Below are 101,917 nucleotides of genomic sequence, written 5' to 3'. Positions count from 1 at the left end.
CCATCGGGATAATAGCCTGCGGCGCGCGCCATTACGCGATAACCATGGCGTTCGTAAAGACGCTTTGCGCGGCTATTTGTTTCGCGCACTTCGAGCCGGAGTGTATCGCAGCTTCGCTGCTTTGAAATGTTTTCGCATTTTTCAAGGAAAAGGTCGGAAAGCCCGGTGCCGCGCGCAGCTTCTGCGACGGACAGGGAATAGAGTCGCGCGGCTTTGCTGTTGCGGCGGAACAGGAGGACAGCTGCACCGGTCAGGCCATCCTTTCCGTCGGATACGAGGATTGCCGAATTCCCGCTCAGCAAGCGCCGCCACGTGCGTCGCGAAAACCGGTCTTCCTCCGGAAAGGCAAGCTCCAGGTCTGTCAGCGCTGCGATGTCGTCCAGGGTGGCGGCGCGAATGTCGTGCATCGAGGCGGGGCTAGCGGAGCAGAACCATGTCGTCACGATGGACGATGGCCGGGCGGCCGCGATAGCCGAGGATCGCCTCGACCTCTTCGCTATGGCGGCCGATGACGCGGGCGATCTCGCCCGAACTGTAGGCGGTGACGCCCTTGCCGACCATCTGGCCGGAGGGCGCGTTCAAGGCGACGGCGGCCCCGCGCTCGAAAGTGCCCGTGACGGCGGTGATCCCCACGGCCAGCAGGCTCGCCCCACCGCGCAGGGCCTTGGCCGCGCCTTCGTCCAGTTCGATTGAGCCTTCGGGTGTCAGGTGTCCTGCCAGCCACGCTGCGCGGGCATTGGCGGGCGTGGTGGCGGCGGAAATCAGAGTCGCCCGCGCGTCGTCTTCGATGGCAAGCAACGGATGGTCCCGATTGCCAAGCGTGATCAGCGTGGAGCAGCCGGCAGCATGCGCAATTCGCGCGGCGGCGAGCTTGGTTGCCATGCCGCCAGAGCCGACACCGGCATCAGCGTTCGCGCCGGTCGCCATCGCGTCATGTTCGGCGGTCAGCTGGTCGAGGCGGGGAATATGCGTTGCCTCCGGGTGGGTGCGCGGATCCGCCGTGTAGAGGCCGTCGATATCCGACAGGAGCACCAGCACATCCGCGCCCATCATCTGGGCGACGCGCGCGGCCAGCCGGTCATTGTCGCCATAGCGAATCTCGTCAGTCGCCACCGTGTCATTCTCATTGATGACCGGCACCACGCCTGATTCCAGCAAGGTCTCGAGGGTTGCGCGCGCGTTCAGCCAGCGCCGGCGATTTTCGGTGTCGCCAAGCGTCAGCAGTGCCTGGCCGATGGTGACATCATGCGGCTCGAAGGCTTGGCCGATGGCAGACATTAAGCGCAGCTGGCCGATCGCGGCGGCGGCCTGTTTCTGGTCGAGACGGTTTGAAACAGAATTGCCAACACTTTTGCGACCCAATGCAACCGCGCCGGACGAAACGAGAATGATTTGAAACCCTCTGGAACGCAGTGAAACAATATCGAATGCCAGTTTCTCCAGCCAGGCATGGCGCGGTTGGCCGTGCTCTGCGACAAGGGCAGAGCCGGTCTTCACCACGATACGCTTGGCAGAAGCAAAAGGCGTTTCAGTCATCTGGCGGAGCGATACACTGCTGCGGCAAATGCCGGAAGCGAAAATGAAGCCGTTGACAAGCCGGGCGATTGACCGTCACGACAGTTGAAAAGACGAGGTTTTCTGCAATGCCCCAATTCGACATGATCCTGCTGACCCCTGCCCAGGCCGAAGGCGCCGATGTGGTGGAACACACTGCTGGCTCGCCCGCCCGCGAAGGTGGCGGCGATGAGACTTATCGCTGCGGATCGTGCAAGACCAAGCTGCTGGTCAACGTGGCGCACCACGATGCGCACGGCGTGATCGTGAAGTGCGGCAAGTGCGGACGATTCAATACCGAGCCGCATCACCACCACTAAAGCGGCGTCCAGTCGGCGTCTTCGCCGGCATTCTCTTCCTCAGCTATGAGTCCGAGGTGGCGAGAGATCTCCGAAAGGGCTTTTTTCACGCCCACACGGGTCACCCCTGAGATCAGCAGCGGTTCGCCATCATAGACGGCCTTCAGTTTTGCGAGTTGCTCCTCGACCTGTTCAGGTGGCAGCGCGTCGATCTTGTTCAATGCGACCACTTCCGGCCTCTGGGCCAGCTCAGGGCTGTAGGCTTCCAACTCGTGGCGAATGGTCGTGTAGGCGCCCGCCACATCATCCTGGGTGCAATCGATCAGGTGCAGCAGCACTTTGCAGCGCTCGACATGGCCAAGGAAGCGATGGCCGAGGCCAGCCCCGTCTGCGGCACCTTCGATCAAGCCGGGAATGTCCGCCAGCACGAACCGGCTGCCAGGCCCCAGATCGACCACGCCAAGTCCGGGGTTCAGCGTCGTGAAGGGATAGTCGGCAATTTTGGGCGTCGCGGCGGTTACAACGCTCAGGAAGGTAGATTTGCCGGCATTCGGCAGACCCAGCAGGCCTGCATCCGCGATCAGTTTCAGGCGTAGCCAGATCCAGCGTTCCTCGCCGTCCTCGCCGGGATTGGCGCGGCGTGGTGCCTGATTGGTTGAAGACTTGAACCGTGTATTGCCCCAGCCGCCATTGCCGCCAACGGCGAGCAGGACGCGCTGGCCGACCTCTGTGAGGTCCGCAATCAGGGTTTCCTGATCATCTTCGAATATCTGGGTACCCACAGGCAGTTTCAGCACGACGTCATCGCCGCCCGCGCCGGTGCGCTCCTTGCCCATGCCGTGGCCGCCACGCTTGGCCTTGTAATGTTGCTGGTAGCGGTAATCGATCAGCGTATTCAGCCCCTCAACAGCTTCCGCCCAGACATCGCCGCCGCGTCCGCCATCGCCGCCGTTCGGACCGCCATACTCGACGTATTTCTCACGGCGAAATGAGACGCAGCCCGCGCCGCCACCGCCGGACTTGATGAACACTTTGGCCTGATCGAGAAATTTCATGTCTGTACTCTTACGTGTTTCAGTCGATCCGCGCCATATTGACGTGGCCTACCATCTCTCCGCGACCAAGGCAGAAGACCTTGATCCGATCTGCCTTCATGAAGGCCAGTTTTTCCAGAACGCGGCCCGAGGCCGGATTATCATCCAGGTAGCCTGACACAAAGCCGCGTTCGCCGCGCTGCTTCAGCCAGCCCACAAGCGCCTCGGTGGCCTCTGTCATGAGACCATTGCCCCAGCGGTCCGGCGAGAGCCAATATCCGATCTCGAAGGGCAACCAGGTGCTGTCGCGATGCGCGCTGGTCACGCCTACCAATTCCCCGTTCTCGACAATCGCATAGGGGTGCTTGGTATTCTCTTCACGCCCTGCAGTGTGACCGGCAATCCAGGCAAGCGTCTGAGCCACCGTCTGGTTCGCGGGAATGCGCGCCACCATGCGGTAAACTCTCGGATCATTGACCAGATCGGCGATCCGTGCCGCGTCGCTGGCCTCCACCGGGCGCAGGACCAGCCGGTCGGTCGTGATTTGCGTACTCATGCCGTAACTCCCTCCATGAGGACCAAGCGGGCAGGGGAGGACATAATAAAGGGGAGGCAGTGGCCTGCCTCCCCTTGGAAACTGATCGTCTGAAGCGATCCGGCCACGTATCCCGCGGCCGCGCTGTCAGCCGCTTATTCTGCTGCTTCCGCGACCGGTACAATATTCACGTAGAGACGGCCGCCCGTCTTGCGCGTGAACTCAACCTTGCCTTCGGAAAGCGCAAACAGGGTGTGGTCGCGGCCAATGCCGACGCCCTTGCCTGGGTATTTCTGCGTACCGCGCTGGCGCACGATGATATTGCCCGGAATGACGTGCTCGCCGCCAAATTTCTTGACGCCAAGATATTTCGGGTTTGAGTCGCGGCCGTTACGGGACGAACCACCTGATTTCTTATGAGCCATGCTTTGCTCCGATCCTCTATAAAGGGCTTATAGCGCCCTTATGCGTCCTTGGCGAATTCTTCGGCCTGCTTGATCCACTCATCGCGAGTGATGCGGCCTGGGAAGCTCATTTCTTCTTCCAGCTCAGTGATCTGCTCTTCTTTCAAGGCAGCGACCTGCCAGAAGAAGTAGATGCCAGCTTCGTGGAGCTTTTTCTCGAGAACCGGGCCGACGCCTGAAATCTTTTTCAGATTGTCCGGCTTGCCTTCGAGATTGGCGATACGACCGCGGGAATCGACTTCCGGCTTGGCTGCGGGTGCAGCAGCTTCTGCGGCAGGCGTCTCGGCCTTTGGAGCGGCGGCCTTCTTTGGCGCGGCTTTCTTGGCTGGCTTCTTGCCGTCGGTGCTGATGCCAGTGATCTTGACGACCGTCAGGTGCTGGCGGTGGCCTTGCGTACGGCGATAGGTCTGGCGCTGGCGCTTCTTGCGAATGATGACTTTGTCACCGCGCGTTTGCTCCTCGACTTCACCGAACACGCTTGCACCGTCAACCAGGGGAGCGCCAACAGTTACGTCGTCGCCATTGCCCAGCATGAGCACGGTTTCAAAGGTTACGTCCTTACCGGCTTCAGTATCCAGCTTTTCGACGGTGATCGTATCACCTTCCGCGACTTTATACTGCTTGCCGCCTGTTTTGATGACCGCGAACATGGGTCTCGTCCTTCCGGAATGGTAAGCGAAATGAATTGCGCGCGAAGCCGTTGCCGGTTCCGCGCTCGAAGCGGCGGGTAAACACCAATCGGGGCGCGCTGTCAAATGTCATCTTCAGGCGATTTCAGGTGCTTGCATGTGGCGCGCATATTATATAGTGCAGGCAGCCGTCCACAGGCTCCGCGGAGAGGTGCTAGAGTGGTTGAATAGGCTAGTCTCGAAAACTAGTGAACTCGCAAGGGTTCCGAGGGTTCGAATCCCTCTCTCTCCGCCAGCCAGTCTTCAGAGATTGGCTGAATTCGTGCAGCAACGAAATAGTGGCCGGTTCTCCGGGACTTGCGCCCGACTTGGCGACACGAACGAGCATATATCCATACATTGTAGTCTCCGATCGGCCGAATCCAGGCACCCGTCTCCATTCGCCTATTCGGGGGTTACGTTCAGGTCGATTTTGTCCGAATAACAGGGAATTTACAGGGAATTTCTCCAATGAGCCTGGCTCCCGCAATCGCGATATCTGCCATGCCTCAACCTGACCGAATAGCCGTCATGTGAGCGTGCGGACACTCCCGGCCAGAGCGCAGACATCAAGGGTCGATTTGCAGCGAAGCCGACTGATCCTGCCAGGGGCATTGTCAGGGGAAACGGCCTTGAGGCGTATGGCAGGGGCGTCTAGCCTTGGAAAATGACCAAGAACCCGTTCCGCTACTTCAAGACGTCGCCCGAGATTATCCAGCTTGCGGTCATGATGTATGTCCGATTTCCGCTGTCATTGAGGAATGTCGAAGACCTACTCCACGAGCGCGGGATCGACATCTGCCACGAAACGGTCCGACACTGGGTGGACCGTTTCGGCACTTACTTCGCGCACAAGATCCGCAGACGTCGTTCGGAAAGATTGAGACAATCGCCGCAATGGCAGTGGCACCTGGACGAAGTCTTTGTGAAGATCCGTGGAAAGACCCGCTATCTTTGGCGCGCAGTCGACCATGAGGGCGAAGTTCTGGAGTCCTTCGTAACGAAGACGCGCGATAAGGTTTCAGCGTTGAAATTCATGAGAAAAGCCATGAAGCGGTACGGCAATCCACATGTCGTGGTGACTGACAAGTGCCCATCGTATCGAGCCGCTATGAAATTGATTGGGAACGCCGGCCGCCAGGAAACAGGGCGTCATCTCAATAATAGGGCCGAGAACTCTCATTTGCCATTCCGAAGGCGAGAGCGGGCGATGTCTCGCTTCCGGCGCATGCGAAGTCCTCAGAAGTTCGCTTCAATTCACTCCTCAGTGTACAATCACTTCAATCATCAAAAGAATATCGAGAGCAGGGCCAGGTTTAAATTGCTACGTGACGCCGCTCTTCTCGAATGGCGCGCGCTGATCGTTGCCTGAGACCTGTTGGTCCGCGAATAAAGGAGACTGGTTCGAGTTAGTCTGACAGCACCCTTTAACAATTGTTGAATACGGAGTGGTCATTTCAACGGCTGCGCTTTCACAGATCTAAACTACGCGCTGATAACTGTAGATTCCACTACAGGTGTCAGACATGCAAGACTATGGACCACCAGCTGCCCCACGACGTGCACGCACGTTTGTGATTGCCGCGTTGTTTTTCGGCTTCGCGGGCCTGGTGAATCTGTTCTCCCCATTGGATCTGGTGTTCAACGGAATATCCAACGGGCTCAGGTCTCCGGCGGTCGACGACCGGTTTATCATCCTCGAAGTGAATGATGGATTCGAACACGTCGCGGCAGGCGATACCTGGTCGGATATGTTCACTAGCGAGCTTGTGTCATTTTTGAATACGCTCGATGTGGAGTCGGCAGTTATTGTCGAGCCCGTTTTCACGTCGACATCTCAATTTCCCTTGCTGACAAGGGCGCTGGAACAGCCCACGAATACCGTGTCGGTGTCCGCCGCTCCAAATCTCAAACTGGAGTCTCCATCAGAGGGATTACGAGACCACCTGACGTCCTCAAACTATTTCAAACGATACTGGGGCGGCGTCGAATTTGGGTCTTTTGGTGCCGAGTACGGCGATGTTTTCCTGCAGTCTCCGGAGAGTAAGCTCTCTGACAAAACCGACAATATCGGCCCTTCATTCGAAATTGACTATGCTTTTGACGTTGAGGCGTTTCAGCGGCTTGATTTGAGCACTGTGCTGGCGCCAGATTTCGACGCGGCGCTTGTCCGCGGAAAACGGCTTGTCGTGGCGCAAGCCAGTCAAGGCGACAACCATCCCTATTTGATGCCCTCGCAGGGAAACGGCTCTCTGGCAGAAGTCATCCTGATGGCGGCGATGACTCTGGGCGAAGAACGTCCCCTTAACGCTGGATTTCTTCCTGCCTGGCTGTTTTCTGTAGGCGTAGTGGGCTTGATGCTCAGTCGACGTTTTGGCTCCATGGCGCTGCGTTGGGCACCAGTCGCGCTGGCATGCATGATCGTGTTCCCCATTGTCATGGACATGTTTTCCATTCGCACGAGTAGCGGCCATGCGATCGGAATGATTTCGTTCGGGACATTGATCGCGTGGATGCGTTTGAAAAAACGGGAAACTGCGAACAAGGCGTTCACGCACAATCTTTCCCATCTTCCCAGTGCGCAATGCTTGAGCGCTCATGTCGGCCAAGACCAGCGTGTCATGGTGGCAGCTGTGGTGACAAACTATGCGGCTATTTCGACTGGCCTCACTCCCGAACAAGAAGGGATCACCGCGAATACGATAGCGAATGCTTTACCGAGTTCTGGAGCCGTATATCAAGGCGACCTCGGTCAATTCTATTGGCTGCAAACCGATTTTGACGAAGCAGCAATGGAAGACCTGTTCGAAGCCACGGCGAACCAACTCAACAAGGGGGTCATTGTTGGCGAGAGAACTCTGATAGTTCAGGTTGCCTTTGGTGTTGAACGCATCGCCTCTGCCTCTTTGGCGTCGCGGCTGAAAACGGCGGAATCCGCTGCCCAGGCTGCCGCGCGACAGAGAAAAACGTACAAGCTGCATGATCAGGATGCGCAAGACGCGCTGCTGTGGCAGAGCCGGGTCCTTTTTGAAATGGATGAGGCGCTTCGTAACCGCGAGATCTATATAGCGCTTCAACCCCAGTTGAATATCCGTTCCGGAAGGATTTCAAGCGCCGAGGTATTGGTACGCTGGATACACCCGGAAATGGGCGTCATCTCGCCGGCCGAATTCGTCCAGATGGCTGAACGGGGAAAGCGCATCGACCAACTTACACAATATGTCATTCAGTCATCATTTCAGTTTCTGCGTGACGCTCAGAAAATTGATCCCGGATTCAACATCGCAGTGAATATCTCGCCCAGCCTGATCGGTAGCGCGGAATTTGAGTTCATGCTGCACGCTGCCTTACGTGTGTATGGGGTCAAGGCTAGCAGCATCATGCTTGAGATCACTGAAAACGAGCAGCTACTGAACAATTCCGGAGCCCAGGATGCTATGGGGCGGCTCAGGGACGCCGGTTTCGGGATATCCATTGATGATTACGGAGCTGGCCTGTCCACGCTGACCTATCTGTTGAAGGTGCCCGCCAACGAGGTCAAACTTGATCGAACGCTTATTAGCACGCTTCGGTACAATGAGCGTAGCCAACTCTTGATCCAGTCTACCATCAGCGTTGCCCAATCACTGGGAATGCATGTTGTGGCCGAGGGTGTGGAAGACCCGGATACGTTGGCAATTCTTCGCACATTGGAATGCAATCTGGCGCAAGGATACTTTATCGGACAGCCCGTCGGTGCGGAAGAAATCCTGTCTATTCTAGAAAGCTCAAGTAGTGTGCAAGCTGTAGCGCAAGCTTAACATTTCCATAAAATTACTTTGAAATTTGCAAAATTCAGTTAACCTTTGATGTCTGGGGCAGATGGACTGCTCCTTAACATGTCAAAGGTTACATCATGCAGAAGCAAACAAAACCAACACAGCGCGACATCTGGGACTGGATTTTCGGAAAGCGCCCATAGGGGCAGAAGTGCTTTTAAGATAAGCACTTACCAGCGCAGCTGGTGCAAACATCGCCACCAAACGGCAGCCCTGTGTAAGGTCAGTCGTTCGGTGGTTTTTTTATGTTCGGACTCTGCGCGAGCGTCATGGCAAATAACCACCAGCGAGTGGATGAGAGATTCGATGCTGGAAACCATGGTTCGACAGCTGGGCGAGCAAATGGTCGAACATTCGAAGGAGCCTTCAGCGCTAATCGAGGCAGGCGCTGACTTGCCTGAGCATACGTGACGAATACTGCCCGGTATTCGGAGCTAACGAAGATGTGAGGACTTTGGCGCCCGAATGTAACTGGATACTAAGGTCAGTTAGGGTACATGAGCGCTATGAGATACGTCTCCTGCCACGCGTCCATAGGTGCCACTGCCATAATGCTGGCGGGGTGTGTCGGTGCGCCCGCTGGTCCGACAATGCCGGATGTGCCGGTTCAAGGAACATATCTGTCAGAAGCTGCTGATTTGAGCCTTGAGTTGGAGTGGTGGAAACAGTTTGGAGATCCGGTTCTCGATAGCCTCATCGCCCAGTCCTTATCCGCAAACAAGTCTCTCGACCAAGCTGCTGCAAATGTAAGAGTTGCTGAAGCGATTGCATCTGGAGCTCGGCTTGATCGCAGCTACTCCGCTTCTACGTCATTTGATGGAGATGTTGGGCGGTCCGCTCAGCCAGGCCAAGACGTGAGGGCCTCGATTCAAGGGGCGCTTGGAGCGAGTTGGGAGTACGATGCATTCGGTCGCATTGAAGCCCAAATCGCCGCCGCAGAATTTGATGTCGAAGCGGCTCGGCAGGCTCGCCGAGATGTTGCGGTGATCGTCGCCAGTGAGACGGCTCTGAATTATGTGCAATTGCGCGGTGCGCAAAGACGACTTGCGGTTGCGCGCAAGAATGCCGACACCCAGTCTGAAGGATTGGACCTGTTACAGACACTTTTAGACAATGGCCGGGCAGCCCGACTGGATATGGAGCGAGCAGAGGCTCAGTATCGTACGACGCTCGCGTCGCTTCCTCGCTACGAGGCGGCCATAGAATCAGCCAAGAGCGCGCTCGCCGCGTTGACTGGACAGCCGGCAAATTCTCGATCGAGTCTGGTGATGGAATTGGTGACCAGCGCGGATGATATTCCAGAGCACCGCGGCGCGATCATGGCAGGGTCGGTTGAAGATCTGGTCCGCCGACGTCCGGATATTCGCAGCGCAGAAGTGGTGATCGCGCGCCAACTGGCATTGGGCGACGCTGCACGTGCGGACTTGTTTCCGACGATAACCGTCAATGCGAACGTTCTGGCTTTGTTTGATGATGCCAATGATATCGGCGATTTGACGAGCTTCGGATTTGGCGTTGGCCCTTCGATAAGTTGGGCGTGGCCTGATCTCAGGCGGGTGCGGGCAAACATAGATGCGACCGACGCACGAACAGACGCGGCGATTGCGCAATATGAACAGACCGTATTGAATGCTTTGAGCGAAGTCGAATCCGCTCTCTCGGAATACACGAATGAGTTGAAGCGCCGCGACGATCTAAAGAGAGCGGCGGCATCAGCGCAGCGGGCGATAGAACTTGCGCGTCTACGGTTCGAAGAAGGTCTCGACGATTATCTGGATGTGCTGGAAGCGCAGCGAACATTGTTGACGGCGGAAGATCAGTTGGCTGAAAGCCGACTTCAGTCATCTAGCCGGGCGATTGCCGCGTATCGAGCATTGGGAGGTATAGAAATGCCGAATCAATATGGGACAGAACCCGCAATCGCGTTGGAATAGATATGTTTACCAGAAACCTGCTTTTCATTTTAGCTGCCGTGTTTGTATCGTCGCTATCAGCTCAGGCGCAGCGGGGTGGTCCCGCGAGTGTTTTCGTTGAGCCGGTACAGGAACGCAGTTTTGCGATGAGGATTGAGGCGTTGGGCACGCTAGAACCCAACGAGCAAGTCGATCTGACCCTGAATGCGGCTGACCGAGTGCGGGCGATTTATTTTGACGATGGTGATCGCGTGAAGCAGGGCAAGACCTTGCTCTCGCTTGCGCAGCGCGAACAGGCAGCACTTGTAGAAGCTGCTGAAGCAACGCTCGATGAAGCGCGGCGCCAGCAGGAACGGCTCGCGCGCCTGGCAGATCAGCAGGCTGTATCCCAGTCAGAACTCGATCAGGCAAATCGTAATCTTGATAGCGCTGCGGCACAGTTGCGTGCGGTGCAATCTCGCCAACAGGATCGCGTTCTCGTTGCTCCATTTGATGGCGTGCTAGGCTTCCGGATGGTCAGTGTTGGATCATATGTTCAGCCAGGGGATATCGTTGCGCGGCTGATAGATGACAGCGAAATGAATCTGGACTTTTCCGTGCCGTCGACATTCTTGAGAACCTTGGCCAAAGGTACGGAAATTGAAGCAAGAACAGCGGATCTTCCCGGGGAAACTTTCAATGGAGTGATTGCGTCAATTGACAACGCAATTGATCCTGTGACGCGTTCCGTTCGTGTGCGTGCCACTTTGCCCAACCCGGAGCGTCTGCTGATCTCTGGCATGTTTGTGCAGGTAACCTTGGTGGCGGATCCACGACAAGCTCTGGCTGTACCTGAAGAAGCAATACAGCCGGTAGGGCCGCGCACATTTGTATTCGTCGTTGAAAACGAAGGTGGACAACTCATCGCGCGGCGTAAGGAAGTCGAACTCGGGCTACGCCAGGCGGGGTATGTGGAAGTGATGTCAGGTCTAACGGCTGGCGAAGACGTGATTACCGAAGGTATCATCCGTGTTCGCGAGGGTGCCGCCGTGGAAATTCAGGACCAGTCAATGCTCCTTCCCAAGGCCATCAGCGGCAAGAATCGTAGCGGGGGTGCAGCCGGGTCTCCTGCTTCTACAGGTCGCTGACGATGTTGCTGTCGGATACCTCGATCAAGCGGCCCGTATTCGCGTCGGTGCTTGCGCTTATACTCGTGATTTTTGGCATGGTAGCGTTCGATCGGTTGCCCCTGAGAGAATACCCTGACATCGATGCGCCAATCGTCTCCATCGATACGAACTATCCAGGGGCGTCTGCCAGTGTTGTAGAAACACGGATCACCCAAATTATCGAAGACCGCATCGCTGGTGTTGAGGGCATTCGCTACATCGATTCCAATTCGAGCGATGGCCGCTCGCGTATAAGCGTGGAGTTTGGCATAGACCAGGACATTGATGTGGCCGCGAACGATATCCGCGACCGGATTTCTGGTGTGCTGGACAATCTTCCTGAGGATACCGACCCGCCAGAGGTCGAAAAAGCCGACTCCAATGATGATGTCATTATCTGGCTGAACCTTGCCAGCGAGGCAATGACTACGCCGGAATTGTCAGATTATGCTCAGCGCTATCTTGTCGACCGGTTCTCCGCCCTGGATGGGGTGGCACGCGTACGAGTTGGTGGCTCCAGAGACTATGCCCTTCGCGTCTGGATAGATCGTAGAGCCTTGGCGGCACGCAATCTGACCGTGGCCGAGATTGAGCAAGCATTGCGCAGTGAGAATATCGAAGCACCAGCCGGCAGTCTGGAATCGGAAAAGCGAACTTTCACGGTCCGAATTGATCGCACTTTCAAGACGCCGGAAGAGTTCTCCGCGCTCGTGATCGCCGAAGGCGAGGACGGATATCTGGTGCGACTGGGAGACGTGGCGCGGGTTGAGCGTGGGACGGTCGAGGACCGCAACATGTTCAGAGGCAACGGCGTTCCGATGGTGGGGCTGGGCATCATCAAGCAGTCGACTGCGAATACAGTCGAGGTTGCGGCTGGAGCGCGGGAACTTGCTGACCGACTGAACGAGACGCTTCCAGAAGGCATGGTGATCGCGCGTAGTTTCGACAGTTCAGTCTTCATCGACGCCTCGATTCGAGAAGTTTACACCACGCTTGCCATCGCAGTGGCGCTGGTGACACTGGTGATATTCATGTTTCTCGGCAGCGTCCGGGCAACCATTATCCCGGCAATCACTGTTCCGGTCTCGATCATCGCCACTTTCATTGTGCTCTACGCACTGGGCCTGTCAGTCAACTTGCTGACACTGCTGGCGCTTGTTCTTGCAATCGGACTGGTCGTGGATGACGCCATTGTTGTGTTGGAGAACATCGTTCGCCGCATGGAAGAAGAAGGCGAGACGCCGCTGGTTGCCGCGTTCCGCGGTACCCGGCAGGTTGGTTTTGCGGTGGTGGCCACTACGCTTGTCCTGATCGCGGTCTTCGTGCCTATCACCTTTATGCAGGGTGATGTTGGGCGACTATTCACCGAGTTCGCCCTGACGATGGCTGCGGCCGTCGCATTCTCCAGCATCCTGGCCATGACACTAGCGCCCATGCTGGCCTCAAAACTCCTGAAACGTGAAAAGAGTGCGGGATGGCTTGCGGTTATCCCGAACGCGATAGACGGCGCATTCGGCCGCCTTCGAACAGGATATGGCTGGGTATTGGACCGACTGATCATGAGGCCGATAGCAGTTGGTGTCGTTCTGGTCGGCTTGTTTGCGGGCGCATACAGCCTGTCGCAAACGATTGAGCAGGAATATGTTCCCGTTGAAGATCGCGGGGCATTTTTCGTCAGTATACGGGGTCCTGAAGGCGCGTCCTTTGAGTATATGGAACGCTATATGGACGAAATTGAACGGCGATTGATCCCTTATGCAGAGAGCGGCGAGGTGAGCCGCCTGTTGCTGCGGGCGCCCGGATTTGGCAGTTCGTCATTCAATCAGGGTTTTGTGGTTGTGGTGTTGGATGACTGGTCCAGGCGGCGTCCGGCGGACGAAATCATAGCGGAAGTTAACGGCAAGTTATCCAACCTGCCGGGCATTAGAGCTTTCGCAATCATGCGGCAGGGACTTGGTGGTGGCACTGGCAAGCCTGTCCAATTCGTGTTGGGTGGACCATCCTACGAAGTGCTGACGGAGTGGCGAGACTTGTTGGTCACCGCGTTAGAAGATGACAATCCAGGACTGGTCGATATTGACTGGGATTACAAGGAAACCCAACCGCAATACAGGGTTCAGGTCGACTATGATCGCGCGGCTGATCTTGGTGTGACGGTGACCGATATTGGCGTCACGCTTCAAACCATGCTGGGCTCGCGACGCGTTACGACCTATATCGATGATGGCGAAGAATATGATGTCATCCTGGAAGGCCTGAGGTCTGAGCAAAATACGCCCAACGATGTTCAGAATATCTATGTGCGATCCACACGGTCAGGTGAATTGATCCCCCTCTCCAATCTGGTCACAATTCGTCCGATTGCGGATAGCCCGACTTTGAACCGGTATAATCGCGTGCGCGCAATCACGATCGAAGCGGGGTTGGCGGAGGGTGCGTCGCTGGGCACTGTGCTCGACGCCATGCAGGCCAAGGCTCGTGAAGTGTTGCCGCAAGAGGCCACATTGGACTTCAAAGGGCAGTCGCTCGACTTCAAGACGTCTGGCCAGTCCCTCATATTCGTATTCATCACGGGTCTGGTGATCGTGTTCCTTGTGCTTGCAGCGCAATTTGAGAGCTACCGCCACCCGGTCATCATCATGCTGTGCGTGCCTGCGACATTGGCTGGAGGGATGCTTGGTATCTGGCTGACCGGAAATTCGCTGAACATCTACACGCAGATTGGCTTGATTATGTTGATTGGCCTTGCAGCGAAGAACGGCATTCTGATCGTGGAGTTCGCGAACCAGTTGCGCGACGAAGGCCGCCCCTTTTACGAAGCCATCAAGGAAGCATCGCTCGCGCGCTTCAGGCCAATCGTGATGACGAGTTTGACCACAGCTGCCGGTGCTCTCCCACTTATCCTGTCCAGCGGTGCAGGCGCCGAAACCCGATCGGCGATTGGTATCCTGATCCTGTTTGGAGTGATCGCCGCTGCGCTGGTGACCGTGTTGTTCGTGCCGACAGCCTATGCTCTGATCGCTCGAGGGTCCGGGTCTCCAGGCGATGTTGCGCGCAAGTTGGAGTCGGAGAGCCAGGGGACGGACAAGGCCGTCATTCCCGCAGAATAGCTTTTGCTCGTTGTTACTCTGAGTTCAAGCGTAATAGCCAGTGCTCGCTTTTCTTGCGTGTCTGCTGCAACAATCCGTGCGGCGGTAATCAAGACTTGTGAGGCGCAAGAATGCTCCCTTGAATGCTCAGCTAGTGACAATTCGAAAGCAGATCATGAACAGTTGGGCCGGCCTTGAGTGAAACATTCGACAATCTTCCGCCCGTAAACTACGTGGTCAGCGAAGAAGAGTGCGCCGCACTATCCGCAGCTATTGATATCGAAGAGCTAACCCAGACCGCACTTGCCCTTGGGAACATTAATAGCCCATCCATGAGCGAGGCATCAGCTGCAGAGTTTGTGTTCAATTGGTTGCAAACAGAAGGTTTTGCACCGCGAAAAGTTGGCGCAACGCCTGAACGGCCGAATGTTATCGCGACTTATGGCGGCAAGGGTGACGGAAAGAGCCTCCTCTACACAGCCCACCTTGATACTGAAAGTCCGACCTGGAATGCGGATCTGGACGCCCACAAGTTCCGTCCTGAAACGCTGGCGAACCCGGAATGGAACCAGTGCTGGCTACAGGATGGGGCATTCCACGGCTACCCAATCTCGAATGATCGCGGGCCGATGGTGTGCTTCCTTATGGCCGCCAAGGCGCTGAAATCCTGCGGTATTGATCTGTCGGGACGGCTGTACCTTACCGCATCTCCCGGCGAGATCGGTCCTGAGCCGATCGAGGAGGCTCGCGGCGTACAGTATATGGGCAAGGAAATCGGCACGCACTACGCATTCTATCATGGCGGTGTGTCACCCGATTATGCGATCGCGGCCGAGGGGTGTGACTTCGGGTTGACGTGGGTTGCATGCGGTTATGCCGTATTCCGCATCCAGCTATTTGGCGAAGGCGTGTTCACACCACTTCTCGAAAGCCCAGAAAAGGCCGCTGATCACCCCAACCCGATCTATCGTCTCGGTGACACCATCCAGTCGATTTTGGACTGGGGGCGCACTTATGAGCAGGAGAACATCTACACGTCGTCTGGCGGTTTGGCCAAACCCAAGACGCAAATCTCCTCTGTCCGTGGTGGCGTTCCATATGCGTTCGGGGCCGGAACGGAAATTTGCTCACTCTATCTTGAAGTCGGTTTGCCGCCGCATGTAGAAATCGGGCAGGTCCATAGAAGCCTTGAGAGTCATTTGAGACGCCAAGGCATAGGTGAGTTCGGTCTGGAGCCAGTCGTGGTCCGGCACGGATTTGCTGCCGATGAAGAACGCGTGTCCCCGCTCGTTTCGGCTGTTGATGCCGCGACCCGGCATACACTGGGCGAGCCTCTGAAGCTCGCGCATCCTGTTTATTCGAGCATGTGGCGCGACCACAACGTCTTCAACATGAACCGCATTCCTGCCGTCACAACCGGCTTTCCACGCTGGCGTCCGACGCCAGAAGACATGGTCAAAAGCACTTTGATCTATGCGCTGACCGCGCTGTCGATTTGTGGGCGTGCGCCCACATCCGAAAATAAAAAGCCGCTGAGCGGTTCCGATGTCTATGGCGACAACCCATTTTCGTCCGCTGGAGTATCCTGACCCATGAATGCAAGAATTCCTTTCAAGGCAGGCAGCCAATTGCTGGCAATGAGTTCGCTTGAGCTTTTGCTGGCCGCGGCGACATATTCTTCACTCGGCGTGGTCCTCCCATTTATGGTGATGGATCTGGAATGGAACTGGGCGCAGGCTGGGTTTGGATTTACGGTGCTCGGTGCAGTTACCGGCGTCGCGTCATCTGTGCCGCCATTTCTCATCCGCCGGGTGGGGGTGCGGAACACAATCCTGATTGGTGGTGTTCTGGCCTGCATCGGTTTGTACCTTCTGCATGGAGTGGAGAGCCTACCTCAGTACTATATTGCGGCAGCAATCTGCGGTTTGGCCTACCCCATGATGGCGTCCATCCCGACAACCTTCCTTGTGAGCCGACTGTTCCAGCGGCAATCGACCGCGCTCGGCGTGGCGGCGACGATCAGCGGAATAGGGACGGTGGTCGGGCCATTGATGGTACTTGGCGTATTGGCTCTTGAAGGTCAGACGTGGCGGAATTATTGGGAATATCAGGCAATCGCACTACTGGCTGCGGCTGTTTTGTGCGCGATCATCGTTGGTTTGGAGCGCAGATTCACTCGGCCCGCACGTGAGGAACTCGTCGCAGCAGAGGCTGAAGCGGCGGCACCGACCGTCATGCCTGACCAAGTCGAACTGCCTCCGACACGGAGCAGTCGCCATATTTACCGGACGACTGTGGACTGGACGACCAAGGCTGCGATGCGGACGACGCAGTTCAAGATTCTTGCCGCCGCATATTGCCTGAACATGATGTGCCTGGTGACGGTAACCAGCCTCTCGGTGGGCCATTTGATTGAGCGCGGTGTTTCCGAGACGGTTGCCGGAGGCATGTTGAGCATCGAGGCGTTGATCGCGGTTTTGATCCGGGCATTTTCCGGTGTTCTGGGGGATATCTTCGATCCCAAGCATCTTGTGAGCTTTGCGCTATTTGCGACGATGATTGGTTGCTCTGTGCTCGCGCTCACAACAGATCATGTCATGCTGCTGTTTTACGCGGTGGGCACGGGTATTGGTTTCGGTACGACGCAGCTCGCGTGCACGGTGCTGCTGCTCAACTATTTTGGTCGCAAGTACAATCTCGAACTGTTCTCCGCCATGTGTGTCACCGGTGCGATCTCGGCGCTCGGACCTCTGATCGGAGGCGTAATCCGCGACGTTTCGGGAAGCTTCTCCCTCATCTTCATATTGCTGTCAGTCCTGTCAGCCGGCGTCTTCATGGTCGTGCTTTTCATGAAGCCGCCTTATCTTGAGGATCTGTCCTCTACTGAAGGCGACCCAGTTGGCGACGCTGACATCAAGTACGGGCAGATGGCTGAGTAATCTCAATAAGCTGACCAGCTTCGATCAAGCCTCGATTTCAATTTCCTCCGATGGAGTCTGCCATGCCGTCAGATCGCGTACCCAATTTGGCCAGTCAAAAGTCAGCTTCGCCGAAACCATCCTGGACTAAGTGGCTGAGGCCAGATCCGTACGCACTTGTGCTGCTGTCCGTGGTAGTTACGGCGAGCATTTTGCCATGTCGTGGAGATGCAGCGGTCGGCTTCGAGTGGTTGACCAAAGTTGCCATATTCCTGTTGTTCTTCATGCACGGTGCAAAGCTGTCTCGCGCAGCCATCCTCGGGGGTATTGGTGCCTGGAGACTCCACACGCTCGTTCTGATGAGCACCTTTCTTCTGTTTCCGGCGCTCGGTCTGCTAGTGAGCACACTGCCTAATTCTTTGGTGAGCCCTACAGTCAAGATGGGTTTCCTGTTCCTCACCATATTGCCCTCCACGGTCCAGTCCTCGATCGCATTCACCTCCATGGCCAGAGGAAATGTAGCAGCAGCAGTTTGCACGGCATCACTGTCGAACATGCTTGGCGTGTTCATCACGCCGCTTCTGGCGGGCCTCCTGATGCGGTCTGAGCTTCAGTCGGGTGGGGGAGATCTGTTGGGGGTGATGCAGTCCATCATATTGACCCTGCTGGCCCCCTTCCTTGTCGGCCATCTCAGCAGGCCCCTCATCGGCGCATGGATTGACCGGAACAAGGGCGTTCTTTCAAAGCTCGATCGTGGCGCGATCCTGCTTGTTGTCTACACTGCATTCAGCGCGGCCGTCGTAGATGGAATTTGGTTGCGCGTATCGGGATTTGATATTGTTACGATCCTCTTCCTGAGCGCACTGGTGCTCTCAGTGGTATTGTTCCTGACGCGCAAGGCGGCGCAAGTGGCCAGGCTGAACAAGTCGGACGAGATCACCTTGGTCATGTGCGGATCGAAGAAGAGTCTCGCAAGCGGTGTGCCGATGGCTGCGGCATTGTTTGCCCCAGCCCAAGTTGGCGTCATCATACTGCCCTTGATGATATTCCATCAGATGCAGTTGATCGTATGCGCCATGATCGCGCGGAGCTATGGCGAGCGGACTGAAATACCCGATGAGACAGAGGTGCTCGGCGAGGCGAGCGCCTAGCCGAACTGAAAAGCCGATACGGTCGAGTTCATGACATTGTCTGAAAAGACTTTCCGGCCCGTCTCGTCATGGCCCGCGCCAGCTGCGACCATGAGTGGAAGCAAGTGCTCTTCCCGAGGATGCGAGTTCCGGCCCTGAGGTGCGTCCAGCCATCGGCTGAGCTTGACCCAGCGTTCTTCAAGATCACCTGTTTCGAGTACATCTGTCAGCCATGCGTCGAATTCAGCAGACGGTGCGGTGGCCATGGGTGTCCGGAAGGCGCGCATATTATGATAGCTCATGCCGCTGCCGATGATGAGGACGCCTTCTTCTCTCAATTGGCTGATTGCCTTGCCGACCTTCAGATGTTTTTCCGGAGAGAGGTCGCGGGTGAGTGACAGGGTCAATATCGGAATGTCGGCATCAGGGAATGCAACCAATAGCGGCACGAACACGCCATGATCATAGCCCCGGGAACTTTTCAAGGGCGCATCAAGGCCTTGCTCCACCATCAATTCCTGAACGCGATTTGCGAGATCCGGTGCGCCCGGAGCAGGATAGTTGAGCTCATAAGTGTGAGCCGGAAACCCGGAATAGTCGTAAATCATGTCTGGCGAGGCGGCCGTGGAGACGGTGAACTCCTGTTCCTCCCAATGGGCTGATACAACCAAAAGGGCTTTTGGTTTCTCGGGCAGGCTGGATGGTATGCTTTTCAGCCATTCGGCTGTCTTGTCCCACGTATCGACCGGTCCGCCCATCAGCGTCCAGTCCATGAAAAAGCATGGGCCACCTCCATGTGGAATGAACAGGGTGGGCATTTTCGTGGAGGAAGCAGTCATTTTCTATTCCCGATGCTGATCGATACATGGTGTCTTTAGTGCATGTGGCTGCCGGGTGTCTTGCTTTCTCGCGTCCGCAAACTTGTCCGCGCCGGGGCCAATCATGTGTGAACCCGAAACCAGTGCCGCAACTAGTTGGGCGCATATGAACAAGACCAAATAGCGGGCTTGAACTCTGATCCAACCGGTAGGCGATTTGGTTCAAGGAGTAAGTTATGGCGTTGGTGGAAGAGACACGAACAAGCAAGATCAAGGTTCAGCCGGAAAATCTGCACCATTTGAAAGCGACACCGGAAACCGTGCACTGGGGATACTTCCACCCCAACATCAAGCCAGCGCTCCGCGTTAAAAGTGGCGATCTCATTCAGGCTGAAGCGATCACGCACCATGCCGGGGATGCTCCGGAACTGATGATGGATGAAACTGTCAAGGCAATCTGGGAGGGTGTTCAACCCGAAGATCGTGCGCCGGGTGTCCATATCATGACCGGTCCGATCTATGTAGAAGGTGCCGAACCAGGTGACATGCTGGAAGTGCGCTACTTCCGTATGGTTCCCCGCTGCAATTACGGATCCAACCTCGCTGCGAACTGGGGCCACCTCTATCAGGAGTTCGATGAGAAGGAGCGCGTGACGATCTATGAGCTTGATCCGAATGCGAACACGGCTCACGCGCTCTATGCCTATGATTTCGAAGGAAAATATCTGATCCCCGGGACCATTACGCATTGTCCTGAGTGCGACCGCGAACCTGCTTTGGTTGGCGTCCGCGTGCCGGCAAGGCCGCATTTGGGAACTGCGGGAGTCGCGCCCGCCATTGACGAGCGTATCAGCACAATTCCACCGGGCCTGCATGGGGGAAACATCGACAACTGGCGCATCGGAGCCGGCGCCACGATGTATTATCCTGTGCAGGTGAAGGGCGGGCTGTTTTCGATCGGTGACCCCCATGTCAGCCAGGGTGATGGTGAGATCAGCGGCACGGCAATTGAAGCTTCCCTCGACGTGCTGTTCCAGATCGTACTCCGAAAGGACTTCAAGTTTCCTTCGCCGCTTCTTGAAACCCCGGATCACTGGATTGTTCATGGGTTTGACGAAGACCTGAACCAGGCAATGAAGAATGCCTCATTGGACATGCTTCATCTGCTCACTGAGCATCAGGAGCTTAGTCGAAATGATGCCTATTCTCTGATGAGTGTCGCGACCGATTTTGGGGTGACCCAAGTCGTGGACGGCACGCAAGGAATTCACGTCAAGATTGACCGTGGCATCTTCCCTGAAAAAGGTGTTGTCAAAGATATCGACTAGATTGGACGTCATTGATTTATGACGATTTTATCCAGTTGAACGCAGTATTCAGGCGAGGCTTGATCAGGACTGCTCGACTTTTAGGCAGTCGCAGTCGTCAACCGGATCGGCATGGGCGGGATGCGTTGACCGACGGTACGGCAAACTGAGGATCAAAGATGTTGATGGCTGGGTGCCATAATCCGATCGGAGCCAATCTGTGCAGTTTACAACCAACGCATATCCAAAAGAGCAGAGAAAGGATGCCTGGCACTTCGCGCTACAGCGATTTTCGATGGAGTTGCTTGCGCATGAGGGTGAGCTCTACGGTGAACTGGTAAGCTTTCGTAGTGCCCAGGATTTTACATTTGTCAGGATCACCTCCACCCAGCACCGGATAAGGCTCGATCTATCGCAAGGCCCATCCCAGTTCTGGCTCATAATGCTGCTGGAGGGCGATCTCGTCGCCAAGACTGACACCACAACGATTGAAGTCTCCGAGGGCGATGTTGTGTATGGGGTCGGTGATTTGGACGTGTCGCTCGATTTCAAGCGTGACAACCGGTTTTTGATGGTACAGATCCCGGTCTCTCATCCGGCGCTGAGGATAAGGTCCAAGCCTCAAGCAGATATTTCGAATTTGGTATCCGAAGCTGGAGTTGGCCGCATGCTGTCAGGCCTGTTGCGCTCTGTTGCGGATACGATCACGGATGTTGATGACGACCAGATGCGTCCGACTGAGGTTGCGCTGCCAGAGTTCATTTCTACGGCCTTGATGAGCGAGGCCTCGACCAAGGAACTTGGCGGGGCTGCTGGTGTTCGGGCAGCTTTGCTGGAGCGTATATTCCAAACCATCGAGATGAGATTGAGCGATCCTGAGTTGAACCTTCATCAGATTGCCAAAGAGCACAATATCTCCCCACGTTATCTACAAAAGCTGTTTGAATCCGTTGGAGACAGTTTCGGGCATTTCGTAAAATTGCGGCGATTGGAGAGATGCCGACTCGACCTCAGAAGCCCTTTGCACGCGCAGAGATCGATTTCGGATATCCTGTTCCAATGGGGCTTCAATGACAGTGCCTCATTCAGTCGGGCATTCCGCGAACAGTACGGTATGAGTCCGCGGGAGTATCGCCGGATGCCGCCGGGCGACGAATCAGAATCCGAAGTGCTGCAGCGCGGGCGGCCCCCTACGGCGAAGGATCAGGTGATTGAGCCCGAAGAGCCGGAACAAACAGATGACTTTCGCGATGCCGATGATGCTGGTGAGATAGGGACTGTTGCGCCTGTGCCCGTAAAGCGCGGCGCGCGACACCATTATCTGCCCGTTACACCGGATACGATCCATTGGGGCCATTTCAGCAGCTCGCTCAAGCCGGTCCTCACGGTGGAATCCGGTGACTATGTGACGGTCGAGACACTCACGCATCACGCCAATGATGATCATGATCGCATGGTGAAGGGTGATCAGGCGGTTGAGGACATCTATCGCTGGACTGAGGAGGGCAAAACCGTCAATCGTCGGGGCGCTGGCGCACTCGACTCCTCTTCGTCGACAGGCCGCGGTGCTGGTGAGGGGTTTGGCGTCCATATCTGTACCGGTCCAATCGAGATTGCCGGCGCAGAACCCAACGACATTGTTGAAATCCGTATCCTGGAGCTGAAGCCGAGAACGAGTGCCAATCCGAAATATTCCGGGCAGTCTTTCGGGAGCAACGCGGCGGCGTATTGGGGATTTCAGTACAATGACCTGCTGACCGAGCCAAAACAGCGAGAAGTGATCACAATTTATGAAGTCGAAAGTGAGATGGGCCGTTCGTGCGCTCGCGCGGTCTATAATTATCGCTGGACCCCTCAGACTGATCCCTTCGGGGTAGTGCACGAATTGTATGACTACCCAGGCCTGCCGGTGGACACCAGCACGATCGAAAAGAACTATGATGTATTACGGAACATCGAAATACCGGTACGTCCTCATTTCGGGGTAATCGGGTTGGCACCGCCGCAGACGAAGCTCGTGGATTCGATCCCGCCAGGAAATTTTGGCGGAAATCTCGACAATTGGCGAATTGCTCCGGGATCCAGCCTGTTCCTGCCCGTTGGAGTGCCTGGTGCGCTTCTTTCGCTTGGCGACCCGCATGCATCGCAAGGTGACTCAGAACTTTGCGGTACGGCAATTGAGTGTTCGATGACTGCCTTGATACAGCCGATCCTGCATCGCGCGAGCGAGAAGATGGGGCATATCCGCGATCTTGATTATCCGCTGTTGGAAACTTCCGATGCATGGGTGATCTTCGGGTTCAGCCATCCGAATTATCTGAAGGAACTCGGTTCTTCGGCGCAGAGCGATATCTATAAAAAGTCCTCGATCGACCTCGCGATGAGGGACGCCTTCCGCAAGGCGCGGCGGTTTCTGATGACGGCTCGCGACCTCGACGAGGACGAAGCGATCTCGCTGCTCTCTGTTGGTGTCGATTTCGGTATCACACAAGTCGTCAACGGAAACTGGGGCGTTCACGCGATCATCCGGAAAGAGTTGTTCACTGCGTGATTTGAGCGCGATGTTCTCCCGATGTTTCCCTTAAAATGGCTGCCGGGAAACATGTTGTGCGCGCAGAGACAAGAATGTGCACGCTGTGAATGACAGATTGAAGCTGACAGAAGCAGGAAGGACCGGACAATGCCGATCACCATCACCGAGCAATTCATCCAGTCCCTGGCGACATCCAAACAGGACGTGCTGGAAGCCGAAACATTGCCACCTGAATGCTACACCGACGCCAATTTCTACGAATTCGAGAAGGAGGCGCTCTTCACGCACGATTGGCTGTGTGTTGGTCGGGAAGAGTGGGTTTCGGAGCCCGGTGACTATTTCACGACTTCGACCGTGAATGAGCCGATCGTTGTTGCGCGGAATCGCAAGGGTGAGTTGAAGGCCATGTCATCGGTATGCCAGCACCGCGCCATGCTCGTGGCCGAGGGGAGCGGGAATGCGCGCGGGTTCGTGTGTCCTTATCACCATTGGAGCTATTCGCTTGACGGTGACCTTGTGGGCGCCCCTGCAATGAACAAGACGTGCGAGTTTGATCGCAAGGCGAATGGGCTCCCGAACTTCAAAGTTGAGGTCTGGGAAGGTTTCATCTTTATCAATTTTGATCAGGATGCAGCGCCGTTGGCCCCTCGATTGGTCCACGTGCAGGAGGCAATCAAGGGATATGACCTTGCCAGTGCTGAAGGTCCGCGCCCGGATCCGGCACCACGCCTGATGTGGAATTGGAAAGTCATGTTCGAGAATAACAATGACGGTTACCACGCCAGCCGGTTGCATCATGGACCCCTGCATGACTTTGTACCTTCCGAGCGTGCAAGCTTTCCGGACGCACCGGAGGGAGCGGCAGGTTATCTGAGGTTCAATGGTACGCTCCATCCGGATGCGAGCTTCAATCCGACTCAGAAGGCTGTCTTGCCCGTATTCCCTGGCCTCTCTGACGAGGCGCGCCAGCGGATGACGTTTGCGAACATCCCACCGAGCCTGTCGCTCGTGATGACAAGCGACATGGTGATCTATCTGATCATTCGTCCTGACAGCCCGGAAACGCATTACATGGACACGGGCGTGCTTGTTGCGCCTGGGGCCATGGAAGACGAAGCCTATGAGCACAAGATGGAGATGATCATGAATTCGACATCCCATATTATTGCTCAGGATTGGCATGTTGACGAAATGGTCCAGCTCGGACTGCGGTCGCGCTTTGCCAAACGGGGGCGCTACTCCTGGCAGGAAGGAGCGCAAGCGCAATTCAATGAATGGCTCGTTGACCGGTATGTTTCGGAATGGAACCGCCGCGCTGAGCCGACGGATGATGCCAGCATTGCGGCAGAGTAGAGTAGGCCGATCACGTGAGGCCGCCCGAGCATCCAACCACCTGGAGATTTAATACGCGGTCGGTTCCGCCAGCTGACAGAAATGCAGCTTGGGCGAATGCAATGCGTAGATTGCGGTTGCCATTTGTGTCTGATCCGGGTGGCCAGCCTGTTGATGGACAGATGATTATTCAGACGTCCACCATGGGTCTGCAGTTCGCCTGGATTGAGTCTGGTCGTCAGGTGATTGATGGTCGGGAACTTGAGCAGGGCGAGGGCCTCTGGCTACTCGTCCTTTTGAAGGGGGATGCAAGGTTCAGCGCAGACAAGTTCTCGGTGAATGTTGACAACAAGATGATCGTCTTTGGCGCGACACGTCATGATTCCCGCCTGGAAGTGAGTGAAAACAACGCGATACTATTCGTCCGAATTCCAGCCGTGGCGCTGGGCGGACGATTGATTGCACCGACCCATTATCAAGCTGGTACGCTCGACGGCAACTTCGGAGTTGGACGTATGCTGATCAGCATGCTTCACATACTGGCCGATGAGATTGGAGATATCTCCACGCAAGATCTTCGACCAGTCGAGCTTTCCCTGATCGAGATGTTGTCCAGCAAACTACTCGGTGTTGCCGGAAAACGTTCCTTGGGTGGTGCGGAAGGTGCACGCGCTGCCCATTTGCACAGAATCCAACAGACGCTGGAAACGTTAATATGGGACCCCGATCTGACAATCGCAAAGGCGGCAGACGAAGTCGGCGTTTCACCACGGTATCTGCAGCGTCTGTTTGCCGCTGATAATCGGAGTTTTAGCGGCTACCTCAAGAAGAGGCGACTGGAGCGCTGTCATGCCGACCTGATCAGCCCGCTGCATGCGCAGGAATCCATTTCGGAAGTTGCATACCGCTGGGGGTTCAGCAGTTCGGCACATTTCAGCCGGAGCTTCCGCGACCATTTCGGGCTGTCGCCACGAGAACATCGCCGTTCCGGTCTGGCGAACCAGATCGAGGATGAAATGAAGGTCAACAAATTGTGGGGGCAGTATCAAGAGCTGTCGAAAGACCGCCTTTAAGTTTGGCTTCAGCAGATGGCGTCCCGAAAGGGCGCGTGAAAGTAAGTATAGGGATTATATATGACTTATCCGAACACTCTGATTTTCGTCGACCTCATGTCTGACGATCCGGTCAAGGCCGGAAAATTCTATGCAGCTGTCATGGGCTGGGAAGACGATGTTCGAATGGATGGCCAGTTCTGCCGCATGGTGCCAGGCGGGAACTTCAAAAACCCCGACGGATCTGACAGTGAGATCGGGAACCTGCATATCGGAATTGGGGATGTCGCAAACTTGCGCCCGAATCCTGACCCCGCTGGCGTGGATTCGCGCACCTTGTCTCCGTTTGCGAGGTCATCCCGCCTGTGGGTGTTAGTGAGCGAAGACGACTCTGTCGACAGGATCATGACCGCCGCAGTTGAGCATGGAGCGGAAGTTCTGTGGCGGAACCATTACTGGAAAGAGTTTAATGGTTTCAATGACGCATTCCGTGATCCTTGGGGGAACGAAATCATCCTGTGGAGGAAAGGTGGCGTCGATCCCGTTATTCCGGAAGGCTATACGAGCGAGTGACCGAAGTGATGGGAGCGGATGTGGCCGGGAAACCGGAAGGTGCTAGCCGGGCAGGAGTGGTTGTAGCTGCAACTGTCGGCAACATTGTCAGCACCACTCCCGCCATCAGTGCCGTCTTCAGCCTGTTCCTGATCCCTATTTCAACAGAATTCGGATGGCCACGGGCAGTGGTGTCGGGCGTGCTGCTTCTAACTGCGGTGATGTCCGCTATCATCTACCCCTTGGCTGGTCGGCTGTCGGATCGTTGGGGATCTCGCCGAGTTATTCTTGTTGGAAACGCGCTTTTCGCTCCGGCGATTGCGGGTTTGGCTCTGGCCGATGGTTCAGTGGTCCAATTCTACTTGTTGTTCGCCATCGTAGGAGCGGCTGGAGCAATCCCATCCACACCAGCCTATTCCAAAGTCATATCCGAATGGTTCGATGAGAAGCGGGGGCTGATGCTCGGCGTAGCCGCGGGATTCGGCAACGGCATCGGATCAACTTTCATGCCCATCGCGGCTGGTCTGATGCTGGTCCAGTTCGGGTGGCGCGGCGCATACATTGGCATCGGTTTGATCGTATTCTGCCTGGGCTTTCCAACGCTTCTCGCCTTGCTGAGGGATGCGCCTGGGAGGGTCGAGGAAATCAAGCTCCGCGAGCGACAGCTTGATGTGCCGGACATCCCTGCGGCTCCTCTGCCCGGCGTCAATCTCGCAGAGGCAACTTCAACTCGGACATTCTGGATTTTGATGGCGGCAGTCGCGCTCGGAGCGGGCTGTATGACTGCCATCTTCACCCATGTGGTTCCGATGCTCATGGATCGAGGTATCGTTATCCAGCAGGCGACACTTGCAATCAGCATCTTCGCGCTGGTCACAGCGGGATGGCAGGTGGTGACGGGGTATTTGCTCGATAAATTTTACACGCCGATTGTCGCGGTACCTATGTTCGCGGCTGCGATATTGGGCCTTTTATGCTTTCAGTATAGCCAGTCCATGGTTGTGATATATTTCGGCGCGGCCTTGATGGGAGTTGGGCTTGGCGCAGAGTTCGGATGTCTGTCCTATTTTGTGTCTCGATACTTTGGTCTCAAAGCCTTCGGTATGATCATCGGCGTGTACTACTCCGTGGTCATTATATTTCAGGGTGGTGCACCAGTCCTTATGGATGTGGGATTCGACGTGACGGGCAGTTACGAGGCGTCGGTGTGGGTGCTGTCTGTTCTGTTGGCCATCGGGGCCGCGCTTATCCTTTTACTGCCTGCGTTTGAGATACAGCGACCCTCCGCATCACTGGAGGCATCTGCGTCATGAGCAAACTCGACATTCTTGGAAGCGTGAATTTGGACATAGTTTTGCGAGTGCATGACCTTCCGCGACCAGGTGAAACTGTGCACGCGACACAATCTGAGCGGTATCTTGGCGGCAAGGGCGCCAACCAAGCGGTGAGCGCCGCCCGAACGGGCGCCGATTTGAGGTTTCGCGCCTGTGTGGGCAACGACGAGGATGGCGAATGGCTTACTGCGCAATTGGCCGCACACGCGGTGACGCCTGCAGACGTAGAAGTCATTGCCGGTGAAGCGAGTGGACGCGCCTATGTATGCGTTGATCAGGCCGGCGAAAATCTCATCATCGTACATGCTGGCGCAAATGATCGTTTAAGCCTAATGGCTGAGCCAGTTGAGCCAAGCCGAGTTGCGCTTGCCCAACTGGAAACGCCTATCGCTTCGACCGTAGACTTTTTCCGGACACACCGGGACCGGGGAACAATTACAGTACTAAACGCCGCCCCAGCCGTGGCTGAAGCCCGGGATTCCCTTTTCCCGCTAACAGACATCCTTATCCTGAATGAATCCGAGTTGGCCTTCTACGCCGGAAGAGAGGTCCTGCCAGAAGATGTCGAGGATATTACAATGCTTGCGAGAGAGCTTATTGCTCACGAAAACCAGGTCATTGTTCTCACCTGTGGTGCTGCCGGTGCTTTGGCTATCACCCAGGATGGGCTCGACTTCACACCGGCTCGCCTCACGAAGGTTCGCGACACAACGGGGTCGGGCGATTGCTTTTGTGGCGCGCTCTGTGCGCGATTGGCAACGGGAGCTGAACTTGACCAAGCGATCTACTTCGCCTCGGTTGCAGCGTCCTTGTCTGTGGAAAAGAACGGCGCAGCTGCATCAATGCCAAGTCTGGAAGACGTTGAGCTTGCGATTTTTGAAATGACCGCAGCGGAGGTATCATGATGAAAACCTGGCTAATAACAGGCGTGGGAAAAGGTTTGGGAAAAGACCTGGCTGAGACAGTCCTGCAACGCGGAGATCGGGTTGTCGGCACAGTGCGGTCCGAACGCGATGCGCAAACCTTCGCGGAGACTGATCCGCAACTTGCCGTGCCGATTTTTCTGGACGTCACACACTTTGACGACATCCATGAAACGATCAACGAGGTCGAGAAGCGTTTTGGCCAAATCGACGTGCTCGTGAACAATGCGGGCTATGGGCTCACCGGTGCGATCGAGGAGACGCCACTGGACAAGATCAAGGCCCTGTTCGAGGTCAACGTGCTCGGCGCGGTTGCCATGATCCAGGCGGTGCTGCCGGGCATGCGCCAACATCGAAGCGGCCATATCATTAACATCACGTCGGTGAGTGGTCTGGCACCCTGGGCGGGCACTGGAATATATGGAGCCAGCAAATATGCGATGGAGTGTATTGGGCAGACACTCGCTGATGAGGTCCAGCCCTTGGGTATCCATGTGACCAATGTGGCGCCGGGTGGCATGCGCACCGATTTTTCAGGTGGATCGCTGGATTCGGCCCCGCCGAGTATATCGGACTATGATGGCACGGCGCATTTGGCTCATGAAGTTCTGACGGAAGGCAAAGGAAAGGAACCGAGTTCCCCCACGAAGATTGCGCACGCCATATGCGAGATGACAGAAATGGATGTTCCACCCACGCTGCTCGTCTTGGGGAGTGATGCCTATAAGTACGCTATAGGTCACTTGGCGAATTTGAGTGACGGCATCGAAGCGTTCAAAAATGTCAGCTTGGCCGTCTCTGCAGACGGCATGTGAGAATTCCGATGCCTTCACTACTGTCGGAAAGAATTTGTGTGACATCGGGCAAGACCGCTTCACTCTTTCATTCTAGCATCTCCAGGATGCAAAACCCCGTAAACCGAATTTGGAGATCATCATGAGCACGATGGAAACATGTGAGCCTGTCACCAGCGCCGCTGCGTGGAGGGGTGACCAGATCAAGGCGGGCGAAGATTGGATCTACCATTTGTCTCCGGTTCAGATCGCAGAGCTTGAGGATCTGGGTGCAAAGTTCGTCGAAGACGACCCAGACTTGCGGTTCGTTCAAGCCTCCGAATATCCGCTGAAAGCATGTGCCGACGCGATCGCGGAATGGGGAAGTGATGTAGATACAGGTCGCGGGTTTGTGCTCGTTCGTGGATTGAGAACATATCTCTACTCGGACGCACTTTCATCTGCGATCTATTACATTCTCGGCCTGCATATGGGTGATCCGATCCGACAGAACGAGATGGGCGACCTGCTGGATCACATTTATGCAACCTCCGACAAGACGATGGATGACCCAACCGCGCTGTCGTCCAAGGTTCGTGACAAGCTGGTCTTCCACTCCGACAGCTCGGATGTCGTGGCCCTGATGTGCTTGAGGCCTGCAAAAGCCGGGGGGGCATCCTGCCTCGTTTCGGGCGCCGAAATTTATAATGAGATCTTGCGACGCCGGCCGGACCTGGCGCCGCTTCTGCTTGAGCCATTCCACTGGGACTGGCGCCGGCAAGACCACAATGCGCCAGCGAACACTTATACCTCGCCGATCATCAGCATCGAAGAAGGCGTGTTCAGCATGTATGCGGGCTCGTTGTACATTCTGACGGCTCAGGATTATCCCGGCGTCCCACAGTTGAGCGACGCGCAGAAAGAGGTGCTGGAGCTGTTTGACGAGATCACATATGAACCTGGCATGGCCATCGAGATGGATTTCCGCCCCGGTGATATTCAGTGGCTCTCCAACTATGGCGCTTTGCATTCTCGAACCGAATTTTTCGATTTCCCGGAACCACAACGCAAGCGTCACCTTTTGCGGCTCTGGCTGAGCCGGGATGCAGGACGACCTGTCGTCGAAGGATTTGGAAAGAATGGAGTTGTCCAGGTTCGCGAAAAGCCGCGCGAGGGTGCAGACGATGACAATGCGGGGAAATTCAAGATTGCGGACGCCGCTGTTCCACGAATGATATCCTGAGGTATCCGAGCAATCGGAACGCCGCGCGTAGCCGTTAAAAACAGAGGATGACCTGAATGCCGCAACTACGCATCGTCAAAAGATCCGGAGAAGAAGCGATCATCGACGCAACCGCTGGACATAGTGTGATGGAAGCCATCACCAATTCGGGCGTAGAGGACATTGCTGCGATTTGCGGAGGAGCATGCGCGTGCGCGACCTGTCACGTGTATGTGGCGGAAGAATTTAGCGAGCTTGCCGGAGCCGCCTCGGAATCCGAGCGCGAATTGCTGGACTTTTCAGATAATGCACGCCCGCAATCGCGGCTATCTTGCCAGATCATCATCACCGAGGCCTTGGCAGGTTTGCGAGTGGAAGTGGCGCCGGAAGAAGATTGAGCAAATGCGCTCTGAAGCGAGCCGATCAATAGTTGAGGCGCGAATAGTCAAGAATGCTGGGTAAATGTCGGGTGATATTCCAGTCAGGAAATGAGGGAAGTGAAGCATGTCTCAGCAACTGGTGCCAACAAAATTCGATCTGCCGTCCGACGTTGGAGGCAAGGATCTTGGCATCTTTATGCCAATTGCGAATGGCGGATGGATTTTGTCGAAGAACAAGCCAGAGCTTGATGGGTCGTATGCCTACAATCGTCAGGTGGCGGTTCTTGCCGAGAAGCATGGATATGATTTCATCATGTCTATGGCAAAGTATCGCGGCTATGGCGGTGAAACCGAGCACTGGAATTCGACGCTTGATGCGACCGTGACAATGGCTGCACTCGCGGAGGTGACTGAGCGGGTAAAGGTCTGGACGACGGTTCATACCATTCTTCAGAATCCGGGCACCGTGGCCAAGATGATTGCAACGTTGGACCAGGTCACCAAAGGCCGAGCCGGCCTGAATGTTGTGACCGGTGCCTACAAGGGCGAGTTCTCGCAGATGGGTATGTGGCCGGAAGGTGTCGATCACGACGCCCGGTACGATCTCGCCAAGGAATGGATTCAGGCGATCAAGGCCCTTTGGACCCAGCCATCGGTGACGATGCAGGGGGATTATTTTCAATTGGAGGACTGTGTGTCCAACCCCAAACCATCGACCAAGCCTTTCTTGGTTTGTGCCGGTTCGTCGGAAGTGGGCATGCGCTTCAGCGCCAATGAAATGGACGCCATTTTTCTCTCCGGCGATGTACCTGAAAAGCTGGCGCAGTCGAGTAACAAGGTAAAGGGCATAGCGGCTGATATGGGGCGTTACATCCGCACATATGCCATGCAGACTATCGTGCTGTGCGAGACCGACGCGGAAGCCGAGGCGACCGCCCTGCATTACCGGGAAGGCTTGGATGAAGAAGCCTTACGCGGAATGATGCGTGCTTACGGCTTTCTCGACGCAGAGATTGGCGAGGAGAATGCTTTCGTGAAAAAGGCACGCTCATCCTTTATGGCACCTCATGTGGCTGGCTCACCAGACACTGTTATCCAGAAAATCGGTGAGTTGCTGGAAGTTTCGGGAATTGATGGGCTCATGCTGATCTTCCCGGACTATGTTTCTGCCATGCCTCTGTTTGCTGAACACGTTATGCCGAAATTGCGGGCGAAGTTTCCTGCGCTTGCCGGGGCCGCGTAGATGACGTCGTCGCTTTCTGTTGATGCGCTTCCGCATGTCGATCCATCCCTCTTGAAGGGGATCATTGCGCCAGCGCGAACAGCTCTTTTGCTGATTGATGTGCAGGTTGACTTCGTATCGCCGGATGGCGTGATCGGAATGGCGGGCGTTGATATGTCCGGTATCAACTCTGCCATCGACAAGATGGAAACATTGCGTGCTGTAGCCAAGGTGCAAGGAGCAGCTGTAGCTTTCGTCCGAGTGGTTACGCGGGAGGAAACAGATTCCTCCGCCCTTAAGAATCTATATGCCCGGCGCGGACGTCCTGGCCAGCATGCTATCTGCCGTGCAGACGAGCCAGGTTCCGACTATTATCGACTGTTCCCGGAGGACGGAGACATCGAGATTGAGAAAGTCTTGTTTGATGGCTTCCATGGAACGGATCTGGAGGAGCAATTGCGCGCACGTGAAATCGACACAGTATTGGTCGCGGGCGTGACGACTGATTGCTGCGTAGACCAGACCGCGCGATCGGCGTTCCATCGAAATTTCAACGTGATAGTGGTGTCTGATGCATGCGCGGCTTATGAAGATGCGCTGCACGCCGGGGGGTTGTTGGCGCTCGAAAAGAACTGCGCTTTGCTGGCAGATACTAAGTCGGTTCTTTCTGCTTGGAGCGGTATTTCGGACGAGGCCTGACAAAGCAGCTGCTGAGACAACTTTGCATTCTGCTCGAAGATTAAAAAATCAGTTCGCATGCCGTCAATAATGCGCCGCCAACATGTGCGATTGTATGGTCGTGGTGGACGTCCGGCATCAGGCCGTATCTGATCGACGTCTCGCACCTTTTTGAAGGGAAGCGGGCATGTATCGAAAATGGATAATTTTTGCGGTTGTCGTTGCCGGTTTTTTTGTCTTGAATGCGAGTACATTTGCTTCTCTTGGGGTCGTTTTGTTCGTCATGGCGGATGACCTCGGTTGGTCTTACACGTCCGCTGGTTTGAGTTTCACGATTCTGGGGTTGGCCGTGGGTTTGACCAGCTTCCTGCCAGCCATCCTGTTGCAGCGGATCGGCGCGCGCCTGACTTTCTGTTTCGGTTTTTTCTGCGTCGCCTTGGGTTTTGGGCTGGCCAGCGCCAGCCAGGGGCTTGGCATGTTCTTCGCGGCAATGTGCCTTGCGGGTGCCGGATTTTCTCTGGCCGGGAACGTCACGGCCGTCTGGCTGATCGGTGAATGGTTTCCGGAGCATACTGGCCGCATGATTGGTCTCTATCTCATGCTGGGAGGAATTGGAGACATTATGGGTCCCAGCCTCAGCCACTACATGATGGAATGGACCAATTGGCGTTTCAATTGGATGCTGCTGGCTGTCATCTGCGGCGTTCTCATCCTTGTTGGTGGAGCATTCATCACAGAGCGCCGAGACGTATCCGGGGGCGAGGCGAGGACTGACAACTCGCGCGGGCCCAACGATGCAAAGGAAGTCGACGGGGCTATTCCATCCTGGAGAGTGGCTATCGGACGGCCTCTGTTTCTGATCATAGCGGCCGCCATCACGTTCAATCTCGCCTGCGTTACGACGGTGCATTCCATTGCTGTGAGCCACTTGAAGCTTCTTGGCCTGTCTCCAGCTGTCGGGGCCTTGGGGCTCAGCTTCATGGCGTTCGTATCGCTTGCGTTCAAAGGACTGGCAGGTCCGCTCTGTGAGCGGTTCTCGTCCCGCCACATGTTGGCATTGAGTATGGCGCTGCAGGCTGTCGGGGTCGTCATGTTTGCTGTCGCGACCAACCCGGCCCTTGTTCTGGTGTCATCACTAATGTTTGGCGCTGGCTGGGGTATCACCGTTGTCGCAACCATGGTTCTGCTTGTGGACTGCTTTGGGCGGGTAATTGGTGCACAATTGCTAGGCGCGGCTCACCAGATTTCGTCTATTGCTGCCTTTGGCCCGTTGGCAGCTGGAATGGCAGCTGACAAAATCGGCTCGTTCGCGCCCGTCTTCTTTGCGTTCGCGGTGGCCCTTGGTGTGCTGGCTTTGATTATACAGGTTCTTCGCGACCCTGGAATGTTGAAGCCTTCTCAGGCGTTCACTCGACCGGTTTAGAATGCGGCAAGAATAACCATTGTTCGATCATTTTGCACGGCCTGTCCAGCGAGGTGGTGGGCTGTGTTTGTGGGTGTAGAGAATAGGTGTTAAGTGCCAATTTTAAAGAGTTTTCAATTATTTTGGCGCTGGAAATCAAGTCAGACCCAAAACCCGGACATAGCGTAGGGTATCGCAAATTCTGTGATTTCTGCAGCTTGAGGGATAATGTCATGGGTCGGAACAAAAAAATCATTTTGAAGTATAGCGTCGCATGTGCGGCAATGAGTTTGGCCCTTATTCAGGGTGGAAGCGCGTTTGCGGACGATGCTGCTGGTGATGACGATTCGGTTCGCAATATGAACCAAATTACCGTTTACGGAGAAAAGCGCGAAACTACTCTCCAGGATGCGCCAATCGCATTGAGCGCGATCACGAGTGATATTCTTGACCAGGCTGGCATTACGGACCCCAGCCAATTGAATGGCTATGTGCCTGGCTTGATGATCACCAAGAGTGGTGGGTCCGAGCGCATCGTGACAATCCGGGGAGTGGGTCAGCAGACGCCAGAAAACTTTGCAACTATTCCGGGCGTCTCCTTTCACGTAGATGGTGCGTTCCTGCCGAATTCAATCGCGTTGAATATGGGCTTTTTCGACGTTGACCGCATTGAGGTTCTGAGAGGTCCGCAAGGCACTGTGTTCGGGCAAAGCTCAACGGGCGGATCAATCAACATTATCACCAAGCAGCCAACCCTTGATGAGTACAAGGGCACCTTCAAGGCAACGCTCGGCGACTACAATTACGTTCAAGGGTTTGCGTCTTACAACGTCCCCATAGGTGAAACGGCAGCTATTCGTGGCTCCATTCAGCAAACGTCCCATGATGGCTATGCGACTGCCACCAGTGTAGATGGCGGATATGAGCTCGATGATGCCGACAATGAGCACTATCGCATCGCGGGGCTTTGGGAGCCGACAGACAAGCTGTCCACGACGCTTTCCTATACGCTCTACAATGACAAGCATAATGGTGGTGCCTTGAAGAATCTCGAGGATCCAAACCCCGACATTCGAGAGCTAACACAGGACTTCCCCGCCAAGTTCAAACTGCGTTCAGAGTTGGCGACGTTGAACGTTGCTTATGAACTGCCGTTCGCGACACTCAAGTCGGTGACAAGCTATCAAGATCTGACGCACGATCAGTCATTCGATGCTGATCGGTTGGATATTGCGACATATGGTGGATATGACCATGTTGCGACTTGGGCGACAGATGCCGAGACCTTCATGGAAGAGTTGACGATCAGCTCACTGCCGGAGGCCCCAATTGACTGGATCGCGGGTGTTTTTTACTCCAACACAGATTCCGCTCAATACGTGGTCGAGTATCGTGAGTTGGGGGTCACCTCCATTCCGCCTCTACCTGTACTTCCGAAGGATACGCCTCAATCGGCAATCCCGGGTAATCTGGCTTATGAAAACATCTCCTCGGTGAACCGGGAATCCATCGCCCCATTCTTTCAGGCGACGGTGCCAATCATGACAAATCTGAACGCCACCATCGGCGCTCGCTACAATGATGATAAATATGAGGGCGAAGGCGCTTCCTATTACTCAACTCCCACTCAGAGCTCTTTCGATACCCAGACTTGGACTGGGAAAGTCGGGCTGGACTATGATCTTTCCGAAGACTCCATGCTGTATGCGAGCTGGTCGCGAGGGTACAAACCGGGCGGCCTGAACGGAGGCTCCTCTGGTGCACTGACCGTGTCAACGACCTATAATGAGGAAGTCGTCGAGGCGATTGAGTTCGGTTCGAAGAATACTTTCCTGGATGGGCGCGCGACACTGAACGCTTCCATCTTCTTCAACCAGTATGAAAACATGCAGTTCATTGAAGAGGATCCGATCCCCTATTCAGGTGGCATCGGGAATATTCCTGAAGCGGAGACTTATGGTCTGGAACTCGAAGGTAGCTATCTGGCATTTGATGACCAGCTGATGCTTGGCGGTAATATGGCTTTGCTGGACGGCGAAGTTACAGCGGACTACGAAGCGTTGGATCGTCGTTTGGCGGATATCGCTGCTGCGTCGGCCGAGGCGACCGGTACGATTTATCCTTGGACCTTCGATTGGTTCCTGGCGCGCCAATCCGCTGCGGTGCAAGTCAATGGCAACACGCCACCAAATCTGGCTGACTTGACGTATAATCTGTATGCCGCTTGGTTCCAGCCGATTGGCGATCATGGAGAGCTCACGTCTCGGATCGAGAATGTGTATGTGGGTGAATACGAAGCTCGTATCTTTAATACGGACGGAGCCGATGATGTATCTTCCTACAGCCTCTGGAATGCCTATTTCCAATACAAGCCGAATGAGGGTCCGTGGTACGTTTCTGCTTCTGTGACAAACATCGCGGATGAAGAAGGGGTGTCTGGCCGGTTTGTGGATCCATACTCCAGCGGAACGGTTAGTAATGAGTATGTGCCACCGCGCCAGCTGCTCGTTACGTTTGGCTTCGAATTCTGATCCAGACACTGTGCTAATCGAAACGAAAGGTAACTGACGTGTCAGACTTTGACGGTGACAAGGACTATAGTAGTTTTACGGCCAAACGGGTGACACCCTATCTTGGCGCAGAACTTGAGGGCATAGACCTGACGAAGCCCTTGTCACCGATTCAGGCTGATGAACTACGCGATGCGCTGGCCCGGTTTCAGGTGATATTTTTCCGGGATCAGCCCATCAGCCATGATGCCCATAAGGATCTGGGGCGGCTGTTTGGACCGTTGGCTATCCATTCGGCCGTTGCAGGGATTGACGGGCACCCGGAGATCGTCGCCATTCATGCGGATGCGGATTCCAAATATGTTGCCGGCGAAGGGTGGCATTCTGACCTGAGCGCTGATGAGGCGCCGCCGCTGGGAAGCATTCTCTACTTGCATACGATCCCGGAAACGGGCGGAGACACAATGTTCTCCAGCATGTACAAGGCCTATGATGCGCTGTCTGATCGGATGAAGGCTTATCTCGATGGGCTTGAAGCGGTACATGATGCCAATCCGGTTTATCATGCTCTGTTCAAGGACTATGATAAGAGGTACCCGGTTGCGACGCATCCGGTTATCCGCACCCACCCTGTCACCGGAAAGAAGTGTATTTTCGTCAATTCGTCTTACACGACCCGGATCGAGGGAATTCCTTCAGAGGAAAGTGACGCGCTTCTCAAGTTTCTGTTTGACCATGTCAAGAACCCGAACTTTCAGGTGCGGTTTCAGTGGCAACCACACTCGATCGCTTTCTGGGACAATCGTGCCGTTCAGCATCTGGCGGTGTGGGACTATTTTCCAGAGGTTCGGTCCGGCTACAGGGTGACAATAGCCGGCGACAAGCCATTCAGCGGCGCACTTCAAAGTCAAAAACTGGAGACAGTTGCTTCAACTGTTTGACCTCTGACTCATCGCGGTAGTGCGAATGAAATTTGAAGACCGGTCAAAACCACCGTGAAACTGCTCAATGCGACTCAGTCCACACCATGCAGCCCAGACCCAGCAGGGGCCAACAGGTTCCTATGCTGGGTCTGTCTGATGTGGATTGACGTGAGCGAGTCGCACCAACTACGCGCCGACCACTTCTGGAAGAGCCTTGCAGAACCGCTCTACATCTTCGATCTTTCCCATCGAAACTCGCGTCCATTCATTATAGTCCATGTATTGTCCGCGAACGGATATGAGCTTTGCCGCCATCGCCTTCTGAACATCATTCGCTTCTTTACCAGACTTGAAGTAAACGAAATTGGTCTGGGACGGTAGCCGCTCAAGACCGAGCGTATCGATGGTCATGTTCACCATCTCACGAGCTTCAACAATTTTCTGTTTCGAATAGGCTATGAACGCCTCATCCTGGTAGGCGCCTATAGCGGCAGCATAAGAAGTGCAGGGAGACCATGACATCACGACACCTCTGATTTTCTCCGCCGTTTCAGCGGATGAAATTGAATATCCCATGCGCAATCCAGCCATACCAAAAATCTTCGAGAAGGTGCGTGTCACAATGACATCGTGGCCTTCATCGATCAGCCCGATACAGGTATTGCCTTCAGGATCATTGGCGAGCTCCATATAGGCTTCATCGACCAGAACGGTGGTTTTTGCAGCCATGCGCTTCACGGCCGATTTCAGCGTTGCCGCGTCTGATACCATACCCGTAGGATTGTTTGGATTACACAGCTGTACGATGCCTGTGTCTGATGTCACTTTTGTCTCGATCGCCGCGAGGTCTACGCTCATATCAGCTGCAAGTGGTACCCGATCGATACTGCCAACGCCCTGGTTGACTGCGTACAAAGCGGTCGTGTCCCAGAAAAGGCGGGGGGCGACAATTGGGCCCGTCTTGCCGTAGATCATCGCGATAGCGCTGAGCACCTCGCCCGACCCGGTGGTCAGAACGACTTGTTCAGGCGCAACACCATGCTTGTCCGCGATGAGCTGTGCAAGCATCTGAATGGCCTCAGGTGATGTGTAGTACGCGCCCTTGTTGGCAGCGTACTCTACCATTTTCAATGCAGCTTTGGAGGGGCCGTATGGATTCTCGTTGCGGGAGAGCAGGGCCACGCCTTCCTTAGGCCCCAGCAGATATGGATCCGGCGTTGCAGTTACGGGAAAGGCGCCTTGTGTTTCGGCTGCTGTGGTTGCGCAACCGGCAAGGCTCGCCGTGGCGAGGCCACCCGCCATCAAGAACCGTCTTGATACGTCAAATGCCATTTTCATTTCCTTCCTGATTCATTTTTTACTCAACGCGTTTGATCCTTTGTCACCCGAAATCAGGTGAACGAATTCCATAGAACGATCGCGGAGGTTGCGACCAAGTATACTCCGAACACCCGCTTCAAGGCAGGCCCGTTCAGTGCGTGGGCAGCCCGCGCACCGAGCGGCGCGGTAATGAACGACATTGCCGTGATGGCAACGACAGCGAGAACGTTCACATATCCAAAAGACCCAATGGGCAGCTGGCTGGCGCCCAACCCCAGAAGCGCAAATCCGATTGCGCCGGGCACTGCGATGATTACGCCAAACCCGGAGGCTGTCCCAACAGCCTGGTGTATGGGGCGGCCACACATGGTCATGGTAAGGATGGCAATCGTTCCGCCACCTATGCCCAACAGAGCCGAAAATCCCCCGAGAAAGGAAGCAAGACCGGCCAGAGCGACCCCTTTGGGCATTTCGTTAGACAGTTTTACATCTTTCAGAACGGGCATGATGAAGTGCAAGCCCATCAGGAAAACACCAATCGAGAAAACCCACTTCAAGGATCTGCCATCCATGAACTGGGCCAGTATGATGCCCCCTACGACGCCCACGAGTAGCCAGGGTGCCCAGTCCCTTATTATCTGAAGGTCGACGGCACCCCGTTTGTTGTGGGCGTGAACGGATCGGGATGAGGTTACGATGATGGTTGCCAGAGAAGTGCCAATGGCCACATGTGTCAGCACTTCACCATCTACGCCGAAAAAACTGAATACCAGAAGCAAAGCAGGTACCACGACGAATCCGCCGCCAATCCCAAACAATCCTGCGACAAAGCCGGCGATCAAGCCAGCGACCATCAAAACGCTGATTAGCTGTGTCAATTGCATTGGATCGTATTCAAGTCCCAGCATTAAAGGTCCAATTCTGAAAAGAATGAGTTCTGATGAAGAAGAAGGTGTGGGGGGCGTCCGGGAACGCCCCCCAATTCCAAATCAACTTGCACGGTGGCTCGGTTGGTGAACATCAGAACGTCGCTGATGCCTTGACGTAGTAGTAGCCACCTTGCCAGTCGACGACGGAGTCAGATCGATAGATCCGTCCACAGCAGGTTTCGCCAATTGCCGCATCGCCCGCATCTGGATAGTTGTCGAATGCGTTTCTGACACCAGCGGAGAGGGTGAGAGCATCGTCGATTTCATAGGATGCTTCGAAATCAAACAGGATTTCTCCGTCCCATTCCTGGATATCGGCGAGGGTGGATGAGGCCGCATTTTCATATCCACCATAATAGTTGGCGCGACCAAGGAGGCTGATCGGACCAGCCTGATGGAGTACGGTGAACACGCCCCGCCAGTTGGGTGTGCCATTCAGGAAGTCGAATTGGCTTTCGTCATTGAAGAGTGCGTCCACATCGCTGTCGAATTCAGTCTTGTTATAGTTGACCGATCCAGTGAAGCTTGTGTTTTGGCCATTCGCCCATGGCATGGTGTATGTTGCCACGATGTCGACGCCAGATGTGGTCGTGTCGAAAGCATTGGTGAAATAGAACACACCGCCAATCGACTCAGCACCGGTGACACCGGCAGCGACGAGCGCGAGATAGTTGTCATACGCTGTCCCTGAAGCCGGATCGCTTGAAACGTCCTGAGTGGAGATTGCATTGACTCGATCCGCCAGATCGATCTGGTAGAAGTCGACTGTCAAACTCATGTTCTCGAAGTTCGAGGTCATGCCGAGTGTGTAGTTTGTGGATGTCTCAGGTTCGAGAGGTGTCGCTCCCAGTGCCTGCGCCACTGGTCCACTGGCCGGGAAGAGACCAGTCGCTACCGGGAAGCCATTTGGCAGTCGGGTAGAGACGTTTGTGGTACCCTGCTGTCCCGGCGTCGGCGCGCGGAAACCGGTGCCGATCGAACTGCGAAGCGCCAGAATATCATTGATCTCGTAACGACCGGCAATTTTCCAGACGGTTTCAGCATCAAAGTCTGAGTAGCTTTCGTAACGCAGAGCGCCTTGCAAGAAGAGTTTCTCGGTGACATCCGCACTCAGATCCGCATAGATCGAATGGGAGTCCCGCGTATAGTCTTCTGAAAAGGCCGGTGAATAGCCAGGAAAGCCATTCGATCCTACACCGACGACCTGGTAGACTGGGTCATCCGGATCCGAGCAGTCGAGCGTGGAGCCTGCGGCCATGACCGCCACACCGGCCGCAGTCGGAGCCATGGAATCGCAGAAGCCAAACGGGTCTGCGCCAGCAAACGGACCATCTTCATAAGACGCCTTGTCACCCTCGACCAGTTCATAGGACTCGTCCAGATAACTAAGGCCCATTGCGAACAGGAGCGGGCTCGCAAGCCCGACTTCGAATTCCTTCGAGAAGTCAGCCTGAATTTGTGCCTCTTCGTTGATCAGGTCTCCAGGACGGAACACGGTTGGCGTGTCGGGGCCCATGGACGGGTTGATCGTATTTGCCAGCGTATACTCGATTTCGTTATGTCCGTAACGCGCGCTCAGATCGTAGTCGAACCCTGCAAAGAGGCCTCGCAAGCCACCCACAAATGAATAGTCGGTGACATCACCGAAGAAGCGCGGGGTGAAACCACCCGGGAAAATCTCCAGCGGCGAATAAATCGATCCATCTTCGAGTCGCAAGTCTTCAATCGTGCCGTTGCCGGGATAGCGATAGAAGAAGCTGCCATCGGATTTACTGCTGGAATAGTTGCCGAAGGAGTAAAGTTCGGCATTGTCGTTGATCGTGTACGCGGAGTTGTAGAATAGGCGAAAGGCTTCGCTGGTGGGCTGGCCCCAGGGTTGAACGACGCCGAAGTCACCCAGCGATGCAGACGGGACACCTTCGATGAACTCGGGCGTCAGGCTGGCTGCGTAACCAGCTGTGGGGTCGAAGTCCGGATTGCTCGGGTCGAGACAGAACCAGGACTCACAATATTGTTCGCTTCGACTGGTCGCGTCCGCCTTGCTGACTTCGCCGGAAACGCTCAGGAAGCCCTTTCCGCCCAGATCGAAGCCGTAATTGCCCGATACCGTGTATTGGAAGCCGTCACCTTCATAATACTGACCGATGTCGACGCTGACCGAACCGCCTTCAGAATTATCCTTGAGCAGGAAGTTAATGACGCCAGCAATAGCATCCGACCCGTATTGCGCCGCGGCACCATCCCGGAGGACTTCGATGCTTTTGAGGGCAGAAGCCGGAATGGTGGCCACGTCCGGGCCTTGAGTTCCGGATCCGCCAATTGTCACGAGTGCGGCGCGGTGGCGCCGTTTCGAGTTTACCAGTACAAGCGTCTTGTCGGTCGGCAGGCCTCGCATCTCAGCAGGGCGAACAAATGAGCTACCATCAGAAATTGGCTGGCGAGAAAGAGAATAGGATGGAATGAGTGTTTTCAGAACATCATTCGTGTCCGTGAATGGAACCGCATTGAGTTCATCTTCACCAAGAACATCAATTGGCACTGGCGAATCTTGGATGGAGCGAGGTTTCCCGCGAGACCCCGTTACCGTGACCGCTTCCTGAACCGAGACGTCATCTGTCTCTCCCTCTTGGGCTTGCGCGGCTGTGATCATGGAAAGACTGACTGTGGCGAAGGCACACGACAGTAGTTGTGTTCGTAGTTTGGATGCTCTCATAGTGTATTGACCCCTCTATTCGCCGCACGACGAATACAATTTGACCGCCTAAGGACGGACTGGAAATCGAATGCCAGGGCACAGCAAAGGCACTGGTGATCGAGTCGGTTTCGAGAGGCCCGCCTTTGGGCCAGGACAGCTATCTGCTGCAGAAGACACCCCCTTGTGCCTTCAGAACTGAAGCCCGTCTTTGGGCTTGGAAAAATCTTTTCAGGTCAAAAAAAAGCTGGGTAGCGGAACGTATTCTGTGATGATGAATGAATACAATTTGCCAGATTTTCACGCACCCTCGCTCAGCTTAGGTGAAACTTCGAGCAGTGAGGTCGGTTCAAGCCAGCCAGGCTGACATCGTCACATCAAGGCAACAAGTCCGATAGTGAGATCACAGCATCGCAGACGCTTTTCAGAGATTTTCCTTGGCGCATGGCCGTGGATCGGAGTGACTGATAGGCTTCCTGCTCGCTCATGCCGCGGGTTTGCATCAGAAGGCCTTTTGCGCGTTCCACAGTCTTTCGCGCAGCGAGGTTGTCTTTGGATTTCTGCAATTCACCCTGTAGCGTCGACACGAGTTTGTGGCGTTCCACGGCGATTGTGATCAAGGGACCTATTCGCGAAGCATTAAGTCCATCTACCACGAATGACGTCACCCCACCCCGAATGGCCTGCGGTGCAAGGTTTTCTTCGTCACGCTTCACGAACCAGAGGATAGGAAGCTGAGTTGATGCAGCCAGGCGCTCGCTGATCGATATCTGCTCGGTGCCTGCTGACTCTGACGAAAGAATTAGCAGGTCGGCTCTGATTCCTTCAAGCTCGGTGGCTATGCTTACGAAAGAGAATTCATCAAGCAATCTTATCGTGAAGCTTTCTGGTAAACCCTCCAGTATATTTGCGACGTCGTCCTGTGCGTTGGCGACGACAAGCACAGACAGTGCTGATAGATCGGCTCGGTCCGGCATGTTCAATACAGTCTCCCTCCTAATCTCACATGATAGAAAGGGACTGTTTTTCCAAATCTCTTAGTTTGAATAGCAATCAAAGCTGCATTTTCCGCGCCTTTGAGCAAGAAAAGGACAAGTCTGCCTGTTGTTTGATGTCCTCAGGAAGTCGTTTTGATACAGTGTATCTAAGAAGCATGACCGCACAGGCCCGCGGTGTGATGCGGAAAGTGTCAACTGACTTGCCCTCAAACTCCAGCGCGTGGTCAGCCAAATCGCAGAGAATGCTGCGCTGTCCCGCGCTTGCGCCGAAGAGTTCGGTTCCCTTTTGAGAAGCTGGCTCAGACAAGCCTTTTTCGGAAGCGGGCGGAGATGAGGTCGAGCGCCATTACGGTCAAAAAGATTACCAGCAACATGGTGCCGACGCGATCATACTGGAACATGTCGAACCGGCCTTTCAATTCCTGTCCGATGCCCCCTGCGCCTACAAGGCCGATCACCGTGGCCATGCGTATGTTTCGATCGAGAATGTAGAGGGAGAGGCCAGTATAGCTCGGCAGAACTTGGGGGAGGACGGCGATCCTGAGGATGGCGAAATCGCTGGCCCCGGTGGCCTTGAGCGCCTGTTGAGGGCTTTTGTTCGCCGCTTCAATATCTTCGGCGTAGAATTTTCCCAGAAAGCCTATGCTGTGAAATGACAGGGCCAATATACCTGCAATCGGACCGAACCCAAAAGCAAGCACGAGGAACAGTGCGCTGATCAGTTCGGGAATTGAGCGAAGCAGGGACACGAGTGATCGTGCCACGCCGTAGATGAGGGGATGGGGCGAGTAATTACTGGCGCATAGCCACGCCAGCGGTAGGCTTACCAGTATGGCAATCAGGCTGGCCCAGATTGCAATTTCGATTGTTTCAACCATCTTGCCGAGCACGAAGAGAAGGTATCCAATTGGCTCGACGAGAAACTGCCGCTCGGACACTTTTGTGGTCATTTGCAATGTATCCGGATCAAGCTCGGTTGTTTGGACTTCCACCGTCTCCATGTGCGCCAGGAAGGGCAATCTGGATTCATCCAGTCCGTCCATCAGGTCAATGGGGCGACGGTCGGAGATGGCTATAGGGAACATGTCGCGGGTCACACTCCCCATTCCCCGGCCGATTTGCGAACTTTCGCGCAGACCGACCGCCTCAAGCGCAAAGTCTCCAATCTGGCTGGCCATGCGATCCAATTGCATACGCTCTGCGGAGATACTCGAGGCAATGATTATGAGGAGCAATACAAGTAGTGATTTCCACCCGAAAGGCTGTTTTAGATGCCAAATGTGAGGTAGCGAGTCGTGCTCAGCATCCGTCATCTCACGCGACCTCCCTTCGCAGGGTGGGTGAAGTATCGTCGATTTCAAAGATAGCCTGAACTGCGTCGCTAGTAAGAGCAGCTGGTGGTCCATCGAAAACGATAGAGCCATTGTTGAGACCGATGATCCGGTCCGCATATTCGCGAGCAAGATCGATTTGATGCAGCGAGCAGAGAACAGCTGCATCACGTTCCTGAGCCGCGCTCTTCAGTAGGTCCATTACATCCACAGACGATCTGGGATCAAGGCTGGCGACGGGTTCATCGGCGAGAATGAGACTCGGATCGCACATCAATGCGCGCGCGATGCCCACGCGTTGTTTCTGGCCGCCAGACAGTTGGCCAGTACGCCGATTGGCATGATCTTCCAACAAGCCGACACGCGAAAGCAGGGCGCACGCTTTTTCTTGAATCAAGTGGGGATACAATTGAAGCGCGACGCGCCACCAGGAAAGCGCCGCAATGCTGCCTGACATCACATTTTGCGCTGTCGTCAGTCTGTCGGTCAGGCCAAAATCCTGATGCACCATTCCGACGTGACGTCGTTGCTTTTTCGTAAGGCGCACCCCGTGAAGCCGAATGTCTCCGGAGTCTACAGGCGCCAGCCCAACAATACACCTCAGCAAGGTAGACTTTCCTGACCCCGATGACCCAAGCAGAACGCAAAAGCAACCGGGTCTGAGGTCCAGCGAAAAATCAGTGAGGACTCTCGGACCGTCCTTGTACGACTTGAACACGTTGGAGAGTTTCAGCGCCGGGAGTGTGGACGCAGAAGTGGGTTGGTCTGTCATATTGGAAATTGTGCCGTGGTGAAAAGATATCAGCCGCGTTGAGCTGCGTCAGCCTTGCGCAGGATCGCGGCCATATAGTCGTCATCCAGAAAAGATGTCGCGGAGATCACGCTATCAAACAGGGTTTCGTCAACTTCGGTATTGTAGCGATCCACAAGCTTGCCGCCATATCCCCGAATGGCGGCCGGACCAATGCCTTCAGCCTCATGTACATTTGCCATGGCGCGCTTGAGCTTTGCTTTGATGTCTGCTGGCAATGCGGTGTTCATCGCTATGGGTGGATTCGGGATTGGTTTCGATTTGGTGAGCACCCGGAATGCGCGTGGATCCAGGCTACCTTGGTTCACCGCACGTTCGAACGACACGAAAGACGCGCCTGCAGCATCTACCAACCCGTTCTTCAATGCCAACAGGCTGTTGGTGTGGCTTCCCGTGATCCGCAAGGCTGATAGATCCTTTAGCGGATCGAGCCCGTCGTCTCTCAACATGACAAGCGGATACGCAAAGCTGCTGGCGGAGTGACTTGATCCCAGTGCGAGCGACCCGCCGGAAAGATCGAATACAGAATTTACGTCGGAATCTGCCGCGACAAACAGACCAGCATAATAAGTGGATGAACCATTGCGTTCTTCGACAGCCAACAATTGCGCGCATCCGCGGTCTCGCGCCTCTATATAGGAGGCCGGGCCATACCAGACGACGTCTGTCAGGCCAGCGCACATGGCTTCTATCACGGCGGCATAGCTTTGCCCGGTACTGACGGTAAAATGCAAGTCACTGGATCGCGTAATGGCATCAAACAATGGCTGAAAATCGGCTTTCGTACCGTCTTCCGTACCACCATCTGCGGGGATAAGCATGACGCGAAGAGGCTTTTGCGGGCTGCCGGCTTCCTGAGCGTGCGTTGTAAACGCGAGCATGGCGGTTAGCAGGAGAAGCGTTATGGTCGACAGAATGCGCATGTCCGAGTTCCCAAATTCACCTCGCTGCGTATGAGCTTGGTGCGCCGCAGCATCGATAGTGAGAGACGTAGCATCGGCTTGTGACATTGGTGTTACGCAATTCATATATCCTTGATAATAATTGAGTAGAATTCAATTATAAGAGTGTGAAATCCAGAGGGGCGTGTATGTCTGAGAGCAAATCGAAGCGGAAAGTGGCGCCGAAGCGACGGTCTGATGTGGCGATAGTCGACAATGTCATGACGCGCATTCGAGTGCGGCATCCCTCGCTTGGGCCGAGTACGCGTTCGATTGCCGACTTCGTTCTCGCCAATCCCCGACAAGTGGTTGGGATGTCGGTTACCGAACTGGCTGAAGCGACCGGTGCCAGTGATGGAAGTGTTATCAATTTCTGCCGCCAATTGGATCTTTCCGGTTTTCAGCAACTGAAGCTCAGCCTCGCCCAAGAAGTGGTGCAACCGGTTCAGTTCATTCATGAAGATCTGCAACCGACAGATGACACGCCGACTGTGTGTCGGAAGACCTTCCATGCTGGGGTTCAGGCGCTGAAGGACACGCTCTCGATTTTGGACGCCGACGCCGTATCCGCAGCGGTGGATATTATTCGGGCAGCCAAGCGAGTTGAAATTTACGGAATAGGTTCGTCCGCGCCCATTGCGGAAGATGCGCAGTATCGCATGCTGCGAATAGGTCTTGATGCGCGGGTGGTGGTGGACAGTCATGTCCAGGCCATCAGCGCGTCGCAAACGGGCCCTGATGTGGCGGTGCTGACCATTTCGCACTCTGGTGCAACGCATGAGACACTGGCCGCAACCAGATTGGCCAAGGATGCGGGCGCGAAGACGATCATCGTGACCAATTTTTCGAGTTCGCCGCTGCAGGCCTACGCGGATGTGAAACTTTTCACCATGGCTCGGGAAACCAAGTTCCGGACCGAGGCCATGACCAGCCGGATCGCCCAGCTATGCGTATTGGATGCGCTGATTGCAGCACTCGCGCTGGCCAATTATGACCGGGCAACCGAAACGCTTCGCAAGACCTTCGATGTGCTGTCGCTAAAGCGCTTCTAGCCTATTGCGCTTCTAGCAGTATCTCAAACACATCCGGTGATTTGGCGGAGGTCAGGACCGCCTTGATTCCCAACGCGTTTGCGCCAGCGAGATCCGTTGCAGGGTTGTCACCCAGCATGACAACCTGATCCGGTGACAGGTCAAGCGCCTGGCATCCCATCTGGAACAGATGTGGGGAGGGTTTTCCCACGACGTCTATTTTTGTTTCATCCAGTTTCACGCATGCTCTGATGGCCGCAAGCAGGGCGCCCGTTTCGGGCTTTATTCCCCCGTCTTTCCCGGGGTGGGTTTGGTCGGGATTGGCGACGATGAGGTGGCCCCCATTGCTCAAGGAGTTTACCGCGCGTTCCAGGCGGCGATAGGTGAAGCGTACATCGCGGAGCAGTACGACCACGTCTGCAGCCTCCTGAGTCAGGTCTATCCCCATTTTCTTGGCGGTTCCGCGCATGTGCGGATCACCAAGCACCATAACCTTTGCGCCAGCAAAACCTGTTGCGCGTTTGAGCGCCTCCATCCCCGCCAGGATGACTTGGTTGCGTTCCAATTGAATTTCGTTACAGGCCAGTATGTGCAAGAAGTCGTCCGGCGTGCATGTGGAGTTGTTCGAGACAATCGCGGTGCGTGTTTGATTGGCGCGCAGGAAGTCTGCGGCCTCGGGCACCAACGTATTGCCGAGTGCGCAGCAGCCATCCCAGTCTACGAGAAACCCTTTGGCCGACCGGCCCATGTTGGCTATTTCTTCAGATCGCGGCGTAGCGAACGCGTAGGGCATATTCCACTCCGATGAAGGACAATTTGTTATTGAGAAATGCTCAATTACAAATCTTCACTGAAGTAAATATCATTCACGCAATGTTTTTCGAATCTTCATCTAAGTGTCGCGTTCCGCCTCTAGAGCAGCCTCGTGGCAAGCGGCGTCAATCGCGCTCGGCCACAGCCCGCTGATGGTTGGCGGGTGTTGGGGTTAGATGGAGAGACCAGCGATGAGACTTGATAAGAACAGAAGTTTGAAATTCGGTTTGAGCGTCCTGATGGCGAGTGCGGCGATCCCGGCGGCTTTGGCACAGCAGGGAGATAGCAAGGAAGATTCCCGCCGCCTTGAGACTATTCGCGTCGAAGGCCAGACTGTCGATGCGTCCGCATCCGACATCGCTGTGGACTTCGCTGAATACGGCACACAAGTTCAGTTGATCAGTTCGGAAGAAATTGAAACGGGCGGGTTCACGAATTTTGGCGAATTGGCCTCAGGCCTGATCCGCGGTGCGAACATTGGCTATTCGCCGGACGAAGGCGAGTTCACCATTCGCATTGATGGCGGCACTGATCGCGATACCTTGTTGCTGGTCGATGGCGTCCCATTCTTTGATCGCTCGTCTCCATTGGAAGATCTGTGGCCCGCGACAGCCATTGATCCGCGCATGATCGACGGTGTTGAAGTCTATCGTGGTGGCAACAGCCTCTATTTCGGATCCAATGGCGGCCTGGGCGTTGTGAGCGTGAAAACGAAACGCCCAGACGGCACTCAGAAAGGCGAATTCGGCGTCTATGCCGGTTCATTCAAAACCCGCGAGTATTATGGCAATATGTCGTTCCCTCTGGACAAGGCCGGCAAACACTCCGTGCTGGTCTATGGCCGCTCCTACGAGACGGATGCGCACGAACTCTTCGACGAGGAGGCCTATGGCGACAATGTGCTTGCGCTCGGCGGACGTCACGAATTCCCATACAGCTTCAATAGTCTGGGGATCAAATATTTGTGGGATATTGCACCTGAGACAGAGCTTCTGCTTGGTGCTTCGTACACGACGATCGATTTCAGAGACTCCTTCCCGCAAAGCACTATATTTCAGCCGAACTTCACAGAGTTCCCGATTTACACCGGCGAATTCAAGCATCGCTTCAATGACAAGCTCAAGCTGAATATCGAGGCGCACTATCAGGACCCTCAGCTCAAGAATAACGAGATTGATGCCCGTATCTGTCAGATCCCCCGCCTGTCGGATTTGCCGGAGGATATTCAAGCCATTGCTGCGGGTCAGGGGATTTCAAGCTTCTCTACAGCAACTGAGTTCGAAAGCTTCGCGGCAGGTATTTCCGGTCTCGCTGCGGGTTGTGTCACCAATCCGGTCGGGAGCGCGGGCAGCGCATCTGATGATCGTCTGAATGGCGGTAGCAATTTCTACATCAATCAGGATCCAGACAGCCCGTACTTCGGCCAGCCTTACGGCACGCACCAGAATCCGTTCCCAATCGGCGCACCCATTGGATATGTCGTGCAATCTACCGCCAGCTTCGGCGATGGTGGTCTGACGAAAGGCTTCGGGACGACTGATCAGAGGGAGTCTGGTTATGTCGATTACGGTCTGAATGCACGGGCCACTTATACGGTCAATGAGTATATCGAACTCGTCGCAGGTCTCCAGAATACTACCTATAAAGATAATTCTGATGACTCATTCGGCGTCAAGGATGTCAAGCTCACGAGTACGGGTGTCTATGGCGACCTAAGGCTCTCCCTGCCAATGCTGGATGGTTTCAGTGGGTCATTTGCCGCTCGTCAGGACTTCAACGACAATTTCGATGATCAGTCGATCTGGAAAGTCGGGCTGCGTCAGAACCTAGGATACGGTATCTATGCGCGGGGGTCTGGCGGCACGTCGTACAGTCTGCCGAAGATCGACGAAATCGGCGCATTCGGACCGGGCGCGAACATCAACCCTGGTCTGGAACCACAGGAAGTCAGCGCGTTTAACGTCGGGGCCGGTATCGATGGTGACATTTTTGGCGGAACCTACAATGTCGAGATCGGGTACTTTGAAACAGAAATCGAAAATCTTTTCTCCAGCCGGGCTATTGGTGCGGTCTGTTATGAATATGCCAATGATGTTGCAAACCCATTGTTCAACAATCTGAACAATGACACCGCAGCGATTGAACAGAACCGTCGGAACATCATTCCGCCGAGCGAATTCTGCGCCACGGCTGCAGCGGGCCTGAATGATCCTGGCGAAACAGTTGCGGTGAACGCGCTGCGTCAGCAGGATATTGAAGGCTTTACGATTGACGTCGCTTTCGACTTTGATCAGTGGCAGGCAGACTTCAGCTATACTGATATGGAGTCGCTGGAGCCGAACCCAGTCTTTGGAACGATGGCGCGCCTGGATGGCTCCACTACCGACCTTGGCTTTGTCGTGCCGGGGAAGGCTGGAAGCGCGGAGTATCGCCAATCTTCAGAACGTCCGGAATGGACGCTGTCCGGCCTCATCACCTACACGCCAACAGACCGCTGGACATTTGCACTGAACCCGCGCTTGCAAGGGCCGGAATGGGCATATGCGGGCACCAGCCTGGCGCGCATGGTGGATGAGAACGGAAACCGAGTAGTCGAAGATCTGAACTTCGGTGACTATTTCGTCCTCAATGGATCTGTTCAGTATTTCCTTGGCGAGGAGAAGCAGCACCGTTTCCTCATTCGCGGCGTGAACTTGCTGGATGAAGAATATTACGAGCGAGCTTCCGGTGGCTCGGGCTATAGCCGGGACCGTGCCGTGGTGCGCGGAGAAGTGGGCCCGAACGACAGTGCATACTACCGCCAGTATGGGTGGAACGGCAAACCGCGTTCGTTCTGGATCCAGTACGAGTACTCGTTCTAGTCATCCAATGGTCTGACCCTGTGTGAACAGGGGCAGGCTCGCCCCGATTGGATGATTAAAGGCTGCCGGCGTCTGTCCCACATGTCGGCAGCCACCCCTCTTCGCGTGTGGATGGAAGGACTCTCAATGTTTTCTCGTCGATTGTTTCTGGCGTCTTCTGGCGCTGCTCTTTGGGTGCCTAAACTGGCAAACGCTCAAAACGGCAAGCAGCACTTCACGTTGGGCGTCGCATCAGGATCGCCCCGGCCCAGCAGTGTGATTTTGTGGACGCGACTGGCCCCCAATCCGCTGCAAGGCGGCGGTATGCCGTCGGGCGTGGCGCAAGTGCGATATCGTGTGTGCACTGATGAGGAAATGCGAAAGACGTTGATGGATGGCATCGCCACCACAGCCGAAGACAAGGCACATTCGGTGCATGTGCGTATCGAAGGCTTGCGGCCGGGTCGGGAGTATTTCTATCAATTTTATTATGGCGACGAAGAAAGTCCTGTCGGGCGGACACGAACATCAAGCCCCGATGACGACTCTGCCAGGATCGCGCTGGCCTATTGCCAACACTACGAGTCCGGTCACTACGCGGCCTATCGTGATCTTGCGGAATGGGTGCCCGACTGCGTCGTTCATACCGGAGATTATATCTATGAGGGCGGCATCAGTCCGCTTGGCGCGCGGATGCGCGATGTGGGGGGCGGGGAGCGGCGTTTGTTTGAGACCGTGCGCCAGCACAATAGCGACGAAATTACCACCTTATGGGACTATCGAAATCGTTATGCGCTCTACCGTTCCGATCCACACCTTCAGGCGGCACACGCTATTGCGCCCTGGATCGTCGCGATGGATGATCACGAGGTCGATAATAACTGGGCCTCAAACACGCCTCAGGACCCGGAAAAGCAGACGCAGCTCGAATTCCAGGTTCGTAAATATGCAGCTTTCAAGGCCTATTATGAGCATATGCCGATCGAAGAGCCGCCCACTCTGCGAGATATGAGGCCTGCGCTGAAGCTCTACAACAAGTACGTGTTCGGGCCTGCTCAGATACATTTGCTGGATACGCGTCAGTTCCGGTCGGACCAGCCGTGCGGCGATGGCCGCAAGCCGCTTTGTTCAGATGCGACAGATCCGGCTCGCACCATGTTGGGTGCAGAACAGGAAGCTTGGCTGAGCCGTGAGCTCAAGCAGTCCAGCTCCGCTTTCAATGTCATCGCAACGCAAACCTGGTTCACTCCTTATCGCTACAATGCGCCGCCTGACGGTCCGGTCACCAATGTGGACAGCTGGGACGGCTATCCGGCTGCGCGCAACCGGCTCTCGTCCGTCTTGGCAAATGACGTGTCGAACCCCGTTTTCCTGACAGGGGATTGGCACACCGCCATGGCATCGACTCTGTATGAAAAGCCCTTCGATCCAACATCGAAGCGCATCGGCCATGAACTCGTGGGTGGTCCCATTTCCTCCGGGTGCCCCTGGGCGCGGGATATGGAGGTTATGCGGAGCGCGAACCCTCACGTTTCCCACTTGAATGGACAGCAGCGGGGCTATCTGCGAGCCACGTTTACCTCCGACAATTGTCATGGAGAGTTCCGCGTCGTCGAGGATGCTGGCCGAGCCAATTCACCTGTTTTCACCGATATTGAAATTCGAACCAAAGACATCTGATGTTTCCCGAACCCGGCACCACTCAAGCCAAGTGCCTATCCTAAAGAGGACCAAGCCCATGTTTTCAAAGATCAGCCTGATTGCTGCGTGTACATCGCTTTATGTTTCCACCGCTGTTGCGCATGAGCGTGCGGTGGAGTTTCCTGACACGGAAGATGGCAGCGTCGTTTTGGCCGCCGACCTGCACACTCATTCGGTATTTTCAGACGGCGAAGTCTGGCCGTCCATTCGGGTCAAGGAGGCCCATCTGGACGGGCTGGAAGTTCTGGCGGTAACTGAGCATTTGGAGCATCAGCCACACAAGGCCGACATGCCGCATCCGGACCGGAACAGGTCTTATGAGATTGCTGAAGGCGTACGGGCAGATTCGGAGTTCGACCTGATGGTTATCAATGGCGCGGAGGTCACTCGCGATATGCCCTATGGGCATATCAACGCCATCTTCCTGAGTGATGCGAACGCGCTTCTGACTGAAGAACCAAAGCAGGCCATGAAGGCGGCGAAGGCCCAAGGGGCGTTTGTGTTCTTGAACCATCCGAATTGGTTGCCGCATGTGTCGGATGGGATTGCGCGTCTCAGTGACTATCACAAGGATCTGATCGCGGAGGGCCTGCTTCAGGGCATCGAGGTCGTGAATGGAACTTTGGATGGGCACTCCGAACATGCGCTCCAGATTGCCCTAGACAATAATCTGACCGTAATGGGCACGTCTGACATCCATGGCCTTGTGGATTGGACCCATAGTGCCGGAGCTGGCGGGCATCGCCCGATGACGCTCGTATTGGCTTCGGATCGTAGCGAAGCGGCCTTCAAACGGGCTTTGTTTGATGGCCGTACAGTGGCCTGGTCTTATGACGACCTGCTCGGCCGGGAAGAGCATGTGAAGGCAGTGGTTGATGCCTGTCTCACTCTTGAGGCTGAACCGGCCGTGCGTGACTACACAGTGATCTCCGCGAAAATCGTCAATACTTGCCCGGTAAATTTCACTCTGCTTAATCAGGGAGAGGAAACGTTCCAGAACACCGGCGATGTGCTGAATGTAAAACGGGATGGGGAGACGGCGGTTGCTGTGCGCACCAAAACCGGCAAAGGTCAGATGGTTCTGACCGTTGATGTACTGAACGCCCAGATTGGCTTTCGCAAAGCCTTGACGACACGTCTTGTGACAGCGATTCCCGCTCAATAGCTCTCGGATCGTTCCGGAAATTCCTATCTCCTGTCAGAGCGCACATCCCCATGGGATGTGCGCTTTCCTCTTCGTGACGGCAAAGTTCATTTCAAACCCCAAGATGCAATTGACTTGCAATAACATTTCCCCTAGTCGGCAGTTAATACTGAGACACATTCTCATAAATGCAAATCCAAGGGGTAAATTTGATGCGAGTATCGCGGGTCAGCGCTGTCAGTACTGTTGCGCTTCTTATAGGTGTGGCATCTGCCGCTCCGGTCTGGGCGCAGACTTCGGACACGGACCGGGCCGAAGAGAGCCGTCAGGAAACGGTGATCGTGACCGGTACGACCGGATCTTTTGGTGCGACCAAGAACGAAACACCGATCGTCGAGACGGCACGCTCGCTCTCCGTCGAAACATCCGACATGTTCATAGACAAGGGCGCCTTGCGGCTGGTCGATACGCTGACCTATGTGGCGGGTGTGACTGCCGAGCCCTATGGCTTCTCAACCCGCGGTGATTTCCCATTCTCCCGTGGTCTAAGCATACCGCGTTATCGTGACTCCATTCAGGAACTCTTCGGTAGCTACAACTCCACTCGTGCCGACGTATACACGATTGAGCAAGTTGAAGTGCTCAAAGGTCCAGCTTCGGTACTCTATGGTCAGGGGTCACCGGGCGGTATCGTCAACTATGTGTCGAAAACGCCGTTGGAAGACTTTGGCGGCGAGATCGCGGCACAAGTGGGAAACAATGATCACTACCAGATTGCAGGTGACGTAACCGGGCCAGTCGCAGGTTCAGATGGCAAGCTGCTGTATCGTCTGGTTGGCCTCTATCGCGACACAGGTACGCAGATTGATCAGGTTGACGAGACGACGACGGTTTTCATGCCATCACTCAGCTGGTTGCCGACGACAGATACCAAGTTTACAGTGATCGGACTTCTTCAGGATACCGATAGCGATGCAGCTGCCCAGTTCATTCCGGTCGAAGGTACGCTCAATCCGCTCAGTTCTTCAGGCGGCTACCTGAACAACAATGTCTATGCCGGTGAGCCTGGTTTCAACCGTTATAATACGGACTCACAGCAAATTACCTTGTTGGGTGAACATCGCATCAATGATGTATTCAAGCTGGAGGGTACGGCGCTTTGGCGGTCCGGCGAGGCCGACTATCAACAAGCTTGGCCGGTCTTCTACGGTCCGCGCTATCTGAACCAGATTCTCGATGCCACACCCGCCTTGCAGGCTGCGGCAGACCTGCAGGGACTGACGTTCACCGACACGACCGTGCCCCGTACATTCTATCAAGGTGACAATACGTTCGACCAGATGGCAGGCGACTTGCGCCTCCGCGCAGAATTTGCCACCGGCAAGTTCGATCACCATGTCCTCGCCGGGATGCAGTATCAAGACGTCGAAACCGACAGTGACTCTGCATACTATTTCGGCGGCGGGGTTCTGGCCGGCGACTTCCGTTATGTTCTCGATCTGGCGAACCCGGTTTATGGAAACTATCCAGACCAGGCGACATTTGACGCGATCTACAGTGACACACCCGCTTCGAACGTCGAAGACTTCGGCATCTATCTTTCCGACCAGATATCCTACGAAAACTGGCGTTTCACGCTGGGCCTGCGCAGCGATAGTGTCGAGAATGACAGCGGTACGACCGTCCAGGATGACGACGCGATATCGACCAGCGTTGGCGTACTCTATCGATTCGACAACGGTTTTGCGCCATATGCCAGCTATTCGGAATCCTTCGAGACCGTTGTCGGAACTGATACGCTCACCAACAATCCGCTGAAACCTCAGGAGGCCCGTCAGTATGAAGTGGGTATCAAGTATGAACCTGAAGCCTTACCGGGATTGATCACGTTCAACTATTTCGACATCGAAATCTCCAATTTGTCCAACCCGAACTCCCTGCCGGGTGCCGCCTCGCAACAGGAAGGCGTTGGCAAGCTGAAAGGCTTCGAATTCGAGAGCCACGTTCAGATTGATGAAGTCTATCTGCAGGCATCCATTTCCACGCTCGATGCGGAAGACCCGAACGGATTCCAGTTGGCGGCTGCACCGGAAACGCAGGCGTCTTTGTGGACTACATGGCGTCCAGACGGTCGTTGGTCCGGTTTCAAATCAGGCGCAGGTATCCGTTATGTGGGCGAGACCGTTTCCGAGAACGGAACCGTCCGCTACGTGACGCCAGACTATACGCTAGGCGACCTGATGATCGGTTACGAGTGGGACACATGGGATTTTCAGGTCAATGCACGCAATCTGACCGACGAAGACTATCTCACGGGTTGCTTGACGCGGGGGGATTGTTTTCCTGGCCAGCGCCGAACGGTCGTAGCCAGCCTGCGCTACAAATTCTAAGGCGGGCGCTATATGAGCCATGCTGACTATATCCTGGCGATCCTTGCCTCGGTCGGAGGCATATTCGGTCTTGCGCTGCTCTTCGCAGTGTGGCGCAAGCCGGGGCGCCCGGTCCTTCTGGTGCTCGGATGGGCGCTGGTGGCCGCAAGTCTTGTCGTATGGTTTGTTGTCAATTTTGATCGCGGTGTCGCACAGGTCGCCTCGCTCCTGATGCTGATCGTGGCCGGGGCGATCACTCTGCCGGGGCTGCGCGGAACCAACGGCCTGCAAGCGCCTGTCCGAAATCGCGAGGTACCTGATCGCGCACGCCGGTCACCCTTGCAGATGACAGCCGACATCGGTTCCGGAATATGGACGTTTCTGCTGGCCGGACCGGCTGCAGGTGCGATCTCTCTATATGCTGGAGGGGCGCTCCTGCGCCTTACCAAACCGGAAATAGGCAATCCGACGAATGCCGTGGTGGTGGCCTTCCTCGTCAGCTTATCCCTATGGGCCGTATTGAGCACGTTGGTGCTCATAGAAAAACGCAAATTACGTCGCAGCGTCTATGTGGTGGTCGCCTTGGCGGCCGTGCTCTGCGCCGCTCTCATTTAGCTTGTCGAGACTCTTCCTATGGCAAAATCCCTCTGGCCAAAATCTTCAAGTGAACGTGTTGATTCCGCCCTGTCGGCGCACTCTGTCATGGGGCTGGTAATCAGCGCTTTGCTATTTGTCATCTGTGTGAGTGGCACGATTGCCGTGTTTGAGGACGAGCTGGAATGGTGGGAGCAAGCGGGCACTCCGACGGTGCACGAAGTTTCTCCATCCGTGATGCAAGCGACTGCCGAAGAAGTGCTCAAGCGCGATCCCGAAACGACGCATCTCTACATGTATCCTCCGCGGGAAAACTGGCCCCGTTTTGTGGCTGGTGGGGACAATGGCATATTCGTGTTGAATGAGTCCGGTGAATTCGTGCGCCAACTGGAGGCGCCTTGGAACGATTTCCTTATTGAACTCCATTACTATCTCACCATGCCGCACAGTCTCGGCATCATCATTGTTGCCATATTTGGTGTCATGCTCGTGTCTATGTCAGTCTCGGGACTGCTCGCGCATCCGCGTATCTTCCGGGATGCTTTCCGATTTCGGCGCACCGGCCAGGCGCGGCTGGCTCAGGCCGACCTTCATAATCGTCTCAGCGTCTGGACGACGCCTTTCCTCATTGCTGTGGCGGGAACTGGTGCGATGATCGGACTGTTCGGTGTCGTGGCATTCGTTTTTGCACAGACCAATTTTGGTGGCGACACGAAGAAGCTTAGTGAGGCGATCTTCGGCGGTGAAATCCTCGAAGCTGACGCCACGCCTGCACCAATTACCGGCGTGGATACGGCGCTCATCAATCTCGATCGCGATATACCTGAGGCAAACCCTTTCATTGTGATCATTCATGAGCCTGGAACCAAAAGTCAGCACATCGAGATCTATGGCGACGAGACCAATCGCCTGATTTATGGGGAAACCTATACCTATTCGACGGATGGCAAGTTGCTTGCGACCGGGCACAATTCCGACGGGCCGGTTGGTCAACAGATCGCCATGTCGATGTATCGGCTTCATTTCGGTGATTTCGGCGGCGCGCTGATGAAGTCGATCTATTTCCTGTTGGGCATCATGCTCTGTATTGTCGTTGCCACCGGCTTGAACATCTATTTCCTCAAGCGCCGCGAGAAGGGGCGTGCGGCACCGCGTCTGGAAGCGATGTGGAGTGGTTGGATCTGGGGCAGTATGGCCATGTTCCCGATTACGCTGACGGTTAGTCTTCTGGGTGTCAGTGGCGGTTGGCTGATCGCGATGTTCTGGCTTGGATCAATCGTGTTTTCAGGTGTTGCAACTGCATGGATGAGTGCAGCGTCGGCGGGCCTGATGTTTCGTGCAATCTTTGGCGCGGCCTTGCTCTCTGCATCTCTGGTTCATCTGCTGCGCGGCGACATGGATTGGACCAATGCCTACATGGTGACCATCTCCGTGGCTCTGCTTGCCACAGGGGGAGCTTTTGTTGCGAAGGCGCTTTGGTCCAAGCGGTTCAGTGCAGAGCCAGCGACGACTGTTCAGGCTGGCTGAGGCAAACTATGCCTGACTTCAATGAAAGTCCCTGCTTCGCGGGATCACTCGGACATTGCGGGGGTGTTGACCGCTTGTCCGTTGTGCCGGGCCCTTGCGTTCGGGAATTGGGCGTGTGACCTCGTCGGCGCGGTCGAGAACCCTTTTCAACGGATCATCTCCAATATCCTCTGACAGGTGAACAAGGTCTCCCGTCCGGTCTATCAACTGGTTCGCCACGATGTGGGTAACATTGTCGGCGGTTTGAACGCGGCCCTTCACCATCAAGACACGCGCACCCATCACGACTGGCCGAAAGCGTTCGAACACGTTCGGCCAGACAACCAGATTGGCGATGCCGGTCTCGTCCTCAATGGTGATGAAACAGACCCCGCTGGCCGAACCCGGGCGTTGACGCACCAGTACGACACCTGCCGTTTGAACCCGTGCACCATTTGGCAAATGGCACGCCTCCTGCGTTGAGACGACGCCCATCCTGTTATAGCCCGCTCTCAGAAAGGAGACCGGATGGTCCTTCAATGAGAGGCGGGTCGTTTGGTAATCCTGCAGGACTTGTTCTGAGCGCGGCATGAGGGGGAGTATTGGCACCTGTTCGGCTCCCTGTTCTGCCGCATCAGCTGCGGCGAACAGGGGCAGCGTGTTGCCGCTGGTTTCGCCACGTACGCTCCATAGGGCCTCGCGCCGGCTAAGCTGCATTGAGCCGAATGCATCTGCTGCGGCGAGTAGTTCAAGCGACCGGCGGCTGACTCTTGCTCGTCGGCGAATATCTTCTGGGTGGTCGTAGGCATTGCCCCGGGCAATCATCATCGCTTCCATCTCGTCTTCGCGCAGACCGTCCACCTGTCTGAAACCGAGACGAACAGCACAATATGTCCCGTCCGTTGGTTCCAGCGTATTGTTCCAATCCGAAAGATTCACATCCACGGGACGGATTTCCACGCCATGCTCGCGGGCATCCCGCACAATCTGCGCGGGCGCATAGAAGCCCATGGGCTGGCTGTTCAGCAGCGCTGCGCAGAAAACATCCGGATGATGCCGCTTTAGCCAGCTCGAGACGTAAACAAGGTGGGCAAAGGAAGCGGCATGGCTTTCTGGAAATCCATACTCGCCGAAGCCCTTCACCTGGTCGAAGCATCGTGCCGCGAAGGTCGCATCATAGCCGCGCGCGATCATACGCTCGACCATCATGTCCTGATAGTTGCCAATCGTCCCCATTTTGCGGAAAGTGGCCATCGCCCGGCGCAGACCATTGGCTTCATCGGCTGAGAACTTTGCAGCATCCATGGCAATCTGCATCGCCTGCTCCTGAAACAAGGGCACGCCCAGCGTGCGACTGAGGATGCGTTCGAGTTCATCTGGCGGTCCATGCTCAGGTGCCGGTGAAGGATAAGTTATGGTTTCAAGGCCTTTCCGGCGACGCAGATAGGGATGCACCATATCACCCTGAATGGGGCCGGGCCGGACGATCGCGACCTCGATTACAAGGTCATAGAAAGTACGTGGCCGCAGGCGCGGCAGCATGTTCATCTGTGCTCGGCTTTCCACCTGAAATACACCGAGGCTGTCACCTTCGCAGAGCATCTCATACGTGGCCTCATCATCCTGTGGGATGGTGGCGGGTGTATACTCCAACCCCTTGTGCAGCTGAAGCAGGTCAAATGCCTTCCGGATACAGGTCAGCATGCCGAGGGCCAGAATATCCACCTTCATGATACCGAGGGCATTAATATCGTCCTTGTCCCATTCAATGAAAGTGCGCTCGTCCATGGCGGCATTGCCGATGGGGACTGTCTCGACCAAGGGTCCGCGCGTCAGAACAAAGCCGCCGACATGCTGTGACAGGTGCCGCGGGAAACCAATCAGCTGCTGGGTGAGCAGAATGGCCCGGCGGATCATTGGATTGGCCGGGTCGAGCCCGGCCTGGCGGATCTGATCTGGATTGATGGCGCTGCCCCAACTACCCCAGACCGTTCCGGCGAGGGCGGCGGATATATCTTCGGTCAGGCCGAGCGCCTTGCAGACCTCCCGCACGGCCGAGCGCGGTCGATAGGAAATCACCGTGGCGGTCAGGGCCGCCTTGTGTCGGCCATAGCGATTGTAGACATACTGAATGACTTCCTCGCGGCGCTCATGTTCAAAATCGACATCGATATCCGGTGGCTCTTTGCGTTCCTTTGACAGGAATCGTTCGAACAGGAGGCTGGTCAGGGCCGGGTCTACATTGGTGATTCCTATACAATAGCAAACTGCCGAATTCGCTGCGGAGCCACGCCCCTGGCATAGGATGTCCTGCTCGCGTGCCCAAGCCACGATATCGTTCACGGTCAGGAAATAGCGCGCATAATCCAGCTCCTCGATCAGGGCGAGCTCCTTGTTGAGGGCGGCGCTGACTTTGCCTGGAATGCCATCCGGATAGCGCCATTGCGCGCCTTTCCAGGTGAGGTCATGAAGGTGTTCCTGCGGTGTCTTTCCCACCGGGACAGGTTCGTCGGGATACTCGTAGGAAAGCTCATCTAGGCTGAAGTTGCAGCGCTCTGCGATCTTGACGGTTCGATGCAAGGCTGGCTCGAACCCTTTGAAAAGTCGAGCCATTTCGTCTGGTGATTTCAAATGACGTTCAGCATTGGCCTCCAGTCGGTAGCCTGCTTGCTCTATCGTGCAGTGCGTGCGGATGCAGGTGAGCACGTCCTGCAGCGGGCGGCGTTCCGGGGTATGGTAGAGCACGTCATTTGTCGCCACGATCGGTACACCCTGCCGGGCGCAAAAATCGGCGAGGCGGGCAATCCGTTCCCGATTACGGCCATGATAGGCATAGCTGGCCGCCACATAGACGTTGCCTGGCGCGCGTGCCGCGAACCGTTCCAGGACTTTGGCAAAGGTCGTGTCTAACTTGTCCGGCGGCTGGAAAATGAAGACCTGTCCTTCGGCATGGGCAAGAATGTTTTCCAGCGTGATCAGGCAGTCGCCTTTTTCCGCTTGCAATTTACCGGCCGATAAAAGGTGCGAAAGGTGCCCATAAGCTGTCCGGTTCTTTGGATAGCAAATCACTTCCGGGCCGTCCGTCGGCACGAGGCGCGCACCGACGAGGAGAGGCAGGCCGGCTTCTTTTGCCGCGATATGGGCGCGCACGACACCGGCAAGCGTATTATGGTCTGCAACACCGATGGCGACATGCCCCAATTGTTTGGCGGTCAGGACGAGTTCTTCTGCATGTGAGGCACCGTGCAAAAAAGAAAAATTCGTCGTAACGGAGAGTTCGGCATAGTCGGTCATGCGAAGAGGCCGTGTACATACCATTCGGGCGCGCCGCCACGCCCATCGCCATAAAGTCCTTCCCGGAACAGCCAATAACGCCGCCCCTCCGCGTCCTCTACACGGTAATAGTCCCGCGCGCGCGGGAGGAGCTTTACCGGTCCGGATGGGGCATCCAGCATGGCCTCGAGATCTGCGCGCACATGCGCGATCTGGGCAGCATCGGCACGCGGGTCCATTTTGGGGGTGAGCCATTGGCGGGCCTGGCCTCTCAGCGCTGGCGGGGGCTGTGGCACGGCAATATGGGTCCACCATTCCGGAGCGATCCGTTCAGGTCCGTCGGCCCGCGTCACTGTACGCGGCACGCGACGCCAGATGAAGCGCAGCGGCGGGCCGTCCGGCACTTCGGCCATGACTGTGATGCGTTCCGGTGAGGACAGGAGGCGAATGGGGCGCGGTCCGGCAGCCGTGCTGTGGGTGGCGAGGGCCGGGACATCGCCGATGAACTGCACTTGCCGTTCGGCGCGTTCCGGCACATGACTCTCTCGTGGTTGGACAAGGCTTACGGTGTGTTCGCCCAGCCGGGCCATGATCCGGTCGGCCAGCGCGGACAGGGCGGCAGTGTTCATGTCCGTCGAGGCGAGGTCGCCCGACAGCGCCATGGGGCTGGTCTCCATCTTGTCCGTGCGATGGGCTTCGAGCAAAAGCAGGTCGATACCAAAGCCGGGGTCAATCGAATCGATCCGTTCACGAAACAGGCGGAGAATGTGTTTCGGCTCACGCGCAGGGCGGGCGGTCTTCACTTCCAGTTCAGCGCGTGTACCGTCAGACTTGAAAGCCATGAGCAGAAAGTGCCGCGCGCCGAGACCAGCCGCACCGAGGGCCTCACACAGATCCTGCGCCAGTTGTTCGAGGCCAATTCCGATGGCTTCGCTGGTGGCAATCGGTTCCGGACAGTTCAACCGGGCGGATCGGATCGGCAGGGGACGCAGGGGCGCCAGTGGTTCATGGCGCAGGCCCAAGGCCTGGTCGAGCCTTAGGAGTACCGCATCGGCGGCGGATCTTGACTGGAAGCGCCGCCCCAGAGCTTTACGATCGATGCCGTAAAGCTGGCCGATCCGCGTGAGGCCGAAGCGGCGCAGCAGGGTTTCGGTGTCAGGCGACAGGCGCAGGGCTGCGACGGGAAGTTCGGCAAGGCCAGCCTGTTCTTCGCCTTCTTTCAGGCAGGTGCCCGGCGCAGCACGGGACAGAGCGGAGGCTGCGCCCGGCGTGCCGGCAAGGCCCAGCCTGTGCGGGATGGCATTGCGCTCCAGCAGATCGGATAGTGTCTCCATCATGGCCAGTTCGCCGCCATAGAGGTGTTCGCACCCCGTGGTCTCCAGGATGAGGCCGTCAGTGCCATCAATCGCGATCAGCGGCGTAAACCGGATCATCCAGTCGCCAAGTGCGGACAGGGCACGGATGTCGGCGACCGGGTCCATGTCCTCGGTAACAAGGTTGGGCACGCGGGCCCGTGCATCGGTGAAGACCAACCCCTCTGTTATGCCAAGCTGACGGGCAGGGTCATTGGCAGCGGCGATGCGCAGACCCTTGGTGCTGTTTTCAAGCAGGGCAAAGGGCAGGTGGGGATCAGGCGGTTTGCCGGAGGCCGGGCGGGCCGATCCGGTCCTGAGGCCGCGGCGAGCGCGCCGGAGCCGGGTCAGCGGCCAGTCCGGAAACCACACGCAAAGATAGCGTTTCATCGTCAAGCTCCAGATCAAAGGATTGCCCTGCCATGTGCGGGGCCTGGCGGGACCGTTCGAGCACAGCCTTCCAGCGGAGCGCTCCGGGGGCATGCGTGTCATAACGGTTGGGGGATGAGGGACGGGGGGAAAGACGCCACCGGACATTGGCAGCGGTGGCGCCGTCCCGCGTATAGGGCATCAACAGGATGACCGGCGTGCCATGCCGCCCGGATACAAGTGCGAGACGGCGCGAGGCGGTGAAACTGGCATCCTCCAATTCTGCAATCACCAGTGAGGCCACACCGGAGCGGATGGCTTCTTCGGTGGCCCAGAGAGCTTCTGCAGGCTTGCGCGGGGTGATGTTCAGGCTTGGGGGCAGGTCCGGGGCGACTTCTCGGCAGCCAGCCTGAAGGAGGCCGCCATGGGCCTGTTTCAGGCTGGACTGGCGGATCCAGATAACAGGGCCCTTGCGACGTGTGCGTGCCGCGAGCGCAAAGCCGGTCATCGCCGGAAAGTCCCCGTGTGAGGCCTCGCAGATCTCATGGACACCTGCCTCTCCCAGACCGAGTGGAAAAGACAGGCTCGGCTGCTGCTGAGGCGGGAAGCTATGAAACGCGTCCTTCAGGGAAGATGGGATTGAGGCCATTTGTTCATTATTTGTTCTTATCACATTGAGTCAACTGACTCCGTCGAGCAGAAAGGATTTCAACAGGTACAGTGGCGGTTTCTGACGGACTTGTCCTGTAATGGATTATTCAGGACGAGGTTGGCCAAGCCGTAGCAGAAAGATCTGTGGAGCAGTGCTGACGCTGGCGACAAATGCCCGCGTGTCGGCCGTCAGGTATGTGTGAAAACAAGAAGCAGCAGGATCGGCAAGGCAAAGCCCGCAATCGTAAGTGGCCATGTGCTGGGGCGGCGCGTGGAATGCATCTGCAGCAACCAGAGCCCTGACGCACAGAACAAGACAACTGCAATGGCGAACAGGTCGAGAAACAATGTCCAGGCGAAGCCAGTATTTCGGCCCTTGTGCAGGTCGTTGAGATAGGCGACCGCGCCGCGACTGGTTTTTTCGAACATGACTTCGCCGGTCTCACGGTCAATGCTGATCCAGGCATCTCCACCGGGCCGGGGCAGGGTGATATACGCGTCAAAATCGGTCCATTCGACCGGGCGGCCTGATGTATCAAAGCTCGTCTCAGATTTGAGATAGGTCGCGACCTCGGCGGGCAGGCCGGACTCGGCGCCAGTCTTCGCATGTTCATCAAGTAGCGTGACCAGCTCGCCTGGCAGGATGCTCTCGCCTTCGATGGTTTTTGGCTTTGAGGTAAGATCGCTGGCATGATTGAGCGTAATGCCAGTCGCCGCGAACAGCATCATGCCGACAAGACAGAGCGCGCCAGACATCCAGTGAACGGTTCGCACCTGACGCTTGATGAACATTTTCAAGGATGCGCGTTTTGCGGGGGCGGTCTGGGAGAGGCTCATTCCGTCAGGGCTCATTATCTGTATTGCGCCGTCTGAAGTTCGGCGCGGTCTGGTGGAGTTTCGCCTCCTAACATGCGCGAATATGCGTCTGCAAGTCATTCTCAATGCGTGTGTGCAATTGACTTGCTGCGGGCCTGTTGGTCTAGCCAAGGCGTATACGTTTCCTGACCAGGCATCTGAATGCGCTACGCTCTTCTAGACTCATGTGATCCCGTCCGGGCCGCCACACTTTTCTATGGCGATGCGGCAACCCTCTGGCTCGATAGCGCGGATACCGATCACCCTTCATCACGCTGGTCATATCTCTGCATTGCACCAATCGCGACTTTGCAGGTTCGTGCGGAGGAGCTGTCACGCGGTGAGGATGGCTTCGCAGACAGGGCGGACGAAGTAAGGGCCTGGATACGCAGCACCGAACGGCAGCGCATTGCGGAAGGTCCCCCGTTCCAAGGCGGCGCGGCGGGCTATGTTTCCTATGACGCTGCGCCACTCTTCCTTGAGCGATTCCAGTCGCGACACATGCCGCGCTCTGATTTGATTGAATTCAACTTGTACGACACGTTGCTGGCATTCGATCTTGAGGGTCAGAAGACTTGGGTCATGTCGGCCGGGCTGAGGGCGGCGAACGCAGAAGAGGATGACGCGCTGGCAGATGCGAAGATTGCGGAGGTGCTGACCCGTCTTGGCGACACGCGGCGCGCCCCGGATGTCGACGTGCCATTGGGCTGGTCACACCCGGATCAGGCTATTGATTATATTGCGGCCATAAAGCGTACACAGGATTTTATTCTGGATGGCGACATTTATCAGGCCAACATTGCGCAGAATTGGGTAGCATCGCATTGCGACGTGTCGTCGGCTTTTTCCAACTATCTGCAGATGCGCGAGCGGACGCCTGCGCCCTTCGCGGCGTTCGGCCATTTTGAAGGGCGTGTTCTGGCAAGCGCATCGCCAGAGCGCTTGATCTCCGCTTCGGCCACGGGGCGAGTCGTGGCGGAGCCGATCAAGGGAACCGTCAGACGCGAGGCTGACCTGATCGAGGACGATCTGGCGCAGGCAGGCCTGTTGGCCTCTGAGAAGGACCGCGCCGAGAACATCATGATAACTGACCTTCTACGGAATGATTTGTCCATCGTGTGCGAACCTGAATCGGTTGAAGTGACATCGCTTTGCCGCTTGGAGACATTCTCCAATCTCCATCACCTCGTCTCGACCATTGAGGGCGACTTGTCGGGCGACAAGGATGGCATCGATTTGTTCAAGGCAGTGTTTCCCGGTGGATCCATCACAGGCGCGCCGAAATTGCGCGCGATGGAAATTATTGACGAACTGGAACAACGTCCTCGCGGCGCGTATTGTGGAGCTATTGGCTATGTCGGTTTTGATGGTGCATTGGATTTCAACATCCTGATCCGCACAATTGATCATTTGCCGACAGAGAGCACGCTGTTGGCCGGCGGGGGTATCACTTTGATGTCGGACCCGGTTGGCGAGCTGGCAGAGTCAGAGCTGAAGGCAGAGCGAATCGCGCCGTCCCTGTTCCGGGTGGGGAAGAAGGCATGATCCTCGTGCTCAACAATCGCGACAGTTTCGTTCATAATCTCGCGCGCTATCTGACATGCGAAGGCGCGGATGTGACGGTCGTTGATAGTGACCGGATTACTCTCCATGAAATCACCGATCTTGCGCCTCAAGCGCTCGTCCTGTCGCCGGGACCATGTACACCGAATGAGGCAGGGATCTGCTTGGAAGCAGTTCAGTACTTCGCTGGGAAGCTGCCAGTTCTCGGAGTGTGTCTTGGGCACCAGGCGATCGCGCAGGTTTATGGGGGCAAGATTGTCAGGTCCAATTTTCCCCGCCATGGACGCACCACGACGTTGTCAGTGCAGGGCGGAGCCTTGTTTGCTGGCTTGCCCCGCGCTTTTGATGTCGGTCTGTACAATTCTCTCGTGGCAACATTTGATGATTTGCCGGACCAATTTCAAATTGATGCGGTATCTGCGGAGGGAGACATTATGGCGCTGTCACACACATACTTTCCGCTATTCAGTGTCCAGTTTCACCCAGAGTCTGTGCTTACCGAGCATGGCGCTGAGCTGATCAGGAATTTTGTACAGCTCGCGAAGAACTGGAAACCGGAATGATCTTGTCTCAGCCGTCTGCCTTGTCTGACCAGTCCGAACTGTTTGACCTGCGGGACCGCGGCTTGTTGTTGGCAGATGGCGTGTTCGACACGTCGCTCGTCAGCGATGGACGCGTCATTCTGCGCGATGCACACTTGGACCGCTTGATCGAAGGTGCTGCTGCACTGGGCATTGATCTTGAGCGCAAGGCCGTTGCTCGTGTCATGGATACGGCGATTGAAGACTCTGCGTCGGGTGCATTGCGTATCACGGTCACACGCGGCGCTGGGGTTCGCGGGCTCGCGGATGATATGGCGGCTTCGCCGACCCTCATCGCGCGTGTTTCAGAATATAGTGTGAGTCTGACGCCAGAAGCTGTGCGAGTGCACAAAAGCACGATCCTGCGCAATCCAACTTCCATCACGGCTCGCTACAAGACCTTGTCCTACACAGACAATATCGTTGCATTGCGCGCGGCAGTTCAAGCTGGTTTTGATGAAGCGTTCTTTTTCTCGCCCGCTGGGCATCTTGCCTGTGCCAGTGTGGCGAATGTGTTCGTGCAGATGGATGGAGCTATCTTCACGCCGCCCGTTGGGGATGGCGCTCTGCCCGGTGTGATGCGGAACTGGATTTTGGGTAGGGGGCGTGTTGGCGATTTCGCCGTTTCGGAGCGGTCGATCTCGCTTGAGGATCTTCGATCCGCGGACAGGGTTTTCCTGACCAACAGCCTGCGCCTGTTCCAACCGGTATCAGCGTTTGAGACCAGGATGTTCAATGCTGAACTGCCTGCGGGCTGCGCCGAATTGCGAGCAGAACTACTCACCAATTGACCCCACTTTTCCGGAACGCTAGGCGAGCGCTTCCGCCAATGGCGTTAGCTCTAGTTCCAGACTTTCCGCGACAGCTTCGCACGTAACTTTGCCATTCCAGACGTTGAGGCCTGCTGCCAGGTGCGGGTCCGACTTGAGTGCGGCCTTCCAACCCTTGTCAGCGATTCGCAAAGCATGGGGCAAAGTCGCATTGTTGAGCGCGTAGGTGGATGTGCGTGCTACGGCGCCGGGCATGTTCGCCACGCAATAGTGGACGATGTCATCGACCACATAAGTTGGAGCATCATGCGTGGTGGGATGGGAGGTTTCGAAACAACCACCCTGGTCGATCGCGACATCCACCATCACTGCGCCGGGCTGCATGATAGACAACATTTCGCGCGTGATGAGTTTCGGCGCTGCAGAACCGGGGACGAGCACCGCGCCGATTACGAGATCGGCCTGGGCAATTTCCTGTTCCAGCGTTGCCCGGGTCGAGTAAACTGTGTTCGCGCCAGCCTCGAAATGCGTGGCGAGGCGTTCGAGCACATCCGGATTGCGGTCGAGGATGGTAACGTCCGCATGCATGCCGACGGCCATCTGTGCCGCATTGAAGCCGACCACGCCGCCACCAATGATCACGACCCGGCTGGCGTGTACGCCCGGCACGCCGCCAATCAGCACGCCGCGGCCGCCCTTTGCTTTTTCCAGGGCCGAGGCCCCGGCCTGAACGGCGAGACGTCCGGCAACCTGGCTCATCGGTTTGAGCAGGGGCAGGCCGCCGGTGCGGTCGGTCACGGTTTCATAGGCGATACACGTCGCGCCCGATTTCATCAGATCCTGCGTCTGTTCCGGATCTGGAGCCAGATGGAGATAGGTGAACAGGATCTGGCCGGGCCGCAATTGTGTGCGTTCGGGTGCCAGCGGCTCCTTCACTTTGATGATCATCTCGCAAGTGGCGAACACATCTGCGGCTGTCTCCGCGATCTCCGCGCCGACGGCGCGATACGCATCGTCTGTTGCGCCAATGCCCATGCCTGCTTGCGTTTCCACCAGTACCTTGTGCCCGCGCGCGGTGAATTCGCTGACGCTCTCCGGCGTAAGGCCGACCCGAAACTCATTGTTCTTGATCTCTTTTGGAACGCCGATCTGCATGCTCATGACTCCCGGAGGGTAAGGTTACCTGAATTTCGCGGATATCGTATATAGTATGCCTTCATGTCCAGAGGTTTTGTATATTTTGTTTCAGCATACAAAATATTTGTCGAATTATCTTTCTCGTGCCCGTGGGGCGTGAGCGAGTTTAATCCCCGGAAGCCTCATCCAGGGAAGCATCCCAGACCGCCAGCGCGCGGTAAAGGGCAAGACTATTCAGGCCGCGATCCAGATTGGCGAGAATGAGTTGTTGCTGAGCATTGTAGTTTTCACGCTGGGCATCCAGCACCGTCAGATAATCATCAAGGCCTGATTTGAAGCGCTCTTGCGACAGATAGAAGGTGACGCCTGTGTCGTCAGCAAGCTGTTCCAGAGCATCCAGTCTGCTGGAGATTGTCTCGGATACGGCGAGGGCGTTTGCAACTTCGCGGAAGGCCTGCTGAATGGTGCCTTCATAGGCTGCGAGAGCCGCGTCGGCATTCGCGCGGGCTGCGTCCAGATTTCCGCGTCTCGTGCCGAAGTCGAAGATCGGCACCGAAACACTCGGCGTAAAAGTCCAGCCCGTCGCATAGTCGCCTTCGAACAGATCCGCCAGGTCGCCGCCGACTACGCCCGCACCGCCGGTCAGGGAGACCGATGGGAAATAGGCAGCGCGGGCAGCGCCTATATTGGCATTGGCCGCCAATAGATTGCGTTCTGCCTGAATGACATCCGGGCGGCGCAACAGAACTGAGGAAGTCTGGCCAACCGGCAGGTCAAGCACAACGGGAGATGGGGTCAGCTCGACGTGCGCTTCAATGGACGGTGGCAAGTCTGTTCCCACCAGATAACGCAGGGTATTCAGGTCTCGGCGGACAGTTGCCCGGAACTCTGCCGCTTGTGCCTGGGCTGACGCAACAGACGCCGAGGCCCGACGCAAGTCGATCTCGCTGGCAGTGCCCGCATCGAACAGAGCCTGTGTGAGGTCTAGGCTTTCATTCTGACTGCTCGCCGTCTGTTCGGCCAGTCTCAGCAATTCCTGGTCTGCCGCAAGTTGGAGCCACGCTTCCGCGACAGATGCCACTAGGGAAATCTTGGTGGCGCGTTCGCCTTCGACACTCGCCAGATAGGTCTGCAGGGCGGCATCGTTCGTGTTCCGGATACGCCCGAAGAAATCTAGTTCCCAAGCAGAGACTCCTATTTGCGCGGAAGTGCTGTCACCGAAGGAAGACGAATATGTTGCGTCATCCCGAAAGGTGCCGCCCATCTGCGCGCTACCGGACCCGGTGAAGGTCGGCCAGAAACCTGACCGAGACGTGACGAGGTTCGCACGTGCCACTTCGACAGTGGCGGCGACAGTTCGCAGGTCGCGGTTCTGGTCCAGCGACAGATCGATCAGTGCACGCAACTCATCCGACTGAACGATGTCTTGCCATGCAAGTGTGGAGACCCCAGTCACCGAAGGCTCCGAAACGGGAAGCTCTGTCGGCACGGGCGCTATCGGGCGCTCATAGTCTGGTGCCAGATTGACACAGCCGGTCAGGACAAGCGCACTGAGCGGGGCGGCGAGGTATTTTTGACGGCTCATGCTTGATCTCCGGACGTGGCAGGGCGTTGACCGCGCAGGCGCGTCGTAACCTGGCGAACTAGAACAAAGAAGAGAGGGGCGAACAGCAGGCTGAAGGTCATGGCGGCTATAACGCCACCCACCATGATCCAGCCCATTGCATTTCGGCTTTCTGAGCCTGCGCCGGTACTGAGGGCGAGTGGCAAGACACCAAAGCCAAAAGCAAACGACGTCATCAAGACGGGGCGAATGCGCTGCCGTACGGCTTCGATGGTCGCCGTGACAACGTCCTTGCCTTGATCTTCGAGGGTCCGCGCGAACTCGACGACCAGGATCGCGTTCTTGGAGGCGAGACCAACAGTCATCAAGAGGCCGACCTGGAAGAAGACGTCATTAGCGAGACCAAAGAGGTTTGCCGCAGATACAGCGCCCGTAACGCCAAGCGGGGCGACCAGCAGGACCGAGACTGGAATTGTCCAGCTTTCATAAAGAGCAGCTAGGCAGAGGAATACAAAGAGAAGGGACAGAATGTATAGCATTGTTGCCTGGTTGCCAGCTTGGCGCTCCTGACGGCTGAGCCCGCTCCATTCAAGAGAGATGTTGCCAGCCAACTGGCTGACCATGTCTTCCATGATCTGCATGGCTACACCGGAACTTTCACCCTCTGCCGGAGATCCCTGAATATTGATTGCGGGTACGCCGCCAAATCTCTGGAGCTGGGGAGAACCATATGACCATTCGCCGGACACGATCTCGTCAAGCGGAGTCATCTCGCCGGACGAGGTGCGCACGTGCCACTTGGAAATGTCTTCCGGTTGCATACGGTCTTCCGCATCCCCCTGAACATAGACACGCTTGATACGGCCCCGGTCGATGAAGTCATTCACATAGCTTCCCCCGAAGGCAACGGACAGGACACTTGTGGCATCGGCAACAGACACGCCGAGAGCTTGAGCTTTCTGGTAGTCGAGATTCATCTTGAACTGTGGACCATCTTCGCTGCCATTCGGGCGGACGCCCATCAGGCGCGGATCCTGAGAGGCCATGCCGAGAAGTTGGTTCCGGGCATCCACAAATTCAGCGTGGGTAAGTCCGCCTGTGTTCTGAATGTAGAGATCAAAGCCGTTCGAATTGCCCATCTCCCGAATAGGCGGGGGAACGATCGGGAAAATCCGGGCTTCGTCGATTTGGGACAGACCGCCAAAAGCACGGCCTGCGATAGACTGGACAGAGTTTTCAGGACCCGGCCGTTCAGACCAATCATTCATAGCCGCGAAGGCCATGCCATTGTTCTGGCCCTGACCGACAACGCTGAAGCCAGCGACGGTGAACAGGCCCATGATATTGTCTTCTTCATTCGCAGCATAATACTTCCGCACATCATCCATCACGGCAGCAGTCCGCTCCAGGGTTGCGCTTTCAGGCAACTGGACAATGGTCATCAATGTGCCCTGGTCTTCGTCGGGCAGGAATGCCGTGGGCAGGCGTACAAACAATAGGCCGGTGACCGCCATGATTACCGCGAAGGTGGCAAGCATGATCCATCTGCGGCGAATGATCCTTGTGACCGCGCCTTCATATGCATTGGTGAGTTTGTCAAAGCCGGAATTGAATGCGCGCGCCGGGGTCATGTACCATGACTTTCCGTTCCCGGAGGATGGCTTTAATAGTGTGGCGCACAAGGCCGGTGACAAGACCACCGCAATTAGCACGGACAGCGCCATGGCAGATACGATCGTAACCGAAAACTGGCGATAGATAATGCCGGCAGATCCCGGGAAAAAGGCCATAGGCACGAAGACAGCGGATAGGACCACGGCAATACCTACCAGGGCTCCGGTGATCTGCTGCATGGATTTAACGGTGGCATCATAGGGGGAGAGGCCGTCTTCATGCATGACCCGTTCAACATTCTCCACCACTACGATGGCATCGTCCACGAGGAGACCGATGGCCAGCACCATGGCGAACATGGTAAGTGTGTTGATGGACATGCCGAACAGGAGGAGCACGGCGAACGTGCCGAGCAAGACAACTGGAACCGCAATGATCGGGATCAACGACGCACGGAAGCTTTGCAGGAAGATCAGGATAACGACAAATACGAGGACAATTGCTTCATACAGCGTTTTCTGAACTTCATGGATCGAGGTTTCGATGAAGGGTGTCGAGTCAACGGGGAACTGGTACTCCAGATCGGCTGGAAAGGATGGCGACATGTTCCTGACGGCTTCCTTGACTCGCTCGGCTGTTTCGAGCGCGTTTGCGCCCGTCGCCAAAGAGATCGCCACACCCGTTGCCGGCTTGCCATTGAAGCGGGCGATGGCTGAATAATCCTGGGCGCCGAGTTCGACCCGTGCGACATCTTCCAGTCGGACGGATCCACCCGCAGGCGTTGTGCGGATCAGCAGCTTCTCGAATTGCTCTGGAGTCGACAACAGGGATTGAAGCGTCACGGTGACGTTGATCTCCTGGCCTGGCACTGAAGGAGTTCCGCCTAGTGCGCCAGTGGCGACCTGTGCGTTCTGGGCCTGGATAGCTTGCGTGACGTCAGACGGAGTAAGTTGGTATTGCGCCAGCTTTTCAGGCTCTAGCCAGATACGCATTGCGTACTGCGATCCGAACACCTGAACGCTACCGACACCGTCGATGCGGCTGATTGTGTCATAGACGGTGGAGCGAACAAAGTCGCCGATGTCGATCTGGTTGAGTGTGCTGTTTGGAGAATAAAATGCTGTTACCAGCAGGAAGCTGCCGCTTGCCTTGCTCACGGTCACGCCCTGACGCTGCACTTCTTCCGGCAGAAGCGGTGTCGCGAGCGAGATTTTGTTTTGGGTTTGAACCTGGGCAATATCGGCATCTGTGCCGGGCTCAAAGGATAACGTAATCGACATTGAACCGTTGGAATTCGAGGACGACGATATATAGTCGAGTCCATCAAGGCCGGTGAGTTGCTGTTCGATGACTTGCGTCACCGCATTCTCGACTGCTTCGGCGGATGCCCCCGGATAGTTCGCTGAAATGCTGACCGTTGTGGGCGCGATATCCGGATACTGAGCGATTGGAAGCGCGCGCAGCGCCATGCCGCCTGCAAGCATGATGATGATTGCAATCACCCAGGCAAACACCGGGCGGTCGATAAAGAATTTAGCCATGTCGAGTGTCCAGAGTTCGCTAGTTCAGTTCGCTGCGCGAGTCGCGGGCGGCGGATATTTGTGCTGCGCTGGAAATCGGATCAACTGTCACACCTGCACGCAGATTTTGAAGATTTGAAACGGCGACTCTTTCGCCTTCCTCCAAGCCGTCCAGCACAATCCATGAATTGTCGTTGTATTGCTCGACCTGGATGGCGCGCTGCTCAATTGTGTTGTCATCTTTGACGACCATGACGGAGGCTTCGCCCGTTGGGGTCCGCGAGACGACCGATTGCGGCAGCGTAATGACATTTTCGTACATGCCGGCAACGAAGTTTGCGCGGACGAACATGCCCGGCAGGATAATACCATCAGGGTTTGGCACGAGCGCACGTACCGCTACTGTACCGGCACTTTCGTCGACATTGATTTCGCTGAATTCGAGCTCACCTTGCAGGGGATAGGTCGTATCGTCGCTGAGGATGATGTTCACTGGCACCGTGTCGATTCCCTTGGAGGCAACCCGCCCGGACGCAATCTGGCGGCGCATGTTGAGGACGCGATTGCTGGAAACGGTAAGGTCCACATAGATCGGATCGATTTGAAGCACGTTGGCGAGTGTTTCAGTCTGGTTTTGAGTGACGAGCGCGCCTTGTGTGACCGATGATCGACCAATGCGTCCGGCGATGGGGGAAGAAATCCTGGTGCGGGCAAGATCGATGCGTGCGCGGTCCAGAGCAGCCTTTTGAAGCGCAATATCCGCTTCTGCTTCCTGGGCCGTAGCCGCGGCCTGATCATATTCCTGCTGGCTGACAGCGTTGATCTTTGCGAGGTCGGCGAACCGCTTGGCGGTTTCCTTTGCGACATTTGCAGAAGCCTGGGCACGCGCCAATGCGGCCTCGGCACTTCGCACATCTGCGGCATACTCGTCTGCATCAATCTGATAGAGCGCTTGTCCACGCGAGACGAGGTCGCCTTCCTTGAACAGCCGCTCCTTGATGATGCCGGTGACCTGCGGGCGGATCTCCGCTTCGGCGTGGGCCCGCGCGCGTCCAGTCAACTCAACGGCGTTGGGGACCGATACGAGTTCGGTCGTGAGAGTCTTTACAACTGGAGCTGGCTGTTGCGGAACCTCTACTGTACTGCCTTCGTTACCACAGGCCGTCAGCAGGAAGGCGACGGACAAGGTCGCGGCCGAAATACTTTTTCTTAGAACTTCCATGAGGATTCCTTGACGAGCCGAATGGCTTCAATATAACAATTCTAGAGTGAACGCTCTATCTAGTGTTGCGGTGCAGCATGTCAAGGAGAGGGCATAGTGGAATTTAGGTGTTTTTCTGCATGACAGTTATGAGCAAATCGAAGACGGCCGCGAAACGAGAGAGTCGCGTTGCTGAAATTCTGGACTGCGCTGAGATTCACTTCGTTGAGAAGGGATTCCATGGCGCGGGCATTTCCGGGATCGCCAAAGAATGTGGCATCAGTGTTGGCCATCTGTATCATTACTTTGCGTCCAAGGATTTGTTGATAGAGGCTGTGGTGGAGCGCGAATTGTTGCGCCAAAAAGACAGAATGGAAGACTTCCGTAATCTGAGCGGCACTGAAATCCGAGATCAAATCGCTCCACTCGTCATCGACATTATTATCAAGCATCAGGACCCGTTCCGAACGGTTTTGAATTTCGAGATTCTTGCCGAGGCGCAGAGAAATCCGTCGGTTGCCGAGATCTTGCAGAACTATGATCGTGAAATACGGGAAGAGTTTTGTGGCGTCCTGGAGAATGCCGGAATTACAACGCCTGTTTTGCGGACGGAGATGTTGTTTACCTTGTTTGGCGGCATTCCGGCCCGCACGCTGAGGCATCCCGAGCATGAACGTCCGCAATTCATCGAAATGATGAAGCCGATCATCACGAAGATTCTTGCAAGTGATGACCTTCCTGTCGAGTAGAGCGAAACCACAACGATATCGCGGTTCATTCTTCCGCATTGATGAATATGTCCAAGCTGGCTCTGAGAGTGGAGTTGCTGGAGGCACTCGTACTCGCCAGCTGAACGGCGCGCTTGTCACCGGTTGGGTTCAGCACCGGGAGCTGGAATCTTAGCGCCGCATACTTGTCCAAGCTATCGGCATAGGCCGGGTTCCGAGTATAGACGGATCGGGAAACCATGTCGGGAAACAGGATGCTGGACCGTATCAGTGGCGCCACTCCCAACCCCAGAGTATCCAGGCTGCGATAGACCTCGAAATGGATATGTGGCGGACGTCCCCGATAAGTGCCTGGGTACACGGTCCGAAAGTTTACGCGTCCTCGTTGGTCTGTGATCCCTATACCACGTAGATAGTTTGTATGCGGGCGATTGAAGACAGAGTACTCGCCAGCTGCGTCGGCGTGCCAGACATACACCGCATAACGGGAAAGCGGCTGTTGATCTGTTGATAGAGATTGCAGGCGCAAGTGCAAGTCGAGAGGCGCGCCATCGGCCGCTCCTGACAAGCCATTGAAACCCCGTGTTATGTCGGTTCGGATGAGACCTGCGCTGGCCCACAGACTTGCCAGGCTGGGGCCAGGCTGGAGCACTGGCTCTTTCGGATACGCTTCGGGCTTGTTGGCCGCTGGCGGGAGGGCTGGTATCCGAGCAAGCGCGGAGGGTTTCGGGATAGACACTGGAATCTATTGCCGCCGTCCGGGAGGAGGTCCGCGGCGCTGGCTATCTTGCGGCATGGTGGGTTCGTTGGAATCGACTGCGCGCGGCGCTGTCAGAAATTCTGCGCGTGATAGAAGCCCATCTCGGTTTTTATCGATCCGACCGAATATATCGATAAGCCGTATTCGGAATTCCGAGGCCGTGATGGTTCCATCCAGATTGCTGTCGAAGGCGATAGGGCTGGGGAGTGCATTCAGGTCGCCAAGGGTCTCAGCTGCCCAATTTGACATCTGCACCGCAGATTGATGTACCCGATCAGGCCCCGCCAAGGCGCGCCATTCGAGATCAATACCATTATCAACTTCTTCGCGTGATACGAAGTGATCGTGATTACTGTCCATGCTGACGAAAAGCAGTGCCACTGGTGGGGCAGACAGGCCTTGCGACCGAGTCGGGCGTGCGCGGTCTCCGCCATCGCGACCGCTGGCTCCTGGCCCCTTGCGCGGGGAGGATGTGCATGCGACCACCAAGGACAGTCCAGCAATCATCAGGACTGTGACTTTCATTGCTCCTGACAGCCGTTTGCAACGGGAAGAGAAGGGGGTGAGGGAGGTGTCACAGGGTGAGACGTAGGGGGGGTGTGACACCTCCCTCTCATCGCATCGGTCTTGGCACCCACAGGGAGGCTCGGTGTTCAAGGAGCGGACGGGGACTGTCCTGGTGGATGCGATGATTTCGGTGATTGAGATCGAGACTTTCTCTTCAGAGCGACCGGAATAGGGGGTGGAACTAGGCATATTGAGTGCTCTTGATGCAGTCTCTGGGGACGAAGTGCCGGGAAGTTTCCCTGCGTCGATGAGAACAAGATGCCTCAGCCATGTTGAGAGGATATGCCGGTTAGGACGAAAGTGATGGCAATATATGGCAGTCTGCAACATGACATTACCGACTTGAAAGGTATGGGTTTTCGGTGGCGACACCAGCAATTCGGGATGATCCGGAGCGGTGGGGTTCGAAGCGCAGTTTAACTGCAGTCACGACACACCTTGGCAACAAGTTTATCTTATTTGTAATCATCAGACCGACGATACATATTCAGGAGACTGCGGAGATGCCTGATCCAGAGACCACGACGCCCGAACACATTCTAGTCATCGATGATGACCGCGATATTCGGGAAGATTTGAAATCCTATCTCACGGAAAACGGCTATCGCGTGTCGACGGCTGAAAATGCCCCCGCTGCGCGCCGGGCGATTCATTCTGAAGAACCAGACCTCATCCTGTTGGACGTCATGATGCCGGGCGAGGACGGGATCAGTCTTTGTCGCTCGATCGTTCGGCTCACCGCAATTCCGATCGTTTTCATCAGCGCGAGAACTGATGAGATCGACCGGATTGTCGGCTTGGAAGTCGGCGCAGATGATTATGTGTGCAAGCCATTCAACCCGCGGGAACTGCTTGCGCGTGTGCGGTCGGTCCTGCGACGCGCGAATGGTCGCGAAAGAGAAATGACGCCTGAGAAAACGCGCTATTTTGAGTTTGACCGTTGGACGCTGGATACGGCGAAACGCACAATGACCCGCGATGATGGCGTGATCGTCTCCTTAAGCACCGGCGAATTCCAATTATTGATGATCTTTATAGCCCGACCACAGATCGTGCTGTCGCGTGAACGGATCGTGGAACTGTCTCATGCCGAAGGCGCAGATGTGTTCGACCGCAGTGTCGACAGTCAGGTGAGTCGATTTCGGAAAAAGGTCGAACGTGACCCCAAGAATCCGGATATCGTCCAGACCGTCTGGGGCGGGGGGTATGTCTTTGCAGCTGATGTGAAGAAACTGTGATGCTGGCAAGGCTTGATACGCTTCTTACACGGATTGTAATCCTGGTGACAGCGGCTCTGCTGTCTACATTTCTACTGGCGTATTTCATTGTGGAATTCAGCATTTCATCGCAACGCCTCCAGCCACGTACGGCGCTGCATGTTGCGACGGTCGCCTTGGAGGAATTGCAGGCGAAGGATTGGCCCGATTCACTCTCCGACAAAGAGCTGGAGCGTCTTCAAATAACCGATTACTCGCTGTCAGAATATCCCTATATTGAACCTTTCTCCTGGGGGCTAGCCGAACGTGTTCTTGAAAATCTTGGGCTAGCGCAGGATACGCCGATTGGTATTTCCCTGAGTGGGTGGGGTGATCGGGACAGGCTCGCAGGTCCTCCCGGTCGACCGGACAGGTTCATGGATGAAGAACCGGGCCGTCCCGGGCCAATGAGTTTGAGGCCTCCGCCGTCAGAGCGTGGGAGATCTGCCAGCCAGCAGCGCGCAAGAGTGTCTCTCGAGATCGCGAATGGCAATTGGATAAACATAAGAACCGAGAACATCAGTGTGAAAGAGCCGCGTCCACCTCTCCTGGCGGCCGTCATGCTCATCGTGCTGATGGTTGGCATCGGCATATGGGCCGCCCTGAATGCGATCAATCCATTGAGGCAAATGGCGAAGGCCGCGAATACGCTGGCGTCCGACTACAAGCATGAGCCGCTGGTCGAGCAAGGTCCGTATGACGTGCGCGAATCGCTGCGTGCTTTCAATCGCATGGGCCGCCGCCTCGAGACCACAGTGGCTGGCCAACGCCAGCTGCTCGCAGCAATTGGTCATGATTTGCGGACACCCATTACCTCATTGAAACTGAAGGTTGAGATGCTATCAGATGCGAGTGAGCGCGAGCGGATGAGTCGTGCTCTGGCAGAGTTGGAGCGTATCACAGAAGCCGCACTTGCTGCGGCGACGGCTGGCCAGTCAGATGAGCCTTTCCAGCCGCTGGACATGTATTCGTTGGTCGACAGCCTTATCGAAGACTTGCGGGATCTGGGCCTCTCTGTCTCGTTCAATGAAATCGATGTACGCCCGATTGTCATGGGTCGATCAGATGAACTGACACGCGCCTTGCGCAACTTGATTGAAAATGCGGTGCGTTATGGAGACATGGCGCACGTTTGTCTCAGTGAACGAGCCGGCAAGGCTATTGTGACGATCCAGGACACAGGTCCGGGAATCCCGGAAGATGCTCTGGAGCGTGTGTTCGAACCCCTTGTTCGATTGGAACAGTCACGCAATCGCGAGACCGGCGGGCATGGGCTCGGACTTCATATCGCGAAGAATCTGATTGAAGCCCATAGTGGGCACATCGATTTGTCGAACCCACCAAACGGGGGGCTGCTCGTAACGGTGACCTTGCCTCTGAAGGCCGCTGGCTGACACGCTATCAGAACCGGGTGGAAGTGCTGAAACGGAAGGACTCCGTGCGGTCGTACTCTTCGCTCTTGAGGATATGGCTGAAGTCGAAGCGAATTGGGCCGAAAGGGGATGTCCAATAGACGCTGAGGCCTGTAGATGCGCGCAAGGACAAGTCGTCTTCAATCAACTGGACGGCATCACGGCCAAAAGTATCCGTGAACTCGACCGGGTCGCTCTTGTCTATGTCGCTCAACAAGCCAACCGCGCCGGCTTCCAGGAACAGACCCGTCTTGATGCCGTATTCTTCCGGCAGATAGTTTGGCATCGAGATGTCGAGGCTGGATTGGTAGAACGCGTTGCCGCCCAGGGCGTTGAGACGCTTCACTGTTTCTGTGCCGTCATCATTTTGGATGATTTGCACAATGCGCGGCCCGAGACCTGCCGTATCAAACCCGCGGAAGCTGTTGCCGCCCTTGAAAAAGCGATTATTGATACGTACGCCTTGAGGAGTGGTTTGTCCGTATTCGGATTCCGCGTCGCTCGTGCCATAGGGTTCGATGTATCCACCCGAAAGACGCAAACTGGCCGTTATGCCCTTCGCAATACCTTGGTAGATATTCATCGATGCGTTGGTGCGAATGAAGTTCACGTCCCCGCCCAGGCCAGCAACGTCTTGACCAAACAGCAGGTCGAACCCGCCAGTGGGGTCAATAGGGTCATTCTTCATGTCCAAGAGGAGATTGTACCCGACGATCGAGGAGATTTCTGATCGTTCACTTGAGCAAAGCGAGTATCTGTTGAGATAGCGCGCATCGCATACGTCCACGATCAGCGATCCATCAGGCAATGGTACGTCATCAGCGGTGAGAAAGGCGACACCCACGACATCATCGCTTGTGTCTCCCGGGGTGTCATTGTCATCTACAGTGTATTCGGTTGTCAGGCGTTCGCCGCTGTCCGAGGCAATCACGATGCTCTGATCGACGACGTCGATTTTGTCGTTTTGCAACGTATATTTCAAGCCAAGTTGCAGCCGGTCTGACAAGGGGAAACCTAGCTGCCCGCTGACACCTACAGATTCAGTCGTATAGCCGCCAAGATCGGTGTCAGAATAATCGAGGCGGGTAGCAAACGCACTCACACCTGCGGACATGTCACGGTCTAGGAAACGTGGCTCCGTATACTGCAAGTCCACAATTTGCTGGAGGCTGGATGTGGACAGACGAGCAGACGCGGATTGCCCGCGCCCGAGCACATTGCGCTGTGCCACGCTGACATCTACGAGGAAAGATTCTGAGGATGAGAAGCCAGCTGAGAAACTCATCTCGCCAGTGGGCTGCTCAGTGACTTTTACATTCACGTCAATTTGGTCAGGGTCCGCGGTGGGAACCTCAGTAACTTCGACGTCTTTGAAGTAGCCAAGGGCCCGTGCGCGGTTGCGCGAGCGATCCAGCAAGATGCGGTTGAAGGCATCACCTTCAGTCACGCGCAATTCCCGCCGGATCACGCGATCGAGCGTTTGGGTATTACCGACAATATTGATGCGGTTGATGTAAACACGCGGACCTTCATTGACATGAAAGGTCACGTTGACCGTATGCGTTTCGAGATCGGCGGAGATTTCAGGGCGCACATCAATAAAGGCATAACCTCCGATCCCGGCGACATAGGTCAGGCCATCAATTGAGTTTTCAATTGTGTCGCCTCGGAACAGGTCACCGGATCGCGCTACCAGTGACGCTTTCAAGGCGTCCGTGTTGAGCTTTTCCAGCTCGGTTTCGACATTGATCTCGCCGAAGCGATAAATCTCGCCCTCGTCGATTGTATAGGTAATGTAGAAATCCTTCTGATCAGGCGTTAGTTCTGCCACGGCCGACTCTACGCGGAAGTCGTAATACCCCTTGTTCTGGTAAAACTGACGAAGCAATTCGCGGTCATATTCCAAGCGACCTGGGTCATAATTGTCGTTTGATGAGAAGAACTGCCACCAACGTGACTGACGGGTGACAATCTCCGACCGAAGACGGTCGTCTGAATACGTTTCATTTCCCAGGAAGTTGATCGCTCGTACACCAGACACAGGTCCCTCTGTAATCGAGAAGACCACATCCACACGGTTCTGATCGAGCGGCACATATTCGGGCGTGACTTTCGCCGCGAACCGGCCGGATTGGCGGTAGAGTTCCATCACGCGCTGTACGTCTGCTTGCACGCGAGCGGCGGTGAATACGCCGCGCGGCGATATCTGGATTTCTTCGCGGATCTTTTCTTCCCCGAGCGATTTGCTGCCTTCAATCATGACCCGATTTACAATTGGGTTTTCGACCAATGTAATGATGAGCTGGTTCCCGACCCGGTCAAAATTTGCATCAGCAAAGAGGCCGGTTGCGAAGAGGGATTTGAGGGAAAGGTCGATACGGTTCGCGTCAAAAGGTGAGCCAGGTTCGACTAGAAGGTAGGACATCACGGTTCGGTCTTCGATCCGCTGGTTGCCATTGATAATGATGGCTTCGATGTTTCCTGTGCTGTCTTCTGCGCCCACCTGCGCAAGCGCCGTCGGTTGCAGCGAAGCGGCGAGCGCAGAGAGGATCAGGGAGAGCGCGAGTGTTTTGTTTTTGTGGCTCATGAAGTCGGCGTCCAGAAGAGAGAAATGGTGTCTGAGAGATCAGAAGCGGAGTTTGACGGCGGCGTTGGCCGTCAGGGCGGTTGAGTCGGTTGAAAACTCACCATCCACGCCAAACCGAATTTTCAGGAGTTCGGACCCCGCCAGTAGCGAGAGTCCCACCGTGGCGGCATCTTCAAACACCTCGGTGGCGCTGAGTGTAAAACGGTCCTCATAGCCGACAAATCCAGCGTCGACTTCGTAAGGTGTCGAAGACAACGTGGAGCGATAGCCAATATCCAATCCAGCCCGAACCATGGGACGGTAGCGATTGGAATTGTTGTAACTGGTATAGGCCGGACCCGTGCGAGACGAGTCTGCGCCTTCCCGCCAGACATAGGCAAAGCCAATTCCGGCATCAGCGGTTACACGGTCTGTGCTGGCGTCGCTGACCCATAGGTTCAATCCGTTTGATGCCGTTTCTGAATATCCGTCCTGATCAAGTTTGAAGTAGTCCAGACCAATTGATGGCGTCATCCTGAACGCCCCGGACCCGAATTCGGTAGATGCCAGGAGTGAAGCCGCGGTGGTCATCCCGTCCCATGTGCCGCTGACCTCTGAAACATACTCGTCGAACTCGATTTCTCTATAGCTGGAATGGTCGACCTTCGCGATCTGGCCAACGGCCTGAAGGTTTACGCGCCCGATCTGCTCCGTCGCATACACCCCGACACCCAGACTTTTCATGGTCACAGGATTTTCGCCGCCAGTTTTTTCCTCAAACTTGCCGTCGCTCATCGTACCCATGATGCCGATTGCATCTATGCCTAGCAGCGAGCGATCATACCCCAGAGCGATGCCAAGGCCGCGGCCATCATATCCCGGCCCATCGTCAGACCCATCATAGCTGACATGGGAATAGGTTTCCTGCACCCATGCACCATTTCCGGATTCACTGGAGCTACGGGTGAACTCCAGATGGCTTCTCAACGCGCCAAAAGCGGCATTCGACTGGGATTCCAGATAGCGCGTTGCGGCATCAGTGCGCTGAGGCAGCAGCAAATTGTAGGCCTCTAGAAAGTCATGTTCGGTCGAAAGCTGCGTGATGGCAGATCCGACATCATCGTCACTTGTGGCAACATTGAGTATAGCGGAGAGGGCGCGGGACTGGTTCGTGTCGAGACTGAGTTCCTCGGCAGTCTTGAGGCGAAAGTCGAGATTGAGTTTGTCTGTATCAGACGTCTCTGTCTCCAGTGATACGTTGTATATCCACGGTATATTTTCGGTCGATAACTCAGCGGTTTCCTCGTCGTATATCAGTGTACCCGCTTCGATCAGTGTGACGGCAAAATCACCGTCGATGAATGACGTAAGTGTTGGGCGTACCAGAGTATCGCTGCCCAGTGCTGCGGTTCCCGAAACTGACAGAAAGGCTGTGGTCCGCAGGTTCTGAGGATCAATTTCGAATTCAAGTGTTGAACCATCCGTGACGGAGAGGGAGGCAAGCTGCAAGGACGTGTCTTCAAGCAGAACAATTTCAGAATCTGAAATTGTCGCGGCCAGTCTGTAAGCATCGCTCGTCAGATTACCCGTGAGCAACGATGAAGACAGGAAGTCGATCGTTCCACTCGCAGAGCCGAAGTCGAAATCTCCCTCGATCTCACTCTCCTCGATATACAGGCTGAGTGTGTCGCCCTCGAAATAGGTGTCTCCCAGAAACTCGGCATCCGATAGGTCAAAAGTTGCGGCGCCGGCACCAAAGTAGATGTCGCCTGCCAGACCCCCGTCCAGAATTTGCAGTATGTCATCGCCGGTTCCGAACCGGACGTCGCCATAGATTGTAGGTTCGGTCACATCGTCTTCATCGATTTCGTCATCGCCGTTCACATCTTCAGTGGGAGTTTCCTGATACTGGATAATGGTTGCGCCAGCCGTTTGTGCGGACAGGTCAATGGCGATGGACGATCCTGTTTCCGAATCTTCCCGTCCGTCTGAAATGAGTAGGCCTGATATCGCGCCGGTATTGGTTATGTATCTTAGCGTATCACTTTCATCGGTGATCGCCGTTGCTGCGCCACCATAGCCATTTGATGAAGCGGTGATGGATCCACTATTCAGGATCGCTTCCAGCGTACTTCCATTGGAAATGAACAACGCTTTGGCGGTGTCGTCCGTTAACGTATAGGTCGTTGCGGCGATGGATCCGGAGTTTTCGAGAGTGCCGATTGCTGTGCCGTTGCCGAGCAGAAGGCCTACGGCGGAAGCCTCGTAGGCGGTTCCTTGAATTGTGCCGGAATTCAGGATGCCGCCATCAATTGTAACCGTTCCGGTTCCGTCTTCTGATCCGGATATGGAGAGCGCCGTCGCATCGAATCCGATATTCACGCCACTGGCATAAATCGTCCCACGATTGATGAGGCCCTGATCAAAAGAAAACGTGGCGAGTACTTCATCTACGTCATCGTCATCATCATCATCGGTGGTATCGCGAACGGTTTCTACGACGCTCGAGAAGACTACGTTTTCGCCAGCGTTGGCTTCGATGGCGAGCGCCGGGGCTGAACCATAACTGTAGATTCTTCCAGCAGTTCGATTCTCATCGAAATCGTCGACCGTATCCTTTGTTTCGTCATCCTCATCCTCTTCGGATGTGAAGTCGTCGACCGCGCCATTGATCAACAGGCCTTGTCCGAGACTGCCCGTGATGCGGACGCCGTTCGCATTGTCGTAAAGGTCGTCGGCATCGCGGCGATCCTCCACCGCTTCAGTATCGTCATCGATATAGACGGGCGCGATATAGTTGGAAGAACTGGTGCTGGTGAAGCCGGTCGAGCTGATTGAACTCTCAATCGTCACATTGCCGGAGACATCCCCATCAATCGTGACAGCTGACGCATTCTCACCCTGAACCGTAATGGCGCCGCTGATCAATACATCACTGGCGACGTCATCTTCGAGGCTCAGACCCAGGGCGTTGTCGCCGATAACCGAAATTGTGCCCTGTTGCGTGTAATCGCCATCGAGCGCGGATCCGATGCGTACGCCCGCTGAATCATTGCCTTCTATGTATAGCGTGGAGCCATGATCGAGCAGGATATTACCTGTGATCGTGCCACCATTCTCGACGTCGATGCCCACGCGGTTCGTCCCGATGGCGAGTGGCCCGTCCACATCGTCATCATCGTCTTCGTCTTCCCGGTCATAGTCTTCCGACAATTCGATGGAACCCGTGTGGGTGATGCCTGTCGTCGTACCCGTTCGGACAGCAATAGCGGTGACGTAGTCGGTGTCTTCTGCGAGAATTTCGCCATCATTGGTGATGGTATTGTCGGAGTCGACCGTAATCGCGGTGGTACCTGGCAGGTCGCTGAGATCAATTTCCCCATCTTCAGTGATTGTAATGTCGTCGGGCTGTCCGTCATTCGCGGTGGAGGTCTCGACGGGGGCGACGGTGGATTCCTCGATTTCGACGGCCCATGCAGGGAGGGCCGTAGCCATACCCAGAACAATAATCAGTCCACGTGCAACCACCTCAGGAGCGGATGCCTGTGGACCGGAAGCGTGCATCCTTAAATGATTGTTATTTAATGAAAAAATGTTCATGTTGGCGCGCTCCAGATCGACCTGTCCCAATGCGTTACGGGAGCGTCTTGTCTGAACTTTGCCGAAATGTGCGGCTTGTCAGCGAGAGTGTGTCAGCCTGACATAATTGGCGGGACATTGCTGTCGTCTTCCGCTTTCAGGATTCATGCGCAAGCAAATGATCTGCAACATTCTGGTGACAAAGCTGTGGTGAAGGAGCGGGCTTGAGCCGGGTTTGCTGGAAAGTGCAATAAAATGCCGGTCTTCGCGACGGAATTTGAAACTTGGGTCGTTTAACCCGGGAACATGTTCACAGCCAGAATTGCTGGAAAGAGACAAGAATGAGAGTTTTTGGGAAACGATCCCGCTGGATCATCGCGATTATTGTCGTATTGGCAGCAGGCGGTGCCGTATGGTTTGCGAAGTCAAACTTGGCGAACTCCACAACGCCGACTTATGAAACATCGGCCGCACGCACGGGTGATATTGAAGTTACGATCTCGGCAGCAGGTACTCTTGCGCCAAAGGAGATGGTTGAGGTTGGCGCACAGGTCTCGGGTCAATTGGAAGAGTTGTTCGTTGATGTCGGCGACGAGGTCGAGAAGGGCCAACTCCTTGCGCAGATCGATGCCACGATTGCACAGAACACGGTCGAAGCCCAACAAGCTCAGTTAAACTCGCTATATGCCTCGAAACGTCAACAGGCGGCTTCTCTGAAACTTGCAAGGGCCGAGGCTGAACGCGCCAATATGCTGTTTGAGGCCGATGCCATTGCGCGCGCTGACTATGAGGCCACGGTATCGGAATTGGAGATCGCGGAAGGGAAGCTCGACGCCATCAATGCGCAGATCGCGCAGCAGACCTCCAGCCTCCGTGCCGATGAAGCCAATCTGGAATTTACAAAGATTTACGCTCCGATGGCTGGTACAGTCGTCTCGCTCAGTGCATCCGAGGGCCAGACCCTCAATGCGAACCAGACCGCACCCGTCATCATGACCATCGCGGATCTCGGTATAATGACCGTGGAGGCTGATGTCTCCGAAGCAGATGTGTTGCGCGTATCAAAGGGGCAGCAAGCTTGGTTCACCACGCTGGGCGATTCTGATCACAAGTGGCAAACCGAAGTTCGTCAGGTCCTTCCCACGCCCGAAGTTGTCAATGACGTCGTGCTCTACAAGGCGCTGCTCGATATTGAGAACCCCGACGGAATTTTGCGAAGTGATATGACCGCTCAGGTCTTCTTCATTCTGGGGCAGGCCGAAGATGCCGTCCTGATCCCGGTAACGGCCTTGCAGTCACGTCCCGAGCGCCCGGAGAGCGCACAAGCCAGGCGTCCTGCGCAACCTGAACGCGGAGCCGCCCAGGGTGATCGTGTTGGCGACGGCAGAGGCCAGGCTATCCGTGAGGCACGCGCGCAATATCCCGACGCAGAAATGGGTATGGTTCTGAAAATGGATGCGAATGGCGAAGCTGTCCCTCAGCCTGTTTTGGTTGGTCTTCAGACGCGTACAAGTGCCGAGATATTGTTCGGCTTGTCTGAGGGTGATGAGGTCGTGACCGGGCAAGTGAGCATTCGTCCGAAACAGGCGACCGAGCGTGCCGGAAATGACCGGCCACGGCCTATGGGTCCACCCCCGGTTTAGGACGCCAGATCATGTCAGAACCCTTGCTGCATTTGCAGGACATAAAGCGCGTCTACGGACGGGGTGACGCAGAGGTCCGCGCCCTTGATGGCGTCGACCTGACCATTCGCGAAGGCGAGTTCATTGCAATTGTCGGACAGTCGGGTTCCGGTAAGTCGACTTTGATGAACTTGCTTGGTTGTCTCGACCACCCGACTTCCGGAACCTACCGCATTCATGGGCAGGATGTGTCCGAGATGGACGCCGATGCACTGGCCTCCTTGCGCAGGCGGACATTCGGCTTTGTGTTTCAGCGCTATAATCTCCTCGCCAATGTCAGCGCATCGGAGAACGTGGAGATACCTGCGGTCTATGCCGGGGTTCGCCAATCGGAACGGAAGGCCCGCGCACAGGAATTGCTCGGTAGGCTTGGCCTTGGCGGGCGCGAGAAAAGTCGCCCCGGTCAATTGTCCGGGGGACAGCAGCAACGTGTGGCTGTTGCCCGAGCTCTGATGAATGATGCCGAAGTCATCCTTGCGGATGAGCCGACGGGAGCGCTCGATTCCGGCACGAGTGAAGAACTTCTGGAATTGCTGGAAGAGCTGCATCGCTCCGGCCGCACAGTCATCCTGATTACCCATGACCAGGAAGTCGCTGAACGCGCAGACCGCACGATTGAAATTCGCGACGGCAAAATCATTTCCGATTCCGGTTCAGTAGAACGGTCTCTGGAGTCGTTTGAGCAACGCGCCGTGAAATCCTCCCCCTCCTTCTTTCTTCAGCTTACGGAATCCATCAAGACGGCCTTCCGGTCATTGCGCGCGAACCTGTTTCGCACCGCACTGACCTTGCTGGGCGTGGTGATCGGCGTTGCGGCGGTGGTCGCAATGCTGGCGGTCGGGCAAGGTAGCCAGCGCGAGGTTATGGCCCGGTTCGAGGACATGGGTGCGAACCTGCTCTTCGTTCAGCCGGGGGGTGACCGGGGCGCGCGAATGCGCGGTGACGCCATTGCAACCCTTTCACTCGAAGATGCTGAGAGATTGGGCGAATTGAACAATGTCCTGGCTGCGGTGCCATCGCGGTCCGGATCTGCAACATTGCGGCGAGGAAGCAATGACCATCGTGGCTCCGTGGAGGGTGTTTCGGAAGACTGGTTGCTCGCCAACACCCGCAATATTGAATACGGCTCTTTCTTCACGGCAGAAGATGTCGACCGACGCGTAGGTGTGGTTGTGCTGGGCACAACGACCGCGGGGGAATTGTTTGCCAATGTCTCGGAAGCCGTCGGTGAGTATGTCTTTCTTGCGGGCGCACCATTTGAGGTCGCCGGCGTGCTTGAAGAGGAAGGCGCCAGCTCGTTCGGCCGTGACCAGGATGATATCGCGCTTATTCCCATCACAACCGGGATGATGCGCGTGTTCGGCAGTTCCTACCTGTCGAGTATAACCATCGCTGTGGAAGACACGGACGTAATCTCGACGACGGAGACTGAAGCAAACGAGCTGCTGCTTCAACGACACGGAACACAAGATTTTCGGATACGGAATACGGCATCGATCCTGGAGTCCGTTCAGGAGACACAGAATTCGTTCTCGATCCTGCTAGGCGCGGTTGCCTCTATCTCATTGCTCGTCGGCGGTATCGGTGTGATGAACATCATGCTTGTCAGCGTATCAGAACGTACGCGCGAGATCGGTGTGCGCATGGCAACGGGGGCGCGTCGGTCTGATATTCTTGTCCAATTCATTGTGGAGGCCGTCGTGGTCTGCGCGCTGGGCGGTGTGATCGGTATTCTTACGGGCTTCGCGATCTGTGCAATTCTCGCCAATCTCGGCACCAGCATTGCCGTAACGCCCATGCCCGCGATCCTCGCCTTTTCAACAGCTTTCCTGACCGGGTTCGTGTTCGGCTTCCTGCCGGCGCGCAATGCCTCGCGGCTTGATCCGGTCCGGGCCCTTGCGGCGGAGTAATCATGACCAGAATTCCTCTTCTTCCTCTCAGTCTGCTTGTCGTCCTTGCAGGATGTACCGCAACGCAATCGTCCGATACGCCTTTGTCCTCGGTTGAGCTTCCGGCGTCCTATGAAACCTCAATGCAAGCGGAAACAGAATTGCCGGCCACAGGGCTCTGGTGGTCAACCTTCGGCGATGAATCCTTGAACGCATTGGTCAGCACCGCACTCACGCGGAACAAGTCGCTTGAAGCTGGACTTGCCAATGTTACCTCCGCACGCGCTGCGTTGCGTGTTGCCGATTCCAGCGCCTTGCCATCTGTTTCAGCAGGGGCGTCAGTTTCCACCGACAGTGATTCCGACTTCAGTGATTTTTCTCGCAGTGCCCGCCTGTCGGCTAGCTATCAGCTGGATCTGTTTGGCAGTGTTGCAGCGTCACGTGATGCGGCAGGGGCCAATCTCGAATCGGCTGAGTTCGCGCAAAGAGCGCTTGAGCTGAGTGTTACATCTGATCTGGCAGCGAACTATTTTGACCTTCAGGTCGCGCGTAAGCAGTTTGAAGTCGCGCAAGACAATCTGGAAATTGCCGAGCGTATCTTTGAAATCGTGCGGGTAAGGTACGATGCGGGCGAGATTTCCGGATTTGATTTTGCCAGCCAGGAAGCTGCATTGGCCAATTCGCGTGCGCAACTCCCGCAGATCGAGCAGCAGATACTCTCTCTGCGGACGGCGATTGCGATCCTTATCGGGCAGGTGCCGCAAAATTTCGAAGTGCCGGACGTAGACCTTTACGAGACTGGCTTGCCAGTACCGGAAGCAGGCCTACCATCTCAGCTTCTGGGGCGGCGCCCGGACTTGTTGCAGGCCGAGGCTGATTTGCGGGCGGCGCAGGCCAATGTTCAGATTGCGAGAGCAGCCATGCTGCCAAGTGTCGATCTTGGCGCGGGTGTGACGACACTCCTGACCTCTATGTCTGATCCGACCGCCAGTCTTTCGGCGTCACTTGCGCAGACTGTGTTTTCTGGGGGAGCGCTGGAGGCTCAGCTCGACAGTGCCAAAGCGCGAAGGGAGGCGTTGCTGTCGAATTATGAGCAGGCCATTCTCAGCGCGTTACGCGATGTTGATGTTGCGCTGTCTGCCATCAATACCAGCGCCCAACGTGAAGAACAGCTCCAGATTGCACTCGTTGCCAGTCGCCGCGCACTGGATTCCGCTGAACTGCGATATCGTGTCGGCACGGACGATTTGACGAGTCTCTTGTCTGCACAACAGAACTATTATTCTGCAACGCAAAGTGCCCTCGAGGCGCGTCGGGACCGGTTGGCTGCGGCCATTGATCTCTACGTCGCAGTGGGGGGCGGGTTCTAACCCCCTCAGCGCCAGCTGAATTTGGCCGGGCGCTTTGCGAGGAAGGCCCTGTAACCTTCCTGGAAGTCCTCATTCTCGAAGCTTTCCAGGAACAGGGCTTTCGCTTCAGGACTATCGTCTCGCCAGCCCATCTTGATCGCATCGAAGGTGCGCTTCATCGCGCTATGTGACCAGAGTGAATTGGCTGAAACCAGACGCGCCGTTTCTCGCGCCAATTCCAAGGCTGATGCGGACTCTGCCATATGTGTAACCAGACCGATACGATAGGCCTCGTCGCAATCAAACAAACGACCTGTCAGCAAGATGTCCTTGGCGGCAGGAATACCAACGGTTTCTATCAAGCGCCGTGTATCGTTCACTGGATACACAAGCCCCAGCTTCGCCGGAGGTACGCCGAACCTGGCTTCGGGGCTGGCGATGCGAATGTCTGCCGTCAGAGCAAGTGCGACGCCGCCACCCACGCAAGCGCCGGTGATCGCAGCGATGATCGGCTTCGGGCATTGGGCGAGACATGTAACCGCATCGGAAATCAGGTTTGCCGAATGCTCTGCGCTTTCGGGCGTGGCATAGATCGTTTCGAACTCCGAAATATCTGCGCCCGCCGCGAATGCGCCTGCTGTTCCGCCATGAATGATGACGCATTTCACTTCGGGATCTGCCTCCAGCTGCTTCACCATACCGGGGATTGCTGCCCACATATCACTCGACAGAGCGTTGCGGCGTTCGGGCTTGTTCAGGATCAGTTCGCCAATTCCATTACTGACCTCGATGCGGATGCGTTGGGAAGTCATGCTCTAATCCTTCAGATAAGTCTTGTTGCACAATTTCTGTATGCGAGCGTTGGCTGTTCGGCCACCCCGAGCCGGCCTTCTGAACAGTTGTGGGAATTGACGCAGCGCCGAGTGTCTCTTTAGGTGCGGGCATGGCCCACCGCAAAGACCTCCTGACCGCAATTCGACAGATTACGCGTGCGATCGATCTGAATTCCAAGCAATTGGCGAAAACGACCGGCCTCACGGCGCCACAACTCATTGTATTGCAGACCTTGTCCGGTGCCGGATCGGTCAAGCCATCGGAGATCGCCCGCGAAGTGCATTTGTCCCAAGCGACGATCACTTCCATCGTGGATCGATTGGAGGCGGCGGGCCTCGTCGAGCGGCAGAAGAACGAAACCGACCGCCGCGCCGTAGATGTCTCGATTACGGAGACTGGTCGCAGAAGCCTCGAAGATGCGCCGGAAGCGCTTCAGGAAGGGTTCTTGAAGCGTTTTGACTCTCTGGAGTTGTGGGAGCAGAGTCTGCTCATCTCATCGGTGCAGCGGCTGGCTGCCATGATGAATGCGGGAAGCCTTGATGCGGCGCCGATCCTGGAGGTTGGAGATTTGCAGAAAGAGGGCTGATCAGCTCTCGGAGACTTCCACCATTGTTTCCTCTTCCGGTTTGTCCCAGAGGAGGTGGCGATCTTCCAGGACAATCAGATTTTCGCGACTGATGACCGTGCCACCAGTTTGGTAGCCGAGCAGTTCTTTCGGTGAAATTTCCGGATGACGCGCGAGTACCATGGTTTCTTCTGACGAGAAGTTGGTCATGCCGCGCGCGATCTCCGCGCCGCTTTCGTCATAAACGTGAATCACGTCACCCTTGAGGTACTGACCCTGAATTGACTTGATGTCTTCATGCAGGACATGTTCTGGGCTATCGGCCAGCGTGTTTGCCAACTCGTCACGGATCACGATACTGCCGGCAATCTGAAGGCGATCAGTCAGCCACGTCGCCCAAGCTGAAGCTGGCTTGGTGTGCGCGATGCATTTGGTGTGCGGTCGTTCATTATAGAGAACTGAAGACACGGGCGCGTCATGTTCCCCATTCGCGATGAGGGTCGTGCATCCGGCATTCTGCGCCATGTTTGCGGCCTGCATCTTGGTGAGCATGCCGCCGCTACCGAGACTGCTGGTGCCTTCCGTAACCGCGATATACTCGCTGACATCATGGACTTCTTCGACCAGTTGGGCGCCTGGCTCTTCAGGGTTCTTGTCGTAGAGGCCATCGATGCAGGTGAGGATCACCAGATGGTCCGCCTGGATCATCTGGGCGACTTTTGCGGCGAGGCGGTCATTGTCGCCCACACGGATTTCTTCGGTCGTGATCGAGTCATTTTCGTTCACGATTGGCAGAATATCGCCCTGCAACAGGCGGTGAACAGTGTTCTTGGTGTTCAAGAAGCGCTTGCGCTCTTCCATGTCCTGAAGGGTAACGAGCACCTGTGCGATATCGAATCCAAACTCATGGGCAACTTGTTTGTAGGCGTTCAGCAGCAGGGGCATGCCACACGCAGCAGCGGCCTGTTTGTCGCGCAGCCCGGCGGTTTCCGGCTTCTCGTTCAACATGTTCAAACCGAGCGCCACGGCACCTGACGAACACAGGACAACTTCGTAGCCGTCATTCCGTAATTTGGTGATGTCTTCCAATAGCCGTTGCATGAATGCCCAGCGCGGTGTGAGAAGGTCTGGATTGGCAAGTAGGCTCGATCCGATTTTCACGACGATGCGTTTCTTGGAAGGCAAATTAGGCTCCGGTGGTTGCTTAGGGGCGGACATAAGAAGGTTTGGGTTACGATGCAAATAATTAGCTTACAAAATACCTTCAGACTTTCTTCAAGGTCTCAATACCTAGTCTGAAAAGTCACGAATCAGGGAAATTCGACTATTTTGCGGCATCCGCCGAAAGCTTGAGTTTCTGTAATAGATGGTTTGAATTCTAAACAAATATCATTATCTCGCGGGTCAGGTGAGCAAAGGACTAGTATAGCATGAAGGTACTTCTCGTTGGATGCGGAAAGATGGGCGGCGCGCTTCTGACGCAGTGGATGCGCGCGGTGGAGGATGAATTCACCATTGTCGATCCTTTCTTGGACCAACCTGTGGAAGGTGCCCGTCTATTCAAGGATATCAACGCCCTTGGAGACGAGAAGTTTGATCTGTTGATCGTCGCGATCAAGCCGCAAATGGTTGATGAGATACTGCCGGCCTATAAGGACGTGCTCAATCCGGATGGGGCCGTTGCGTCGATCGCTGCGGGGTGTTCGGTGCAGCGCCTGCAGACTGCGCTGCCGGGCTATCCGGTTATACGGATCATGCCGAACCTTCCATCTGCCATCGGGGCGGGCGTTGCGGGCCTTTACGCCAGCAGCGCGGCAAGTGCCGACCAAAGGGATACTGTCGAAACCCTCATGCAGGCTGCCGGGACGGCTGTCTGGGTAGATGATGAAGACCAGATTGACCGGGTAACCGCCGTCGCTGGCAGCGGTCCGGGATATGTCTTCGAGATCGCCCGCGCCTATATCGAGGCGGCCAAGGAACTAGGCTTCAGTGACGAACAGGCCAGCGATCTTGTGCTCGGCACGCTGGATGGCTCGATCCGCATGATCCTTGAAACCGGCGACAATCCGGAAAATCTCCGCAATTCCGTCACCAGCAAGAATGGCACGACCGAAGCGGGCCTGAAGGCCCTGAATGGAGACGGAAAGTTGTCAGATCTCCTGAAAGCCACCACCGAGTCGGCCTACAAGCGCGCAATCGAGCTGCGCTAGGCACCTGAACAAGAACCATGAAGGACGAAACGTGACCACATTGGATTCCCGTTTGAACGCATATATTTCCGGTCTGGGCCAGAATGCCCGCGACGCTGCAAAGGCATTGCTGACGGCGACGACCGAGCAGAAAAATGACGCTCTCCGCGCATCCGCCAAGGCATTGCGTGAGGCAAAAGCGGACCTTCTTGCCGCCAATAAGGAAGATGTCGACAGTGTCGGCGACAGCCGACCGGACTCCTTCATCGACCGACTGCGTCTTACCGACGAACGGGTCGAGGCGATGGCAAGCGCCCTGGAACAGATTGCGGAGTTGCCGGACCCGGTCGGGCGGTTGCTCTCGACCACTGAGCGCCCCAACGGCCTGACCATTGAACGCGTGGCCGTGCCAATTGGCGTGATCGGGATGATCTACGAATCTCGTCCAAACGTCGGCGCCGATGCCAGTGCGCTGTGCCTGAAATCCGGCAATGCCGTGATCCTGCGCGGCGGCTCGGAAAGCAAGAATTCAACGCGCGAGATTGTAGCCTGCATGCAGGCTGGGCTCGAAGCTGCTGGCCTGCCGAAAGGCGCCGTTCAGACGGTTGAGACCACCGACCGGAATGCCGTAACCGCGCTGCTGCATGCTGTCGACTATGTAGATCTCGTCATTCCGCGCGGCGGCCGCGGTCTGGTGGAGCTGGTGCGTGACGAAGCCAAGGTGCCGACACTGCTCCATCTTGATGGCAACTGCCACAGCTACATCCATGCCGATGCGGATATCGAGAAGTCCCTCGACGTTGTTCGCAATGCCAAGCTGCGCCGCACCGGCGTCTGCGGTGCGACAGAGAGCATTGTGGTGGATCGGGCGATCGCCGAAATCGTTATTCCGCGCTTGGTCAAAATCATGGAAGGCTGCGAATTGCGCGGGGATACTGAGGCACGTCGTATTTCGCCCAATCTTGTCGAAGCGACCGACGAAGATTGGTCGACCGAATATCTCGACCCTATTGCATCGGTGAAGATCGTCGGTGGACTTCAGGAAGCGATCAACTTTGTGAGCGAGCACTCCTCCGGTCACACGGATGCCATCCTGACCGAAAATGCCGATGCAGCCCGCCGTTTCATGACCTCCATCGACAGCGCCGTCGTAATGCACAATGCTTCAACCCAATTCTCCGATGGCGGGGAGTTTGGCATGGGTGCCGAGATTGGCATTGCGACGGGCAAGATGCACGCGCGTGGGCCGGTGGGGTTGGAGCAACTGACCAGTTTCAAATATCTGGTACATGGCAACGGCCAGACCCGGCCTTGATCTAAATGATACGCGCGGCCACGGGGGGCGCGCTTTTCCGTAATTTTACGAGGACAGCGAGAAATATATGACAATCAGCGTTCCCGAATTGATATCGCTTGGGACGTATTTCGTCCTGATGATGGCCATCGGACTTTATGCCTACAAAACGTCTACCAGCGACGTGTCCGAATACATGCTTGGCGGCCGCAATCTTCACCCAGCTGTCGGTGCCTTGTCTGCCGGGGCCTCTGATATGAGTGGCTGGATGTTGATGGGGTTGCCCGGTGCGATCTATGTGAGCGGCTTTTCTGCAGCCTGGATTGCCGTTGGTTTGGTAATCGGGGCGTATCTCAACTATCGATTTGTCGCGCCACGCTTGCGTATCTATACAGAAATGGCGGATGACTCGATTACCATTCCCGACTTCTTCGAGAAGCGCTTTCACGATTCCTCGCACGCCTTGCGCACCATCTCTGCGCTGGTGATCATTGTTTTCTTCACCGTCTATACTTCTTCCGGCATCGTCGCGGGCGGCAAGCTCTTTGAATCCGCCTTTGGCCTGAACTACCAGCTCGGCTTGTTTGTCACCGCTGGCGTCGTGCTTGCCTATACGGTCGTTGGGGGCTTTCTGGCGGTCAGCCTGACGGACTTCGTGCAAGGCTGCATCATGTTCATCGCGCTCATCCTCGTGCCCGTTATCGCATACTTCGTGATTGGTGGGTGGAGCGGCATGGAAAGTGCGATCACAAGCGCGCCTTCGTATGTGGATGCTGACAGTGGAGCTGTAGGTCCGGCGCGTAGTCAGTTTTTCGACATGTGGCCCGAGAGTATGACCGTAGTGGGCCTCGTCTCCCTCCTCGCTTGGGGGCTTGGCTATTTCGGCCAGCCGCACATCATTGTGCGCTTCATGGCCATCCGGTCACTCAAGGACATCAAGACCGCTCGCATTATCGGCATGAGTTGGATGCTCGTTACGGTCATCGGAGCCGTCTTTGTCGGCGCCGTGGGCGTCGCTTATGTCCAGCAACATGACCTCGGCGCGCAGCTGACCGACTCTGAAGCCATCTTCATCCTGCTGTCGCAAATCATCTTCCATCCGCTCGTCGCCGGCTTCCTGCTCGCGGCGATCCTCGCGGCGATCATGAGCACGATCTCTTCGCAGCTGCTCGTGTCTTCCAGCTCGATCACCGAAGATGTCTACAAGACCTTTTTCCGGCGCGAGGCTTCGCAGTCGGAGCTGGTGATGATCGGCCGGATTGCGACGGTTGTGGTCAGCCTCGTGGCCATCGCGCTCGCCTTCGATCCCAACAGCAACATTCTTGATCTTGTATCAAATGCGTGGGCCGGGTTCGGTTCGGCCTTTGGCCCGATCATTTTGCTTAGCCTGTTTTGGCGCCATCTGACGCGTGATGGGGCGCTGGCTGGTATGATTGTTGGCGCGGTTACGGTTCTGGTCTGGCTCTACGTACCGCTCCTGCCAGCTGAGGGCGGTGCGGTGCCGCTCGAAACTCTTGTCTATGCCATGATCCCCGGCTTCCTGCTGTCAGGCCTCGCGGCCTATCTTGTCAGTGTGATTGGCCGCTCGGTGAAGCCGAAAGTGGCCGCCGGGTTTGATGACATGAGCGAGGTGATGAACGACGCCCCCTGATCTGGTGCCGCTCCTCTGACAAAGAGGGGCGGTGACACACCCTGCCTGTCGCGCTAGGTAATGATAACGCAAACATTCGGGGGCGGTGGCCGTATGGTTGTCGCCTCCCGATATATAAACGGGTCAAGGGTTGTGAAGAATTTGCTGAAGCGCGTCGCTAGTCTGTTCATTTCGATTTCAATTGGTTTCGGCGTGTTGCCGGCTGTTGCAGAGGATGGCTACGAACTCTGGCTTCGGTACGAACAGCTTGAGGCCAGACCCGCCGACGCGCCGCGCCATGTGATGGCCGCCTGCGCTGAGCCGTCGGAGACGCTTCAGGCCGCGCTTGCGGAAATCGAGCGGGCCACGGAGTCCCTGCTGGGAAATTCCCTCCAATCCACGGACAGGCTGCGTAGCCGGACACTCGTGCTCGCCAGTGCGGACTGCGCCGACGTGATCGATGAGGCGGACCTGCCAACCACTGAGACCGTTGGCGCCGAGGGCTTCGCCCTGCGGGCAACGAAACTGAACGGTAAGCGCGTAACACTGATCGCCGCGCAATCTGACCTTGGCGTCCTCTATGGCACGTTCGACTATCTCCAGCGCATGTCGCGCGGGGAGGCGCTCACGGATCTCGACGTCATTTCGCGTCCCAAGACCAAGCTGCGCCTGCTCAATCATTGGGACAATCTGGATCGCCATGTCGAGCGCGGCTATGCGGGTCAGTCGATCTGGGACTGGCACCGCCTGCCAGACTATCTCGATCCGAAGTATACCGACTATGCCCGCGCGAATGCGTCCATCGGCCTCAATGGGGTGTCGCTGACCAATGTGAACGCTGATGCGACCGTGCTGACCGCGCCATACCTAGAGAAGGTCGCAGCCCTCGCAGATGTTTTCCGGCCCTATGGGATCAGGGTCTATCTGACCGCGCGCTTCTCTGCGCCGATGGAACTGGGCGGGCTCGACACAGCCGATCCACGCGACGCCGAGGTGCAGGCCTGGTGGCAGGCCAAGGTGGACGAGATATATACCCATGTGCCGGATTTCGGCGGCTTCCTCGTGAAAGCGAACTCCGAAGGCCAGCCCGGCCCACAGGATTATGAGCGCAGCCATGCCGAAGGCGCGAACATGCTGGCCACCGCGCTTGCCCCGCATGAAGGCATCGTGATGTGGCGCGCCTTTGTCTATTCGGCCGAAGAGCCCGAAGACCGCGTGAAGCAGGCCTATACCGAATTCGTGCCTCTGGATGGTCAGTTTGCAGACAATGTTTTGGTGCAGGTCAAGAACGGCCCGCTGGACTTTCAGCCGCGCGAGCCCTTCCATCCGCTGTTCGGCGCGATGCCGGAAACGCCGTTGATGATGGAACTCCAGATCACCAAGGAGTATCTCGGCTTCTCGACCCATCTCGCCTATTTGGGCACGCTCTGGGAAGAGGTGTTGTCGGCCGATACGCACGCCAAGGGTGAGGGCACAAGCGTTGCCTCCGTGATCGATGGCGTTGCGCAAGAGTACGAGCTTACCGGCATGGCAGGTGTTGCCAATATCGGCAGTGATCGGAACTGGTCAGGCTCAGTCTTCGATCAGGCGAACTGGTACGCTTTTGGGCGACTTGCCTGGGATCCTGACGCCTCCTCTGAGGCCATCGCGCGCGATTGGGTGGAACAGACTCTCAGCCGTGCGCCAGAAGTCGCCGACGAAATTACCGGCATGATGATGGGCTCACGCGAGGCGGTGGTGAACTATATGACGCCGCTTGGCCTGACCCACCTGATGGGTACCGGCCATCATTATGGCCCGGCCCCCTGGGTCGATGATCTCGGACGGGCAGACTGGACCCCATATTATTATCACAAGGCCACAAAGGATGCGGTCGGCTTTGACCGGACCGAATCTGGCTCCGGCGCAGTGGACCAGTATGCCGGGCCGGTGGCACAGGAATGGGCGAGCCTCGACACGGTGCCGGATGAAATGCTGCTCTGGTTCCATCGCGTGCCATGGGACTACCAGCTCTCGAATGGCCAGACGCTGTGGCAGGAACTCGTGAGCCGCTATGACCAAGGCGTCAGCGCAGTGGAGGCGATGCAGGCGCAATGGGCGAGCCTGGAGAACGAGATCGATGCCGAGCGTTTCGCGCAGGTGTCGGCTTTCCTCGGAATCCAGCATCAGGAAGCTATCTGGTGGCGTGACGCCTCCATCGCCTACTGGCAGAGCGTGAACGGCTTGCCTCTGCCTGAGGGTGCAGAGCCGCCCGCGCATGATCTCGACCATTACAAGAGCCTGTCTTTCCCGAATGCGCCGGGGCAGGGTGAATAGGCTAGCTGGTGCCGGTCAGCTGTTCGGCTGAGGTGGCGAACAGATCATCCAGAAAGCTGCTGACGGCGCGCACACGGGTTGTTCCGTGTACATCTTCATGGACCGCAAGCCAGAAGGCGCGGTCGATGCGGACTTCCTCTGGCAACACATGGACGAGGTACGGGTCGCCCGCCGCGATGAAGTGGGGCAGCACGGCAATCCCGGCGCCTTCGCGGGCCATCTGCCATTGCGCCACGATGGATGGGCTGCAGAATCGCGGCGTCAGGCCGGGGGCGATGTCTTCGTGATAGCGCAGCTGGGTTGAGTAAATGAGGTCGTCGACATAGCCGATGAGATCATGCTCGCTGAGGTCGCTGACCTGTTCGACCGGGCGCGTGCGGGCGAGGTAATCCGGGTGGGCGTACATCTGCAGCACATAGTCAGACATCTTGCGCACCTTCACGCGGCCTGTCTTTGGCCGTGTCAGCATGATCGACATGTCGGCTTCGCGCTTTGGCACGCTGACAAAGCCGGAGACGGCAATGATGTCGAGCCCGATATGCGGGTTCTGCGCGGCGAAGTCGGCCATGGCGGGCGCAATCAGGAGACTGCCGAGTCCTTCGGTCACGCCGAGCCGGACGCGTCCGGCGGCGAGCGGGCCGTCCATGTCAGACAGCGCGGCGATCTCTGACGCCGTATGCTCCAGCCCCTCTACCTTGTCGGCCACGGTCTGGCCAACCGGCGTCAGGACATGGCCCTTGGGTGTCCGCTCGAACAGTTCGAGCCCCAACTCGGTCTCCAGCCGTCTCAGGCGCCGACTGATCGTTGTCGGGTCAAGCCCTGTGCGCGTGGCCACATCGGCGAGACGCGGATGGCGGCTCACATCGAGCAGGAGGCGGAGATCGTCCCAGTTCATTACTTGTTGCCTGCGATTTTGCAGCTCGTAGCTGCGATATTGTCCATTTACCGGAATTTATACGCGCGCTACGGTCCCGTCAAAATCTAAGGGAGTTTCTCATGCGCGAAGTGCACCACTTCATTGGCGGAAAGTCTGTCACCGGTACGTCCAGCCGGTTCGGCGACATCTACAATCCCAACACCGGTGAGGTTCAGGCCCGCGTCGCGCTGGCGACCAGTAATGAAGTTTCACAGGCCATCATGAATGCGTCAGAGGCGTTCCCGGCCTGGTCCATGATGAACCCCCAGCGCCGCGCGCGAGTGATGTTCGAATTCAAGCGCCTGCTGGAAGCGAACATCGATGAGCTGGCTGAGCTGTTGTCGGCCGAGCATGGCAAAGTGGTCGCGGATTCGCGCGGTGATGTTCAGCGCGGCATCGACGTGGTCGAGTTCGCTTGCGGTATCCCTCATTTGCAGAAGGGCGAGTACACTGAAGGCGCAGGCCCCGGCATTGATGTCTATTCCATGCGTCAGCCTCTGGGCGTCGTGGCCGGTATCACGCCGTTCAATTTTCCCGCCATGATCCCGTGCTGGATGGCGGCTGTGGCCATTGCTTGCGGTAACACTTTCATCCTCAAGCCGTCGGAGAAAGACCCGTCGGTGCCGATGCGCCTGGGCGAATTGCTGCTCGAAGCCGGCGCACCGGAAGGCGTGCTGAACGTGGTCAATGGCGACAAGGTGGCTGTTGATGCCATCCTGACGCATCCGGACGTCAAGGCCGTCAGCTTCGTCGGGTCCTCCGACATCGCACAATATGTCTATTCCACTGGCACAGCACACGGCAAACGCGTGCAGGCCATGGGCGGGGCAAAGAACCACGGCATCATCATGCCCGACTGCAACATGGAGCAGGCGGTAAAGGACATTGTCGGCGCGGCCTATGGCTCGGCGGGCGAACGCTGCATGGCGCTGCCGGTGGCCGTCACCGTCGGCAAGAAGACTGGCGACGAGTTCGTGGAGCGCATGGTGGACGCCGCGCGCAATTTGAAAGTCGGCATCTCGACCGATGCGGATGCGCATTATGGCCCGGTGGTCTCGGCCGCTCACAAGGCCAAGGTCGAAAGCTACATCCAGATGGGTGTCGATGAGGGCGCAGACCTTGTGCTCGACGGTCGCGGCCTGCAGTTGCAGGGCAATGAGAACGGCTATTTCATCGGGCCGAACCTGTTCGACAATGTGAAGTCTACGATGCAATCCTACAAGGAAGAGATCTTTGGTCCGGTCCTACAGGTCGTGCGCGCCGAGACGCTGGAAGAGGCCGCCGCGCTGCCGAGCAATCACCAATACGGAAACGGTGTCGCGATCTTTACCTCGAATGGCCGCGCCGCGCGCGAGTTTGCCGCGCAGGTCAATGTCGGCATGGT

General features: G+C 56.2%; 76 protein-coding genes and 1 tRNA gene. 47 read left to right on the top strand and 30 right to left on the bottom strand.

Going from position 1 to position 101,917, the window contains the following annotated elements; all coding sequences use genetic code 11:
• Both B2344_RS00795 and proB (B2344_RS00790) read right to left on the bottom strand, forming a co-directional pair.
• The coding region (locus B2344_RS00795) for a GNAT family N-acetyltransferase (protein ID WP_290484454.1) at nucleotides 1-407 on the bottom strand (407 nt) is incomplete at its 3' end.
• A 10-nt stretch (nucleotides 408-417) separates the two neighbouring features.
• Entirely contained in the window at nucleotides 418-1,536 is a 1,119-nt protein-coding gene (gene proB / locus B2344_RS00790; RefSeq protein WP_206990979.1) for a glutamate 5-kinase, read from the bottom strand.
• A 68-nt stretch (nucleotides 1,537-1,604) separates the two neighbouring features.
• On the opposite strand from proB (B2344_RS00790), the gene B2344_RS00785 reads away from it, so the two are divergent.
• Nucleotides 1,605-1,874 carry a hypothetical protein gene (locus tag B2344_RS00785; protein WP_206990978.1) on the top strand — a complete coding sequence of 90 codons (270 nt, stop codon included), beginning with the start codon at nucleotides 1,605-1,607 and terminating at the stop codon, nucleotides 1,872-1,874.
• On the opposite strand, the gene obgE is transcribed toward B2344_RS00785, so the two are convergent.
• The 4 genes from obgE to B2344_RS00765 all read right to left on the bottom strand — a co-directional run bounded on the left by obgE (nucleotide 1,871) and on the right by B2344_RS00765 (nucleotide 4,536).
• Nucleotides 1,871-2,908, bottom strand: a complete 1,038-nt coding sequence (gene obgE, locus B2344_RS00780) for a GTPase ObgE (protein WP_290483390.1) — start codon at nucleotides 2,906-2,908, stop codon at nucleotides 1,871-1,873. The genes B2344_RS00785 and obgE overlap by 4 nt on opposite strands.
• 19 nt (nucleotides 2,909-2,927) lie before the next feature.
• Nucleotides 2,928-3,443: a GNAT family N-acetyltransferase gene (locus B2344_RS00775; RefSeq protein ID WP_290483389.1), complete on the bottom strand. Its 516-nt coding sequence runs from the start codon at nucleotides 3,441-3,443 to the stop codon at nucleotides 2,928-2,930.
• Nucleotides 3,444-3,577: 134 nt separating this feature from the next.
• Entirely contained in the window at nucleotides 3,578-3,847 is a 270-nt protein-coding gene (gene rpmA, locus B2344_RS00770; RefSeq protein WP_034811276.1) for a 50S ribosomal protein L27, read from the bottom strand.
• Nucleotides 3,848-3,885: 38 nt separating this feature from the next.
• A complete protein-coding gene (locus B2344_RS00765) occupies nucleotides 3,886-4,536 on the bottom strand; it encodes a 50S ribosomal protein L21 (protein ID WP_034811278.1) in 651 nt (216 codons plus the stop codon).
• A 184-nt stretch (nucleotides 4,537-4,720) separates the two neighbouring features.
• Between B2344_RS00765 and B2344_RS00760 the strand changes: the two genes are divergently transcribed.
• The 9 genes from B2344_RS00760 (at nucleotide 4,721) to B2344_RS00720 (ending at nucleotide 18,591) form a co-directional block, all read left to right on the top strand.
• Nucleotides 4,721-4,810: transfer RNA gene (locus B2344_RS00760), tRNA-Ser, on the top strand.
• Between the two features lie 411 nt (nucleotides 4,811-5,221).
• The gene (locus B2344_RS00755) at nucleotides 5,222-5,926 is read left to right on the top strand and encodes an IS6 family transposase (protein WP_290481456.1); all 705 of its coding nucleotides are present in this window, start codon (nucleotides 5,222-5,224) and stop codon (nucleotides 5,924-5,926) included.
• A gap of 154 nt (nucleotides 5,927-6,080) precedes the next feature.
• Nucleotides 6,081-8,354, top strand: coding sequence for an EAL domain-containing protein (locus B2344_RS00750; protein ID WP_290484453.1), 2,274 nt, complete (start codon nucleotides 6,081-6,083; stop codon nucleotides 8,352-8,354).
• A gap of 515 nt (nucleotides 8,355-8,869) precedes the next feature.
• Nucleotides 8,870-10,306 carry an efflux transporter outer membrane subunit gene (locus tag B2344_RS00745; protein ID WP_290484452.1) on the top strand — a complete coding sequence of 479 codons (1,437 nt, stop codon included), beginning with the start codon at nucleotides 8,870-8,872 and terminating at the stop codon, nucleotides 10,304-10,306.
• 2 nt (nucleotides 10,307-10,308) lie between these two features.
• The gene (locus B2344_RS00740; protein WP_206990955.1) at nucleotides 10,309-11,412 is read left to right on the top strand and encodes an efflux RND transporter periplasmic adaptor subunit; all 1,104 of its coding nucleotides are present in this window, start codon (nucleotides 10,309-10,311) and stop codon (nucleotides 11,410-11,412) included.
• A 2-nt stretch (nucleotides 11,413-11,414) separates the two neighbouring features.
• On the top strand, nucleotides 11,415-14,543 hold the full coding sequence (locus B2344_RS00735) for an efflux RND transporter permease subunit (RefSeq protein ID WP_290483137.1): 3,129 nt from the start codon (nucleotides 11,415-11,417) through the stop codon (nucleotides 14,541-14,543).
• A 173-nt stretch (nucleotides 14,544-14,716) separates the two neighbouring features.
• Nucleotides 14,717-16,111, top strand: coding sequence for a peptidase M20 (locus tag B2344_RS00730; RefSeq protein WP_290484451.1), 1,395 nt, complete (start codon nucleotides 14,717-14,719; stop codon nucleotides 16,109-16,111).
• Between the two features lie 3 nt (nucleotides 16,112-16,114).
• Nucleotides 16,115-17,461, top strand: coding sequence for a CynX/NimT family MFS transporter (locus B2344_RS00725; protein WP_290484450.1), 1,347 nt, complete (start codon nucleotides 16,115-16,117; stop codon nucleotides 17,459-17,461).
• A gap of 62 nt (nucleotides 17,462-17,523) precedes the next feature.
• Complete coding sequence (locus tag B2344_RS00720; RefSeq protein WP_290484449.1) at nucleotides 17,524-18,591, top strand: bile acid:sodium symporter family protein; 1,068 nt, start codon at nucleotides 17,524-17,526, stop codon at nucleotides 18,589-18,591.
• Here B2344_RS00720 and B2344_RS00715 read toward each other — a convergent pair.
• A complete protein-coding gene (locus tag B2344_RS00715; protein WP_206990951.1) occupies nucleotides 18,588-19,409 on the bottom strand; it encodes a DODA-type extradiol aromatic ring-opening family dioxygenase in 822 nt (273 codons plus the stop codon). The genes B2344_RS00720 and B2344_RS00715 overlap by 4 nt on opposite strands.
• Before the next feature lie 215 nt (nucleotides 19,410-19,624).
• Between B2344_RS00715 and B2344_RS00710 the strand changes: the two genes are divergently transcribed.
• From B2344_RS00710 to B2344_RS00640, 15 genes are all read left to right on the top strand, one after another.
• A complete protein-coding gene (locus tag B2344_RS00710; protein ID WP_290482916.1) occupies nucleotides 19,625-20,716 on the top strand; it encodes an acetamidase/formamidase family protein in 1,092 nt (363 codons plus the stop codon).
• Nucleotides 20,717-20,915: 199 nt separating this feature from the next.
• Entirely contained in the window at nucleotides 20,916-23,246 is a 2,331-nt protein-coding gene (locus B2344_RS00705) for an acetamidase/formamidase family protein (protein ID WP_290484448.1), read from the top strand.
• 129 nt (nucleotides 23,247-23,375) lie between these two features.
• Nucleotides 23,376-24,581 carry an aromatic ring-hydroxylating oxygenase subunit alpha gene (locus tag B2344_RS00700; protein ID WP_290479384.1) on the top strand — a complete coding sequence of 402 codons (1,206 nt, stop codon included), beginning with the start codon at nucleotides 23,376-23,378 and terminating at the stop codon, nucleotides 24,579-24,581.
• A gap of 101 nt (nucleotides 24,582-24,682) precedes the next feature.
• Nucleotides 24,683-25,633, top strand: coding sequence for a helix-turn-helix domain-containing protein (locus B2344_RS00695; protein ID WP_290482917.1), 951 nt, complete (start codon nucleotides 24,683-24,685; stop codon nucleotides 25,631-25,633).
• Between the two features lie 60 nt (nucleotides 25,634-25,693).
• Nucleotides 25,694-26,185, top strand: coding sequence for a VOC family protein (locus B2344_RS00690; protein WP_290482918.1), 492 nt, complete (start codon nucleotides 25,694-25,696; stop codon nucleotides 26,183-26,185).
• Entirely contained in the window at nucleotides 26,182-27,477 is a 1,296-nt protein-coding gene (locus tag B2344_RS00685) for an MFS transporter (protein WP_290484447.1), read from the top strand. The genes B2344_RS00690 and B2344_RS00685 overlap by 4 nt, the downstream gene beginning before the upstream one ends.
• Nucleotides 27,474-28,403 carry a ribokinase gene (locus B2344_RS00680; RefSeq protein WP_290484446.1) on the top strand — a complete coding sequence of 310 codons (930 nt, stop codon included), beginning with the start codon at nucleotides 27,474-27,476 and terminating at the stop codon, nucleotides 28,401-28,403. Before B2344_RS00685 ends, B2344_RS00680 begins: the two co-directional genes overlap by 4 nt.
• Nucleotides 28,400-29,236 (top strand): oxidoreductase, encoded by an 837-nt coding sequence (locus tag B2344_RS00675; protein ID WP_290484445.1) that lies wholly within the window; start codon nucleotides 28,400-28,402, stop codon nucleotides 29,234-29,236. Before B2344_RS00680 ends, B2344_RS00675 begins: the two co-directional genes overlap by 4 nt.
• A gap of 121 nt (nucleotides 29,237-29,357) precedes the next feature.
• Nucleotides 29,358-30,437 (top strand): TauD/TfdA family dioxygenase, encoded by a 1,080-nt coding sequence (locus tag B2344_RS00670; RefSeq protein WP_290482922.1) that lies wholly within the window; start codon nucleotides 29,358-29,360, stop codon nucleotides 30,435-30,437.
• A 56-nt stretch (nucleotides 30,438-30,493) separates the two neighbouring features.
• Nucleotides 30,494-30,814: a 2Fe-2S iron-sulfur cluster-binding protein gene (locus B2344_RS00665; RefSeq protein ID WP_206990942.1), complete on the top strand. Its 321-nt coding sequence runs from the start codon at nucleotides 30,494-30,496 to the stop codon at nucleotides 30,812-30,814.
• A 106-nt stretch (nucleotides 30,815-30,920) separates the two neighbouring features.
• Nucleotides 30,921-32,039 (top strand): LLM class flavin-dependent oxidoreductase, encoded by a 1,119-nt coding sequence (locus tag B2344_RS00660; RefSeq protein WP_290482923.1) that lies wholly within the window; start codon nucleotides 30,921-30,923, stop codon nucleotides 32,037-32,039.
• Between the two features lie 87 nt (nucleotides 32,040-32,126).
• Nucleotides 32,127-32,717 carry a cysteine hydrolase family protein gene (locus B2344_RS00655; RefSeq protein WP_290484444.1) on the top strand — a complete coding sequence of 197 codons (591 nt, stop codon included), beginning with the start codon at nucleotides 32,127-32,129 and terminating at the stop codon, nucleotides 32,715-32,717.
• Between the two features lie 166 nt (nucleotides 32,718-32,883).
• Nucleotides 32,884-34,119, top strand: a complete 1,236-nt coding sequence (locus B2344_RS00650; protein ID WP_256434929.1) for a CynX/NimT family MFS transporter — start codon at nucleotides 32,884-32,886, stop codon at nucleotides 34,117-34,119.
• Between the two features lie 263 nt (nucleotides 34,120-34,382).
• Complete coding sequence (locus tag B2344_RS00645) at nucleotides 34,383-36,629, top strand: TonB-dependent receptor (protein ID WP_290484443.1); 2,247 nt, start codon at nucleotides 34,383-34,385, stop codon at nucleotides 36,627-36,629.
• 38 nt (nucleotides 36,630-36,667) lie between these two features.
• On the top strand, nucleotides 36,668-37,549 hold the full coding sequence (locus B2344_RS00640; protein ID WP_290484442.1) for a TauD/TfdA dioxygenase family protein: 882 nt from the start codon (nucleotides 36,668-36,670) through the stop codon (nucleotides 37,547-37,549).
• A 168-nt stretch (nucleotides 37,550-37,717) separates the two neighbouring features.
• Here the strand turns inward: B2344_RS00640 and B2344_RS00635 are convergent, their stop codons facing one another.
• The 7 genes from B2344_RS00635 to B2344_RS00605 form a co-directional block, all read right to left on the bottom strand.
• Nucleotides 37,718-38,863, bottom strand: a complete 1,146-nt coding sequence (locus tag B2344_RS00635; RefSeq protein ID WP_290484441.1) for a pyridoxal phosphate-dependent aminotransferase — start codon at nucleotides 38,861-38,863, stop codon at nucleotides 37,718-37,720.
• 59 nt (nucleotides 38,864-38,922) lie between these two features.
• Nucleotides 38,923-39,735: a sulfite exporter TauE/SafE family protein gene (locus B2344_RS00630; RefSeq protein WP_242517345.1), complete on the bottom strand. Its 813-nt coding sequence runs from the start codon at nucleotides 39,733-39,735 to the stop codon at nucleotides 38,923-38,925.
• Between the two features lie 136 nt (nucleotides 39,736-39,871).
• Entirely contained in the window at nucleotides 39,872-42,493 is a 2,622-nt protein-coding gene (locus tag B2344_RS00625; RefSeq protein ID WP_206990934.1) for a TonB-dependent receptor plug domain-containing protein, read from the bottom strand.
• 356 nt (nucleotides 42,494-42,849) lie between these two features.
• Nucleotides 42,850-43,449 (bottom strand): ANTAR domain-containing response regulator, encoded by a 600-nt coding sequence (locus B2344_RS00620; RefSeq protein ID WP_206990933.1) that lies wholly within the window; start codon nucleotides 43,447-43,449, stop codon nucleotides 42,850-42,852.
• A gap of 320 nt (nucleotides 43,450-43,769) precedes the next feature.
• Nucleotides 43,770-44,663, bottom strand: coding sequence for a phosphonate ABC transporter, permease protein PhnE (gene phnE / locus B2344_RS00615; protein WP_290484440.1), 894 nt, complete (start codon nucleotides 44,661-44,663; stop codon nucleotides 43,770-43,772).
• Between the two features lie 121 nt (nucleotides 44,664-44,784).
• Nucleotides 44,785-45,573 (bottom strand): phosphonate ABC transporter ATP-binding protein, encoded by a 789-nt coding sequence (locus tag B2344_RS00610; protein WP_290484439.1) that lies wholly within the window; start codon nucleotides 45,571-45,573, stop codon nucleotides 44,785-44,787.
• Between the two features lie 29 nt (nucleotides 45,574-45,602).
• Entirely contained in the window at nucleotides 45,603-46,535 is a 933-nt protein-coding gene (locus B2344_RS00605) for a phosphate/phosphite/phosphonate ABC transporter substrate-binding protein (protein WP_290484438.1), read from the bottom strand.
• A 167-nt stretch (nucleotides 46,536-46,702) separates the two neighbouring features.
• Between B2344_RS00605 and B2344_RS00600 the strand changes: the two genes are divergently transcribed.
• Entirely contained in the window at nucleotides 46,703-47,605 is a 903-nt protein-coding gene (locus B2344_RS00600; protein ID WP_290481632.1) for a MurR/RpiR family transcriptional regulator, read from the top strand.
• 1 nt (nucleotide 47,606) lies between these two features.
• Here B2344_RS00600 and B2344_RS00595 read toward each other — a convergent pair whose 3' ends face one another.
• Nucleotides 47,607-48,377 carry an HAD-IIA family hydrolase gene (locus B2344_RS00595; protein ID WP_290484437.1) on the bottom strand — a complete coding sequence of 257 codons (771 nt, stop codon included), beginning with the start codon at nucleotides 48,375-48,377 and terminating at the stop codon, nucleotides 47,607-47,609.
• 211 nt (nucleotides 48,378-48,588) lie between these two features.
• Between B2344_RS00595 and B2344_RS00590 the strand changes: the two genes are divergently transcribed.
• The 6 genes from B2344_RS00590 (at nucleotide 48,589) to B2344_RS00565 (ending at nucleotide 58,572) form a co-directional block, all read left to right on the top strand.
• Nucleotides 48,589-51,258: a TonB-dependent receptor plug domain-containing protein gene (locus tag B2344_RS00590; protein ID WP_290484436.1), complete on the top strand. Its 2,670-nt coding sequence runs from the start codon at nucleotides 48,589-48,591 to the stop codon at nucleotides 51,256-51,258.
• Nucleotides 51,259-51,339: 81 nt separating this feature from the next.
• Nucleotides 51,340-52,917, top strand: coding sequence for an alkaline phosphatase D family protein (locus B2344_RS00585; protein WP_349679767.1), 1,578 nt, complete (start codon nucleotides 51,340-51,342; stop codon nucleotides 52,915-52,917).
• 58 nt (nucleotides 52,918-52,975) lie between these two features.
• Complete coding sequence (locus B2344_RS00580; protein ID WP_290484435.1) at nucleotides 52,976-54,103, top strand: Sb-PDE family phosphodiesterase; 1,128 nt, start codon at nucleotides 52,976-52,978, stop codon at nucleotides 54,101-54,103.
• 191 nt (nucleotides 54,104-54,294) lie between these two features.
• A complete protein-coding gene (locus tag B2344_RS00575; protein WP_290484434.1) occupies nucleotides 54,295-56,472 on the top strand; it encodes a TonB-dependent siderophore receptor in 2,178 nt (725 codons plus the stop codon).
• 12 nt (nucleotides 56,473-56,484) lie between these two features.
• Complete coding sequence (locus B2344_RS00570; protein ID WP_290484433.1) at nucleotides 56,485-57,066, top strand: hypothetical protein; 582 nt, start codon at nucleotides 56,485-56,487, stop codon at nucleotides 57,064-57,066.
• A gap of 18 nt (nucleotides 57,067-57,084) precedes the next feature.
• Nucleotides 57,085-58,572 carry a PepSY-associated TM helix domain-containing protein gene (locus B2344_RS00565; protein WP_290484432.1) on the top strand — a complete coding sequence of 496 codons (1,488 nt, stop codon included), beginning with the start codon at nucleotides 57,085-57,087 and terminating at the stop codon, nucleotides 58,570-58,572.
• 18 nt (nucleotides 58,573-58,590) lie between these two features.
• Here B2344_RS00565 and B2344_RS00560 read toward each other — a convergent pair whose 3' ends face one another.
• The 4 genes from B2344_RS00560 to B2344_RS00545 all read right to left on the bottom strand — a co-directional run bounded on the left by B2344_RS00560 (nucleotide 58,591) and on the right by B2344_RS00545 (nucleotide 65,048).
• Nucleotides 58,591-61,845, bottom strand: coding sequence for an error-prone DNA polymerase (locus tag B2344_RS00560; RefSeq protein ID WP_290484431.1), 3,255 nt, complete (start codon nucleotides 61,843-61,845; stop codon nucleotides 58,591-58,593).
• The gene (locus B2344_RS00555; protein ID WP_290484430.1) at nucleotides 61,842-63,566 is read right to left on the bottom strand and encodes a Y-family DNA polymerase; all 1,725 of its coding nucleotides are present in this window, start codon (nucleotides 63,564-63,566) and stop codon (nucleotides 61,842-61,844) included. The genes B2344_RS00560 and B2344_RS00555 overlap by 4 nt, the downstream gene beginning before the upstream one ends.
• Nucleotides 63,454-64,194, bottom strand: a complete 741-nt coding sequence (locus B2344_RS00550; protein ID WP_290484429.1) for an ImuA family protein — start codon at nucleotides 64,192-64,194, stop codon at nucleotides 63,454-63,456. Before B2344_RS00550 ends, B2344_RS00555 begins: the two co-directional genes overlap by 113 nt.
• 191 nt (nucleotides 64,195-64,385) lie before the next feature.
• Nucleotides 64,386-65,048 carry a PepSY-associated TM helix domain-containing protein gene (locus B2344_RS00545; RefSeq protein ID WP_290484428.1) on the bottom strand — a complete coding sequence of 221 codons (663 nt, stop codon included), beginning with the start codon at nucleotides 65,046-65,048 and terminating at the stop codon, nucleotides 64,386-64,388.
• Between the two features lie 165 nt (nucleotides 65,049-65,213).
• Here B2344_RS00545 and B2344_RS00540 point away from each other — a divergent pair, with 165 nt between their 5' ends.
• From B2344_RS00540 to B2344_RS00530, 3 genes are read left to right on the top strand one after another with little or no spacing between them, the layout of a single operon-like run.
• The gene (locus tag B2344_RS00540; protein ID WP_290484427.1) at nucleotides 65,214-66,596 is read left to right on the top strand and encodes an anthranilate synthase component I family protein; all 1,383 of its coding nucleotides are present in this window, start codon (nucleotides 65,214-65,216) and stop codon (nucleotides 66,594-66,596) included.
• Nucleotides 66,593-67,177, top strand: a complete 585-nt coding sequence (locus tag B2344_RS00535; protein WP_206990918.1) for an anthranilate synthase component II — start codon at nucleotides 66,593-66,595, stop codon at nucleotides 67,175-67,177. The genes B2344_RS00540 and B2344_RS00535 overlap by 4 nt, the downstream gene beginning before the upstream one ends.
• The gene (locus B2344_RS00530; RefSeq protein ID WP_290482440.1) at nucleotides 67,174-67,986 is read left to right on the top strand and encodes an aminotransferase class IV; all 813 of its coding nucleotides are present in this window, start codon (nucleotides 67,174-67,176) and stop codon (nucleotides 67,984-67,986) included. The genes B2344_RS00535 and B2344_RS00530 overlap by 4 nt, the downstream gene beginning before the upstream one ends.
• An 18-nt stretch (nucleotides 67,987-68,004) precedes the next feature.
• Here the strand turns inward: B2344_RS00530 and ald are convergent, their stop codons facing one another.
• From ald to B2344_RS00510, 4 genes are all read right to left on the bottom strand, one after another.
• Nucleotides 68,005-69,120 carry an alanine dehydrogenase gene (gene ald / locus B2344_RS00525; protein WP_349679532.1) on the bottom strand — a complete coding sequence of 372 codons (1,116 nt, stop codon included), beginning with the start codon at nucleotides 69,118-69,120 and terminating at the stop codon, nucleotides 68,005-68,007.
• 148 nt (nucleotides 69,121-69,268) lie between these two features.
• Nucleotides 69,269-70,687 (bottom strand): efflux transporter outer membrane subunit, encoded by a 1,419-nt coding sequence (locus tag B2344_RS00520; RefSeq protein ID WP_290484426.1) that lies wholly within the window; start codon nucleotides 70,685-70,687, stop codon nucleotides 69,269-69,271.
• Nucleotides 70,684-73,821 (bottom strand): efflux RND transporter permease subunit, encoded by a 3,138-nt coding sequence (locus B2344_RS00515; protein ID WP_290484425.1) that lies wholly within the window; start codon nucleotides 73,819-73,821, stop codon nucleotides 70,684-70,686. Before B2344_RS00515 ends, B2344_RS00520 begins: the two co-directional genes overlap by 4 nt.
• Nucleotides 73,822-73,840: 19 nt before the next feature.
• A complete protein-coding gene (locus tag B2344_RS00510) occupies nucleotides 73,841-75,022 on the bottom strand; it encodes an efflux RND transporter periplasmic adaptor subunit (protein ID WP_206990914.1) in 1,182 nt (393 codons plus the stop codon).
• A 128-nt stretch (nucleotides 75,023-75,150) separates the two neighbouring features.
• On the opposite strand from B2344_RS00510, the gene B2344_RS00505 reads away from it, so the two are divergent.
• On the top strand, nucleotides 75,151-75,750 hold the full coding sequence (locus B2344_RS00505) for a TetR/AcrR family transcriptional regulator (protein WP_206990913.1): 600 nt from the start codon (nucleotides 75,151-75,153) through the stop codon (nucleotides 75,748-75,750).
• Nucleotides 75,751-75,775: 25 nt separating this feature from the next.
• Here the strand turns inward: B2344_RS00505 and B2344_RS00500 are convergent, their stop codons facing one another.
• Nucleotides 75,776-76,468 carry a hypothetical protein gene (locus B2344_RS00500; RefSeq protein WP_290484424.1) on the bottom strand — a complete coding sequence of 231 codons (693 nt, stop codon included), beginning with the start codon at nucleotides 76,466-76,468 and terminating at the stop codon, nucleotides 75,776-75,778.
• A gap of 6 nt (nucleotides 76,469-76,474) precedes the next feature.
• Nucleotides 76,475-77,014 (bottom strand): EF-hand domain-containing protein, encoded by a 540-nt coding sequence (locus tag B2344_RS00495; RefSeq protein ID WP_290484423.1) that lies wholly within the window; start codon nucleotides 77,012-77,014, stop codon nucleotides 76,475-76,477.
• 545 nt (nucleotides 77,015-77,559) lie between these two features.
• Between B2344_RS00495 and B2344_RS00490 the strand changes: the two genes are divergently transcribed.
• Both B2344_RS00490 and B2344_RS00485 read left to right on the top strand, forming a co-directional pair.
• A complete protein-coding gene (locus B2344_RS00490) occupies nucleotides 77,560-78,294 on the top strand; it encodes a response regulator (RefSeq protein WP_206990910.1) in 735 nt (244 codons plus the stop codon).
• Nucleotides 78,294-79,706, top strand: coding sequence for a sensor histidine kinase (locus tag B2344_RS00485; RefSeq protein ID WP_290484422.1), 1,413 nt, complete (start codon nucleotides 78,294-78,296; stop codon nucleotides 79,704-79,706). The genes B2344_RS00490 and B2344_RS00485 overlap by 1 nt, the downstream gene beginning before the upstream one ends.
• Nucleotides 79,707-79,713: 7 nt before the next feature.
• On the opposite strand, the gene bamA is transcribed toward B2344_RS00485, so the two are convergent.
• Together bamA and B2344_RS00475 are read right to left on the bottom strand one after the other, a co-directional pair.
• The gene (gene bamA / locus B2344_RS00480; protein WP_290484421.1) at nucleotides 79,714-82,311 is read right to left on the bottom strand and encodes an outer membrane protein assembly factor BamA; all 2,598 of its coding nucleotides are present in this window, start codon (nucleotides 82,309-82,311) and stop codon (nucleotides 79,714-79,716) included.
• Nucleotides 82,312-82,350: 39 nt separating this feature from the next.
• Nucleotides 82,351-85,785, bottom strand: coding sequence for an autotransporter outer membrane beta-barrel domain-containing protein (locus tag B2344_RS00475; protein ID WP_290482435.1), 3,435 nt, complete (start codon nucleotides 85,783-85,785; stop codon nucleotides 82,351-82,353).
• Between the two features lie 425 nt (nucleotides 85,786-86,210).
• On the opposite strand from B2344_RS00475, the gene B2344_RS00470 reads away from it, so the two are divergent.
• From B2344_RS00470 to B2344_RS00460, 3 genes are read left to right on the top strand one after another with little or no spacing between them, the layout of a single operon-like run.
• Entirely contained in the window at nucleotides 86,211-87,512 is a 1,302-nt protein-coding gene (locus B2344_RS00470) for an efflux RND transporter periplasmic adaptor subunit (protein WP_290484420.1), read from the top strand.
• Nucleotides 87,513-87,523: 11 nt separating this feature from the next.
• The gene (locus tag B2344_RS00465; RefSeq protein WP_290484419.1) at nucleotides 87,524-89,461 is read left to right on the top strand and encodes a MacB family efflux pump subunit; all 1,938 of its coding nucleotides are present in this window, start codon (nucleotides 87,524-87,526) and stop codon (nucleotides 89,459-89,461) included.
• A gap of 2 nt (nucleotides 89,462-89,463) precedes the next feature.
• Entirely contained in the window at nucleotides 89,464-90,810 is a 1,347-nt protein-coding gene (locus B2344_RS00460) for an efflux transporter outer membrane subunit (RefSeq protein WP_206990904.1), read from the top strand.
• A gap of 5 nt (nucleotides 90,811-90,815) precedes the next feature.
• Here the strand turns inward: B2344_RS00460 and B2344_RS00455 are convergent, their stop codons facing one another.
• Complete coding sequence (locus tag B2344_RS00455; RefSeq protein WP_290482432.1) at nucleotides 90,816-91,601, bottom strand: enoyl-CoA hydratase/isomerase family protein; 786 nt, start codon at nucleotides 91,599-91,601, stop codon at nucleotides 90,816-90,818.
• Between the two features lie 131 nt (nucleotides 91,602-91,732).
• Between B2344_RS00455 and B2344_RS00450 the strand changes: the two genes are divergently transcribed.
• Nucleotides 91,733-92,209, top strand: coding sequence for a MarR family winged helix-turn-helix transcriptional regulator (locus B2344_RS00450; RefSeq protein WP_034811382.1), 477 nt, complete (start codon nucleotides 91,733-91,735; stop codon nucleotides 92,207-92,209).
• Here the strand turns inward: B2344_RS00450 and proB (B2344_RS00445) are convergent, their stop codons facing one another.
• Nucleotides 92,210-93,373: a glutamate 5-kinase gene (gene proB, locus B2344_RS00445; RefSeq protein WP_290479419.1), complete on the bottom strand. Its 1,164-nt coding sequence runs from the start codon at nucleotides 93,371-93,373 to the stop codon at nucleotides 92,210-92,212.
• A gap of 245 nt (nucleotides 93,374-93,618) precedes the next feature.
• Here proB (B2344_RS00445) and proC point away from each other — a divergent pair, with 245 nt between their 5' ends.
• The 4 genes from proC (at nucleotide 93,619) to B2344_RS00425 (ending at nucleotide 99,617) form a co-directional block, all read left to right on the top strand.
• Entirely contained in the window at nucleotides 93,619-94,398 is a 780-nt protein-coding gene (gene proC, locus B2344_RS00440; protein ID WP_290479420.1) for a pyrroline-5-carboxylate reductase, read from the top strand.
• A 40-nt stretch (nucleotides 94,399-94,438) separates the two neighbouring features.
• Nucleotides 94,439-95,692: a glutamate-5-semialdehyde dehydrogenase gene (locus B2344_RS00435; protein ID WP_349679531.1), complete on the top strand. Its 1,254-nt coding sequence runs from the start codon at nucleotides 94,439-94,441 to the stop codon at nucleotides 95,690-95,692.
• A gap of 67 nt (nucleotides 95,693-95,759) precedes the next feature.
• Nucleotides 95,760-97,322, top strand: a complete 1,563-nt coding sequence (putP, locus tag B2344_RS00430; protein WP_034811400.1) for a sodium/proline symporter PutP — start codon at nucleotides 95,760-95,762, stop codon at nucleotides 97,320-97,322.
• A 93-nt stretch (nucleotides 97,323-97,415) separates the two neighbouring features.
• Complete coding sequence (locus tag B2344_RS00425) at nucleotides 97,416-99,617, top strand: alpha-glucuronidase family glycosyl hydrolase (protein WP_414651721.1); 2,202 nt, start codon at nucleotides 97,416-97,418, stop codon at nucleotides 99,615-99,617.
• Nucleotide 99,618: 1 nt separating this feature from the next.
• On the opposite strand, the gene B2344_RS00420 is transcribed toward B2344_RS00425, so the two are convergent.
• A complete protein-coding gene (locus tag B2344_RS00420; protein WP_290484417.1) occupies nucleotides 99,619-100,512 on the bottom strand; it encodes a LysR family transcriptional regulator in 894 nt (297 codons plus the stop codon).
• Nucleotides 100,513-100,613: 101 nt separating this feature from the next.
• Between B2344_RS00420 and B2344_RS00415 the strand changes: the two genes are divergently transcribed.
• A partial coding sequence (locus B2344_RS00415) for a CoA-acylating methylmalonate-semialdehyde dehydrogenase (protein WP_290484416.1) occupies nucleotides 100,614-101,917 on the top strand: 1,304 nt, incomplete at its 3' end.

Source organism: Hyphomonas sp. UBA3195, from assembly GCF_002366485.1.
Classification (GTDB): domain Bacteria; phylum Pseudomonadota; class Alphaproteobacteria; order Caulobacterales; family Hyphomonadaceae; genus Hyphomonas.
The sequence above is the reverse complement of the archived record's forward strand: the minus strand, read 5'-3'. Positions and strand labels throughout refer to the sequence as shown.

Bases quoted from the DNA above. Each gene is read 5' to 3' on its own strand.
- bamA (WP_290484421.1), bottom strand. From the start codon at position 82,311: ATGAGCCACAAAAACAAAACACTCGCGCTCTCCCTGATCCTCTCTGCG.
- proB (WP_206990979.1), bottom strand. From the start codon at position 1,536: ATGACTGAAACGCCTTTTGCTTCTGCCAAGCGTATCGTGGTGAAGACC.
- B2344_RS00425 (WP_414651721.1), top strand. From the start codon at position 97,416: ATGGTTGTCGCCTCCCGATATATAAACGGGTCAAGGGTTGTGAAGAAT.
- B2344_RS00750 (WP_290484453.1), top strand. From the start codon at position 6,081: ATGCAAGACTATGGACCACCAGCTGCCCCACGACGTGCACGCACGTTT.
- ald (WP_349679532.1), bottom strand. From the start codon at position 69,120: ATGCAGATCGGCGTTCCAAAAGAGATCAAGAACAATGAGTTTCGGGTC.
- B2344_RS00700 (WP_290479384.1), top strand. From the start codon at position 23,376: ATGCCGATCACCATCACCGAGCAATTCATCCAGTCCCTGGCGACATCC.
- B2344_RS00595 (WP_290484437.1), bottom strand. From the start codon at position 48,377: ATGCCCTACGCGTTCGCTACGCCGCGATCTGAAGAAATAGCCAACATG.
- B2344_RS00455 (WP_290482432.1), bottom strand. From the start codon at position 91,601: ATGACTTCCCAACGCATCCGCATCGAGGTCAGTAATGGAATTGGCGAA.
- B2344_RS00755 (WP_290481456.1), top strand. From the start codon at position 5,222: ATGACCAAGAACCCGTTCCGCTACTTCAAGACGTCGCCCGAGATTATC.
- putP (WP_034811400.1), top strand. From the start codon at position 95,760: ATGACAATCAGCGTTCCCGAATTGATATCGCTTGGGACGTATTTCGTC.
- B2344_RS00625 (WP_206990934.1), bottom strand. From the start codon at position 42,493: ATGAGAGCATCCAAACTACGAACACAACTACTGTCGTGTGCCTTCGCC.
- B2344_RS00680 (WP_290484446.1), top strand. From the start codon at position 27,474: ATGAGCAAACTCGACATTCTTGGAAGCGTGAATTTGGACATAGTTTTG.
- B2344_RS00690 (WP_290482918.1), top strand. From the start codon at position 25,694: ATGACTTATCCGAACACTCTGATTTTCGTCGACCTCATGTCTGACGAT.
- B2344_RS00555 (WP_290484430.1), bottom strand. From the start codon at position 63,566: ATGAAACGCTATCTTTGCGTGTGGTTTCCGGACTGGCCGCTGACCCGG.
- B2344_RS00465 (WP_290484419.1), top strand. From the start codon at position 87,524: ATGTCAGAACCCTTGCTGCATTTGCAGGACATAAAGCGCGTCTACGGA.
- B2344_RS00515 (WP_290484425.1), bottom strand. From the start codon at position 73,821: ATGGCTAAATTCTTTATCGACCGCCCGGTGTTTGCCTGGGTGATTGCA.
- B2344_RS00600 (WP_290481632.1), top strand. From the start codon at position 46,703: ATGTCTGAGAGCAAATCGAAGCGGAAAGTGGCGCCGAAGCGACGGTCT.
- B2344_RS00630 (WP_242517345.1), bottom strand. From the start codon at position 39,735: ATGCAATTGACACAGCTAATCAGCGTTTTGATGGTCGCTGGCTTGATC.
- B2344_RS00475 (WP_290482435.1), bottom strand. From the start codon at position 85,785: ATGGCTACGGCCCTCCCTGCATGGGCCGTCGAAATCGAGGAATCCACC.
- B2344_RS00775 (WP_290483389.1), bottom strand. From the start codon at position 3,443: ATGAGTACGCAAATCACGACCGACCGGCTGGTCCTGCGCCCGGTGGAG.
- B2344_RS00570 (WP_290484433.1), top strand. From the start codon at position 56,485: ATGAGCCATGCTGACTATATCCTGGCGATCCTTGCCTCGGTCGGAGGC.
- B2344_RS00585 (WP_349679767.1), top strand. From the start codon at position 51,340: ATGTCGGCAGCCACCCCTCTTCGCGTGTGGATGGAAGGACTCTCAATG.
- B2344_RS00580 (WP_290484435.1), top strand. From the start codon at position 52,976: ATGTTTTCAAAGATCAGCCTGATTGCTGCGTGTACATCGCTTTATGTT.
- B2344_RS00470 (WP_290484420.1), top strand. From the start codon at position 86,211: ATGAGAGTTTTTGGGAAACGATCCCGCTGGATCATCGCGATTATTGTC.
- B2344_RS00590 (WP_290484436.1), top strand. From the start codon at position 48,589: ATGAGACTTGATAAGAACAGAAGTTTGAAATTCGGTTTGAGCGTCCTG.
- obgE (WP_290483390.1), bottom strand. From the start codon at position 2,908: ATGAAATTTCTCGATCAGGCCAAAGTGTTCATCAAGTCCGGCGGTGGC.
- B2344_RS00720 (WP_290484449.1), top strand. From the start codon at position 17,524: ATGCCGTCAGATCGCGTACCCAATTTGGCCAGTCAAAAGTCAGCTTCG.
- B2344_RS00650 (WP_256434929.1), top strand. From the start codon at position 32,884: ATGTATCGAAAATGGATAATTTTTGCGGTTGTCGTTGCCGGTTTTTTT.
- B2344_RS00505 (WP_206990913.1), top strand. From the start codon at position 75,151: ATGAGCAAATCGAAGACGGCCGCGAAACGAGAGAGTCGCGTTGCTGAA.
- B2344_RS00485 (WP_290484422.1), top strand. From the start codon at position 78,294: ATGCTGGCAAGGCTTGATACGCTTCTTACACGGATTGTAATCCTGGTG.
- B2344_RS00460 (WP_206990904.1), top strand. From the start codon at position 89,464: ATGACCAGAATTCCTCTTCTTCCTCTCAGTCTGCTTGTCGTCCTTGCA.
- rpmA (WP_034811276.1), bottom strand. From the start codon at position 3,847: ATGGCTCATAAGAAATCAGGTGGTTCGTCCCGTAACGGCCGCGACTCA.
- B2344_RS00560 (WP_290484431.1), bottom strand. From the start codon at position 61,845: ATGACCGACTATGCCGAACTCTCCGTTACGACGAATTTTTCTTTTTTG.
- B2344_RS00725 (WP_290484450.1), top strand. From the start codon at position 16,115: ATGAATGCAAGAATTCCTTTCAAGGCAGGCAGCCAATTGCTGGCAATG.
- B2344_RS00565 (WP_290484432.1), top strand. From the start codon at position 57,085: ATGGCAAAATCCCTCTGGCCAAAATCTTCAAGTGAACGTGTTGATTCC.
- B2344_RS00545 (WP_290484428.1), bottom strand. From the start codon at position 65,048: ATGAGCCCTGACGGAATGAGCCTCTCCCAGACCGCCCCCGCAAAACGC.
- B2344_RS00605 (WP_290484438.1), bottom strand. From the start codon at position 46,535: ATGCGCATTCTGTCGACCATAACGCTTCTCCTGCTAACCGCCATGCTC.
- B2344_RS00675 (WP_290484445.1), top strand. From the start codon at position 28,400: ATGATGAAAACCTGGCTAATAACAGGCGTGGGAAAAGGTTTGGGAAAA.
- B2344_RS00735 (WP_290483137.1), top strand. From the start codon at position 11,415: ATGTTGCTGTCGGATACCTCGATCAAGCGGCCCGTATTCGCGTCGGTG.
- B2344_RS00695 (WP_290482917.1), top strand. From the start codon at position 24,683: ATGCGTAGATTGCGGTTGCCATTTGTGTCTGATCCGGGTGGCCAGCCT.
- B2344_RS00530 (WP_290482440.1), top strand. From the start codon at position 67,174: ATGATCTTGTCTCAGCCGTCTGCCTTGTCTGACCAGTCCGAACTGTTT.
- B2344_RS00550 (WP_290484429.1), bottom strand. From the start codon at position 64,194: ATGGCCTCAATCCCATCTTCCCTGAAGGACGCGTTTCATAGCTTCCCG.
- B2344_RS00765 (WP_034811278.1), bottom strand. From the start codon at position 4,536: ATGTTCGCGGTCATCAAAACAGGCGGCAAGCAGTATAAAGTCGCGGAA.
- B2344_RS00490 (WP_206990910.1), top strand. From the start codon at position 77,560: ATGCCTGATCCAGAGACCACGACGCCCGAACACATTCTAGTCATCGAT.
- B2344_RS00610 (WP_290484439.1), bottom strand. From the start codon at position 45,573: ATGACAGACCAACCCACTTCTGCGTCCACACTCCCGGCGCTGAAACTC.
- B2344_RS00575 (WP_290484434.1), top strand. From the start codon at position 54,295: ATGCGAGTATCGCGGGTCAGCGCTGTCAGTACTGTTGCGCTTCTTATA.
- B2344_RS00635 (WP_290484441.1), bottom strand. From the start codon at position 38,863: ATGGCATTTGACGTATCAAGACGGTTCTTGATGGCGGGTGGCCTCGCC.
- proC (WP_290479420.1), top strand. From the start codon at position 93,619: ATGAAGGTACTTCTCGTTGGATGCGGAAAGATGGGCGGCGCGCTTCTG.
- B2344_RS00660 (WP_290482923.1), top strand. From the start codon at position 30,921: ATGTCTCAGCAACTGGTGCCAACAAAATTCGATCTGCCGTCCGACGTT.
- B2344_RS00420 (WP_290484417.1), bottom strand. From the start codon at position 100,512: ATGAACTGGGACGATCTCCGCCTCCTGCTCGATGTGAGCCGCCATCCG.
- B2344_RS00710 (WP_290482916.1), top strand. From the start codon at position 19,625: ATGGCGTTGGTGGAAGAGACACGAACAAGCAAGATCAAGGTTCAGCCG.
- B2344_RS00715 (WP_206990951.1), bottom strand. From the start codon at position 19,409: ATGACTGCTTCCTCCACGAAAATGCCCACCCTGTTCATTCCACATGGA.
- B2344_RS00535 (WP_206990918.1), top strand. From the start codon at position 66,593: ATGATCCTCGTGCTCAACAATCGCGACAGTTTCGTTCATAATCTCGCG.
- B2344_RS00495 (WP_290484423.1), bottom strand. From the start codon at position 77,014: ATGAAAGTCACAGTCCTGATGATTGCTGGACTGTCCTTGGTGGTCGCA.
- B2344_RS00740 (WP_206990955.1), top strand. From the start codon at position 10,309: ATGTTTACCAGAAACCTGCTTTTCATTTTAGCTGCCGTGTTTGTATCG.
- B2344_RS00745 (WP_290484452.1), top strand. From the start codon at position 8,870: ATGAGCGCTATGAGATACGTCTCCTGCCACGCGTCCATAGGTGCCACT.
- B2344_RS00665 (WP_206990942.1), top strand. From the start codon at position 30,494: ATGCCGCAACTACGCATCGTCAAAAGATCCGGAGAAGAAGCGATCATC.
- B2344_RS00520 (WP_290484426.1), bottom strand. From the start codon at position 70,687: ATGAGCCGTCAAAAATACCTCGCCGCCCCGCTCAGTGCGCTTGTCCTG.
- B2344_RS00620 (WP_206990933.1), bottom strand. From the start codon at position 43,449: ATGCCGGACCGAGCCGATCTATCAGCACTGTCTGTGCTTGTCGTCGCC.
- B2344_RS00670 (WP_290482922.1), top strand. From the start codon at position 29,358: ATGAGCACGATGGAAACATGTGAGCCTGTCACCAGCGCCGCTGCGTGG.
- B2344_RS00645 (WP_290484443.1), top strand. From the start codon at position 34,383: ATGAGTTTGGCCCTTATTCAGGGTGGAAGCGCGTTTGCGGACGATGCT.
- B2344_RS00510 (WP_206990914.1), bottom strand. From the start codon at position 75,022: ATGGAAGTTCTAAGAAAAAGTATTTCGGCCGCGACCTTGTCCGTCGCC.
- B2344_RS00450 (WP_034811382.1), top strand. From the start codon at position 91,733: ATGGCCCACCGCAAAGACCTCCTGACCGCAATTCGACAGATTACGCGT.
- phnE (WP_290484440.1), bottom strand. From the start codon at position 44,663: ATGCAATTGGATCGCATGGCCAGCCAGATTGGAGACTTTGCGCTTGAG.
- B2344_RS00540 (WP_290484427.1), top strand. From the start codon at position 65,214: ATGCGCTACGCTCTTCTAGACTCATGTGATCCCGTCCGGGCCGCCACA.